Source organism: Cellulosimicrobium sp. NPDC055967, assembly GCF_042269845.1.
Lineage (GTDB): Bacteria > Actinomycetota > Actinomycetes > Actinomycetales > Cellulomonadaceae > Cellulosimicrobium.
The window spans coordinates 57,379-144,672 of the sequence record NZ_JBHJYJ010000011.1; the positions used below are offsets into that span (position 1 = coordinate 57,379).

Below are 87,294 nucleotides of genomic sequence, written 5' to 3' on the forward strand. Positions count from 1 at the left end.
AGCTCGACCGTCGGCGCGGCGGGTGCCGGTGCCTCCTGCTCGCGCGCCTGCTTCCAGCCGATGAACGCGCCCGCACGGTCGGTGATGACGCCGTCGACCCCGATCTCGGTGAGCCGGGCCCAGTCGGCCGCCGAGTTCACGGTGTACGGCATCACGGCGATGCCGGCCTCGTTGAGGTCCGCGACGACGCTCGGGCGCGCGAGCAGCGCGCTCGCCGACGGGTTGTACATGACCGCCCCGAGGTCCTGCGCCACGGCGACGGGGTCGGCGTCGAGCGAGCCGCGCAGCAGCCCGCGCGGGATCTGCGGCGCGTGCTCGCGCGCGGACCGCAGCGCGGCGACGTCGAACGACTGCAGGACCACGCGGTCCTCGAGCCCGGCCTCGACGACCATGTCCACGACCCGCTCGACCTCGGCGGACGTCTCCGGCCCCTTGATCTCCAGCAGGAGGGTCGACGAGCCGGTCTCCAGGAGGTCGAGCACCTGCGCGAACGTCGGCAGGTGCTGACCGGCGAACGCGGGGGAGAACCACGACCCGGCGTCGAGCGCGCTGACCTGCGCCCCGGGCAGCACGGCGACGTCGCCCGAGCCCTCGGTCGTGCGGTCCACGGTCTGGTCGTGGAGCACCACGGGCAGGCCGTCCGCGGTGGTGTGCACGTCGATCTCGACGTACTCGGCGCCGCTGCGCATGCCCGCTGCCACCGCGGCGAGCGTGTTCTCCGGCGCGACCGACGAGTACCCGCGGTGCGCGACCGTGACGGGGAGCTCCCCGTCGCCGCCGACGTAGGACGCGGGCTCGATCTCGGTGACGGTGACGTCGTCGACGCTCACGGTCGCGCCCGCGGTCACGAAGCCGAGCGCGCCGTCGCGGGACCGGTCGATCCGCCCCTCCAGCAGGGTCTTCCCGTCGAGCGCGTAGGTGACCGAGGTGCCTTGCACCTCGACGGAGAGGTGCACGTCGCGACCCGTTGCCGCGTCCGCCGGGGCGGACGCCGTGTACGGGACGTTCCACGCGTCCGCGGCCGTCCGCTGCGCGATCTCGACGCCGTTGTGCGCGGTCGTCGTGCTGCGCAGGACCGCCTGCCACCACGGGACCGCGCCGTCGGGCGCGACGTCGAGGATCGCGCCCGCCCAGCGCGACGCGTTGTCCACGCTCTCGAAGCGCAGCGTCGCGTCGAGGCGGTAGTTCTCCGCCGACCGTCCGAAGACGATGCGCGCGGGCGACGACCCGTCGGGCGCGTCGCCGACGAGCCGGCCGTCCCGCACCTGCCAGTCGCCCAGCACGGGTGTCCAGCCCTTCGGGAGGGTGTCGCCGTCGAACGACTCGGTGAGCAGCACGTCGCCCGGCTCGGCGGCGGCCGGGGCGGCGAACGGGACGGTCGCGGTCGTGGCCGCCGCGGCGACGAGCGTGCTCGCGAGCAGGGTTCCTGCCAGCGCGGCGGCGGTACCGCGCACGGCGCGGCGTCGGGTGGTCGTCATCGGTTCCTCCGAACGTCGGGACGGTTGCCCCGGCGACGCTAGGAATGCCGCGTGACGGTCCGGTGGACTCCGGGCGACGCCGGAGGGACGGGCAGGTGTCGGGTGCCCGTGGGGGCCGCCGCGAGGGTCACGCGGGCGGCGGCGTGCCCGTCAGCAGGCGCGCGACGTCGTGCCCGGCCTCGAGGAGCGCGACGGTCCGGCGCGCGATCGTGTCGAGACGGCCGTCCAGCGCGGCGAGCGGGTCGGCCACGTCGACCGGGCCGGTCGTCCGCCGCAGCGCGTCGATCGCGCGGCGGACGTCCGGGACCCGGTACCCGGCCGCCCGCAGAGCCGCGACGACGCGGGCCTCACGGACCGCGGCGGGCGGGTAGCGGCGGGCCGAGACCGACCCCGCGCGCGACGCGACGCGGTCCGGCGCGAGGAGCCCCTCGCGCTCCCAGAACCGGAGCGTCGACGCGTGCACCCCGAGCGCGGCCGCGAGCTGCGTGATCGTGAGGACGGACGCGTGGGCGTCGCCCGGTCCCGCGGTCGGGTCGCCGCCGGCCGGGGCGTCGTGCTCCGCCCGGATGGCGAGGAGCGCGTGCCGGGCGGCGAGCGCCTCGTCGCGCTCCCTCGCGAGGGTCACGTGCAGCGCGCCGACGAGCGCCGTCGCCTCGTCCCGGGGCAGCGCGCGCACGGTGCGCAGCACCTGCCGCGCCTCGACCGGCCCGACGGCGGCCGCGAGACCGCGGTACGCGCGCAGGGCCAGGACGTGCTCGTCGCCGAAGGTGCGGTAGCCGTTCGCGGACCGGCCCGCGGGCGGCAGGACGCCGAGCGCCTCCAGGTCCCGCACCTGCTGGACGGACCACCCGGTCGCGCGCGCGACGTCGGACGTCCGCAGCGGGGCACCACCCACCCCGCCGGACGGATCGCTCCGCGACTCCTCCGTCACAACCCTCCACATGGACTTCAAGCCCACACTCGAACCATGAGTATGGAGCAGATCCTCGACACGGTCCGGTCCCTCGACGGCGTCCTCGTGCTCTCGCCCGGCCCCGGCAGCGAGTTCCCCGAGCTGGCGTGGGGCGACCACTTCTTCTACCACGCCCCCGACGGCGTGATCCCGCACGGGCAGCCGTACGGCACGGTCGTGACGAAGGACTACCCCGACGACACCACGTCGCGCCTCGACGAGGAGGGCCGGTGGAGGGTCAACGTGCACGTGGGCCGCGACCGGTTCCGCGAGCTCGTGGGCGACGACCCGCGCGACGGCGAGCCGACGGAGACGAGGGCGACCGACGTCGTCGTGCCGCACCCCGTCTACGGCGCGCTCGGCTGGGTGTGCGTCGTCAACCCGGGCGAGCGCACGACCGCGCTCGTCCTCGACCTGCTGCGCGCCGCCCACGACGACGCCCGCGCCCGCGCCGCCCGCCGCACCGCGCGGTAGCGACGAGCGTCGGTCGACCACGAGGTCGCACCGTGCCGACCACGGGGTTGCTGTCGTTCTCGACCGGATATCGACAGCAACCCCGTGCTCGGCGGGAATGGCTCAGACGGGGACGGCGGCGCCCGACGGCGCGGGGCGTGCGGCGACGCGGCCGTGCCCGGCGACGTCGACGCCGACCGCGAGGACGCGCGGGACGCCGTCGGTCACCTCGACGGTGGACACCGACGCGTTGGGCAGCGCCGCGAGGCCGGACGGGTCGAGCGTCGCGAGCCACGCGCCGAGCGTGAGACCGTGCCCGACGACGAGCACGTGCCGGTCGAGCACCGCACCGGGGCGGGACGCGTCGTCGTGCGCGGCGACGACCCGTGCGAAGACGTCGCGCACCCGGGTCATGAAGTCCCTGCCGGGCTCGCCGCCGCCGACGCCGGGGTGCGTGCCGGCGAGCATGCGCGGCACGAGCTCGGCCCACGGCTCGACCGCGTCGAGGTGGGACTCCGGGCGCCGCTCGTACGAGCCGAACGACAGCTCGCGCAGGTCGTGGTCGACGGTCAGCGGGAGGTCGGGGTGGTGGCGCAGGATCTCCATCGCCGTGAGGACCGCGCGGCCCTGCGGCGAGGAGTACGCGGCCGCGAAGTCGTGCCGCGCGAGGTGCTGCGCGGTGACGCGCACGCCTGCGCGCCCCGTGCGGGTCAGGGGGGAGTCGCACGACCCCTGCAGGTGGCGCCGTGCGTTGAGGTAGGTCTGCCCGTGTCGTACGAGCGTGATCGTCAGGGTCATCGTCGCTGTGCCCCTCTCCGGTCGTCCCGGTCTGCTGGTCACGGCCGACGCTAGGTGGTCCCGGTGTCGTGACGACGACGTCCCGGTGACGAACGCGTGGCCGACGCCGGAACGCCGCGGGCCGGACGCGCCGCGGCACGGTGGCGCAGCGGCGCACCGGCACCGCCGCACGGCGGCCTTGAGGACCGGCGGCTGGGCGGACTGGGCGAGCCTCGCGACCCGGCGACCGTCACACGGACGCGGGGACCTCGTCGCGCTCGGGGCGCGCCGCCCGCTCGCGATCCGAGCCGTCGGAGCCGTCCGAGCCGTCCGAGCCGTCCGAGTCGGTCGAGCCGTCGGAGCGGTCGGCCGCGTCCGCGGGCTCCGTCGACGACCCGCCCGCGCCCGGTGCGGCGCCGTGCTCCTCCGAGTGGGCCGCGGGCGTCGCGGCGGGTGCGGGCCACGGCTCCTCGGCGTCCCCGGCGGCGTCCGGCACCGCGCCGGCCGCCCGGTGGACGACGACCGCGAGCGGCGCGACGAGCACCCCGCACACCAGGCCCCACGCCAGGCCCGCCTGCAGGACGGGGAGGACGCGCCCGGCGTCGGGCAGGACGCCGCCGGAGGTGACGGTCGAGACGACGACGGGCACCGCTGCGGCGAGCGCCGCGCCCGCGACGCACGCGAACCAGGCGGAGAGCAGGAGCGCCCAGCGGCCCTCCGCCGGGGGCAGGCGGCGCGCGGCGAGCGCGGTGAGCAGGCCCACGGCCAGCCCGACCCCGAGCGGCAGCACGAGGTGCACCGGGTCGGCGAGGAGCGCGTCCCGGTCGACGGCGAGCCGTGCGGAGGGCAGCAGCACGACGTCCCGGGCGACGCCCCACGGGGACTGCGGGTCGGACGCCCCGGGGAGCAGGGTCCGCCCGACGCCGGCGGCCGCCCAGAGCACGCCCGTCGCCGTGCCTGCCGCGAGGGCGGCGGGCCAGGCGCGCACCGTCGCGGGGGCGCGGGTGTGCCGCGTGCCCGCCGGGTCGTCGCGGCGGTCGGTCAGCGCGCGCGTCACGACGACCGCGAGCCCGACGAGCAGGCCGTTCACGAGGCCCCACCACCCGCCGAGCGCGGTGGCGACGAGCTCCGTGATCGTGTCGGCGCGCCACGGCAGCGTCACCCCGGCGAACCACGCGGCCGTCGCGGCGAGCGCCGACGCGGCGACGACGGTGAACCAGACGCCGAGGAACGTCGCCCAGCGGCCGGTGCCCGACGGCAGGCGCCGCAGCACGAGCTGCGTGCCGGCGGCGACGATCGCCCCCGCGAGCGCCGCCGTGAGCAGCGTGCTCCCGGACACGGGTGCACCGCCCGCGACGGACGCGGTCGGGTGGGGGAGCAGCGCGCGGACGACGGCGCCGGGGACGGGGAGCGACGCCCCGGACAGCCAGTCCCCGAGGCGGCCCGTGACCACCCAGAGGACGGCGGTGAGCGTTCCGGCGACGACGACGGCGGGGACGGTCCTCGATGACGGCATCCTGCGAGGGTAGTGGCACCGTGCCGCCGGCCGCACCGACCGGTTCGTCCCGGCTGTCATCCTGGGCAGCCTGCCGGACATCCCCTTGCGGAGCGCCGCGCGGGGCGGCGTCGAGGACGACGACAGGAGCGAGGGCGGATGTCCCCACCCCCCGAGGCGGAGGCGCGCGAGCGCCTCGACCGCCTCTACCGCGACCATGCGCGGTCCGTGTACCGGTGCGCGGCGACGCGGCTGTCCCCGCAGGACGCGGAGGACGTCGTGTGCGAGGTCTTCGTGGTGGCCTGGCGCCGGATCACGGAGGTGCCGCCGTACGAGCTCGGGTGGCTCCTGCGGGTCACGCGCAACGTCATGGCGAACCACCTGCGCGCGGGCTCGCGCCGGGCCGCGCTCGCCCGCCGCGTCACCGGTGTCCTCCCGGCGAGCGTCCCGGACCATGCGGGCGACGTCGTCGGGCAGGACGCCGCCGAGCGGCTGCTCGCGCAGCTGCCCGTGCGCGACCAGGAGGTCCTCCGGCTCCTCGTGCTCGAGGACCTGTCCGTCCCCGAGCTCGCCGAGGCTCTCGGGTGCCGGCCCAACACCGCGTCCGTGCGGGTGCGGCGCGCCAAGGAGCGCCTCGCGCGCCTCTACGCCGAGCTCGACCGGTCCGCGGCCACGCCGAGCCGGTCACCGAGCCGGACCCCGAGCCGGTCCGTGCCGCGACCGTCACCGGCCGCGCCGTCGTACGCCACCGCGACGGCGGCCACGGCCGGCACCACCGTCGACTCACCCCGAGAAGGGACGACCCCGTGAACGACCCGATCCACCGCCTGCGCACCGAGAGCGCCCGCCCCGACGCGGACGTCCCGTTCGACGCCGTCCTCGCCGCCGTCCACGCCCGCACCGCGGGCGAGCGCCCCGGGGCGCTGAGCCGGAGGCGCCGGACCGTCCGTGTCGCGGCGGTCGGTGCCGTGGGTGCCGGCGCCGTCCTCGCGGGCGCGCTCGCCCTGCCCGGCCTCACCCCGGGGTCCGGGCCCGACGCCGAGCCCGTGGCCGCGCCGTCGCCGACCGCGGAGGTGCGGGACGGCGTCGTCGGGGAGGACCCGGGCACCGACGGCACCGTGGTGGCCGCCGTCGCGTACGTCGAGAGGGCGCGCACCGCCGTCCAGGACGTCGACCTCTCGACCCTCGTGCTGGAGGTCGGGTCGACGTTCGGCGTCCAGCACCCCGGGGAGAGCGAGCTCGACACGTCCGCGGACCGGACCTTCACGGCCGGCGACGGGAGCGCGACCCGCTGGGTCTCCGAGCAGGACTCCGCGGCGTCGGTCGCCGCCCCCATGGTGGGCGTCGAGGAGGTCAAGCACGCCGACCCGGCCGGGCCGGAGGGGCAGATGACGTACTGGTGGGTGAGCCCCGCGGCCGGTGTCTACACGCGGTTCACGCTGCCGGTCGAGAACTGGGACGACATCCAGGAGGGCACCATCCGGGAGCAGCTCACCGCGCAGATGACGGACCTGGCTGCGCAGATGGACGCGATCCAGGCGCTCGCCGACCAGCCGGGCGTCGTCACGAGCGGCCCCGAGGCGCGGACGGTCGGTGGGCGCGCGGCGACGTGCTTCGAGCTCTCCGGTCCCGGGTCGGCGGCTCCCGCGGGCGAGGCGTCGATGTGGGTCGACGGCGCGCCGGGCACCGTCGACTGGACGCGGGCCGCGTGCTTCGACGACGAGACGCACCTGCCGCTGTCCGACGAGCGGACCGAGCACTACCTCCTCGACGGCGCCACGGAGCCGAGCCTGTCGGTCACGACGTCGGACTACACCTGGCACCCGCGGGACGACGCGTCGCTCGCCCTCCTCGAGCCGTCGGTCGCGGGCCTGCGCGAGGTCTCGCAGGACGAGTTCGCGCGCCTGACGAGCTGAGCAGCGACGGCTGAGGAGTCGGCGGCGGCGACGGCCCGAGCGGTCGGGCGCCGCCGCCGATGAGTTCTCGGTGCGGCGGTCGTCAGAAGGCACGGGAGCCCCGGTGCACGGCCGCGGGCGCGACGACACGGAGGACGCCATGAGCGAGCGCACGACCTACACCCTGGACGTGCCCGGAGCCGTCGTCGCCTACGACGTCTGGACGCCGGACGTCGCGGGCGACCGGCGCCCGGTCGTCGTCATGGGGTCGCCCATGGCGGCGTCCGGGTTCGAGCAGCTCGCCGGGCTCCTCGACGACCGGGTGGTCGTCACGTACGACCCGCGCGGCACCGAGCGCAGCACGCTCGCGTCCGACGGGGAGGTCCCGGTCGAGGCGCACGCCGACGACCTGCACGCGGTGGTGACGGCGGCCGGCCTGGGCACGGTGGACGTCTTCGGGTCGAGCGGGGGCGGCGTGGTCGGGCTGTCGTGGGTCGAGCGGTACCCGGGGGACGTGCGGACGTTCGTGTCGCACGAGCCGCCGATCACGCCGCTCCTCGAGGACGCCGCGCTCGCGACCACGGTCCAGGCGGACATCGTCGCGACGTACGGCCGGGACGGCTTCGGTCCCGCGATGGCGAAGTTCGTCGCGCTCGTCAGCCACGTGGGCCCGCTGCCGGCCGACTACCTCGGCCGGCCGGCGCCGGACCCGGCGATGTTCGGCTTCCCCACGGCCGACGACGGGTCGCGGGACGACCTGCTCCTCGGCAGGAACCTCGCGACGATGCCCGCCTGGGCACCGGACGGCGCGGTGCTGCGGGCGTCGGGGACGCGGGTCGTGCCGGCGGTCAGCGCGCAGGGCGAGGGCACGCTCGCCTGGCGGGGCGGCGCGGCGCTCGCGGAGCTGCTGGGCGTCGAGGCGGTGACCTTCCCCGGCGACCACGGCGGTTTCATGGTCAGCGAGTGGTCGCCGCACAACGACCCGGCGGCGTTCGCCGCTGCCCTGCGCGAGGTGCTCGACGCCTGACCCGCGCGCGTCGCGCGCCCCGAACGACCCCCGAGCACGGGGTGGTCGACCGCCTCCCCGAGGCGCGGTCGGCTGCCCCGTGCTCGGTATGTCTCCGGCCGGTGTCACCGAGAAGTGTCGACTGACTCGGGACTTTTGCTTGTTGTCGACACAACTTTCGACCAACTGTTGACATCCACCCCTGACTGCGGTGTCATAAACCTCGTTGCCCCTGGAACCGACCAGGGGACCGGACGTCGGGCAGGGGAGCGCGGCGTCCGGACCGACAGCCGACGGCGCGCACCGACGCGTGCCCCGGCGGGACCACGGCGGTCCCGGACCTCGCCCCACGGTCGGTCTCCCACCGGCTGCGAGACGAGCCCCGCACGACCGAGCACCTCACTCGACCCTCTGCGACGCGGGACACCCCCGCACGACCCAGTCCTGCCCACAGTGCACCCCCCCACAGCACCACCCGGGGAGACTCCGCGCGCCCACGTGGCGCCGGTCAGCGTGACGGCGAGCGCCGGCACGCCGGTCCGGCGCGCCCGCGAGCCGCCCGGACGACCCCGTACGCCCGGAAGGAGTCCCCATGCCCGACCAGACGACCGAGACCGAGACGCCCGCCAGGCCGCTCTCGCGACGGGCGCTTCTCGCGGGGGCAGGCGTCGTCGCCGCGAGCCCCGCGGCCGCTCTGCTGCTGGGCGCCGGCGGCAGCGTCGCCGCGGCACCCCCCGCCGCCGCCGCGACGACGACCGGCGCGGCCACCGGTGCGGTGGCCACCGCCGTGGGCGACGTCCGCAAGATCACCATGTACGCCGAGCGGATCTCCGACACGCTCGTCGGCTACGGCCTCGAGCGCGGCAAGGCCACGGTCCCCGGCCCGATCCTCGAGATGTGGGAGGGCGAGACCCTCGAGATCACGCTCGTCAACACGACGGACAAGCGCCTGTCGATCCACCCGCACGGCGTGAACTACGACGTCAACAGCGACGGCAGCGCCTTCAACAACTCCTTCAACGAGCCGGGCGAGACGCGGACGTACACCTGGTCGACCGTCAAGATGGCGCGCGACCGCGGTATCTGGATGCCGGGCAGCGCGGGCTACTGGCACTACCACGACCACGCGTGGGGCGACCACGGCACGCAGGGGATCGCCGCCGGGCTCTACGGTGCGCTCGTCGTGCGCCGCATCGGGGACGTCCTGCCGCAGAAGCAGTTCACGATGGTCTTCAACGACATGACCATCAACAACAAGGTCGCCCCGGACACGCCGATGTACGAGGCCAAGCTCGGCGAGCGCGTCGAGTTCATCTGCATCGGCCACGGGAACCAGCTCCACACCTTCCACCTGCACGCGCACCGCTGGGCGAACAACCGCACCGGCCTGCTCGCGGACCAGTACGACACGAGCCAGGTCGTGGACAACCGGGACCTCAACCCGGGCGACGCGTTCGGGTTCCAGGTCGTCGCCGGTCTGGGCGTCGGCCCGGGGGCGTGGATGTACCACTGCCACGTCCAGTTCCACTCCGACGGCGGGATGGCCGGCATCTTCCTCGTGCGCAACGCCGACGGCTCCATGCCGCCGGGGGCGCAGGAATCCATCGACCGGTTCCAGGGTCACGGCAGCCACACCATGTCCGCGCCGTCGGGCGGGACCGCCACGACCGACGGCGCGGCGGCCACCACCGGTGGTGCCGCGGCCGGAGGGACCGGGCCGGCCGTCGTCGACCTCACGGGGCACGCCGGCCACTGAGCCGTCGGCTGATCCAGCACCGACGGGTCGCGGGCTCGCCCCGCACCAGCACCACCCGCCAGCACGACCCGCTCCCGGCCCGGCCGGGAGCGCCGCACCGATGACGAAGGAGTTGGAGAGTGCTGTCCAGACGATCGACATCCCCCACGAGGGGACGCTCCCGACCAGGAGCACTATTGGCCATGACCGTGGGCCTCACGAGCGTCGCGCTCGTCGCGAGCGCCGCCGTGATCCCGGCGTCCGCCCAGCCCGTCGCGACGGCGCCGAGCAGCGCCGTCGCCTCGAGCGGCGCGCTCGCCACGGCTCCGGTCGCCACCGCCGCGGCCACGACGGCCGTGCGCGTCCTCGTGTTCCACGGCGCGCCCGACGAGCAGACCGACCCGGTCGTCGCCGCGACCGCGGCGCTGACCGAGCTGGGTGCCGCGAACGGGTTCGACGTCGAGGCGACGTCCGACCCCGCGATGCTCAGCGAGGCGACGCTCGGCGAGTACCGCGGCGTCGTCATGCTCTCCTCGGAGGGCATCGAGCTGAGCGGCGAGCAGGAGGCCGCGCTCCAGGCGTACATCAACAAGGGCGGTGGCTTCCTCGGCGTGCGCGACGCCGCGCGCGCCCAGTCCGCGTCGAAGTGGTTCGAGGGCCTCGTCGGCGCCCGGATCCAGGGCGCGACGATGACGTCGGAGAAGGTCGCCGAGGCGACCGGCACCGGCCGCAGCCCGGCCGCCGAGACGCCGGCCAAGGCCGTCGACGGCGACCCCAACACCAAGTGGCTGACGTTCGCCCGCACGGGCCAGCTCACGCTGCGCATGGAGCAGCCCGTCGCGCTCGTGAAGTACGGCATCACGTCGGCGAACGACTCCGCGGGCCGCGACCCGAAGAACTGGAAGGTCCAGGGCTCGACCGACGGGCAGACGTGGGTCGACCTCGACACGCGCACCGACGAGGACTTCCCGCAGCGCTTCCAGCCGCGCACGTTCGACGTCGGGAACGAGACCGAGTACGGCTGGTACCGCCTGGACGTCACCGCGAACTCGGGCGACGCCGAGGTCCAGCTCGCCGAGTTCTCGATCTTCGGCCCCGACTCCGTCGAGCAGCCCGACCCGGAGATCCCGCTCGAGGAGCGCACGGTCGACCTGGTCGACCGCCAGCACCCCGCGACGGCGGACCTCCCGCTCACGTGGGACCGCGAGGACCGGTGGCTCGACTGGGCCGACGACCCGACCGGTGACGTGCACACGGTCGCGACGCTCGAGCCCGGCCCCGAGGCCGGCCCGACGACGAACCCGTTCCAGCCCCTCTCCTGGTGCCGTGACTACGACGGCGGCCGGTCGTTCTTCACCGGCATGGGCGGCACGCCGGAGAGCTGGCAGGACGCGACGTTCCGCGAGCACCTGCTCGGCGCGCTGCAGTGGACGACGGGCGTCGTGCGCGGCGACTGCCAGGCCACGATCGCGTCGAACTACAAGGCCGAGCGCCTGTCGAAGGTGAACACGGCGGGCACGCTCGACCAGAACGGCGAGCAGCACGGCCTGACGATCGCGCCCGACGGCACGGTCTTCTACATCGGCCGCGGCGCCTGCGCGACCGGCCCGATCGTCCCGTGGAGCGACCCGAACGTGGGCCTCGGCTGCGGCACGATCCACCAGTGGGACCCGGAGACGGGCGAGGCGAAGCTGCTCACGACGCTCGACGTCATGGGCAACCGCGGCAGCGGCGACGAGCTCGTGAAGAACGAGGAGGGCCTGCTCGGCATCGTGCCCGACCCCGACTTCGCGACGAACCACTGGCTGTACGTGTACTGGATGCCGCACGAGAACATCGACCGTGAGCGTCGCGTCGGCTACCGCACGGTCTCGCGGTTCACCTACGACCCGGCGACCCCGACGATCGACCAGAGCACGCGGGTCGACCTGCTCGAGTGGGAGACGCAGATCCACAGCTGCTGCCACGCGGGCGGCGGCATGGCGTTCGACAGCAAGGGCAACCTCTACGTCGGCTCGGGCGACAACAACTCGTCCGGCGGCTCGAGCGGGTACTCCGGCAACAACTGGACGCAGGAGTACGCGGGCCTGAGCTTCCAGGACGCGCGCCGCACGGCGGGCAACACGAACGACCTCAACGGCAAGATCCTGCGGATCCACCCCGAGGACGACGGCACGTACACGATCCCCGAGGACAACCTGTTCCCGGTGGGCGAGTACCCCGCGGACAAGACGCGTCCGGAGATCTACGTCATGGGCGTGCGCAACATCTCGCGCCTGCAGATCGACCCCGACACGGACTGGCTGACCGCGGCCTGGGTCGGCCCGGACGCGACCCTCCCGAACCCGGACCTCGGCCCGGCCAAGTACGAGACCGCGACGATCATCACGTCCGCGGGCAACCAGGGCTGGCCGTACTGCATGGGCAACGGGCAGCCGTACCGTGACCGGAGCAACGAGGACGCGAGCGTCCTCACCGACTGGTACGACTGCGACAACCTGAAGAACACGTCGCCGCGCAACACGGGCCTCGTGGACCTCCCGCCGGTGCGCGACAACATGATCTGGTACTCGCCCTCGGGCGGCGGGCCGGTGTTCCCGGACCGCGGCAACGGCATCCCGTCGTACGTCGACAGCGAGGCCACCTACACCATCCCGTGGCTGCGGGGTGGCGGCCAGGCCGTCATGTCCGGCCCGACCTACCGCCAGTCGCAGGTCGACCCCGACTCGGACGTCGCGTGGCCGTCGTACTGGGAGGGCAAGTGGTTCATCGGCGACCAGTCGAACTCGAACAACCGCGTCGCGGTGACGGTCGACCCGGAGAACCTGGACGCCCCCGTGTTCATGGAGGACCTGCGCCAGATCATCCCGGGCGGTCGTGGTGACGGGCTGCTGCAGAGCTGGATGGACGCGAAGTTCGGTCCGGACGGCGCGCTGTACCTGGTCGACTACGCGGGGGGCTTCTTCAGCCTCGACCCGAACCAGAAGCTCATGCGGATCACGTACCAGGGCGGGGCTCCGACCCCGGCTCCGGCGGCGTCCGCGACGAGCATCCAGGGCGACCCGCTGACGGTGCAGTTCACCGGTGCGCGTTCCGGTGGCGTCTCCTACCTCTGGGAGTTCGGCGACGGCTCGACCTCGCGTCAGGCCAACCCGAAGCACAAGTACCCGCGCGTCAAGAACTACGAGGCCAAGCTCACCGTCACGTACGCGGACGGGACGACGGCCACCGTCACGACCGACGGCTCGCCGTCGTGCACCCTGCCCGACGACCGCGAGACCGTGTTCTTCGGCGAGGTCGACTCCACGGTCGAGAACCGCGACCTGGGCGCCTGCAACATCGCCGACCTGTTCCAGGACGAGAAGGAGTGGCGCTCCCACGCCCGGTTCCTGGCGCACGTCGAGTCGGTGGCGAAGAGCCTGTACGACGACAGCCGCATCAGCGACCGCGAGCGTGCTCGCCTCGTCGACGCGGCGGCCCGGTCGCAGATCGGCGCGTACCCCGGCGGGTACCGCACGATCTTCGACGGCACCGAGGCGTCGCTGTACGACTGGTTCCAGGCTCCGGGCGGCAAGTTCACGCTCGAGCCGGGCGGCTCGCTCAAGTCGAGCGGCGGCCTGGGGATGCTCTGGTACGCGGGCGAGGAGCTCGGGGACTTCTCCGTGAAGCTCCTGTACCGCGACGTCTCGGCGGGTGACCACTACGCCAACACCGGCGTGTTCACCCGGTTCCCGAACCCGAACGACCCGGGTGACGCGCAGTGCGCGAACAACCAGTCACCCGCGTGGGTCGCGATCTACTGCGGCCACGAGATCCAGATCTACGACGGACCCACGGGCGAGCCGCAGAAGACGGGCTCGGTCTACAACTTCGACCCGGTCGGCCTGAACACCGGCGGGGAGAAGCCCAAGGGCGAGTGGAACGAGTACGAGATCCGGGTCGTGGGCCAGCACTACACGATCATCCGCAACGGCGTCGTGATCAACGAGTTCGAGAACGCGCCGGGGATCCAGTCGTCCCGTGCGGGCGACCCGCCCACGGACCTGCGCCAGTTCGACAGCGGGTTCATCGGGCTGCAGAACCACGGGAACTCGGACCTCATCGAGTTCCGTGACGTCCGGGTGGCGGACCTGTAGCACCGCCCGGCGGGGACGGCCCAGCCGGCCGTCCCCGCCGACCCGGGGCCGCCGTCGTCCCGCACGACGGCGGCCCCGGGGCAGGCCGCACGGCCCGCCCGACCCGCGCCCGACCAGCCCGAACCCAGCCTGACAGAACCCCAGACACCCCCGGAGGAGTGCACCCTCATGGAACGACGTACCAGTCCCGGCGGCTCCCGCCGCCGCGGCCCGCGGCGGCTCCTCGCCGCCACGGTCGCCGGACTCACCGCGACGACGGTCCTCACCGTCGCCCCGGCCTCGGCGACCCCCACCGCACCGGCGACGGCGTCGTCCGCCGTCGTGTCCGCCGCCGACGCCACCGTCGCCGCCGAGCAGGTCCTCACCTGGACCGCGGACAACAGCGTGACCGACTACAAGACCTTCCCGGCCACGGCCGAGGCCGGCCCTGCGACTCTCGTCTTCGAGAACAGCATGGCGACCGGCAGCACGTTCGGCATGAGCCACACGCTCACGTTCGACACGGGGACGGCCGGCTACAACCACGACGTCGACGTCAACATCCTCGCGAGCCCGTTCGACGCCAACGGCGGGCGCCACGAGGTCCAGGTGAACCTCACGCCGGGCACGTACCGCTACTTCTGCGCCATCCCCGGGCACGGGGAGATGTGGGGCGAGCTCGTCGTCACCGACGGCGGCGGGGGCGACGACACGACGGCCCCGTCCGTGACCGCCCAGGTCACCGGCGAGCAGGACGGCGACGGCGCCTACGTGGGCGGCGCGACCGTCACCCTCGCCGCGACCGACGACGACTCGGGCGTGGCCGGGGTCGAGTACGACCTCGACGGCGCGGGCTGGCAGGCGTACACCGAGCCGTTCCTCGTCGACGCCGTCGGCGCGCACACCCTGCAGTTCCGCGCGACCGACACGGCGGGCAACACGTCCGAGGCCCAGACCGCGGAGTTCACCGTCGTCGAGGGCGACGTCGAGGAGGACACGACCGCGCCGACCGTCGAGCCCATGGTCATGGGCCAGCAGGACGAGAACGGCGCGTACATCGGCACGGCCGCGTTCATGCTCCACGCCTCGGACGAGGGGTCGGGCGTCGCGTCGGTCGAGTACCAGGTCGACGGCGGCGCGTGGCTGCCCTACACGACGACGGTGCCCTTCACCGACCTCGGTGAGCACACCGTCTCCTTCCGCGCGACCGACGTCGCCGGCAACGTGTCCGAGGTCGGCTCGGTGACCTTCACGGTCGTCGAGGACGGCGAGCAGGACACGACCGCCCCGACCGTGACCGCGGAGGTCACGGGAGAGCAGGACGACAACGGCGCGTTCGTCGGGTCCGCCACGGCGACGCTCACCGCGACGGACGACGCGTCCGGCGTGGAGAGCGTCGAGTACGACCTCGACGGCGCCGGCTGGGCCCCGTACACCGAGCCGCTCGTCGTCGACGAGCCCGGCGAGCACACGCTCGTCTACCGGGCGACCGACGCCGCGGGCAACGTGTCCGAGGAGTCCGTCACGGAGTTCGTCGTCGTCGCCGACGCCGGCGAGGACACGACGGCCCCGGTCGTCGAGACGCAGCTCAGCGGCGCGCAGGACGAGGACGGCGCCTACGTCGGCTCCGCGTCCGTGCAGCTCACCGCGACCGACGACGGCTCCGGCGTCGCGTCCGTCGAGTACGACCTGGACGGTGCGGGCTGGACCGAGTACACCGAGGCAGTCGTCGTCGACGAGCCCGGTCGGCACACGCTCGCCTACCGCGCGACCGACGTGGCGGGCAACGTCACGGAGCCCGCGAGCCTCACGTTCGACGTCGTGGCCGGCCAGGGCGGCGACACCGTCGCCCCCACGGTCGACCACCGCGTGATGGGCGGGGCGAAGAACGAGGCCGGCGAGTACCTCTCGACCGTCTTCCTGCGCCTCCTCGCGACGGACGCCGACTCCGGCGTCGCCTCGGTCGAGTACCAGGTCGACGGCGGGGAGTGGCTCCCGTACGCGAAGCAGATCTCCGTGCGGACTCCGGGCGCGCACACCGTCACGTACCGCGCGACGGACGTCGCGGGCAACGTCTCCGCCCTGAAGACGGCGACGTTCGTCATCGCGGGCGGCGAGGAGCCGGGCGACACCGACGGCCCCGTCGTCACGGCCGCCGTCAGCGGCAGCCGGACCCGTGACGGCGACTTCGTCGCCAGCGCCCGGGTCACGCTCACCGCGGTGGACGAGGAGTCGGGCGTCGACCGCATCGAGTTCCAGGCCGACGGCGGTTCCTGGCAGCGCTACGCGGCCCCGGTCGCGTTCGCGGCCGACGGCCAGCACGTGGTCCGCTACCGCGCCGTCGACGGCGTCGGCAACGTCACGACCGGCGAGGTGACCTTCACGGTCCTGCAGCTCGTCCGCGACCGCTGCGTGGGCTCGGACGTCCGTCCGACCGTCGTCATCGACGGCCACGACAGCACCGTCCAGAACTACGACGACGGCACGGGCTGCACCGTGAACGACTACGTCGCCGAGACCGACGAGTACTCGACCCACCGCGAGTTCGTCGACCACGTGAGCCTCGTGACCGAGGACCTCGTGTGGGACGGCGTGCTCGACGACGCCGAGCGTGAGCTCATCATCGCCGCGGCCGAGCTGTCCGACATCGGTCGCCGCTGACCGACGCCTGACAGTCCGACCGAACCAGTCCGATCGACGACGGCCCGACCCCGCACCCCCCCAGGTGCGGGCTCGGGCCGTCGTCGTACCCGGACCACCCCAGCTGCCGCCCTCCCGTTCCCGCGCCGAACACGACATGAAGGTCGTTATCGGTCGTCTGGCGACTCTCATGTCGTGCTCGACGGCGGGTGAGGTCGTGTTCGGCGCGTGGCTGCCGACGTCGGCGGCCGGGTCAGGCGGGCGGGTCGCCGTAGACCGGGCGCGCGAACGCGAGGACGATGCCCACCCCGCCGCGCTGCGCGAGGCGCGCGCGGTCCTCGGGGTGGTCCAGCAGGTGCCGCAGGACGCGGGCGACCGCCTCGGCGTCCGCGACGTCGACCGTGTCCGGGTCCGGCCCGTTCGCCGGGCGGACCTGGAGCAGGTCCTCGCCCTCGGCGTGCCGGGCCCGCGCGCCGTCGTGCAGCTCGACCCGCAGCGTCGGGCGCCGCTCGCCCGGCTCGACCCGCACGGCCGCGACGTCCTCCCACCGCACGACGACCCGGACCACCTCCGCACCGCCCACCGGCAGCTCGACCTCGTGCGGCCGCAGCACGACCGCCGCCTTCGACGGCCCGCGCACGTAGGCCACCAGCCCGCCGCCGAAGGCGACGGCGACGATGCCGATCAACGCCGCCGCGAACCCCTCGTCGTTCCGCAGGAGCCACACGGCGAACCACACCGCGCCACCGCACAGCGCGATCAGGATCAGCAGCACCGCGAGGTAGTCGACGACCGGCGTCAGGCGCTCGCGCCCGCGCACCCCGCCGCGCACCGCCGTCCACACCATGCTCGGCCGGTACGGCTGCCGGGGTCGGCGGTCGCTGCTCACGGTGGACAGTCTGCCGGACCGACGGTCGGAAGCACGTGGCAGGGTGGCGGCATGACGACGCTCACCCAGGTCCGTGCGGCCGCGCTCGCCCTGCCCGAGACGGCGGAGGGTTCGAACGCCGGGACGGTCGCCTTCGCCGTGCGCGGGCGGCGGTTCGTGGCGGTGACGAGGGCCGCCGTCGTGCAGCTCCGGCTGGTGGATGACGACGTCGCACGGCTGCTCGCCGAGCACCCGACGGCCTCGCGGGTGACGCGCGGCGACCACCTGCTCGGCGCGGGCGTGCCCCTCGCCGACGTCGACGGTCTGCAGGCCAACCACTGGGTGCGGCGCGCGTGGCTCGCCCGTGCGCCCCGGCGCCTGGCCGCGACCCTCCTCGCGGCCGACGGCGCGGAGCCCGGCACGGTCGGCGACCTCCCCGCCGCCATCGGACGGCCCGCCACGCGCGCGCTCGCCGGGGCGGGCATCACCACGTTGTCCGACGTCGCCCGGATCGCCGACGCGGACCTGCTCGCCCTGCACGGGGTCGGGCCCCGGGCCGTGCGGATCCTGCGCGAGGCCGCGAACGGGTGACGAGCGGGCAATGGTGCCGATAGCATCTGATATCGGAGGTGGGGATGGTGGAAGGGTCGTCGGTCGAGGCCGCGTTCGAGGCGTATCTCGGTGGGCTCGCGACGAGGGCGCGCGCCCTGCGGGACGAGGCGAGCGCGACGCTCGAGCGGGGTGCGCGACAGGCGGCTGAGCTCGGATGGAGCCAGCGGCGCATCGCCGCAGGCCTCGGGAGGAGTCAGCCGGAGATCAAGCGACTGCTCGATCGGTCTGCCGAGCCCGGTGCCGCGGCGAAGGTCGAGGCGAGCGCGGGGCCGACGACGGTGCTCGACACCGTGCTGCGCGGGAAGCGCGACGCGGTGGTCTCTGCGGCTGCTCGGCACGGAGCAGGGAACGTCCGTGTGTTCGGGTCGGTCGCGACGGGCACCGACACGCCCGAGTCGGACGTTGACCTCCTCGTCGACGTGGACGACACGGTGGGCCTCATGGGGCTGGCCGCCCTCCAGCTCGAGCTCGAGGAGATCCTGGGTCGCGCGGTGGACGTCGTGCCGGAGCGATCGCTCCGGCCGGAGGTGCGCGCCACCGTCCAGGCGATCCCCCTGTGAGGCGGACCGACGCCGACCCTGCGCGACCGTCGAGAACGATCTCGTCGAGTACGCCGCAGCCCTGAGGAGCGTCGCGGCGAGGAGTGGCTGAGCGCTCGAACCTCGCTGGCTGAGCCTGGAACTCCGGCGCCGGGCTACGTCTCCCGCGGTGGGTGCGAGCACGATGTGCGCGCACCTCTTGCGCATGTGCAGTTACTGCACGTAGGGTCACTGCATGGCCACGGACCCGTCGCGACACCCTCGACCTCGCCTCGACGCCGCACGCGCAGCGCTCGACGAGGCGTCGACCGCCGCGCCGGGCGAGGCCGTCGAGCCGCTGTCGCGGGCACGCGCGCTCCTCGACGTCGCGCTCGACGAGGCGATGGCCGAGGCGCTGCTCGCCGGGTCGTCCATGCGTTCCGTCGCCGAGTCGGCCGGCGTCGCGCCCAACACCGTGCCGCCCCGCATCGCGCGGACCCCGGCGCTCGCGGGCTACTCCGGCCCCGACGGCCGCGTCTCCGCCGAGGGCGTCACGCGCGCCCGCTACGACCGCGAGCGGGGAACCCCGCCGCCCGAGCCGACGACCGCCGTCGAACCGCTGAGGTTCCGCCGCCGCACCTAACCGTCCACAGCACCGTCCGTCCAGCAGCACGACGAAGGGAACCGCCATGCCTGACCAGACCCTCACCCACCTCGCCATGCTGCTCGACCGGTCCGGCTCGATGCAGTCGATCAAGCAGGCCACCGAGCAGGGCTTCGACCTGTTCCTCACCGAGCAGCGCGACGCACCCGGCCGCTGCACGGTCACGCTCGCGCAGTTCGACAACGAGTACGAGGAGGTCTACACGGACCTCGACGTGCGCGAGGTCCCCCCGCTGGACCTGCACCCGCGTGGCATGACCGCGCTGCTCGACTCCATCGGGCGCCTCGTGCAGACCACGGCGCTGCGCATCGCCCAGCTCCCCGAGGAGCAGCGGCCCGGCGCCGTGATCGTCGGGATCATGACCGACGGCCTCGAGAACGACTCCAAGGAGTACACGCACGCCGCGATCAAGGCGCTCGTCACCGAGCGCGAGGAGCAGTTCGGATGGACGTTCCTCTACATGGGCGCCAACCAGGACGCGATCGAGGTCGGCGCGTCGCTCGGCGTGAAGCGCGAGCGGTCGCTCACGTACGACACGGCGAACGTCGACCAGGCGTACGCCGCGACGTCGCGCAGCATGGCCGCGATGCGTGGAGCCGTGTGGGCCGGCGCGGCGCCCGCTGCCGCGCGCGACCAGCACGCCGCGTACACCGAGGCGGACCGTGCGGCGGCAGGTGGCTCCGCGCCGGGGCGCGCGAGCACTCCGACCGGTCGTCGCAGCCCTGTGCCCGCACCGGTGCGGCCCGCCCCGCGCGGGACGAAGGACGACCCGTTCGACGAGCCGCACCTGCTGGAGCACGTGCGGTCGGTGCTCGCGACGGGCGCGCCGACGCTGGCCGACGTGGGGACGTTCGGTGGACGCGCCGTCGTCTGGGCGACCGTGCGCGGCGTGCCGGTCTACCTCAACGCGGACTCGTCGCGCGCGGCGCTGCAGCAGCTCGTGGATGCGGCCGCGGGTGGACCTCTCCCGTGGACCGTCATCGCGAGCCAGAGTGGCCAGCTCAACAAGGTGACGTTCCGGTCCGGAGCGCGCGTGCCCGGGTTCTACTGCTACGCGCGCGAGATCCAGCCCACGGCAGGCCCGCTGGGAGGCGCCGTCGTCGCGCGCTGAAGGTCCGACGCCGTGGGACGGGCCGCGAGGTGCGGCCCGTCCTGCGGTGCAGCTCCGGCTGTGGGCCGCCGAGGCGAGACGACGCGGTCGTCGACTCCCTGCCTTCAGAGAGTCGACTACCGTGCCTCCAGAGACGGCGGGTGAGTACCCGACGCACGACGTGAGCAGGGGGCTGCTTCATGGAGGATCCGCGCGCGGCGGCGAGGGCGGGACGAGTCCGGCGGCACGCACGATGGGTCGTGCCGCTCGTCGCCGCACCCGCCGTGTTCCTCGCTTGCGTCCTCGCCCTCGACGCGCTCAACCGGCACGAGCTCTACCACGGGGCGTGGGCGTTCCTCGTGCTCCTGGTGGTCGCCGTGGCGTTCCTCGGGCCGGTCGCCCTGCTCGCTGTCGCGATCGCAAAGGGCGCCAGGACATTCCGGGAGCACCGGCGCAGCCGCGGTCGGTTCTCTGCGACCGAGCGTGCCGAGATCGGCCGGCGCGACGCCGCCGCGCACGCGTGGGCGAACGCCCAGGGCCTGCACCGGCATCTCCTCGCGCGGGAGGTTCCGCCCACGCTGCGGGTGTGGGACGTCGTCCCGTACGCGGGCGAGGAGTTCTTCTGCGACGTGCCCGCCGGGTACGCGCGCTACTACGGGACGACTGTCAGCTACACGCAGACGTCGGGGTTCTACTACGGGCGGCCGTCGTTCGTCCTCACCGGCCTTGCCGTGACGGCGATCGCCAACGCCGCCGAGCGCAGCGCCGCCCAGGCGCAGGCCCGAGAGCAGTGGCGTGAGCGCTGCGTCTCCCGGCTCGTCGTGAGCAACCACCGGCTGCTGGTCCAGGTGCATGGGCGATGGCTGTCGTTCGACTACTCCGCGATGACGGCGGTGTTCCCCGAACCCGGCGGGTGGGCCCTCGTCTGCCAGTTCTCCTCGACCGAGCCGCTCTTGCTCACCGGCGACCACGCCCCCTTCGCCGCGGTGATGACCCTGTACAGGACGCACGGTGAGCAGGCGCTGAGAGATCACCCCGGTCTGGAGCCGCTCCGGCCGGTGCACGGCCCGGCCAGCCCGGGGAGCGAGGTTGCGTCCGATCAGCGGGTGAGGTAGACATCTGCCCAGGTCACGAGTGACCGGCGAGACGCCCTCCGCGTGCCGGTCCGGCAACCGCGCCCCTCGCGCACGGTGCCCCAGGAGGAAGACCGGCCCTGGCCGAACGGTCAGGGAAGTGCGAGGTCGACGTCCGCCTCGGTGCGTTGCTGCGCGCCCGGGTGCCGTCGGCCCTGACCGAAGGGCTGCTCCGATGAACCCGACCCCGACCATGACCCTGTGGGTCCGTACCGACGACCCGTGCCAGCTGCTCGTGAGCGACGAGGGGCACCTCGTGTGCCCGGTCCACACCGGGCACCCGCGCCCGGTCCCGTCGCGCGGGTGCTCGTTCAACCCGTTCCTGCGTCTCTGCCACGTCTGCCTGAGCGAACGCGTCCAGATGACGAGCCGCTTCCACATCGAGCGGCGCGTGTGCGACGCGTGCCAGAAGATCGACGCCGCGATCGCCACGTCGCTCGGTGCCGAACCCCTGACCGGGATCACGCAGGACCACCAGACGCTGCGGCGCATGGAGGCCTACGTCACGCTCGTGTTCCCGACGCGGTGGCGGCGCGCGCGCGAGAGCGGCCTCGGCGTCGTCGAGCTCGACACGAACGCACCGTTCTGGGACAGGAAGCCCGACCGCCGGGTCGAGCCCCAGCCACCCATGACGGTGCGGCACTTTGCGCGACTCGACCACTGGCGCACCCGCGGTGGCGGCGGGCCGGACTCCGTGTCCCGCCGCGCCGCGTTCCTCGCGTGGGCACGGGCCGTGCACCCCGCGAGCCCCGTGGCCGTCGCAGCGGGTGAAATCCCGTGACGCGGGAGACCGCAGGTCGTCAGACCCGTGACGTCGTCGGCACGGTGCGGTACGAACGGCACATGCCGCTCGCGTTCCCGCCCGACCCGACGTTCCCCGACGACGGCGGCGCCGAGCGCGCCGTGTGGGACGCGCTGCGCGAACAGCTCCCCGACGACGTCGTGCTGTTCCACGGGGTGCACGTGCAGGAGGACGAGCAGGAGTACGAGATCGACGTCCTCGTCGCCTGGCCAGGGGTCGGGCTCGCCGCGATCGAGGTCAAGGGCGGGCACATCGACCGGGTCGACGGCACCTGGTTCCAGGGCAACGGTCCCCGGCGGCACCGCATCGACCCGGTGCGCCAGGTCCAGGGTGCTCGGCACGCGCTGCAGGCCCTGCTGCGCCGTCGCGACCTGTGGGCCGCAGAGGCGCGCACCGCGCACCTCGTGGCGTTCCCGCACCGGTACGTCCCGCGCGACTGGGAGACGGTCGACCTTCCGCGGGACATGCTCGTGGACCGCGGCGACCTGGAGCGGTCGGGCGGCGTCGCCGAGCGGGTGAAGCGCGCCGTCGAGCGGCACGGCCAGGGCCATGCCGGGCTCGCGGTCGACGACGTCCCCGCCCTCGTGGACTCGCTCGCCGGTGGCTTCCCCAGCCAGACGGAGCACCTGTCGCTCGCCCTGGAGCACGAGACGCGCCTGGAGCAGATGACCCGCGACCAGGCCCGCGTGCTCGACGCGCTCTCCGAGGTGCGCCGGATGAGGGTCGTCGGCGGCGCGGGGGCGGGCAAGACGTGGCTCGCGCTCGAGCAGGCGCGCCGGCGTGCGCGGGCGGGTGAGCGCGTCGCCCTGCTCTGCTACTCGCGGGGGCTCGGGCGCTACCTCGAACGCGTCACCCAGACGTGGCCGGCGCGCGACCGTCCCGCCTACGTGGGACTGTTCCACGACCTGCCGCTGAGCTGGGGCGCCGAGCGCGGCGCCGACGACGACCCGGACTACTGGGAGCGGCACCTGCCGACCGAGCTCGGCCGGCTCGCGGGCGAGCGTCCGTCGACGGACCTGTTCGACGCCGTCGTCGTGGACGAGGCGCAGGACTTCGGCGACCTCTGGTGGCCGTCGCTCCTGCGGTGCCTGCGCGACCCGGACGAGGGAGGCCTCTACGTCTTCCTCGACGACGCGCAACGGGTCTTCCCCCGCGCCGCCGACGTACCGCTCCAGCTCGTCCCCGTGACACTGCGCGAGAACCTGCGCTCCACGAAGCAGATCGCCCAGGTGTTCGGCGCGCTCTCACCCGACACCCTCACCCCACGAGGGATGAACGGCCCCCGCGTACGGATCGTCGACGTGCCCGCCGCCGCAGCCGTGGAAGCCGCCGACGACGCCGTCGAAGCGCTGCTCGACGAAGGGTGGAACCCCGGCCAGGTCGCGCTCCTGGCCACGGGCCGGCGCCACCCCGCCCAGGTCAACGAGGTCACCCTCGGCGGGTACGCCGCCTACTGGGACGCGTTCTTCGCGGAGGACGACGTGTTCTTCGGGCACGTCCTCGGGTTCAAGGGCCTCGAACGCCCTGCGGTCGTCCTGTCCGTCAACGGCGTGCGGGACGAGGCGCGAGCCCGCGAGATGCTCTACACCGGCCTGTCACGCGCCCGCTCGCTGCTCGTCGTCGTCGGCGACCGGTCGTGGATCGAGGGCGTCGGGGGAGAGGCCGTGCGACGACGGCTCACGGAAGCGGAGGCCTGGGCACCCGTCGGGTCGGGGGCGGACGCCTGACGGCGCCCGCCCCCGGCCGGGAAACGGTCAGGAGACGGTTGCCGCCTCGGCGTGGGCGGGGAGCAGGTCGCTGCGGCGACCGTTCCACAGGACTACCAGCTCGTCGCGTGCACGGGTCGCCGCGACGTAGAGCAGGGACCTCTCGCGCAGCTCGCCGTCGGCGCGATCGGCCTCCGGCAGGGCCGACAACCCGTAGCCCCAGCCCTGCTCGTCCGACGAGACGCCGAACAGGATGACGCGCTTGAACTCCATGCCCTTGGAGCGGTGCATGGTCATGACGAGCACGCTCCCGGTCCCGGTCGCGGCGTCGTCCTGGATGAACTTCGCCTTGACGCCGCGCTCGCTCAGCGCGTGGACGACCTTGTCGCCGGTGTTCTTGGTGCGGACGAGCACGCCGATCGTCTCGGGGGCGTCCCCGGCGTCGCGCCAGCCGCGGACGAGCTCGGCAGCCTGTTCGTACTCGTCGAGGAGCGAGGACGCCCGGACCTCTCGGGGCGCGGGCCCGGACCGCGCGGATCGGTAGCCGGTGGCGGCCGCGTCTCCCGCCTCCATGTCGATCCAGTCCTCCCCGGCCAGCACGCCGACGGCGTAGCGCAGCACCTGTGCGGTCGTGCGGTAGTTGAGGGTGAGGCGCCGGGACCTGCCGACGATGTTGATCCCGTACCGGGACAGCACGACCTTCTGCCCGTAGATGCGCTGCTGCGAGTCCTCGGCGAGGAAGAGGTCGTCCGGTCCCTGGGCGACGAGTGCCCGCAGGAAGACGAGGCGGGCGGGTGCGAGGTCCTGCGCCTCGTCGACGAGGACGTGGTCCGCGACGCGCGGCACCCCGGCCGCGGCCTGGGCGTCGAGGTGCGTCGCGGCGACCATCGCCTTCTCGTCCCAGTCGGTCGATCCCGCGGCGTCCGCGGACGCGCGGTAGGCCTCGACGACGCGCCACACGGCCATGCGCTGGACCCTGCTCAGCGCGACGCCGCGTCCCGGGCGACGGACGCGCAGGTACTCGTCCCGTGTCGTGATGCGGTGGGGGACGACGATCGTCGTGTACTCGGCCTGGAGGAACGCCTGGCTCCGCAGCTCAGGTGCGAGGTCGGCGCCGACGGACGCGAGTGCCGCCTCCCACCGGGCGGCCGGGGTGAGGTCGAGGACGTAGGGCGAGCGCGGGCCGAGGACGGACGCGACCGTCTCGCCCCAGGCGGCCGACGCGACGTGGACGTCCTCGGCCTTCGCGATCACGCGGCGGGAGAGCGCGTCGACACCGGCGACGTACACCCCGGGGTCCCCGAGGTTCTTCGCGATCGGGAGCGTCGGGTCGAGGAGCCGGAGGGTCTCCTCCAGTGACGACGCCAGGGTCCGGTTGTACGTGGTGAGGACGACGCGGGCCGCCGGGTTCTTCCTCGCGAGGTGTCGTGCGCGGTGGAGGAGGACCACCGTCTTCCCGGTTCCGGCTCCGCCCGAGAGCCGGAACGAGCCGGACCGGTTCTTGAAGGCGTGGTCGCGCTGCTCGGGGTGGAGGAAGACGCGCCAGCGGCCGAAGTTGTCGTCCTCGATCGCTGCACGCAGGGCCGCGTCGTCCTCGATGAACGCGAAGTCCATCTGCGCCGCAGGCTGCTTGAGGGCGTCGAGAAGCTGGTCGTCGCTCTCGGGGTCGGGCTCGACGGCGGGGACTGTCAGGCCGAGCTTGTCCCGCACGGTCGCGAGGCCTGCACCGGTGGCGAGGTCGAGCAGGGCGTCCCCCTGCCAGGTCGCGGGCGCCCGTCCCGCGAGCGCGAGCAGCTCGTCCTCGGTCTCGACCGTCAGGGCGGCGTCCGCGATCGTGGCGTCGATCCCGAGGTCGACGAGGTCGGCGACGGACACGCCCTGCGTCTGGAGGAGCGGGTACGTGGTGAGGTCGACGTCCTCGGGTTGGGGCCGGGCGCGTCCGGTCCGGGGCGCGGCGGGATCCGTCGCTGCGGTCGTGGTGTCGGCCGCGGCGGCCTCGACCAGCTCGGCGATGCCGTTGCGCGGGTTGACGCGGACCACGGCGGTCTTGGCGCGGGCGATCGCCTCGTCGTGCGGATACGTGCCGAGGTAGACGTAGTGCGCCTCCGCGGCCTGACCCTGGACCTTGACGAGCAGGGCACGCCAGAAGTCGTTGACCCGTCCGGTGCGGACTCGAGGGTCGGCCGAACCGTTGATCGGCTCGATGTGCAGGCCCGGGGTGGCGTCGCTCTCCTGGAGCTTCTCGAGGAACGCGTACGCGGCCTTGCGCACGGCGCCGTCGAGCTTGCCGAACGACGGTCCGAGGATGATCTGCGGCATCGGTGCTGTTCTCCGGGGTCGGTGGGTCGGGTGTCGCTGGCAGTGCGGTCGAAGCAGGCTGCCGGTCAGCCGGTCAGGGCGGTGCGGATGACGTCGGCGTCGGGCCCGAGCACCGTCCACCCCTCGGCGTCGAGCTGGGTGAGCGTCGCGGCGTCCAGTGCGTCCGTCTGCACGGTCACCTTACGGTCCGGCCACGACAACGACAGGGGTACGCCGTCGCCGAACTCGTCGCCGATGGTCGGGGCCTCCACGCCGTCGGCCGCGAGCGGCAGGAGCTGCTGGAGCAGCTCCCGTTCGACGGCGGTCGCGATCGTGTGGGCCGTCTGCCAGGCCGGGTGGGCTTCGAGGACGACGGCGAGTGCGGACTCGACCCGGCTGCTCGCCTCCGCATCGGCTGCGGACGGTGGGGCGATGGACTGCCCGGTGAGCGTGGACCGGGTGACGACCCGCAGCGGGAGGTCTTCGCGGAAGTTCAACAGGTTGGCGAGTCGCAGCCACTCACGCCATGCCGGCTGGTGCTCGTGCCCGAGGGCGTCGTCGGCGTCGTCCAGGACGACGGCGATCTCGTACGTGCCGAGGGTGAACTCCCGGACGCCGATCGCGATCGACCCCTGGTGCCACACCCCGCCGAACTTCGTCCCGCTCGGAAGGGCGGAACCGTCGAGCACGTCGAGCGCGATCGTGTCGATACCGACCTCGGTGGAGATCACCCCGCCGATCAAGGAAGGCGCGACGAGGAGCGGCATCCACCGGGCGAGCTGTGCGCGGCCCGTCGGGTCGGGGCGTTCGATCCAGTCGAGCAGGAGGTCGATCGCGGGCCGCGTGACCAGCCCGACCGTGGTGGGGGAGAGCGCGTCCTTCGCCCCGGCCAGCACTGCCGCCACGGCCTGCGGGTGCAGCCAGGGCACGGCGACGGAGGCGGACGGACTCCCGTCGAGGTCTCCCCACGTGAAAGCGAGCACCTGGTACCCGAGGTCGCGCAGGGCCTGGCGCTTGGTGGCGTCGTCGGCGAGGCGGTTGACGGCGGGGGAGGCGTGGAACTGCCAGCCGTCGGTGTAGATCGCGGTCGGCGGCACACCGGCCCGGTCGCTGCGCAGGACGAAGTCGGGCTTGGTCCCGGCGTCGTGGACGAGCACCTGTGGTTCGAGCCGCCAGTGTGCGCCGCCGGGCATGGTGACCGACCAGGTGTTGCCCTGGGGCCCCGGCTTCTCCGTGATGGTCGCGCCCATCTTTTCCAGGCGCTCGCGGAGCACCTTGCGGAAGAGCAGCTCGATGTGGGACTCGGGGTCGGTGACGTCGGGCTCGTCCACCGTGACCGTCCACGGGCTCGTCGCGGGGACCTCGTCGTCGCCGACCTGCGACGTGCCGAGCAGGATCGACCTGAGGTGGCGCGCGGCCGTGGCCCGGGAGACGTGCCCGACCTGGTGCGGCGCGGCGTGCGGCAGGAGGCACCGGTCGCACGCGAGCCTGCCGTCGTGCTGGCACGGGCAGTCCTCGAGGTGTCGCCAGGCGTCGCGCAGCATGGTCCACACGGCGTCGTGGTCGGAGAGTTCGGCGAGGTAGCCGGTGCCGCCGCGCACGACGTCGTGCAGGAGCAGGGCCTCGGCCGGGCTGCCGGCCGCAGGGCTGGGGTCGACGACGTCCGTGACCTCCAGGTGGTTCGGGTCGCCGCCGATCCGGATCCGCAGCGCGAGGAGCAGGGCTGCGCGCAACGACGGGAGCGAGAAGTCGTCCCCCAGGGTCACGGACTCGGGGAGCCGCAGCACCAGGCCCTCGGTGGTGAGCGACCGCGACAGGGCGACGGTGCGGACACTCTCGTCTCGTGCCCGTCGCAGGGGGCACCAGGGGCGGTGCTCCGACGCGCGGTTGGCACCGGTGGAGGTGTCGAGCTTGCCGCACCGTTCGCAGACGCGGAACAGTGCGACGTCGTGGGGCTGCCCTGCGAGCTCGAGGGTCGCGCCCTGCGCGGAGGACCGGCCGAGGTTGAGCCAGCGGATGGTCATCTGGCGCTGGTAGCGCGCGCCGAAGCCGTAGCCCTCGACGAACCACTGCCGGGTGACGGCGGCGGGGTCGACGTCGGCGAGGGTGCGGATGGTGAACCGCTCGCGCTCGCGCTCGTCGCTCCGGTCGTCGATCGTCGCCTCCTCGCGCCGGATCACGGACGAGACCCGCTTGAGCTCGACGACCTCGATCTGCTGGGCCACATCAGCGAGGGCCGGACTGCCGCAGCGCGGGCAGGCCGCGAGCGCGGCCGTGCCGCCCGGTGCCGAGGCGTCCGTGACGTCGTGCGTGAACCCGCAGTGCGGGCAGCAGGCCCAGGTGCGGACGGCGTCGTCGTCCCGCCCGAGGTCGAGCGCGTCGACCGCGATGGCGTACCCGCGCGCGTAGAAGGTGGAGCCGGGCGCGAAGTCGCGCAGCGCCTGGGCGGATCCGCGGCCCAGCTCCATGAGCTCGGTGCGGAACTCCTGGGAGTCGGGGTCCACCCAGGACAGGGAGACTTCGAGCGCGACGGAGTCGTCGAGCAGTGTGTAGTTGGGGAGCAGCCCGTGCTCCTCGAGCACGCCTACCCAGTGCTCGGTCGCGGCCCGCGCCTGCTGGTACTGGGTGAGCTTGAGCGCGGCCTGCGCGGTGCGCAGCGCGCGTTCGTCGTCGCTGGTCGCGGCGGGAGACTCGGCCTTGATGCGCAGCCCGTCCGCGGCGTTGATCGCGGTCTGGATCTCCTTCTCGCGGTGCGCGAGGGTCTCCATCCGTCCCCGCCATGCGAGGGAGGCGGTGTGCGCGCGCCGGGCGAGCTCGGACGGGACGCTCTCGCCGGATGCGGTCACCGTGGGCAGCGCCCACGCGCGCAGCGTCTCCTTCACCGGGTCGGAGACGTCGGTGAAGCCGCCCAGGAAGCGGCCGAGCAGGGCGGGTCCCTCCGCCTCGGACAGCGCGACGAGCTCGCCGAGGAACGAGCCCGGTTCGCTGCTGCCGAGCGCGTCGGACGCGGTGCGCGGGTGCGGTGCGTCGGCACGGCGGGCGAGCTCGTCGGCGACGGAGGCCACGTACTGGCGGCGCAGGATCTCCTCGGCGTCGAGGTAGGTGGCAGGCGGTCGTACGGCACCGTTGATGACGCTGCCGGGGTCGGCGAACCGTGGCAGCTGGTCGCCGCGGGCGGTGACGAATGCGATCGCGAGGGCGTTGCCGGTCGCGCGCCCGGCGCGGCCGACGCGCTGCAGGTACGACGCGACGGTACGGGGCAGGGAGGACAGCATGACGGCGGACAGCTCGCCGATGTCGATCCCCATCTCGAGCGTCGGGGTGGCGACGAGGACGTTCGGGGCGTCGGGCTTGGGATCCTTCGCCTTGAACGCGTTCTCGTACGCGAGGCGGACCTCGTCCTCGAGCATGCTGGTGTGCTCTCGCGCGACGACGCGTGCCGGGTCCGCGTCCTCGTACATGCGGCGGTAGAAGTTGTCCGCGACGGCGTGCCGGCGCAGACGCCCGGTGCAGCGGGCGACCAGGCACGGTGCCCCATCGAGCTGGTCGACGACCGTGGACGTCGCCGGGACGGCCGACCCGCAGTCGCTGCACTCGAGGCACAGGGCACCGTCGCGGAGGGCGTCCGTCGTCGCGACCTGGACGATGACGTCCCGGGGCGCGAGGTGGTACGTCGTGGCGCCGGACGACGAGAGGAGACCGGCGACGACGTCGAGCCGCGCGAGGTGCTTCATCAGCAGGCGCGCGAGCGTCGCCGCCTCCGTCTTGTCGACGTGCAGGCACTTGGCCGTCCAGGCCGCGTACCAGCCGCGTGCGGAGCCGACGGGTTCCAGGTCGTCCCCGGCGGCCTTCGTGCCGGCTCCGGTGGTGACGGAGCCGCCGACGCGCGGGTAGCCCGGTGCGCTGGCTCCCTTGCCGAAGCCGGGCATCCCTTCGTGACGTCGGCGGCCGCCGGTGATCCACCACCGGTTGCCGTCCTCCTGCCGGAACGTGTGGAACCACTCGTGCTCGATCGCCCCCCGGGTACGCATGTGCTCGAGGACACCGCGCACCCAGGCGCGCAGCTCCGCGTCGGTGGGGGAGAAGCCGTCGAGCACCTCCTGACGGTCGACCTCGTCGAGCGTGGCCCGTGCCGCGCCGAGCAGGGGGCGTGGGTCGACGCGCACCTCGGCGACGAGCGTCCCAGTGGCCTCGAGCGTCCGGCCGACGGCGGAGCGCAGACCGTGCTCGAGGAGGACGTCGAGCAGGAGCCGACGCCGCACCCGGTCCCGGACCTTGTCCTGGCCCTTGGCCCGCGGGCCCTTCTTCCAGAACGGCGCGAACGGCTCACGCTCCGCGAGGTCTGGCGGGAGCAGCCGGTACCGCTTCTTCCCGTCGTCGCCGGCGGCCGCGATCATCTTGTCCACGAGGGTGGCGAGGTCGACCGGGTCGTCACCGACGGCGTGGCGCATGACCGCACGCAGGGTCAGTGCGTGCGAACGGGACTGCACGAACCCGGCGCGGTGCGCGGCGTCCTGCACCGAGTCGGTGAAGACGAGGGCCCGCTTCTCCCGCGGGTCGAGCCCGGCTGTGCCGAACAGGCTGGACAGCGACACGGACAGCAGCGTCGCGATCGCGGACCCGAGGAACCGGATGCCGTCCTTCTGCCCGCACGACGGGCAGTCGTCGTCCTTCGAGGGCTTCGCGCCGACGTCGTCCAGCGGGTGCACGAGGACGGGAAGGACCCCGGCGTCCGTGTCGTCCCCCTCCGGCAGGGATGAGACGAGGCGGCGCTGGCCGACGAGGAACCACCGCAGTCCCTCGACCTTCTCGCCGTCCTCGGCCCGCTCGCCCTCGGCGGGGGCGTGGACGAGGGCCCGGAACCGGTCGTCGCCGCGCAGGTGCCGGCCGCGGATGTCGTCGTCGTGCGTGTCCAGGTCCGTGCCGGTCGGGGCGAGGGCGACGCCCCAGCCCGAGCGGCCGCAGTGCCGGCAGTACAGGGCGGGGAACGCGTGCGTCCCGCCGCCCGGGCCGTCCTCGTCCGCGTCCTGCACGACGACGCCGTCGTCCTGCCAGCGGAACTGTGCCACTCCCGCGGTGGTCCTGTTGAGCCGAGTCAGCTCGCGCGTCCACAGGTGGACGTCGACGGACAGAGCGCCGCGACCGGTCCTCGCGCGCAGGTGCGACAAGGCGGAGAGCAGCGCGGTGAGGGTCTGTTCCGCGCGGACCGGCCACGACGGGTCGGACGACGGCGGGAACGCATCCCGGACGAGCACCGACAGGTCCACCGCCTGTGCGGCGAGCCGGACCAGACCACGTTCCCCGGAGACGATCGGGTGCGCCTTCGCGAGCCAGAGGAGGGCGTCGTGCGAGTCGCCCGAGAGATCGGGTCGGTCGGACGTCGGGTCGACGAACTCGGCGTCTCCGGTGTCCGTGCGGAACAGGTTGCGCAGCACCGTGCGCGTGAGGGCGCCGACGTCGGTCGGGTCGACCGCAGCGAGGTCGTCGAGGAGGAGCCGAGCGACGACGTCGTCCACCTCCACCGCCCGCAACCCGCGGGCAGCGGCGCGCTCCACAGCGTCGCCCACCCACTCGTCGAGCGGCAGGCGCGACTCCGTGACGACCGAGTCGGGCCCGAACTCCTCGCCGAACACGGTCCGCGCGAAGTCGAGCATCGCCGACGGGTCACCCTTGTCGCCCAACGTCGCGGACGTCGCGACGGGTGTGACGATCCCCAGCGGGCGCGCGACGTCCGCGTCCGTGAGTCCTGCTGCCGCGCGGTCGCCGGGATCCGTCGGCCAGTACGACTTCAGCGCGAGGCCGAGCCGCCGGATCAGCATCGCGACGTCCGTGCCCTGCGCGCCGTCGTACGTGTGGAACTCGTCGAGCACCAGGTATTGCAGGGACCGGGCGCTCGCGGACCACAGCTTCGCGTCGTCCCGGCGCAGCAGCAGCTGGTCGAGCATCTTGTAGTTCGTCAGGAGGATGTCGGGCGGCGAGTCCCGGATCACCGGGCGATCCGTGATCAGCCCAGCCGTCGTCACCTTCGTCCGCGTGGGGCCCTCCTCGCCCGTGTACAGGGCCGCGGTGATACCGCGCAGCTCCGAGTTCGACGGCGACGTCAACAGCTCGGTCAGGCGCTTGGCCTGGTCGTTGGCGAGCGCGTTCATCGGGTAGAGGATGACCGCCTTGATACCGCCGAGCCCCGCCCTCTTCGCGCGCAGAGCGTGGTCGAGGATCGGGTACAGGAACGACTCTGTCTTGCCCGACCCCGTGCCCGTCGTGACCAAGGTGGGCTGGGGGCGGCGCAGCCCACCGTCCGGTGCGAGCGAGGAGAGCCGCCGGAACGCGTCCGCCTGGTGCCCGTACGGCTGCGGGTACCCGCCGTACCAGTCCAACGACTCACGCCAGCCGGGCTCGGCCGGCCGAAAAGGCAGCCGGAGTCGCACGTACGGACCGCGGAACAGGCCGGTGCTCGGTGAACGGAGAAAGTCCTCCAACGACGCCCGCGTGCTCGCGTCGGCGAGGGCGAACGTCGTGCCCAGGTACTCCAGCAGCGCAGCGCGCAGGGACTCGGCCTGGGACACGGGGAGGAGCTCACTCACGGAGGCATGCTGTCAGATTCTCGGTCATCGCGAGTCGTTCCTTCGCGGAGGCGATCGCATGCCTGCTCGGGCGGAGCGGCGAGAGAGCTGTTGTCTGCACTTCTGCGTTCGGTCCGGGCGCGTGGATTTCACCCGTTCGGGGAGAATGTGCTGCGCGGTCGACCGGTAGCCTCCGGGCATGAGTGAGAGCGACATCCCCGATGAGTTCCTCCGCCAGTGGCAGGAAGCGCAGGAGCAGTACGCGGAGATGGGCGATCCCACCACGGCTCGCGCCCACGAAGCGTTTCGCCTCGACGACGTTGCGTACCTGACCGAGGACGAGGCTGCTGAACACCTTGCGGACGGGTGGGAGTCGCTCCACGAAGTCGTCCCGCGCTTCAACCTCGCGGTCCTGGGAAACACCGGGGCGGGCAAGTCCAGCCTTGTCAACGCGATCTTCGGCGAAGTCCGTGCCGAGGTCGGCGTCGGTGCTCCCGTGACACAGGAGGTCAAGCCTCATGACAACGACGCCGGCACGCTCCGACTCTACGACTTCCCCGGTTTCGAGCTGGGCAAGCATGGCCGCGACCCAGTCTCGATCATCAAGGATGATCTGACCGCGATCCAGAAGGGGCCCGAAGAGGATCGCATCCATCTCGCCTGGTTCTGCTGGGACCAGGGGACACGCCGAGTCGAGGATGCGCACCGCAAGGCGATCGCGGAGCTCGCGTCGCGGAACATCCCGGTCATCGGTGTGGTGACCAAGGTGCGCGAAGACGAGATGGAGGAAATCCTCGAGTTCGGCCGGTGGATCTGGAACAACGTCGACGGCCTGTGGACGCGTCACGACGGGCAGCCGGCCCTCTGCTTCACCCGTTCGAGGACTCCGTCCGAGGGGTTGCTCAAGCTCCTGGACGAGACGCGTGCCGCCGCTGATGCGACGTTTCGAGACGCGATCGACGCCGCGCAGAAGCTGGATGCGGAGAAGAAGCGTCGCGCGGCGCGCGGGCTGATCGCTGCCGCAGCTGCCTCGGCCGCAGGCGCAGCAGCCATCCCGGTGCCCGTCGCCACCGCCGCCGTCCTGGCGCCGATCCAACTCGGCATGATGGGGCAGGTCGCCCGCATGTACGGGCTGAGCCTCAAGGGCGTGCTCGGTGGAGGTACGGCGCTCTTCCAGCTGGCTCTGCAGCTGACGGGTCGTGCCGCGGCCGCGAGCCTGGTCAAGGCCATCCCGGGCGTGGGATCGGTGATCAATGCAGCTGTCGCGAGCGCCTGGACCTACGCGGCCGGTGAGGCGTGGCTCTTCCTGTGCGACCGAATCGCGTCGGGAAAGATCGACCCCGACAAGATCGGGCCTCTGCTCAGCTACCTGAAGCCCATCATCATGGTCGTGCTCGAGTCGAAGCTCAAGGGCATGAGATCAACGGCTTCGGGGGCCTCCGCTGCGAGCTCGAAGTAGCTCGAAGCGCGCCTCACTCGCCAGCCATGCGGTCTGCTTCCACCGCCGCGAGGTCCAAGGACATCGGCAGGCCAAGGCTCTTGCCGGCGACGGGTGGGATGAGGTTGATCAGTTCTGCTCGGGCGTGCGGCCAGAGCGCGCTGACGAGCGATCCGTGGTCGTCCAGCTCGACATCCGGTGAGAGTGCCACCGCGTAGGCAGCGTGCACTCCGAACACGCCACGGTCGGGGGAGTCGTCCTCGACGCGCTGGTCGCGGACGTCTACCCGGTAGTCGACCCGCCAGAGCACGGTCTGCTCGATCGGGTTGATCTCCATCCCGATCGAGATGTCGAGGGTCTCGGGGTCCGGGCCGATCCGACGCCGTTCGGCACCGAGGGCAAGCGTGAAGATGGCTTCGATGCCACCGAAGCCGCGTTCAGACAGTCGCACGTGTCGCGCCTGCGTAGGCCGCCAGGTCAGTGCCGCGCGCATCGCCAAGCGACACGCGCATCTGGCGGGTAGTGCCGGTCCGATGGTCTCGCGAGACTGCGTGCAAGATCTCGGATTCGTGCGGCGCGTTCTCTGTGTAGAAGCGAGAACTGCCCACGCCGGAGTCTCCGGCGACGACGAGGCGAACTTCGTGTCGGCCCGTCGACCAGCACCCCGGATCGGAGACGTCCGTGACCGTGTGCCGGACGACCTTTCCGACGGCGACGGCGTATCGGCGCAATGTCGACAGTCGGGGATCACGGTTCGCGGCCTCGATCCGTGCGACCGCTGCCTGCGAAATTCCCATGAGGTCGGCGACGTCGCGCTGCGTCGACGTCGCCCGCCGATGGCTGACGAGAGCATCGATCATCGCCTGGTCCTCTGCGACCTGTGCGGCAGCCCGCTCCTGGATGGGGTCGGTCGTGTCGATGCCGAGCATTGCTGCGAGATCCACTGCACACCTCCTATTACCTTTGAGTAATACTCCCACCCGGCGGCTGCTGTGCCTAGACCTGTTGCCGTGTGATCTCCCACGCTTCTGCTCGGGATCGCGCCTCGAGTGCGTGCCGCGTCTGCTCGTCGAGACCGATGCGACCCGGTGACTTCGAAGCGACCTTCAGACCGAGGAGCAGGCGGTCGTGCCGCGACGGCTCGATGAAGTAGAACCGCACGTGGCGTCTCCCGTTCGAGGCGCCGGTCCGGGTGGTGAGCCGGAGCTCCAGGACGCAGCCCGTGGTCTCCATCAGGTCCACGTCACCCGAGCGATCACGTCCCGTCCCGCGGACGAACTCGAGCTCGCCGCTCTCGGCACGGTTGAGCAGGTGTGTCACCTCGGCGAAGAGCACTGCCCTGTCGACCGGTGCGCATGCCGTGATGACGTCGCGCAGCTCAGCGATAGGGGTCGGCAAGGAAGGGTCGCCGACGTGCTTCCATGAGCCGCCGACACCTGGTCCGTCGCCGGAGCGACAGGAACGCGCGCCTGGAGGTTGGGCGATCTGCATGGAGCGAACCTAGACCTGCCCACCGACAGGCTCTTGGCGGTCTGACCAGCACAGAAGCACGCACATGAACCACGTCGCACGTGGTGCATCGTCACGGTGTGTCAAGGTGCCCGGCATTCGAGGCTCGTGCCAGGATCGCCAGCGAACAGTCGTCCTTCGTCCGGTTCCGGATGGTGGTGTCGACGACCCGCCGCAGCTGCTTCTTGAAGGTGGGGTTGCGTACCTGAGCGGTGGGAGCCCTGCCCACAACTGAGATGAGCGTGGAGCAGGCTCGTGCGAGCGTCGCCGAGCGCGAGTCGTACAGGCTGGCTCCGGTGCCGTCACTCATCACGATGAAACCAGAGATCCCGTCGGTCTCACCGCGAAACAGGCGCGTGCTCGTGACCGCTCCTCGCGTGGTGACGAAGGTCGTCTGGTTCGCGAACTCGGAGTTGTCGGGTGAGGACATCAAACGCAGCGCGCCGTCCTTCACGTATCCGATCACACCGTCCCCGGTGTGCACGGCGATGAACCTGTCGCCCGAGACGGCCACCGCGAGAAACGTGGCTGCGAGGTCCGCGACCTGGCAGCCAAGGCGGTCCGCGGTTCGTGCGAGTACGCCCAGGAGGTGCTGGCAGACCGCCTCCTTGACGGCACGGCCGTCGTCGTTCGCGAGGAGCTCCTCGAAGTTGTCGACGAGGAAGCGAGTACCTGCATCGGTGATCGCCTGTGCCCCGTACTCCGACCGGGGCGCCGTTCCCGCGCCGTCGGACAGGCAGATCGCCTGAACCCCTCCCCGCGACACGTACTGGGTGCGGTCCTGGCACACGGTCCCGTCCTCGGCGTGACCCCGCCCCCGCACCTGGTGGTGAAACTCTTTGAACAACTACAGCTCCGCCCATCCGGCGAGGCCCGCGAGGTCCAGCTTGACGGTGTCGCCAGGGCTCGACTGAGAGACGCGTGCCACGGATTTGGAGAGCCACTCGAAGAACTCCTTGAAGTGGAGACCCTGGAGGCGGAGTGGCGGACGCGTCGGGCTGAACCGTGCCAGGACGTCCATGTCGGCGCCAGCCCCGATACCGATCGCGAAGACGGTGAGCTTCTTGTTCCCGGCGAGGTCCGTCACGCGCTGCACTGCGCGATCGAGCGCGGCGCGGTCACCGTTCGGTCCACCGTCGGTCATGAGGACGAGCCATGGCTGGTAGTAGAGGACGCCGTTGTCCGAGTAGAGCCGCTTTCGCGCATCGAGCGTGTCCAGGGCGAGGTTGACCCCTTCACCCATGTAGGTGAGACCTGTCGGCGCGATGGTCGTGATCCGCTGAAGACGTTCGACGCTCGCGAACTCCTGGATGACCTTCGCCCCCGAGTTGAACTCGACGATGCACACCTCGGCGGCGTCGTGGGCGTCGTCGTCCTCATCGATCGCGTCGTAGAACTGGTTGACACCGGCCACGAGCTCGCGGATCGGGTCACCGGACATCGAGCCGCTGGTGTCGATGCAGATAGCGACCGGCACGCGGGGCGTCGGGTTCTCGACCAGGTCCTCTGTCTCAATATTGAGCTGCGCCACGTACGTCTCCCTCGGTCGGGTTGCCACCGGGTCGTCGGACTTCCGACCCGATGGGATCAGTGTCTTGGTAGGGCTCGTCACCGAACCCGGATCGCTTGAGCGTCCTGACGACGCGGTTCAGCAGGTGGAGGACGGGGGTCGTGAACCACGGCTTCTCCCCGACATGAGCCACCAGAGGCGGGCTCCACCGGTAGTAGCAGCGGACGAACAGTCGTCCAGGAGCGGTCGTTCGGAGGCGAGTGTCCCTCCAGCGCCTCAGGACCCAGACCTCGGGGCAGTCGTATGAGCCGTAGACAGCTGTCGCCACGAAGCACCCGCCGGAGCCCCCTGCCTTGCCGTCTGTCGACGGCTTCGGGGCCCCGGTGCCCGGACGCGACTGGACCGGTACGCACGCAGGGGCGTCGCGCCGGTGGGCAGTCGGTACGGGCTTGTTGTTCGTCTGATGCCACTCGACGTTGCCGTGGGTGATGAACGTCTTGCCGCAACGTGTGCACAGGCGGGTCGGATCGATGGTTCGTCCCCTCTTCTGCTGCTCCGCTCGGCGAGCGGCGTCCGCGGCCCGACAGCGGGCACAACGGCCGGAAGAGAGCGTCGACCTCTCGGACTCGAGGCCGCAGCCCTTGCAGGCGATCGGTTGACACGCGTTGCACCGACCGCGGACGAGGTACTGCTTGCGGATGCCGCGGCCGCAGGACGCGCAGGTGCCCTGGTTGCAGTCGTAGCACCGCCCGTCCTTGAGCGACGATCGGCGCCGTCCGCAATCGGCGCACGCAGGTTGATGCGCCTTGCACTTGAGGCAGAGGGAGGGGGTCGCGTAGGACTTGGTGGTGTCGCTCCAGATGCCGGCCATCGACGCCCCGCACCCGGAGCACTCGTACAGGGGTGTATCCGGAGACATCGCCTTGAACCGCGTCGGGTAGACGTCGTTCGACAGCGGATCGAAGTTCGCGGGGCTGCCGAGATATCTCCTGTAACCACGGAAGGCCGCGAGCCACTCCTGATCCGTGGGGCGGTCGTCGTAGCGGTCGCCGTCACGGTGGAAGGTGTGCCAGAACAGCCCTTTGAGGCCGACCTGGAGGTGGCTCCACATGAAGCGCCAGTTCCCTGCGGGCTGGTCCTGGTTCGAGTTCTCCTTGTACTGGAAGGCAAAGCTGCCCTCCTTGATGAGCCTGACGATGTCGCCGTCCGATCCGGACCTGGCGTACGGGAATTGCCCCGTGATGAGGATCATGAAGAGCATCGTCGCGACGGCGAAGCGCTCGTCCTCGATGGTGCGCAGGAAGTCCGGGTAGCGCCTCCCGATCACCGATGGCGCGCTGAACATCTCGGTTCCGACGGGGCACGGGTATCCCTCGAGCTGCCACGAGTCGGCATCGATGACCCAGACGTCCTTGTTGGCGTCGACGAGGAGGTTCTTGGGGTTGATGTCGCCGAGGAGGATGTTCTGGGAGTGCAGGTAGTCAACCTTCTCCAGGAAGGAGATCGCGACATCGACCAGATCCGACTTGGTCCAGCCGGGATACTCGTTCCGGAACCGTCTCGGGTTGAACAGGGACTTGGAGAACTCTCGTCCGCTCGCTCTCGGCATGAGGTAGCCGACGAACGAGCCGTCCAGGTCGGTGACGAACGCCTGGGGGAAGCAGATGCCCGGTTCGTCCAGCTGCCGACCGACGAGCAGCCGGATCTTCTCCTCGCGATGGACCGTGATGTGGTCGCCGTCGAAGATCTTCACGACGTGGGTGTCAGACACCGCGTAGACGCTGCCCTCGCCTCCCTCACCGAGCCTGCCGAGTAGCGTGCACTCGTACGTGTTCCCCGGCGACACCACGCAGACACGGTCGCCCTCGCTCGGGATGTGGCGGACGGGCAGCACCTCGTCGGGACCCTGGTACGCGGCGTCGGCAGCGAAGGGTGCGGGTCGGGGCCGCGGTGGGACGTCGCTGCTGGTGCCGTGGGACGTTCTCGGGCGACCGTCCCGCGAGTCCTCTTCCGCAGACAGGTCGAACGCGTCGCCGTACGCGAGGAGCACGGACTTCAGCGATGCCGCCTCGAGGTGGTCCTTGCGGGCTCCCTCTCCAGTCTCCAGGGCGGTGCTGATGCGGCGGAGCTTGCGCTGCCCGCGCCCGTAGAGGACCCGAGGGTCTTCGCACTCCATCAGACCGTCGGGGGTGAGACTCCCCGCGCGCACCGGGTGTGCGCTGCTACGGCCCAGAAGGTTGATCCGGAGGAGCAGCGTGACATCGTTCGTGATCAGGAACATCGCGTACTTCGGCGAGTACGCCTCGAACAGATTGACGAACAGGTCGTCGGCGTAGGGGTTGGATCCGTCGCCGAGATCGTTGCGGACGAGTCCGGCGGCCTCCGCCGAACGGAGGAAGACGAGCGCGTTCTTCGCCTTCCGGGTTGCAGCGGCGCCGGGCTCGTCGAGATCGGCGGTGCTTGCACGGCTCTTCGCCGTGAGCTCGTCGATGACCTTCGTGGGGACGATCACCGGCCGGTCGTGCTGCAGGATCGCTGGTGCGATCCGCTCGAGGAGACTTCGGAGGCCGCCCTCGCGTCGTGGGTCGGTGTCCATGAAGACGTTGGTGTCGACGAAGAGCCGTGACTCTGCCCCCACGAGCTCGACGGGGTCGATCCGCGTGGCCCCGGGACTAGTCATCGAACTCGACACCACTCATGAACTGAGGCGCGGAGGATCCTTGTCGGGACGCGATCCCCTTGGCGAACCGGACGTTGCTCATGAACCGGACGTCAAGGACCGCAGCCTCCGACCACTCGGAATTTCTCACGACGGTCGACTCGAACGTGATGCGGGGTTCGGTCGGCGTGGACTCATCCGGGACGACCGTGATCTCGATGGATTCGACGGGGTCACAATCGGTCGTGGAGCGGCTCGACAAGTCCGGCCCCTGGGCAGCCCCGATGAGCGCGTCGAACTCGTTCGGCACTTGCAGGAGATCCGCGAGGAGCCGCGCGGTGGAAGTCGGGAATGCCGGAGCGTCCCAGGAGCGCCGGGTGGAGGTGCTCACGCCCGACGAACCGCGGACCGATCGGCCGATCGTCTGGCTCGCTCGGCCTACCGAGTAGTACTTGCCGTCGTAGTTCCCGTGCGCCTTCAGCGCTGCGATCTGACGGCCTGTAGCGGGGCGCGACCAGCTGCTCGTGACGGACCGACGTGCCATGTGGCTCCTTCTTCCCGGACGCGCCCAGCCTCGTCCACCGACGACGGGTCGAACCTACACACGACGCCTTCCGATATGAGAGGTGCGAGACGATTTTCACCCGCTATGAAGCCGTCATCTCGACGTGGCGGCGAGAACGGCCGCCTTGACCGCCCGCTCCACGGCATCGGCGTCGAACGGGATCAGGACCCATCCGGACGACTCGATCAGATCCCGGTCGGCGGCGGCGAGGGTGTCGACGGTGGCCGTCAGCCTGAGATTCGGCCACGAGAGCGACACGGGAATGCCCTCGACGAGCTCGTCGCCGACCGCCGGTACGGGCATGCCGTCGATCTCGGACAGGACGCGGAGGAGTGCTGCCTCGTCTTCCGTGCCGGATCGGATCGCCTCGGCCCAGTCATCGGAGAGCTCGGGCAGCTCCGCGCGCTCCTCCTCCACCACATTGATGACAGCCGCGAAGGTCTCGGCCGTCGACTCGTCCATCCAGTACGAGCTCGGGTTGCCTTCGACGAAGCGTGACGGCATGCGGTGCCCGCGCTTCGCCGCCGCACGGTCCGTGAACGCGAGCGCGCCGGCCAGGGATCGGACGCTCTCCTCTCCCACCCGTTCGGCGAGGACGGGCGCGGGGACCGGCTCGGGAGCGGCGGCGACCAGTGCGGCGAAGATGCTCCGTGCCCGGTCGCCGATCTCCGCCCAGTACTCCGACGCGTCGTCGAGGTCGGTCTCGGGGTCCCAGTGGCGGGCGGCCTCGTCGGGTGCCGACGGCGCCTCTGGTCGAAACTGCTGCCGGACGTCCGCGAGCCGACGCCCGTCCTCCAGCGACCAGAACGTCCAGCCGTTGGTGACCCCGCCGCGCACGTAGCGGCCGGCGCGTGACGGGGTGTCGAACGTCTGATCGTCCACGACGATCAGGCCGGCCTCGGTCACGACGGCGGTCTTGGCGCCCCAGGTCCCGGACCGCGGCCGCAGGATGGTGCCGGCTGCGATCATCCCAGCATGGACGAGCTCGGCCACCGTGACGCTCACCTGACCGCTCGTCCGGGCGTCCGTGACCTCACCTGTATGGGCGTCTGGTACCGGCCACACCGCGAGCATCCCGTCGAGGAGGATCTGGGTCCGGACGTCGATGTGCTCCTCGTCCCAGCCGGTCTCGCTCATCGTCAGCAGGCGACTGTTCAGCAGCAGGACGTCGTGCTGCGCGATCTTCGCGCGCTTGCCGCCGCGGCCGAGCCACGCGGCGTTCGACGCGGACGAGTTGAGCTTGCCCGTCAGGAGGGTGAGGTTGCCCAGCCGGTGCACGTGGGAGTTGCGCGCGATCTCGTCCTGAAGGTTGTCGACGGGCCACTTCCTCTCCCAGGACTGCGGGAGCAGGTGCTCGATCGGGTACGCGCCGCGTGGTACCTGCTGCGCGTCGTACTCGCCCCGGAGCTGGTTCTCGGCGGCCTCGAGGAACATTCGCAGCCGGGTCCGCGAGAAGCGTCGGTAGGCTCGCTCCTCCTCGAACACCTGGCGGATCTCGGCGTCGCCCGGCCAGTAGGTGGAGGTGACGCGGAAGGACCGCAGGGTGTCCTCGACGCGCTCGACGAGACCCTCCGCCGGGACGCCTCGCATCGCTCGGAGGACCTCGGCGACGGCGCGGCCCAGGGATGTCGAGGTGAGCCGCAGCAGGGTGCGACGCACGAGCCAGCTCTCGACGAGGCGCACGACGCCGAACACGACGTCGTCGGGCAGGGTGTCGTCCGCCGGGTGCAGCCTGAGCAGGATCGGCGTCAGCGCCGCCGATCCGATCGCGCGCGACCGGTACATGCACATCTCGACCGGGTCGAGGCTCCGGCGGGTGTCCCCGACGGCGCGGGTCCAGCGCTCGTAGAGCTCGGCCTGCGCGCGCATGTCCATGAGGACGTCGAGCATCGGGCGTCCGGCCTCGTGCTCCATGTAGTGCTTGAACCGCGTGAAGGTCGCTCTGGGGCGCACCTCCTCGGTGACCGTCGCCGCGAGCCACTGGTTGATGAACAGGGCTGCGTGCGTCGACGTCGCACGCCCGACCGTGATCTCGGAGTCCCAGAACGCGGAGTCGAAGGGCCACACGTCCCGGTACGCCGATCGTGCGTCCGCACCCTCCTTCGCGAGGCGCTGGAAGACGAGGTTCTTGACCAGGTCGGCGGCCGTCAGGGGAGTACCGCGAGCGTTGAGGGTCTCGAAGATGGCCTGGGAGTCCTCGTTCGCCTGCAGGTCGATGACGACGAACTGGATGCCGTTCGACAGCACGCCGGCCAGGAGCTCCGCCCGCTGCGTGACGTCGTCCGGCCGTACCCCGGCACTGACGTCGCCCTCCCCGTCCAGCCACTCGCCGACGCAGCGGGCGAAGTACGCGTGCGCCGCCGTGATGCGGGACGTCGAGTGCGGCAGGTCGTCGTGGGTGACCGGCGGTTCCGCGTTCATGACGTCGTCGAACGCCGCACGGTCGCGGTTGGTGTGCCGCACCTTGAGGCGCTGCTCCTCGTCGTCCACGAACGCAGGGTTGTTGTGCGTCAGGGCTTCGAGCTGGGTGCTGTACCGGTCGAGCCCGCGCTCCTCGAACGCGGCGCCCGCGGCATCCATGAGGAGCTGAAGCGTGGTCAGCCGCTGCTGACCGTCGATGACGTTCCGCACGATGAGGTTCCCCATTGCGGACTCCTCCGCCTGGACGACGACGGCCCCCAGAAAGTGGCTCGCCCCGATCGAGCCGCTGTGCCGGATCGACGCGATCCGGACCACGTCCTGCCACAGCGGCTCCCACTGGTCCTCCTCCTCCCACACGTAGGGGCGTTGGAAGAGTGGGACCACGATCTGCTGCGGCTGGATGAAGATCTGCTGCGGGGTCCGGACGTTCGTTTCCACTCGAGCGTTCCTCGTCCTTCGTGGTCTCGCGGGGGCGGATGGTGTCACTGGCGTGCGGAACTGCTGACTCGCTCGTGCGAGTCAGCAGGCGTCTACGCTGGCATGGCGGGCTCGGCTCGTGCCGCGAGGCGGCGCTCGAACTCGGCGTAGGCCTGGCGCATATGGGCCTCGCGGTCGAGGGTCTGGAACGGGAGCTCGTAGGTGTAGGCGACGCCGCTGCCCGGGTGGACGGCGGTGAGGTCGTCCTCCGAGAAGCGGCCGTCGTTGCCGCCCTTCTTGCGCCACGTGGTCAGGACGGTGTTCGGGACGAGGCGGCCGTTGTCGTCGTAGTGGTCCCGGTTGCGGTCGTAGCCGTAGAGCACCGGGAACTGGGTGCGGTAGATGGTGCACAGCTCGTCCGCGGTCAGACCCAGCGACAGCGCCACCAGGGCGTCGATCTCCAGCAATGCCTGGCGGCGGTCCTCCGCCCGGCGCAGCGGCGTCTCCGGCGTCCACACCGGGTCGACGTCGCCGAGGTCCACCCAGCCCGTGCGCTCCGGCAGGCCGGTCCACAAGTCGTCGCGGAATGCCTCGTCGTAGCACTCGGCCCAGAGGTCGGCGTAGGCGTCGGTGACGCAGTTGAGGCGAAGGCCACGCAACAGGATCTCGTTCTGGAGGCGTTCGTCGACCATCGGGAGTCGTTCGACGGTCGTGGCGGAGATGGTCGACTTCGGTGCGGAGCGCACCGCGAAGTCATGAATCAGCGACCCTGCGATGGACCCGACGAGTGCGATGGTTCGCGACCCGGCGGCGGGTGCGCCCAGCGACGAGACCCCGTGGATGTGCGCGGTGCCCGGCGGGATGATCGCCGGGATGAACGTGCGCTCGCCGGTGTTTGCGGCCATGTTGCGCCAGGCGAGGCGGTAAAAGGCGCGGGCGGAGACGGTCTCGGTGCGGACGGTGGTGCCGTCGGCGCGGGAAGCCGTCTCCACGTGGCGGATGAACTTCGGATCCACGGCGGGGGAGTCGTCGATGGGCTTGCCGTCCGGGCCGACGACGACGTCGCGGGTCCAGTGCGTGTACGCCGCGTCGTAGGCCTTGCGGTCGCCGCGCGGCTTGTACGACGTCGCCGGGATCGTGGTTGCGCCGAGATCTTCCAGGTCAACGGCGGTCCAGTCCCGTTGATTTGCCATTGTCGGGTTCGGGTTCTTGTTGGCGGGATTGCCGACACCGACGTGCGAACCCTGAAGGATCGCGTCTCGCCAGGCTCCGGGTTTACCCCAATCGGACTCGAAAAGGCCTCTTGTGCGGTCGTTCTTCTCGTGCCATCCCGCTGAGAACTGGAGGCCGAGCGACCCGATTCGCGGCGCGGAAGCAAGAGTACCGAGTACCCCAGCCGTCGCCCGGTTCACCGCGTAGACCATGCGACTCTGGCGCAGGGGAACATCGACACCTTCGAGAATTTCATTCCACGTGCCGAGTACTTCGTCGTCGACGTGGACGATTCGGGCGGCGTGAGGTCGTAGGTCCCACTGGCCATCCAAGTCCTTGATCCCAGGCTCCGCGCCTGTTCCGTCGTGGAGGAGTGACCTTTCTACCGTGTCGGGGTGGTAGAGGGACGCCGATTGGAGGAAGCGGGGGCGGCCGGTATCGCCGTAGATGTTGATGCCGTATAGCTTCTGGTTTTGGATCTCGAAGAGTTGGAGCTCATTGATGAATTGCCAGTGGCGACGCAGGCGTTCGTAAGTTGCGGCACGGAGGAGACCCGCTCGTTCGTCCGTGAAATGGGACTCGAGGTGGATGAGGGCGGTCGTTCCGGCCGTGGACTGATGCCGCCAGGTCTGCTCCATGAAGCAGCGATACAGGTCGGGCTGTAGCCCGGCCAAGTGTGGGTAGTCCTGAACGGAGCTGACGAACTCCTTGGTCACTTCGACGTCACCGACCGCGCCGACGACGAAGTCGACCATGCCCTCGGTGGCGAGGGCAGACTCACGGTGAGCAGCGAGCTCCGACTGTGTCGCCTTGTTCTTGAGTTGCCACCACGGGTCGGCCTCGGCGAGCAGGGCTTCAAGGTCTACCATCGGCCGGACCCACGGCGGGTTACCCACCTGAAGGTCGAACCCACCGCAAGCGGCGAACACCGCGGCAAAGTCGAGCTCCCAGTGGAAGAACCCCTGCTGAGCGGCAACCCGTTGGCACACGACGAGCCACGGGTGCTCGCGCAGCACTCGTTCCGGCGATGCGACACCGGCGAACGAGAGCTCGAGCTCTTCGGCCTCGTTGAGCTCGTCCCAGTCGGCAGTCGACGCAAGGGTCTGGTCGCCGCCGGTCCACTTCCGTCCACGCCCCGAGGCTCCGGTCTCGGCGTGGACGCCGAGTACGGCGCGCAGGCCGGCGATCCACTCGTCCAGGGTCGGCGGTTCGACGCTCTCCTCGGAACCGTCGTCAGACTTGACCCGGGTTAACCCATCAGTCAGCGGCCAGAACCACAGCGCCGACCACGCGTCCATGACGAGTCGGAGCCGCTGGTACGCGCCCTTCGCGTCGGCCAGTGCCTCTTCGATCTGCTTGCGCGTGACGGCGCCGCCGACGGGCAGGTCGTCGGCCCCCCACACGTCGATGGACCGGCGGATCTGGTCCTCGGCGATGCGGAGCCGCTGGTGCGCGAGGTCCCACAGCGTCTCGACCCGGTGCGCGAGGTTGACCAGCTCGTCAGCCTGCTTCTTCGACGGCGTCACGAGCATCGACTTGCGCCAGGCCTTGAGGCGGGCCAGCGCCTCGGGGGCGAGTTCCTTGGCTTCCTTCGCCTCGACGGCCGAGCCCCAGCCAGCGGCGGGGAGCAGGAAGTGGTGGATCCTCCCGCCCACGTCGCCGAGCGAGCTGGACCGCCCGGCGGAGCGGTCGGCGTCTGACGGCGCGAGCGGCACGTCCGTGGGTACCGCGGTGAGCCACGCCCGCTTGGCGAGCTGGTCGCGGCGGTACACCGCACGTCGGGCACCGATGAGGGAGTTGCCGCGCTTGAGGTGCAGGCCGAACCACGGCGCCTGCAGACCCTCGCCCATCGTGTCGAGCCACAGGGAGATCTCGGCGAGCTCGACGGCGGTCCCGTTGAGGTCCACCCCGTACACGTTGTGCAGGGCGATGTACGCCTTGACCTTCTGGAGCTCGGCGGCGTAGCGGTCGGGGTCGATCCGCTCGCCCGTCTCCGCCTGCTTGCGCCGCAGGTACGCGGCGGCGAGCTGGCGCACCGCCTCGATGGCGAACGCGCCGGAGCCGAGGGCCGGCTCGCACACCGTGAGGTCGAGGATCTCGCGCGCCGACATCGTGCGGGGGACCTCGCGGCCCTCCCACTCGACGGAGCCCTCCTTGACCTCGTCCGGCCCGATGAGCTCGACAAGCGCCTGCGACACCGTGAACCGGGTCAGCACCTCCGGCGTGTAGTACGACGCCGACTGCTGCCGCTCCCGGCCCGCGAGCCGGAACACGAACGTGCCCTGCTCGTGCACCACCGGCTTCTGCTCGCCCGTGACCGGGTCCGGCGCGGTGACGAAGTCCTTCGATGCGATCGACTGCGACCGCACGACCGGCACCACCCACGAGCCCTTCTCGGCGTTGCCGTCCTTGGCGACCTCGTGCAGGTCCTCGGTGGCGAAGAAGCCCGTGTAGCTCATGAGCCCCTCGTACACGGCGCCGAGCTGGTTGATGCCGAGCTCGGCGTACGAGATGAACCCGCGGTCCTTGCCCTTCGACTCCTTGCTCAGCAGCAGGTGCCGCAGCACCTGCTGCAGCGCCGCGTTCCCCAGCCCGACGGCGTCGATGTGCGCGGTCTTCGCCGGCAGGAACAGGTCCGCCTTGAGCGGCTGGAACGTCAGGCCGTCCGCCCCGTCGTCCACCCGGCGCACCTCGCCGCCGACCCGCTCGTCCCGCGCCGCTCCTGCCGCGCCGTCGTGCCCGGCGTCGACGAGCCGGAACAGCGTGCCCAGCGACTGGTAGAGGTGCGTGCCGTCCTCCGCACGCGGGCCGGAGATCTCCACGAGCGTCAGCTCGCGCAGCCGGTCCAGGCTGTAGCCCTGCTCGTACGTCGGGTCGCCGACGGGCAGCACGCCCAGCTCCGGGGACGCCTCCGCGAACAGCAGGAACAGGATCCGGTACAGGAAGCGCAGCGACTGCCCGGCGAGCTCCTGCGCCTCGGCCTGCGGCAGCGGGTCCCGACCCTGCGCGGCACGGCGCCGCACCACCTCGTTCGCGATGATCTCGATGGACAGCCGCACGCCCTCGCGCAGGTCCTTCGACACCCCCACGGTGTGCTTCACCGACTCGTCCAGCACGCCCGGCCACCACAGGTTGCCTTCGGGGTCGGGGGCGAGCGACGCCGCCTCGACGCACGTCAGCGCCGTGTCCGTCTCCCCGCCGCGCTTGTCGTCCGCCCGCTCGGCCACGAGCTGCAGGTCGACGGCGAGGTAGCGGCCCTCCGCCCAGCGCGCCTTCTCCGCGACGAGCATCCACCCGCCCGCCAGCACGAGCGCGAACTCGGGCGCGTCGTCCTGCACGAACAGGTACGACAGCAGCCGCGCCACCGAGTGGATCTGCGTCGTGTCGTCGACGGCGTACGGCTCGAGCAGCGTCCGGTCGCGGGGCGACGGCTTGTCCCGGTCACCCTTGGCGAGCAGGGACTCGACGTCCTTGACCGCCACCGCCTCGACGATCACGAGAGGAGCCGCGGCTTCCAAGCCGGTCGCGTGGACCCGGACCACCGGGCCATCCTGCTTCGACTGCAGCGCGACCGACGTGTAGCCGAGCACCCTGCGTAGCTCTGCGTAGAGCTCGGGCAGCACGGCGAACCGGCCGCCCTCCTCGCCCAGCCCCGCCAGCGTCGACAGCAGGCTCGCCCGCGCACCCACGAACCGGGCACGCGTCGTCTGCTCGCCCTCCTTCTCGGCGTCGTCCCACGCCTTGCGGCGCTCCAGCACCCGCGTCCGGAAGGACTGCTTGCCGTCCGACCCGACGTAGTGCTCGCTGATCCAGTCCTCGCCGACGACGATCGCGTCGCTCGCGGCCATCAGTGGTTCTCCTCGGTGTCGGGCTGGTCGACGGGGACGACGACGAGCAGGGGTCGCAGCAGGGTGCGGTGCGGCACCATCTCCCGCGCGAGGCGGGTCTCCTCGTCGACGTCGGACTGGCGGCTCGCGATGCCGGACCTCGCGGCCGCGGCCTCGCGGCCGATGAGCGCCGACGCCTCCATGCGCCAGTGCTGGCTGCGTCGCAGCCACGCCTCGACGCGCTCCTGCGTCTCGGCGCGGATCGACTCGATCTGGTCGCCCACCGACGCCTCCGCGGACGCGACGGCCTGGCGGACGAACGGCTGGAGCGCCTCCGCACCCGGGATCGCTCCCGTGTTGGTGGTGCCCACGCGCAGGTGCGCGACGGCGTCGGCGGACGACGCGTGCTGCGACGCGAGGCCGAATGACGGGCTGTCCGGGTTGGGGAACGCGACCGTCTGGTACGACGTCGCGACGACCTGACCCCGGACGTTGTACAACGCCGCCTGCACCAGCACCGTGAGGTCCTCGACGCCGCCGCGCACGGCGAACACCTGGCGGCGCTGCAACGTCGAGAGCACACGGTCGGACGCCCAGTCCACCACCGGGTGCAGCGGCCCGAGGAAGTGCGCCTCCGGCCAGGTGGAGCGCGACTCCGCGCTCTTCGCGTTCACCAGCTCCTGGGTGCCGCGCGCGGTCGCCGTCGCGAGCCGCAGCGTCTCGGTCACGTTCCGGTCCGTGAGGTACGACTGCGGCAGTACCTCCAGCCGCTGCTGCAGGTCGCGCGGCGGCTTGAGCGAGGCGAGGGACTGCTGGGGGTAGGTCTTCCACGCGACGCCGTTCGGAGGCTCCTGCCCCGGCGTCGTGCAGATCTGGGTGAGCGCGTCCTCCAGGAACGACAGCTCGTCGTCGTAGACGCCCGTGCTGCCGCCGGTCTCCACCGTCGAGGCGTAGGTCTCCGGCTCGGCGGGAGCCGCGGCGCCCATGCCCATCAGACGCGCCAGGAGGCCGGCGGGACCGTCGTCGGCGACGACCTCCTCGACCTCCTTCACGACGCTCTCCAGCGACCTCGCTCGGCGGAGAACGTCCGCGATCGCCTTCTCCTCGGCCTTCACCGAGTACTCGCCCATGAGCGACGCCGTGTCGCCGAGCGCGGTGTGCGCGTGGTGCTCGCGCTTCATCAGACGGGTCAGCACGCGGAGGTCGCCGCCGAACTGTCGGGTCGTCTGCGGGTCCAGCAGGAGGCTGGTGATCTGCGGGGCGTGCTTCTGCCCGTAGCGGTCGATGCGGCCGTTGCGCTGCTCGATGCGGATCAGCGACCACGGGATGTCGTAGTGCACCAGGTGGTGGCAGTGGCTGTGCAGGTTCACGCCCTCGGACGCCACGTCGCCCGTCACCAGCACGCGGATCGGCGACGACGCGAGCTTGAACGACTCGACGATCGCCTGCTGGTCGACGTCGGACAGGCCGCCGTGCAGCACGACGACGTTCTCGTCCGTCAGCCCGAGGTCCTGCACGAGCTTCTTCCGGAGCCAGCCCAGGGTCGCGACACGCTCCGCGAAGACCACCGCGCGCATCTCCGCACCCTTGCGGACGCCGATGCCTCGCAGGTGGTCGAGCAGCGCGTCGTACTTCGCCGACGGCTCGGTGAGCGAGCGCCGGGCGAGGCCGTGCAGGCGCGTGAGCGCGGCACGCTCGGCGTCTCGCGTGCCGGTGCCCGACGCCGCTCCCGGGCCGGGCGAGGCCAGGCCGGGAAGGTGCGCCTCGCCGTCGGGCACGGGGCTTGTGTCCGTGGTGTCCGGGGCGACGAGCGAGTCCTCGTCGTCGGACTCCTGCCGGCCGCCCTCCAGGACGCGCAGCCGCTTGCGGATCGACTCCTCCAGCGCGGCGGGGGAGGACAGGAACGCTTTGGCGAGCGTCCACGGGAAGAGCGTGGCACCACCCTTGCCGGAGTACGGGCTCGCACCACCGGCAGGCCAGAGCCACGTGCGCTCCAGCTCGACCGCGATCTCCTCCTCGACCGGCGACGCCGGGACGAGCACGTTCCGCGGTTCCCTGCGCTCCGCCCAGTCCGCCCCCACGACCGACGCGACCTCGGGCGAGTGCCGGTGCCGACGGACGATCAGCCGCTCCACCTGCTTCTCGTCCAGTTCCACGCCGTCGGGCTTGACGGCGGACGGCTCCAGCATCCGGACCAGCGCCGCGAACGACCTGGGGTCGCCGTTGTGCGGGGTGGCGCTGGCGAGGACGAGCGCGTCCGTCTGGCGGGAGAGCATCGTCGCGAGGCGGAAGTTCTGCGTCGAGGAGTTCGTCACGTTGTGCGACTCGTCGATCACGACCGCGTCCCACCGGTGCTTGCGCAGGTGCGCCACGTACTTGTCGGACTTCAACGTGTCGATCGAGATGATGACCCGCTTGAAGAACGCGAACGGGTTGCGGTTCGCCGGCAGCTTCTGCCGGATGCGCTGGATGCCCGTGCTGTCCAGGCGGACGAACGGCAGGGCGAAACGCGTCCACAGCTCGAACTGCATCTGCTCCAGCACATGCTTCGGCGTCACGACGAGGATCCGCTCGCCGCGCCCCCGCCGCGCGAGCTCCGACAGGATCATGCCGATCTCGAGGGTCTTACCCAGGCCCACCGCGTCCGCCAGCAAGATGCGGGGACGCAGGTTGTCCGGGTCCAGAGCCTTGCGCACCGCCGCGAACTGGTACGGCAGCGGGTCCGCCAGCGCCCGGTGCGCCGTCGTGAGCGCCGGGTCCGCGATCGGGACCGGCGTCTTGCGCAGCATCGCCTCGAGCCACAGGCGCGACGTGCGGTACCTGGGCGAACCGTCGGCCACTACCGTCGTCTCCGCCGGGTCCGCGACCGCGACGTCGTCGAGCGCGGTCGAGAAGACCGCCTCCGTGTCACGCACCAGCTCCGACAACCCCACGACGTGGACGAAGTGCCCGTCCGTCGTCGGCTCGATCTGGGTGACCAGCCACTCCTCGTCCCGGACGACAACCGTCGACCCCGGGGCCGCGGTGAACTCTGTTCGTGACTCCGCCGTCGCTGTCACGTGCCTGCTCCTTGCGTGGTGCCATGTCTGTTCGAGTGAGGGTCTGCGCCCGCACGTTGCTCGGGTCATCTTCTCCCGGAACGCGGCCCGTGCGTTCCGTTGGAAAGTCGACGATCGGGATGCCCTGAGGGTATCCGCGAGGTGTGTCGAGGATGTCCGGGTTGCGGGTGAAGTTCTGTGCTGGCCGTATCACCGGCCGTCGCGGCCCAGTAGCGTCTGCGCCTGCGTGCTCATCGGGGAAAGAGGGGACTCGGCCCATGGCTCAGAGCGACACCGTTCCACCTTCGATCTGGCGGACATGGAAGCCCTACGCGGCCATCGCTGTCGGCATCGTGGGTGTCATCTGGTGGTACAACAGCCAGTCCTCGATCGCCGACCTCAAGGACGGGTCATACGCCTGCCAGGCGGTGTACGTCAACGAGTCCGGCAAGTACGAGCTGCTTGTCGACGCCGCGGGGAACGGCTTCGCCGGCCAGGCGACGGTACGCGCTGGGGAGGTCGTCGAGATGACTGGAGACGCGAGCTTCTCGTCGACAGAACTGGGCTCCGTCACCATCCGGAAGAGTGGAAGCTCGCACTTCCACGCGACCGACGACCCCGCGGTCCACAGCTACAACGCCGTCGCTTGCGACCTCGCACGATGAGGGAACGCCAGCCGAGCCCCAGAACTGCCGTGGGCGGGGTCGTGGGTCTCGCCGTACTTCTCGGCGGTTGCACCGCGCCGTACGCGCCGCAGAGCGACGACCACGGCTCGTACGGGACCGGTGGTGGCGAGGCAGTGGCGGCGTCGTGCAGTTCGCTCCTTGAGCGTGTGATCTCTCGTCTGCGAGCCGGTGACACAGACGGCGCGATCAACGGCGAGCTGGACGCGTTGGGGGCTGAGTGCCCGACGGAGTACGACGTCTTCGTCGACTACGTCACGCTCACCTCGTTTGCCGAGGTCGCGGGCAACGACTCCTGCGCCGAGATCGCAGCGCACGACGTCATGCCCGCCGCCCTCGACTTTGCCGTTCAAGAAGGACTCTGCTCGGCTGGCCCGGTAGACGACCTGACGGTGGCCCCGACCTGGTCCTGCGGCTATTCGCCCACTTACAACGACGACTGGCACGACGACGTGGTCTGCACCAATGGTGCCGACGAGCAGCGTCCCTACCTTCGCGAATGGGACGATTTCATTTCGGAGGACGAGATCATGGAGTCGGCAAGGGAATACGAGGCGCAGTTGAACGCCGGATAGCGCTGCCGGGCCATGTGGTCAACACCTCGATCCGCGTGTGCAGGTCATTGACAGGAACGTCGTCGAAGGGCGCGTCGCGCTCCCGAAGTCAGGGCTGCTGCGGTCCGTTCCGGTCAAGGCGCTCGAGCGCAGCCGACAGGACGTGTCGCCACATGCGCGGGGGTGCGTTCTCCTCCAAGAGCTCCAGAACGTTCTGCGCGTGGAACTGCACCGTCTTCTGCTGAGCAGAGGTGAGGCCGACGAGCGCCGTGCCATGAGGAGTGCTTCCAGCTGCTTCGAAGTTCCCCGAAGGCGCCTGCGCCGGCTCTGGTTCGGGCTCGGGCTCGCTAGCTTTCGGTGAGAATGCAGTCGCAAGAGTTTCAACGGCTTCGGGCGCTGCCGACGGGACAGCCGGGCCCTGCGGTGAGCTGACCTGGTCCGACTCGGGCGCGAGTGCCTGCGGGAGAGTGCCCACGGGGTAGACGACGTCGAGGTACTTCGTCGTGCGGGTGAGCGCGATGTAGAGCATGCGCTCGCCGTGAGGCCCCGCACCGACGATCTCGGCGGGGTCCACGACGACGACAGCATCGAACTCGAGGCCCTTCGCGGCGACCGGGCTGACAAGGTTGATCGACGCACCGAGTGCGCCGTTGTCCGCGTCGTCCCAGTTGATGTCTTCGTCGCGCAGCGCGGCGACGATCTCTTCTCGCCGGGCGTCCGGGCAGACCACACCGAGGAACCTGCCCTTGCCGGAGTGCTCCTGGATCGCCTCGAGCACGGCGCGAGCGACCGATGCCGGCTCTTCCTCGCGGAGCTGGGGAGCGCGTGGTGCGTCGCGGACGACGAGAGGTGCTGTGACACCAGGTGCCGCCGTCGGCAGCAGCTTCGCGGCGAGATCCATGACCTGCCGCGGGACGCGGTACCCGTACTTCAGCTCGACGGACTCGTGCGGGAGCGGCGAGCGGAGAAGTGCGACGACATCGTCCCAGCTGTCGCGCGCCCAGAGGCCGGTCGACTGGGCGATGTCGCCGACGACGGTGAACGCGCCGTTCGCCGAGCGGCGTCGGATGGCCAACCACTGCATCGGGGAGAGGTCCTGAGCCTCGTCGACGACGATGTGCCGGTAGGACTCGTTCTCGCCGCCCATCTCCGCTGCCGCGTGGTCCAGCAGGACGACATCCTCACGTGACCAGGACTGCTCCGACATCCGCTGGGCCGACGCGCGGCGCAGCAGCTGGATCTCGCCGACGGTCAGTGACGTTCCCTGCGCTGCAGACGCCAGCCGCACGAGCGACCCGAAGAGGTCGCGCACGTACGACTGCGGTGACAGCTGAGGCCAGATGCGCTCCACGGCGTTGTCGATCTCGGTGGCGTCGAGAAGATCGCGGACGTCCCCCGTGAGTCGGTCGCCGTCGTCCTTGGCGCGCCGACGAGCCTTGACCGCGATCTCGGAAGCGAGGCGCTCGCGGAAGGCGCCTCGGCCGACGGAGTAGGGCTTGTCGCTCTCGTCGTCGATCAGGGCTGCCAGCTCGTTCGGTTCGAGGCGCACGCGCCACGAGACGCCGCGCACGGTGAACGGCTGGTCCTCCGTCGGGAAGCGCAGCCGGTCGCGCAGGCCCTTCGCCAGGACGTCGACCATGCGGTCGTCGCCCTTGAGTCGTGCTGCTGCCGGATCCTCCTTGACGTTGACCGTGACCGGCTTTCCGAGCAGCCCGGTGACGTCGGTCTGGCGTACGTGCTCGTCGCCCAGCTCGGGGAGCACCTTGCTGATGTACCGGGTAAACGTCGGGTTCGGGCCGATGACCAGGACCTCGTCAGGTGCGACGTCACCCTCGTAGAGGAGCGAGGACACGCGGTGGAGCGCGACCGCGGTCTTCCCCGTGCCGGGCCCGCCCTGGACGACGAGCAGCTGCTCGGCGTCGGCGCTGATGAGTGCCGCCTGCGCCGCCTGGATCGTCTCGACGATCTGGCGCATCTCCGGCTTGCGCTCCTGCTCGAGCGCATCGACCAGCAACGAGTCCTCGCCCATCACGTAGGCGACGGGATCCTGTCCGGGGTCGAGGTCCTCCAGCGCTGCGATGCGCCGGGCGAGCTCGGCAAAGACCGTGTCGCTCGTCTCCGTGATCGTGTTGACCGGCTGGACGTGGTAACGCCTCTGACGGAGGACGTCGCCCGGGTCGTGTGCGGTCGCCGAGGCGAGCCCCTGGACGAAGCGGGCCTTCCACGAGTAGACGAGGACGTCACCGGCGTCGTCCCGCACCCCAGCGCGCCCGACGTAGAACGTCTCGTCCTCCGTGTCGATCCGGAGGTACGCGGCGGCGTCCGAAGGATCTCCCAACGTGTCGTCGGCCTCGGCGTTCGCCTTGAGCCTGCTCGCGGCCTTGTTGTCCCCCGCAGCCGAAGGCGCCGCGCTGCGCGCGGCCCGCTTCGCTTCCCGGACGTCGCGGGCATGGGTGAAGTAGGCCTGCTCGTCAGCGAGCGACGCGGCGACCGGCGGAGTGTTCACACGTCTCCTTCGATGTGGTTGCGCGAACACTAACCCGTACCTCCGACACGGGGGCGAAACCACCTCGCGGTTTCACCCGCGCCGTGAAGCGAGTGACCTTCGTGAGCGGGTTACGGGCGTCCAAAGCGTTCGAAGCGCCATGCAAGGAGCTCTCGGTCGGGTCTGTCGGCACGACGGCGGGGGAGCGTGAGGTGGCGCCCGTGCATCTCCTGAAGGCCGTGCTTGAGCATCGGGCCGTCGATCTCCGCGAGCAGCTCGAGCGCGATGCGTACCTCGCCGTCAGGCGTCACGCCGAGCATGTTCTGGTCGTACGCAGCGTGATGGATCTTGCAGAGGGCGAGCCCGTTGTTCACGGTCGGCAGTCCACGCTCGTCGCTGTCCGGCACGATGTGCGCCGCGTCGAGCAGTGCGCCGTGCTTGAGCTCGCAGATCGCGCACCGGGTCTCGTAGGCGACGAGGACGCGGGTGCGGAACGCCGGCTGGTGCAGTCGCTGCTTGGCGAGCCGGAGCGCGTACTCGCGCTGCGGGGTCGTGAGGTGGGCCGGATCGGGGATGAACCGGAAGGCCTCGTCCAGGGCGATGAGGAACTGGCTGTTCTCCGGCTCGTCGTCCACGACGTACACCGGGGCGACCGGGGTGTAGATGTTCGGGACTTCCTTGCGGAACAGGATGAGCGGCATCCCGCTCGTCATCGCTTCGCGGAGCTTCCGGTTGTCGCCCGACCACGGGTCACCGGCGCGATACGCGTAGTGCAGGAGGCCGTCGTCGGACTCGGTGTCGTCGTACGGGCCGTGCGCCGAGCTCACGATGGACAGCGTCGACGAGAAGCTGTGCGGGTTCCGGATCCCGCGCGAGTAGTCGATCACCGGGAGCTTGCGGCCGTCGATGTGGAAATCCAGCAGCTCGTCGCGGTGGAGGAACCCTCCGTTCGCCTCAGCGCGCTCGTGCACCCACTGGATGATGCGCGTGCGAAGCGCAGTTTCAACGGCGGATTCCATGCCGGAAGCTCATCAGGCACTCTCGCGAAGAGCAAGCGTCCTTGGGGTGAATTGTCGAGTGTCAGCAACTCCGACCTGCTCTGTTGCCTCGGCCATGTGCAGCGTAGATGTCCTGCTAGACGTAGCGTAGAAAGTCTGCTAGAGGTAGCCTAGAGGCCCTGCTAGAGGTAGCGTAGCTGGGTGGATATCTACCGTCGACGTGTCATCGACACCGTCCTGGATGACGTGCAGCCGTCGTTGCGGGCGGTCGTCCTGCAAGGTGCCAAGGGCGTGGGAAAGACCGCGACGGCCAGCAGGCGTGCGCGAACCGTGATCCGCCTTGACCGGGAGGTCGAGCGGACGACGTTCGCCGCTCAGCCCGATATGCTCGCGGAGCTCCCCGGCCCGGTGCTCATCGACGAGTGGCAGCGTTGGCCGGAGTCCTGGGACGTCGTGCGTCGGGCTGTCGACGACGGATCACCTCGGGGACGGCTCCTCCTGGCGGGGAGCTCTGCGCCGCGGGGAGCGACCGTCCACTCGGGGGCGGGCCGCATCGTGCCGTTCCGGATGCGGCCGCTGAGCCTTGCGGAGCGCGGAGTCGCGGAGCCCACGGTGAGCCTCACCGCGCTGCTGCGTGGAGGTGCGACGATCACGGGCGACAGCGGCCTCCGGCTGACCGACTACGCGGAGCAGATCGTGGCGACCGGGTTCCCGGGAATCTACGACGAGCCAGCGCAGACGCGTCCCGCTCTCATCGACGCCTACCTGGAGAACCTCGTCCAGCGGGAGTTCCCCGAGCAGGGCTACCCGGTACGCAAGCCACAGGTCCTCGCCGCGTGGCTGGCTGGGTATGCCGCCGCGACCTCGACCACGACCCAGTACAGCCGCATCCTCGACGCGGCCACTCCGGGCGAGGCGAACAAGCCGGCACGGACCACGACGCTCGCGTACCGCGACGTCCTCAGTGGGCTGTGGGTGCTGGACCCGCTTCCCGCGTGGCTGCCCACGCGCAACGAGTTCGACCGGCTCGCGAGCACCCCGAAGCACCAGCTGGCAGATCCGGGGCTCGCGGCACGACTGCTGCGGGCCTCTGCGGCGTCGCTCGTCCGCGGTCGACGCGACCATCTTCTGGGGCCGTTGTTCGAGCATCTCGTGGCGATGTGCGTGCAGGTCTACGCCCTCGCCAGCGGCGCGGCCGTCTCTCATCTGCGGACCCGCAACGGTGACCACGAGGTGGACGTCGTCGTGGAAGGCCCCGAGGGGAGCGTCGTCGCGATCGAGGTGAAGCTAACGCCCACCCCGTCCGAGGCGGACCTCCGGCACCTGAAGTGGCTCCGGCAGCGGCTCGGTGACGACCTGGCCGACGCTGTTGTCGTCACGACCGGGCCCCGTGCGTACCGCCGCCCAGACGGGATCGCCGTCGTCCCGGCGGCGCTCCTGGGACCCTGACACCCTGCCAAGCCCTCTTCAGCTCGGTGGCCGCCAGCCCAGCACCCCGCGGAGCGCCCACGCTCCCAGTGCCGCGCTCCACGGGCCGGTGAGTTGTGCGCCCAGGTCGCGGACGGTGGTCACTGCCGGGGAGGTGGCGCGTGACATCGCCGCCGTCCGCGCGGACAGCGTCATGATCTTCTCGACGCGCGGGCGGCGCTCGTCCGACCACCGCTGCAGCGACGCGGGGACGTCGGCGCCGCCCGTGCCGCCGCCCGTCCGCACTCCCAGCACCACAGCGTCCTCGAGCGCCTGGCATCCGCCCTGACCGACGTTCGGCAGCATCGCGTGCGCGGCGTCGCCGACAAGCGCGACGCGGCCGGTGACCAGCGAGGCGGGGGGAGCGGGGAGGTGCCGCAGCTCGTGGCACAGCACCGCGGCGGGATCGACCGAGGCCAGCAGCGAGGGGATCGGCGCGTGCCAGTCAGCGAGCCGTTCGCGGAGCTCCGCGAACGACGCCGGGACCCCGGCGGCGTCGGCGACGGACACGTAGGAGTACACGCGCCCGTCGGCGAGCGGCACGATCCCGACGACGATCCCGCGACCCCACGTCTCGCTCCCGACCGCACCGCCCGGCTCGCCGGGCGGGGCCTCGGCGACGAGCCGCCACGCCGTCGACCCGCCCGGTTCCGGCCCCGGCGCGCCTGGCCACCAGTGCCGCCGGGTCGGCGAGTCGATGCCGTCGGCCGCGACGACGAGCGCCGCCTCGATCTCCTCGGTGTCGCCCGGTGACCGGTCGTCGACGCCCAGCCGATCCGGCGACGGCTCCCCGTCCGAACGCCCGTCACCCTGTCGCGGCGCGTCGCCGCTCCGCCCGATGGCACCGTCCCGTCCGACGTCACGGCACTGCCCGACGGCGTCGCGCACCCGCACGCGCGCGGGCCGTCCCGCGTCGCCGGGGTCCACGACGGCGGCGTCGACGCCGAGCCGCAGCGCACCGTCGGGCAGGGCGTCGGCGAGCATGCCGACGAGCTGGGCGCGGTGCAGCACGAGCGTCTGGTCGCCGAACCGGGCGCTCGCGGCGGACGCGTTGGCGCGGACGAGCCAGCGCCCGTCGGGCCGGCGCAGCCCGACCTCGCCCTGGAGCGCGGCGAGGTCGCGCAGCCGGTCGCCGAGGCCGAGCGCGCCGAGCGCGCGGACGGCGTTGGGGGCGACGGCGATCCCGGCCCCGACGGGTTCGAGCGAGCACGCGCGTTCCAGGACGGTGACGTCCCACCCGGCGCGGGCGAGCGCGACGCCGGACGCGAGCCCGCCGATCCCGCCACCGACGACGACGGCCCGCGCGCTCACCACTCGTTCTCACCGCAGAAGATCACGGTCGTGACGCTACCGGCGCAGCGGGTGGTGCCACGTCCCCCGCGCGGGGGAGTGCCATCGGGTGCCGGGCCGCGCCGCGGTCGCGCCGCTGACTGCCCGCACCGTCGCCGCCAGGTCGGCGGGTTGCGCCGCTACCCCGTGGCCTGGGCGACGACGATCGCGAGCTGGGTGCGGTTCGCGACCCCGACCTTGGCGCACGCGCTGGAGAGGTGCGTCTTGACGGTCGCCTCGCCGAGGTAGAGGCGACCGGCGATCTCGCCGTTGGACAAGCCTTCGACGAGGAGGCGCGCGACGTCCAGCTCGCGCTCGGTGAGCGCGGCCAGGCGTTCCCCGGCCACGCGTCGGGTGGCCGCACCGGGGTCGGCACCGACCTGGGTGATCATCGTCTTCGCCGCGCGGGGCGACAGCGCGCCGCCGCCCCCGGCGACCGCGCGGACCGCGGCGACGATCTCCGCGGGTTCGGCGTCCTTTGCGAGGAACCCGTCGGCTCCAGCACGGACCGCGTCGAGGATGATCTGCTCGGTGTCGAACGAGGTCATGGCGATCACGCCGGGCGGGTCGGGGAGCGCCCGGACCGCGCGGGTCGCGACGACCCCGTCGACGCGCGGCATCCGCAGGTCCATGAGGACGACGTCCGGGTGGTGGGCCTGGACCGCGGTGACGACCTGGTCGCCGTCGGCGGCCTCGGCGACGACGTCGAGCCCGCTCGCCTGCAGGATGGTGCGCAGCAGTCGGCGGACCATCGCGTCGTCGTCGACGACCATCACCCGGATCACGACGCGAGACTAGCGGTGAGCGCCCACGCGGGGCAGCGACGGTCAGCGGCCTCGACGGGTGGCAGGCTGCACGGTCGGCGGGTCCCAGGGCAGGCGAGCATGCACGACGAACCGGCCGCCGTCCACGCCGGCGTCGAACGTGCCGCCCACGGCCTCGCACCGCTCGCGCATCCCCACGACCCCGGCACCGCCGCCCGGCACACCGGTGCCGCCGACCGTGGCGCCGGGCTCACCGAGCAGCGGGGTGGTGTACGGGTCGAGGTCGCGCGTCAGCGCGTTGCGCACGGTGATGGTGACGCCGTCGCCCGGCCGCGCCCGGACGTCCACCTCGGCCCTGGCCCCGGGCGCGTGCTTCATGACGTTGGTCAGAGACTCCTGCACCACCCGGTACACGGCCCGCGTGAGCGCGGGCGGCGCGGCGTCGGCGTCGCTGACGAACACGGTCGCCGCGAGGTCGACGCCCGCGGTCCGGGCGTCGTCGAGCAGGGTCGCGAGGTCTCCCAGGGCGGGCGCGGAACCGGTGTACTGCTCCGACCCGGCGCGCAGCGACGTGATGAGGGCGCGCATCTCGTCGAGCGCGCGGTGCGCCGAGGACCGCATGGTGCGGGCGGCGTCGACCACCCCGGGGTCGTTCGTGGTCACCTCGAGCGCGGACGCCTGGAGGGAGACGACGGAGAGGTTGTGCGCGACCGTGTCGTGCATCTCACGCGCGATGAGCTCGCGCTCGTCCTGACGCGACAGCTCGGTGCGCAGCTCGTCCGCCTGCGTGCTGAGCGCCTCCGCACGCCGGTTCTCGGCGACGGCGACCTGCTGCGCGGCGTCGGCACGCCCGAGCGCCCGGCGCAGGAACCCGGCCCCCACGGACAGGCCGAGGCACAGCAGGGTCAGCACGACGTACCCCACCGGGTCGAGATAGGACGTCGCCGTGCTCCCCACCGGTGTCGTGGAGAAGATCACCCCATCACCGTCGCGTGCCGCGTCGCGCCAGAACGAGACCCCGACGGCGAGCGTTGTCGCCGCGGCGCACAGCGCGACGACCTTCCACCGCCGCTCCCGCGCGATCACGAACGGCAGCGCGACGAGTGGGGCCATCGCGCCGACGGGAGTCAGGATTCCCGCGGCGGCGGTGGCCAGGCACACGACGACGGCGTGCCGGTCGCGCCACACGACGGCCGCCGCTAGCCCGGCCGCGAGCACCCACCAGAGCAGCGTGAGCCCGATCCGCCACCCGGCGGGGTCCGGGCCGAGCCCGATGTTGTCGTACGTCGCGCTGACGATCCCGACGCCGAACGTCGCGCTCGCCGCGGCGACGGTGCCCAGGACGGACCACGCCCGGCCGAGCGGCGACGGCCCGGTGGCGGACGCGACGGGGTAGGGCCCGTCGGCGTGGTGGTACGGCGGCGGGTACGGGTGCGAGGAGAGCGGTGGGCCCGACGGCGGCCGTGTGCCGCCCGGGGGCGGGCCCGCCCAGATCACGGGCGGGGTCGGCTGGCCCGCGTACGGGACAGGGTGTCGTGGCGGAGGGCCGCCGGCACCGCGGGGAGCACCGGCGCCGTACGGACCGGCCGGAGGCGGTCCGGGCTGCTGCGGTGGCGGGTGCATGGGCGCGAGCCTACGGGCACCCGCCGACGGCGGGGCTCCATCGTTCGGCCGGGGCCGGCGGTTTGGGATCCACCGGTCGGGGTGCCGGGTCGAGCCGGTCGGGGGATCCCCCGGATCGACCACGACGCGCACTCTCGTCGTCGAGACCAGCACGACGTCGCCGACCGAGCGCCGTCGACCACGACGCAGGAGGCGACGATGTCCGCACCCACCCCGCACCCGCAGCAGCACCCTCCGGTGCCGCCGACCGGCCCGCAGTCCTCGTTCGCCCCACCCCCCGGCGGCCATCCGCAGTCGGGACCGGCCGCGAGGCCCACGATGCCGCCCTACGGCGCGCACCCGCCGCAGGGCTACCCGGTCCACGGCTACCCGGCGCCGGGCGGGCAGCCGGGCGTCCCGCCCGCACCCCGGAAGTCCTGGTTCGCACGGCACAAGATCCTCACCGGGCTGGGCGTCGTCGTGCTGCTCGCGATCGTTGGCGCGAGCCTCGGGGGCGGGGGCGACGACGAGCCGGCCGAGCCCGCCGCCGTCGCGGACGCGGGTGCCGAGGCCACCAGCCCCGAGGGCGCCGACGTCGAGGCGGACACCGCGCCCGCCGAGGAGGAGCCTGCTGAGGAGCTCGCACCCGAGCCGCCCGCGGCGCCCGGCGTCGGGACCGCCGTGCGCGACGGCAAGTTCGAGTTCACCGTGACGTCGGTGGAGACCGGCGTCCCGAGCGTCGGTGACCAGTACCTGAGCCAGGAGGCGCAGGGCCAGTACGTGCTCGTGCACATGACGGTGACGAACATCGGCGACGAGGCGCAGATGTTCACGGGCGGCAACCAGCAGCTCACCGACACCGAGGGTCGCACGCACGAGAGTGACAGCACGGCCGCGATCTACCTTGGCGACACGAACAGCTTCCTCACGGACATCAACCCCGGCAACGCGGTCGAGGGCGTCGTCGTGTTCGACATCCCGGTCGACGCGGTCCCCGCGACGCTTTCCCTCCACGACTCGATGTTCTCGGGCGGCGTCGAGGTCTCGCTGGGCTGATCGCCACTCGCCGCCGTCCGGTGGAAGCGGGTCGGTCCTCACCGGGCGCCGCGGCCACGTCCTCGATCGTTTCGAGGGCGGGTTCGTGGCGCCGGGTCGCGGTGTCGCTGGAGCGAGGGCATGTTTGATTGTGCGAGAAGTTGTTGACTTGTGGGAGTCTGCCCGGGAGACTCGAAGCCCCGAGGTCGACGCCGTCCCGGGTGCTTGCCCCCTCACCGTCGAGAGGACACCCCATGAAGTACTTCTCGTCCCGCGCGCGCTCGCGTGCCACCGCTGTCACGAGTGCGTTGGTCGCGCTCGGGCTGGCGGTCTCGGGCGCGGCAGCCGCCACGGCGGCGCCGGCCCCGGCGGCCGCACCCGCGGTCGCCGCCGAGCCGACGATCTCGCCGGTCGTCGACGCGAACTTCCCCGACCCCGACATCCTGCTCGTCGACGGCGTCTACCACGCCTACGCGACGAACCATCAGGGTCAGAACGTGCAGCACCGCACGTCGACGGACCTCGTCACCTGGAGCGCTCCGACCGACGTCGCGCCCGACCTCGGCGCCTGGGTCAGCGAGTCGTGCACGTTCTCGCCGGGTGGGGCGACCGACCGCTGCGTGTGGGCGCCGGAGGTGTCCGCGGTCGAGGGCGGCTACGCCCTGTACTACACGGCGCGCGACGCGACGTCGCCGCGGCAGTGCCTCGGCGTCGCGCTGTCCGACACGCCGGACGGCCCGTTCGTCCCCGTCGGCGACGACCCGATCGTGTGCCCCAACGGCGAGGCCGGCACGGAGGACCTCGGCGGCGCGATCGATGCCGCGACGTTCGTCGACGGCGACCAGCTCTACCTGCTGTGGAAGGCCGACGGGAACTGCTGCACGGGCAAGACGGCCATCATCTTCGCCCAGCCGCTCTCGCCCGACGGCGCGACGCTCACCGGCCCGCCCGTGGAGCTCATCCGCGTGGACAAGGCCTACGAGGGCCGCGTGGTCGAGGGCCCGACGCTCCTCGAGCGCGACGGCACGTACTACCTCTTCTACTCGGCGAACGACTTCGGCGGGGGTGGCTACCGCACGTCGTACGCGACGGCGTCGAGCCTGGCCGGTCCGTGGACCAAGGCCACGACCGAGCTGCTCACGAGCGACCGCTTCCAGGGCGACGTGCGCGGCCCGGGCGGGCAGGACGTCGTCACCGCGCCGGACGGCTCCGACGCGATCGTCTTCCACGGCTGGAACGCGGCGTTCACCTACCGCGCGATGTACGTCGCGGACCTCGAGTGGACCGCGGACGGCGTCCCGTTCGTCCCGCAGGCGTCCGACCGCTACCAGGCGGAGGACGGCGTCGTCGCGAACGCGCGCGTCGTGGCCGACGGCGGGGCGTCGGGCGGGGCGAAGGTCGGCGGCCTGGACTTCGCGGACTCGTCCGTGACGGTCGAGGTGCACGCCGACGAGGCCGGCCCGGCCCTCCTGGGCATCCGGTTCGCGAACGGCTCGTTCGACGGCCCGACGCGCGTCCCGTCGACGAGCACGCTGTCCGTCAACGGCGCGGTCGCGGAGACCGTCGTCTTCCCGCACACCACGTGGGGCAACTGGCAGACGTCCGAGCACCTCGTGGACCTCGCCGCGGGCACCAACACGATCACGCTGACCCGCGCGACGTTCTACACCGAGCTCGACGCGTTCGACGTCTACCCGGCGACGCGCGACCCGCGCCCGTCAGCCCCGCCCGTCATCCCGTCCGACGCGACGCGGTACGAGTTCGAGGACGGCGTCATCACGCGCGGTTCCGTCGGGAGCGCGTCGGGTGCTTCCGGCGGCCAGAAGGTCGGCGGGCTCGACTTCCTCGACAGCTCCGTCGCGCTCCAGGTCCACGCCGACGAGGCGGGCCCGTACACGCTCGGCGTGCGGTTCGCGAACGGCTCGGAGCGCGGTGGCTACACGCTCGCCTCGACCAGCACGGTCACGGTGAACGGCGCGGACGCCGGCGTCGTCACCTTCCCGCACACCACGTGGGGCAATTGGCAGTCCGTGACGCACGAGGTCGAGCTGCAGCAGGGCTGGAACACCGTCGCCCTGACGAAGCTCACCTGGTACACCGAGCTCGACGCGCTCGACGTCTTCCCGGCCGAGGCCCCGCCCGTCGACCCGCAGGTCACCGTCACCGCGCAGCCCCGCTGCCTCGCCGGGACCCCGTACCTCGCCGTCCGCGCGACCAACGACGGTGACGATACCGTCGCGATCGCCCTGCGGACGGACCACGGCGAGCGGTCCTTCGCCCAGGTCGACCCGGGCAAGAACGCCTACCAGTCGTTCAAGGCTCGCGGCGCGCTCGACGCGGGCGAGGCGCTCGTCGTCGTCACCGACGTCTCCGGCACGACGTCGGAGGTGACGGCCGGGTACGACGCGCTCACCTGCGCGTAGCGCACCCACCGCCACGCCCGCGGCGCCGCTCGGCCGATGAGCGGCGCCGCGGGCGTACTCGTGCGCCCGAGAGCGCCCCGGTTGCTCGCGAGATCGACCCGCACGTCGCGAAGTCGACCTCCCGAGGGTCGATCTCGAACGCTGGGGTCGATCTCGTGAAAGGTGTGCCGCGCTCGGGCAGACGACGTCCCGCGTCGGTGGGGTGATGGGCGCCGGCCTGGGAAGGCGGCCGCGTCAGTCGGGCAGGTTGTCGGTGACGAGGCGTGATCGGGCTTCGTAGACGCGTAGCGGGTCGGCGGTGCTGGTGGTGGTGGCGGTGCCGGTGACGTCGGTCCAGGTGGTGGTGCCGGTGATGCGGAACTGTCCGGACCAGGTCGTGGTGAGCGTGATCTGGACCTGCTCGGCGGGCTGGTCGTAGGTGTGCGCGACGGTGTGGTGCGGGTAGGCCGCACCGGGGTCGGTCGTGGAGACCGGGGTGGTGCCGTCGCCGTAGTCCCACGCGTACGTGCGTGGGGTGGCGCGGATCTGCACGGGGATGCCGAGCAGGGTCGTGTCCAGGACCTGCTCCCCGGGCTGGGTGTAGGTGATGGTGGGGACGTTGACCAGGGTCCACCCGTCCGGGGGCTGCACGATCACCGGGGACGGGGAGATTGTCAACGTCGCGAGCGCGCGGGCGGCCTCTGCGGCGAGGTCGGCGGGGGTGACGCACGACTGGTCAGCGATGGGGTCGCCCGCGGCGGACCACTCACCGGGTGTGCCGTCGGAGCCGATCTCGCGGGTCTGGCGGTAGAGCGCGCCGAGGTAGTGCGAACTCTCGTCGCACTCGAGGTTCTCGGCGATCAGCCGCTCCCACTCGGCACACCGGCCCGACAGGTCCGACGTGGGGTCGTCCAGGCCATCGAAGACCGCGCACGTGGTCTGCTCCGCACGGAAGTACCGCTCCGTCGCCGGGCCTCCGGCGCCGTCATCTGCCTCAACGATCCCTGTGATCGTTCCTTGCCAGATCTCAACGGTCACCTGCTGCCCCTCCGCATGGCTGTCTTGCCCGAATCCTGGCGGCCGGGCACCTGCCGCCGGTGCTTTCGGATCCTCGGTCGCTTCCGAAGCGAGCGGCGTGCCGGGTACAGCAACGAGTGTCAGAAGGAGCGCGGCGGCTGCGCCCGGGAAGTGCGATGCAGCTCGTCGAATCATGTCATTCCCCCGTCGAGGGAATCGGCGCGACCTCGACGATCACCCATGAAACGTCGTTCCGCCCGACCTCAACACGGAACTCCGAGTCGCTTCTCGGGACTTCGTCGACGACAGCCCCGTCCTGCCCGGTGACGACGATGGTGCCCTGCGTAGAACGGACGTCGAGGGGGTAGATGCCAGTCTCCGAGTCGCGACCGTACGTCTGGAGAACCTCGACTGCGGTCTCACCGCCGGAGAACGTCGCCGTGTTCTCGGACAGCCATGCCGCGCTCGCCAGCGCGTCAGCGCAGTATCCACATTCCGCATGTGACATCGCTTGCCACTCGGCCGTGTCGCCCGTCGCCATGACGTACGGGTAGAGCTCGAGGAAGTACTCCGCCGCCGCGGCGGCGCCCTCGGCGTCGTCGCGGTCCATCGCCGCGGGACGTTCCGGCTTCACCGGTCCGGTCTCGGTCGGCGACGGCACGGGCGACTCCGACTCCGACGGCGACGGCACGACCGGCTCGTCGACCGACGGCGAGGGACCGGGGCCGCCACCACCGGTGCACCCGGCGACCACGCACCCCACCGCGACGACGACACCCACGACGAGCGACCGCCGTCGGGCACGGGACAGCACACGAGAACGACGCACGAGACCCCCTGCAGATCGATGCGAACCACCCCGCACGCCACCTCGACGAGGCGTGCGGGCTGCCCAGCAACCTAGCGAAACCGCCCGGCCGACGGAACCGCACGTCCCGCCCTGTGGACGACGCGTCGCAGGTGTCCGCGACGTTGCGGTTCCACAGGTGCAGGTGGCACCCCGGGCACGAGGTGGTGAACGTTGTCCGAAGCCTCGTCCCGCACCTGGACATTTCAGGATTAAACCGGCGCGACGGCTTCCTATGCTCGCCGTGGCCGCCCACCCGCGGGACGGGTGCTGCGTCGGCCGCGACCACGTCCCTCGTCCGAGCGGATCCTTGCTGTGACCACCGTCCTCACCCCGGACTCCCCGGGTTCCTCCGGCACGCCCCGCGCCTCGTCGTCGGCCACGGCGTCCGGCGCCACCGGTTCCATCACGCCCGGTGCGCCCGCGCCCGGCGACCCCGCCGCCCCACCGACCAGCACCGACGCGCCCGTCGGTCGCCCGTCGTCCGACCCGGCCGGTCTCCCGCCGTCCGACCCTGCCGACCGCGAGGCCCAGGCGCTGCACCGCAGCCGCCTGGGCGCGCGCCGCCGTCGGCGGAACCTGCTGTGGGCGCTGCTGCTCGCGGGCCCGAACCTCGTGCTGCTGCTGGTGTTCGTCTACCGGCCGCTGCTGCAGAGCTTCTACCTCTCGACGCTCCAGTGGAACCTCGGGTCGCCGGTCGCGCGGCCGGTCGGGCTGGGCAACTACGTCGAGTGGTTCACCGCCCCGACGACGGGCCGCATCGTCACGACGACGTTCGTTTTCACGCTCGCCACGGTCGGCGGCGCGATGGTCCTCGGCCTGGGCCTGGCGCTGCTCCTCAACCGCCGCCTCAAGGGCCGCGGCGTCGCCCGGACCGTCGCGTTCGCGCCGTACGTGCTGTCGGGCTTCGCGGTCGGGATCCTGTGGTTGTTCATGTTCGACCCGCGCTACGGGCTGGTCCAGGAGCTGCTCGGGTGGGTCGGCGTCGCGTCGCCGCGGTGGTACACGCAGCGCCCGTGGCCGCTCGTGATGATCGTCGTCGTCTACCTGTGGAAGAACCTCGGGTACGTCGCCCTCATCTACCTGGCGGGACTCCAGTCGGTGCCGCAGGACCTCCGGGACGCGGCCGCGCTCGACGGCGCGTCGTCGGCGCGGACGCTGCGCTCGATCGTCCTGCCGCTGCTCACCCCGACGACGTTCTTCCTCGTCGTGACGATGCTCCTCGCGTCGCTCCAGTCCTTCGACATCATCAAGGCGATGACGCAGGGCGGCCCGCTCGGCTCGACGACGACGCTCATGTACTCGATCTACGAGGAGAGCTTCGTCAACGGCCGGGCCGGGTACGCGTCGGCGGTCGCCACGGTCCTCTTCCTCGTGCTGCTCGCGGTGACCGCGGTGCAGATGCGGTTCGTCCAGCGGAAGGTCCACTACGCATGAGCGCCGTCGCGCCCACTCGCCCCGAGACGGCGCCCACCACGCCGGCCGCGCTCGCGCCGCGCGCTCCCCGCACCCCGGGGGCCCGACGCCGCAGCCTCCAGCCGGGCGGCTACCTCGCCCTGGTCCTCGCGACCGTCGTGCTCGGCGCGCCGCTGGTGTGGATGGTGCTCGCGAGCATGAAGACGCCCGCCGAGCTGTACACCGTCCCGCTGCAGTGGCTCCCGGGCAGCGTGAACCTCGACAACTACGCGCAGGCGGCGGACTCGATCCCGCTCGGGCGGCTGCTCGCCAACAGCGTCGGGATCACGGTCGTGGGCGCGGGCCTCAAGGTCGCGCTGGGCCTCACGTGCGCGTACGCGCTGGTGTTCCTCGACTTCCCGTTCAAGAAGGTCGTGTTCGGGCTCGTCATCGCGACGCTCATGATCCCGCCGCAGATCACGATCATCCCCAACTACACGCTCGTCGCGAGCCTCGGGTGGCTCAACACCTACCAGGGCATCCTCGTGCCCGGCCTGGCGAGCGCGTTCGGGACGTTCCTGTTCCGGCAGCACTTCCTCACGCTGCCGCGCTCGATCCTCGAGGCGGCCGAGCTCGACGGCGCGGGGCACTGGCGCAAGCTCTGGCGGTTCGTCGTGCCGATGAGCACGCCGACGCTCGCGGCGGTCGCGCTCGTGTCCGTCGTGACGGAGTGGAACGACTACCTGTGGCCGTTCCTCGTCATCGACCGCCCGGACAAGATGACCCTCCCCGTGGGCCTCACGCTGCTGCAGAACACCGACGGCATGACGAACTGGGGCGTGCTGCTCGCCGCGACCGTGGTCGTGACGCTGCCGATCCTCGTCGTCTTCCTCGTCCTCCAGCGCCGCCTCGTCGCGGGCCTCACGGCGGGCGCGGTCACGGGCTGACCCACCCTGCGCCGTCGTGCCCGACGACGTCCCCACCCCGGGTGGGCCGCGCACCCTCGTGCCCGCCCACCACCACCGACTCCCCGGTCCGCCCGCAGCGGCCCGGGTTCCCCGAAGCGCACCGAGACCCGGTGCACGACCTGAAGGAGCACCTGTGTCCCACCGCACCGCACCCGTCGGCCGGCCCGCGCGCCGCCGTCGGGCCCGCACCGCAGCCACCGCCCTCACGGCGGTCACCGCTCTCGCGCTCACCGCGTGCGCCGGCCCGAGCGTGGCCGGGGCCGACGGCGCCGGCACCGCGGGCGACGACGCGACGGCCGAGGCCGTCGACTGGTCGGCCGTCGAGCCCGCGTCCGAGATCACCTGGTGGAGCAACCACCCCGGCACGTCGCAGGAGATCGAGCAGGAGCTCATCGACCGGTTCGAGGAGGAGTCCGGCATCACGGTCAACCTCGTCACGGCCGGCGCCAACTACGACGAGGTGGCCCAGCGTTTCCAGGCCGCGTCGCAGACCGACGAGCTCCCCGACCTCGTCATCGCGTCCGACGTGTGGTGGTTCCGCTACCACCTCAACGACCAGATCCTGCCGCTCGACGACGTGCTCGAGTTCGTCGAGGCCGACGCGGACGACTTCCAGCCCGCGCTCTACGCGGACTACGCGTACGACGACCAGCACTGGGCCGTCCCGTACGCGCGCTCGACGCCGCTCTTCTACTACAACAAGGACCTGTGGACGGCGGCCGGCCTGCCCGACCGCGGCCCCGAGACGTGGGCCGAGCTCGAGGAGTGGGACGCGTCGCTCAAGCCGCTCGTCCCGGCCGGCGGCTCGACGTTCGGCCTGTCCACCGGCCCGTCGTGGGGCGCGTGGTGGTTCGAGAACATGATCTGGGGCCAGGGCGGCGCGTACTCCGACGGGTTCGACCTCACGCTCGACTCGGAGGAGTCGGTCGCGGGCGGCCAGTTCCTGCATGAGCTGTTCCACGAGAAGGGCGTCGCGACGCTCTCGGCGGACGACGCGATGGTCGACTTCTCGTCGGGTCTCATCGCCTCGACCATCGGCTCGACGGGCTCGCTCAAGGGCGCGCTCGACGCGGCGTCGTTCGAGGTCGGCACGGCCTACCTGCCCGACGGCCCCGACGGCGGCGGCACCCCGACGGGCGGCACCGGCCTCGCGATCCCGTCGTCGAGGTCGCCCGAGCAGCAGCTCGCCGCGGCGATGTTCCTCGCGTTCCTCACGAACACCGAGAACACGGCGTACTTCTCGCAGAACACGGGGTACATGCCGGTGCGCACGTCGGCCGTCGAGTCCGACGCGATGAAGGCCGTCTACGAGGCGACGCCGCAGTTCCGCACCGCCGTCGACCAGCTCGCCGACAAGGCGCGCCCGCAGGACGACGCGCGCGTCTTCATCCCGGGCGCCGACGCGCTCCTCAACGAGGCGATCGAGCAGATCGTCATCGAGGGCGCCGACCCGGCGGCCGCGTTCGAGTCGGTCGCCCCGCGCATCAAGACGGCGTACACCGAGAACGTGGAGCCGTACCTGTGACGGCGACCGCGCTCGCGCCGACCGGCGCAGGGCCCGGGCGGGCCGCGCGCCCGCGCGTGATCGCGCACCGCGGCAACAGCTCGGTCGCGCCGCAGAACACGCTCGCCGCGTTCGAGGCGGCGTGGCGGGCCGGGGCGCACAGCATCGAGATCGACGTGCAGCTCACGGCCGACGGCGAGCCCGTCGTCATCCACGACGACACCGTGGACGCGACGACGTCGGGCAGCGGCACGGTGGCGCGGCTCGACCGCGCGGCGATCCGCGCGCTCGACGCCGGGTCGTGGTTCTCCCCGGCGTTCGGCGGCCAGCGCGTGCCGACGTTCGCCGAGGTCGTCGACCTCCTCGTGCGCCGGCCAGGCACCGACCTGCTCCTCGAGCTCAAGGGGTCGTGGACGCCGGAGCAGGTGCGGCGCGTCACCGGGCCGATCCGGTTCGCGGGCATAGCCGACCGGGTCGTCGCGCAGAGCTTCTGGCCCGAGACCGTCGCGGCGCTGCGCGAGGCGGACCCGAGCCTGCGCCGCGGGCTGCTCGTCGCGTCGATCGACGACGACGTGCTCGCGCGGTGCGCCGAGCTCGACGTCGTCACGTGCAACCCGATGGGCCTGCTCCTCCTCGAGGACCCGGGGCTCGTGGAGCGCCTGCACGACGCCGGCCTCGAGGTCGCGGTGTGGACGCTCAACGAGCCGGAGCACTGGGCGGCCGCGGTCCAGCTCGGCGTGGATGCGATCATCACCGACCGTCCCGACCGCCTCGCGGGCTGGCTCGCGGCCCGGGTCGTCTAGGACCCGGCAGGAGGGGGGTGGGGCGGAGCCGGACGGCCCCGCCTCACCGCCCCGGGGTCGTGGGCCGGTAGCGCATCGCGACGGCCCCCGAGCGGAACTCGCGGCGGTCCACGAGCTCGAGCTGGATCCGCTCACGGAGACCGGCGAGCAGCGTCGGCCCGTGCCCGGCGAGGACCGGCTGCACGACGAACTCGTACTCGTCGATCAGCCCCAGGTCGGCCAGCGCCAGGGGGAGCGTCACGCCCCCCACCCACAGGCCCTCGCCCGGCTCCTGCTTGAGCCGCTCGACCGCAGGCCCCAGGTCGCCCCGCACCAGCTCCGCGTTCCAGTCGACCCCGCTCAGCGTGCTCGACACGACGTGCTTGCGCGCCCCGTCGATGGCCTCGGCGAACGGGACCTCCCACTCGTCCATCCAGTCGGGCCACGTGCCGGTGGCCGGCCGCCGCCAGGCCGACTCCATCATCTGGTAGGTCACCCGGCCGAACAGGAGGGCGTCGGCGCGCTCCATCTCGGCGGTCCAGTGGCGCATCGACTCCTCGTCGGGCGGCAGTCCCGCCTCGTGGTGGCAGCAGCCGTCGAGCGTGACGTTGATCGAGTAGCGCAGCGGTCTCATCTCGGTCCTCTCCCGGGAGCGCACCGAGGCGCCCCGTGTTCACCCGTGGTTGGTGAGACGGCGGCCCGCACCGTTTCTCATCGGCGACCGCACCGGCGTCACCGACCGTCAGCCGGGTCGGCGGCGGTGGGGGACGCGCACGCGGTCGAGGTCCTGCGCGACCGTGAGCTCGCCGTCGAACACCTCGCGCGCCTCGCGCCAGAACTCCGTCGGGTCGGGGTAGCGCTGCGAGAAGTGCGTGAGCACGAGCGAGCGCACGCCCGCCTCGGCCGCGACGGTCGCCGCCTGCCGCGCGGTGAGGTGGCCCCAGCGTTCGGCCTGGTCGCGGTCGCGGTCCAGGAACGTCGACTCGATGACGAGCAGGTCGACGCCGTCCGCGAGCCGGTGCACCGCGTCGCACAGGCGCGTGTCCATGACGAACGCGAACGACTGCCCCGGCCGCGGGGCGCTCACCTCGTCGAGGGTGACGGTCCGGCCGTCGGGCGCGGTGACGACCCCGGTCCGTTGCAGCTCGCCGACCGCCGGGCCGGTCAGGTCGCGGTCCGCGAGCAGCGCGGGGTCGAGCGACCGGCCGTCTGGCTCGTCGAGCCGGTAGCCCATCGCCTCGAGCGTGTGGTCGAGGCGTTCGGCGCGCAGCGTGAACCCCGGCTCGGGCCGACCGGAGACCGGCGGGACGACGCCGTCCGTCGTGAGCGGCTGGAGCTCCAGGTGGCCGCGGCGGAAGTGGGCGCTCGCGTCGAGCAGGTGGTCCACCCACCGCTGGCCCGACGCCGGGTAGGTCACCCCGATCGTGTGCCGCACGCCGTCGCCGCTGATGCGCTGGGAGACGCCCGCGAGGCCGAGGCTGTGGTCGCCGTGCAGGTGCGTGATCGCGATGCGCGTGAGGTCGGTCGCGGACACGCCCGCGAACGACATCTGCCGCTGCGTGCCCTCGCCGGGGTCGAAGAGGATCGCCTCGTCGTCCCAGAACAGGACGTAGCCGTTGTGGTTGCGCGTGCGGGTCGGGACCATGCTGGCCGTCCCGAGGACGACGAGCTCGCGGCGGGACATGGCCCCAGCGTGCCACGGCGCCGCTCCTCGTAGGGTGGCAGGAGAACCCCCACCGAGAGCACGGAGAACCCGGAGAACCATGCGCCTGCTCCTCGTCCGTCACGGACAGACCCCGTCCAACGTCGCCGGCCTGCTCGACACCGCCCTTCCCGGCCCCGGCCTCACCGCCCTCGGCGCGCGCCAGGCGGCGGCGATCCCGGACGCGCTCGCGGACCGCGTCGTCGACGGCGTCGCGGTCTCGACGCTCGTCCGGACGCACCTCACCGCCGCGCCGCTGGCCGAGCGGAACCGGTACGACCTGCTCGAGCTCGACGGGTTCCGCGAGGTCGACGCGGGCGACCTGGAGATGTCGGCCGCGCACGACGACCACGCGACGTACCTCGAGACCGTGTTCGCCTGGGGCCGCGGCGAGCCCGGCCGGCGCATGCCCGGCGGCCCCGACGGCGCGGAGTTCCTCGGCCGCTACGACGACGCCGTCGCGAGCGTCGCGCGCACGGGGTGGCGCACCGCCGTCGTCGTGTCGCACGGGGCGGCGATCCGCGCCTGGGCGTGCGCGCGCGTGGACGGCGTCGACCTCGACCTGCTCGCCTGGACCCCGCTCGCGAACACCGGGCTCGTCGAGGTGGAGGGGGACCCGGCGTCGGGCTGGCGCCTCGTCGGGCTGAGCGACGGCCCGCTGGGCGGCGCCGCGCTGGCCGACCTCGCGGCCGAGGATCCGACGGGGGAGTCCGTCGTCGAGGAGGAGCGTCGCGCCGCGGCGGACGACTGACGGACTACCGCCCGGCCCGGGTGCGGAGCTCGGCAGGCATCCAGGGGTAGGGGTCGGCGAGTGTCTCGCGCCCAGCGCGCACGTCGTCCCGCAGCGCGCGGAGAACCCCGCTCGCGACGTAATAGCGTCCTCTCGTGTTGCCGACGGCATCGAGCAGCCCGGCCGCCACGAGGCGCCGGAGGTCGCGTGTGGCGGTCTGGTCCTCGATCGCCGCATGCTTGGCGTGCGACGGGCGGGTGACGCGGTAGCCGAGCGCAGCATCGAACAGCGCGTCAGCGCTTCGTTCGGGGAGACCGTGCTCGGCAAGGATCGCGTCGAGTGCACGCCACGTCGTCTCCGCCTCGAGGAAGCGGCGCCGGAGGGTCTGCGCCTGCATGTGGTGCGCCCGAAGGGTGAACTTGATCCAGAGGGTCGCGTCGTTCTGAGGCCTCCAGGCGCCCTCGCCCGTGACGGCCAGGACGCGGTAGTAGTCCTCCGTGTTGCTTCCCAACCACTCCTCGATACTCGAGAAGGTGGGCTCGAGCACGCGGTCCTGTCCCAGCACCATGGTCTGAAGTGCCCGCGCCATGCGGCCGTTGCCGTCCCGGAAGGGGTGGATCATCACGAGGTTGAGGTGCGCCATCGCCGCGTCCACCATCGCGTCGGCGCCGTCGTGCCGGATCGTCGCGACGAGGGACTCGACGAGCCCCGGGACCTCTTCCGCGGGCGGTCCCTCATAGACGGTCTGGTCCGCCGTCTCGTCCCGGACGTAGACGGCACCCGGTCGGAAGCGGCCCGGGTCTGCTCCGAGGTCGTGCTCTAGCAGCATGAAGTGCAGCGAGCGCAACGTCTGGGTCGTGAGCACGAACTCCGGGTCGGGAGTCATGCGCAGGATGTAGGTCATCATCCGGCGGTACCCCATGATCTCGGCCCAGGTCTGCTGGTCCGCCGTCAACGGGGGTTCGTCGTCGACAGCGGCGACGGCGTCCTGGTCCGACACGGTGTAGCCCTCGATCGTGTTCGAGCCCTGGATCGCTCGCGCCTGAGTGGTCCGGCGCATGCCGTTCGACCATCGGCGCGGGACACGCAGCACGTCCGCGAGAGACTCTCGCAGCGTGTGGACGTCATCGATCACGGCAAGGTCCTCGAGATCGGTGTCGGGGGTGCGGTAGATCGGCGGGAGCATCGGCTCGTCTCCTGTGTCGCAATGATCAAATCATTGCGACACATGCTAGCGTGGTGACGCAATGATTTGATCATTGCGTCATTCTGTCGTATCGCATGGATCTAGCGGTCGTCACGCTCGTGACATACGCTCGACGGATGGCCGACGCACCGCTGCCCGCGCCGAACGAGCGCGCGCTCGAGTCCGACATCGTCACGGACCTGCGCGAGCAGATGACGTACGGGTCGTACCTGCACCTCGACACGCTGCTCGCCGCGCAGGAGCCGGTCAGCGACCCTGAGCACCACGACGAGATGCTGTTCATCGTCCAGCACCAGACGACGGAGCTCTGGCTCAAGCTCGTGCTGCACGAGCTGCTCTCCGCGCGCGACCTCCTCGCCGCCGACGAGCTCGGCGCCGCGCTCAAGCGCATCGCGCGCGTCAAGCACGTGCAGCGCACGCTCACCGAGCAGTGGTCCGTGCTCGCGACGCTCACCCCCAGCGAGTACGCGCAGTTCCGCGGGTTCCTCGGCCACGCGTCGGGCTTCCAGTCCTGGCAGTACCGCGCGGTCGAGTTCCTGCTCGGCAACAAGAACGCGCGCATGCTCGCGGTGTTCGACGCCGAGCCCGACGCCCGGGCGGAGCTCGCGCGCCTGCTCGCCGAGCCGAGCGTCTACGACGAGTTCCTGCGCCACCTCGCGCGGCACGGCCACGACGTCCCGCCGCGCGTGCTCGACCGCGACGTCACCGTCGCGCACACGCTCGACGACGACCTCGTCGAGGTCTTCCGTCGCATCTACGACGACCCGGAGGCGCACTGGTCGGCGTACGAGACGTGCGAGGAGCTCGTCGACCTCGAGGACAACTTCCAGCTCTGGCGTTTCCGCCACATGAAGACGGTGCTGCGGATCATCGGCACCAAGCGCGGGACGGGCGGGTCGAGCGGCGTCGGGTTCCTGCAGAAGGCGCTCGACCTCACGTTCTTCCCCGAGCTGTTCGCCGTGCGCACGGAGATCGGGCGGGCGTGAGCGGCAGGTCCCTCGGTCGGCCCGGCGACGGCGGCACCTGGCTCCCGCCGCTCGTCGACGCGCACGTGCACCTCGGCCTCGTCGACCCCGTCGCCGTGCGGCGCGGCGGGATCGCCGTCGTGCACGACCTGGGGTGGGTGCCCGACGTCGCGCGCACCTGGCCCGGCACGCCCGGCTTCCCCGAGGTCGCGTACGCGGGCGCGTTCCTCACCGCGCCCGGCGGCTACCCGTCGGACCGGTCGTGGGCGCCGCGCGGTGCGGTCGAGGAGGTCGCGAGCCCCGACGAGGCCGTCGCCGCCGTCGACCGTCAGGCCGCCGCGGGCGCGTCGTCCGTCAAGGTCGCCCTGCACTCCGAGGCCGGCCCGGTGCCCGACGACGTCACGCTCGCCGCGCTCGTCGGCCACGCCCACGCGCGGGGCCGGGACGTCGTCGCGCACGTGGAGGGGCGGGGCATGGCAGCCCGCGCGTTCGAGGCGGGCGTGGACAGGCTCGCGCACGCCCCGTTCAGCGAGCGCCTGCCCGACGACCTCCTCGCTGCGATGGCCCACCCGCGAGCTCGCTCCCAGACGCCGTCTCGCTCACGCCCCGCCGCCGAGCACGACCCTGCCCGCGGTCGAACACGACCTGAAGGTCGGAATAACCCGGATAACGACCCTCATGTCGTGTTCGGCGGAGGTGTGGGGAGTCTTGTGAGCTGGGTGAGCACGCTCGACGTGCACGGGTGGGGGAGCCCGACGGCCGCGCAGGACGTCGCGATCGACAACGTGCGGCGCTTCGTCGCGCTCGGGGGGACGGTCGTCTACGGCACCGACCTGGGCAACGGGCCGCTGCCGACCGGCGTGAACGCGCGCGAGCTGCGGGCGCTCGCGGCGGCGGGCCTCGACGCGCACGCGCTGGTCGCCGCGCTCACGCACGACGCCCCGGCCGAGCGACGCGCTCCCGCTCGGGAGATGCACCCCGAGGTGCAGCGCCCGGGCACAGGTGCAGCGCTCGCCACGTGGGTCCCCGGCGACCCGCCCGAACCCGGTCACACCGACGACGTCGTCGCGTGGCTCGCGCGCGCCGTCGTCGTCGAGCGCGACCCGGGCATGGCCCCGAACCCGGCCCCGAACCCAGCCCGCGAGACCTCCCCACCGGAAGGACGACCATGACCGAGGACCACGCCGCGCGCTCCGCCGCGCTCGACGCCGCCGACCCGCTCGCGTCGTTCCGCGACGCGTTCGTCGACTCCGACGAGGTCACCGCCTACCTCGACGGGAACTCGCTCGGGCGGCCGACGCGCGCGTCCGCCGAGCGGCTGGCTCGTTTCGCGACCGAGCGCTGGGGCGCGCGGCTCATCCGCGGCTGGGACGAGGAGTGGTACGACCTGCCGCTCACGCTCGGCGACCGGATCGGCGCGGTCACGCTCGGCGCGGCGCCCGGGCAGACGTTCGTGGGCGACTCGACGACGGTCATCCTCTACAAGCTCGTCCGGGCCGCGCTCTCGGCACCGCACGTCGCGGGGCGCGACGAGATCGTGCTCGACGCCGGGAACTTCCCGACCGACCGCTACGTGCTGGAGGGCGTCGCGCGCGAGCACGGCGCGACGCTGCGGTGGATCACGCCCGAGCACGACGGCGGGGTGACCCCTGGGCAGGTCGCCGAGGTTCTCTCGGGCCGCACCGCGCTCGTGCTGCTGAGCCACGTCGCGTACCGCTCGGGGTACGTGAGCGACGCCGCCGCGATCACCACGCTCGCGCACGACGCCGGGGCGCTCGTCCTGTGGGACCTGTGCCACTCGGTCGGGGCGCTGCCGGTCGAGCTCGACGCGTGGGGTGTCGACCTCGCGGCGGGCTGCACGTACAAGTACCTGAACGGCGGCCCGGGCGCGCCCGCGTTCGGCTACGTCCGCGCCGACCTCCAGGGCGCCCTGACCCAGCCGATCCAGGGGTGGATGGGCAGCGCCGCGCCGTTCGAGATGGGCCCGGCGTACGCCCCGCACGACGGCGTCCGGCGCTTCCTCTCGGGGACGCCCGCGATCGTCGGGATGCTCGCGATGCAGGACATGCTCGACCTCCTGGACGCGGCGGGGATCGCGGCGGTGCGGGCGAAGTCGGTCGCGCTCACGGAGCACGCGACGGCACTCGTGGACGACCTGCTGCTCCCGCTCGGCGCACGCTACGCGTCGCCGCGCGACCCGGCCCGCCGCGGGAGCCACGTCACGGTCGACCACGACGCGTTCGAGGCGACGCTCCCACTGCTGTGGGAGCGTGGCGTGATCCCCGACTTCCGTCGTCCGGACGGCCTGCGCCTCGGCCTGTCGCCGCTCTCCACGAGCTTCGACGAGGTGCGCGTCGGCGTCGAGGCCGTGCGCGACGCGCTGCTGCAGGTCCTCGACGGACCTGTGGACGGGGCCGCGTGATCCTCGACGACCTCGACTCCCGCCCGGGGAGCGCGACGTCGCTCCTGCGCACCGTCGTCGGGCTGTACCTGCGGGACCTCGGCGGGGCGGTCGCCGTCGCCGACCTGGTCGAGCTGCTGGGGGCGCTCGACGTCCCGCCTGTCGGCGCACGCGGCGCGGTCTCGCGGGCGAAGGCGAAGGGGCTGCTCGTCCCGGAAGCCGTCGGTGGCCGGGCCGGCTACTCGCTCGCGCCCGACGCCGCGCGGATGCTGGAGCGGGGCGACCGGCGGATCTTCGCCTACCGGCAGCAGGGCGACGACGACCCGTGGTGCCTCGTGTCGTTCTCGCTGCCGGAGGAGCGGCGCGCCGTGCGCCACCAGCTCCGGCGGCACCTCGCATGGATCGGCGCCGGCACCGTCGCGGACGGCCTGTGGATCGCGCCGGGTCACCTCGCGGACGAGGTCGAGGAGATCCTCGTCGGGCTGGGCGTGCGCGAGGCCGCGACGGTCTTCGTGGCCGGACCGCCGCGCGTCGCTGGGTCGTTCGCCGACGCCGCCGCGCGGTGGTGGGACCTCGACCGGGTCGCCGCGCTGCACCGCGACTTCCTCACGCGGCACGGCGGCTCGCGGCCCGAGGTCGGCCGGGCCGAGGGCGCCCGGCCCGACGACGCCCGGCCGGATGGCGAGGCGGTCTCGCCCCGTGCCGCGTTCGCCCGGTGGGTGCGTGCGGTCGACGACTGGCGGCCCGTACCGTACGTCGACCCGGGCCTTCCGCTCTCGGCGCTGCCCGCGGGCTGGCCCGGCGCGGCGAGCGTCGCGCTGTTCGACGGCCTCCGCGCGGACCTCGCCGACGCGGCGGCGGACCACGTCCGGGCCGTCGTCGGGCGGTGACCGGGGCGCAGCGGGAGGCACACCCCCGATGCCCGACGTCCGGCGTCCCGTCGCGCCCTGGGCGACGGCCTGATCGCGCGCCTCGGCGTCTCCTGAGGCCGCCCGTCGGGACGACAGACCGGACATCCGGGATAGATGCGGAGGCAACGTCAGGGCGCCTCGGTGGGGTTGCTCACAGTGGTGCGACTTCACCCGGCCCACGCACCTGGACGCCCGTCCAGGTCTGTTTACGGTGGTCGGGACGGGTCGTCCGACCCCGTCGTCCGCGACACCGAGACCCAGGTAGTGATGACCCGCCCGACCTTGACACCTCAACAGCAGTCCCACGAGACCTCCCGCCGGCAACGTCGACGGCCGGCTGCCGCGCTGCTCGCCGTCGGCCTCCTCGCCGGCGCCGGGCTCGTCGTCCCCGCGACGAGCGCCGCCGCCGCCGACGCGGTCAACCCGTTCGACCTGGCCGGCGGGTTCAGCGTCTACGCCCGCGAGGACGCCCGCCTCGACAACCACGAGACCGAAGGGTCGATCGCCGTGGGCGGCGAGCTGACCGTCCGGGCCGACGGCGGTACGTACGCGATCGTCCACCAGGTGGCGGGGACCGCGGACTACACCATCCCGACCGTCGACGGTGACCCGACCCGTCTGCTCGTCGGCTCGTACGCTCCGTCCTCCGGGCTGGCGCAGATCACGAACGCGGGCGTGCCGCAGGGCAGCGGCGCCGAGCTCCAGGGCTACCTCAAGGTCGTGGGCGACGACCCGGCGTTCGACACCTATCAGCGGGGTGACTGGGTGCGGTACCGCACGACGGTCGACGACGCGCCGGCGATCGACGCGACCAACCAGAAGTGGCCCGCCGGTGCCGCGACCGTGGCGACCGAGCGCGACGCCGTCGCGGCGTACGTCGAGAGCGGAGCCACGGAGCCCGCCGACGTGCGCCAGTGCCTCGCGAACCTCGTGCCGAGCGGTGCGGCGCACGTGCTCACCGTCGCCGAGGACGTCGGCGACCGGGTCGTCCTCTCGGCGCTCGAGCCCGGACGCCCGAACGTCGTCGACTACGCCGCGATCGCGGACGCGTACACGGTGCAGTTCGCCGACGGGGTGCTCCCGTCCGCGGACGCCCCGTTGATCGTCTCCGTCCCCGCCGGGACGACCGAGCTCCGCGGCTCCGTGTTCGGCGGAGCCGGCGCGGCGGCCTCCTTCGTGATGTGGGACCTGTCGCAGCTCGACGGCGCGGTCACCCTCGGTGTTGGCGGGACACGCCTCGACGGCTCGGTCTACGCCCCGACGGCGGACCTCACGGTCGAGGCCGCCCCGCTCGACGGCCAGGTCGTCGCGCGGAACCTCACGCTGCTCGGCGGCGAGGCGCACGCGTACCTCTTCGCCGGCGCCGTCCCGTGCTCGACCGATCCGGTCGTGGAGACCGGCGGCCTGACGCTCACCAAGGAGGTCGTGGGTGCCGCGGCCTCGGCCGTGCCGGCGGGCACGACGTTCACCGTCGTGTACGACGCCGACGGGACGACGGGCGAGCTCACCGTGCCCGTCGGCGGCTCCGCGACCCTGGACGACCTTCCGCTGGGCACCGAGGTCGTGCTGTCGGAGCCCAGCTTCCCCGACGTGGACGCGGTCGTGTGGGGGGAGCCGGCGTGGCACGTGGACGGCGCAGCCGTCGTGCCGGGCGACGACGGGACCGTGCGCGTCGAGATCGGCGCGACGGCGGACGTCGCCGTCGTGCTCACCAACATGGCGGACGAGCCCGCACCGCCGACCCCGACGGATCCCACGACCCCGACGGAGCCCACGACGCCGACGACCCCGGTTGCGCCCACCACCCCGGCGCACCCGGCCGACGGCGGCTCCGACGGTCTGGCGACGACCGGTGCGCAGGCCGGGGGCGTCGCTCTCGCGGCGCTCGTGCTGGTCGCGCTGGGCACCACGGTCCTCGTCCTGCGGCGACGTCAGGGCGCCTGACCCGGCGTCCCGCCCGTCCGTCCCGACGCCGCGTCCCCCGATCCCGGGGGGCGCGGCGTCGCGCGTTCCGGGGCGCGTCCGCGACGGCCACCTGCCCGCCCACGGGAGTTCACCGGGACGACGGGTGCCCGCCACCCCGGCTCCGTACGGTGACAGCGCTTCCCACCACGGGTCCGGCGCCGCCACGGTGGTCCGACGGTCGTCGCCGCGCGGACCCCTGACCTGCGAAGGAACCCATGAACCCGCACGCCTCCCGGCTGCCCGGCGCGCTGACGCGCGCGGCGGCGTCGACGCTCGCCGTCTCCCTGGTGGGGACGGTGCTCGTCGCCGCGACCGCCACCTCGACGGCCGCCGCCGACGAGTCCCTGCTCTCGACGTCCGGCACGACCTGGCGCTACCTCGACGACAACACGAACCCGGCGGGGACCTCGACCAGCACCGCCGTGGACCAGCGCGTGTGGACGACGACCGCGTTCGACGACTCCGCGTGGAAGACCGCGACGGGCGCGTTCGGCGCCAAGCGCGGCGCCGCGACGGGCATCGGGGACGCGTTCCCGATCACGACCCTGCTCACGCAGTACATCCCCGGCACGACGACGGACGTCCCCACGTTCTTCTTCCGCACCGACGTGGAGCTCACTGCGGCGGACCTCGACGGCGTCCCGGCGTTCGAGGGCGAGATCGTCTACGACGACGCGGCGATCGTCTACGTGAACGGCGAGGAGGTCGTGCGCCTGGGAGACGACGGCCGCGAGATCACGGAGAACCTGCAGTACCACGGCAACGGGCGCACGGACCCGGTGACGGGCACGTTCGTCGTCCCGGCCGACGCGTTCGAGCCCGGCGAGAACACGATCTCCGTCGCGCTCTACCAGGACGCGCCGACGAGCTCGGACATCTACCTCGACGTCCGTTCGCTCGTCCCGACGCACGGCGAGGTGCGCGACGTCGCCCTCAACGTCGGCGCGGACGAGACGCAGGCGAACGTCGCCTGGTTCTCGACCCTGCCCGGCGCGGGCGAGGTGCAGTGGGTCCGCGTCGACGAGGCGGGCGGCGAGGTCGACTGGCAGGCCGCGGCGACGTCGTCGTCCCGGGACGGTGCGGCCGCGGACGGCTCGACCTACCACCACGCCACGATCACCGGCCTCGAGGAGGACTCGGCGTACGCGTACCGGGTGGGCAGCGCGGCCACCGGCTGGTCCGCGCCGACGACCTTCACCACGGGCACGTTCGGCGACGAGTTCAGCGCGCTGTTCGTCGGCGACGCGCAGATCGGCGCGAGCGGCGACGCCGCGAACGATGCAGCGCGCTGGGGCGAGAGCCTCGACGTCATGACCGCCCGGCACCCCGACACGGCGTTCCTCATCTCCGCGGGCGACCAGGTGAACAGCGCCGGCAGCGCCGCGCAGTACGCCGGGTTCCTGGCGCCGCGCCAGATGCGCGAGCTGCGCTTCGCCGTCCAGGACGGCAACCACGACACCGCGTCCGCGCTGTACGACCAGCACTACGTGATGCCGAACCTCTCGACCGAGCAGCGCCGCGACTACTGGTACTCCTACAACAACGTGCTCGTCGTCGCGATCGACTCGAACGACTCCGACCCGGCGGAGATCGCCGGGCACGAGGCCTTCCTGCGCGACGTGGTCGGGACGCACGGCGACGCGTACGACTGGGTCGTCGTGACGTTCCACCACTCGCTGTACAGCCAGGCGTTCCACTCGCGCGACACCGACGTGGTGCGCATGCGCGAGGCCCTGTCGCCCGTCTTCAGCGACCTCGGCGTCGACCTCGTCCTCGCGGGCCACGACCACATCTACACGCGCTCGTACCTCATGGAGGGTGCGACGCCGGTCGTCCCGGCGGAGGCGCCCGCCGAGGGCGACGTCCTGACCCCGGACGAGGACCAGGTCCTCTACCTCACGGGCAACTCGTCGTCGGGCTCCAAGTTCTACGACTTCGACGGCGCCAAGCCGTGGACGGCCCGCTGGGAGCAGTCCCGCGAGGCGAGCTACTCCGACCTCGACGTCACCCCGACGTCCCTCACGGTCACCACGTACACGACCGGGTCGCAGCGCGTCGTCGACCGGGTGACGCTGCAGCGCGAGGACGCGGCGGGCCCGGCGCTCGACGTCGAGACGAGCGCGCGCTGCCTCGCCGGCACGGCGTACGTCGCGGTCCGCGCGACGAACACCGAGGACGTTCCCGCCGACGTCACGCTCGCGACGCCCTACGGCACGCGGACGTTCGCGGCGGTCGCCCCGGGCAAGGCGGCGTACCAGTCGTTCTCGACGCGGTCCGTCGCGGCCGAGGCGGGCTCCGTCACGGTGACGGGCACCCGACCCGACGGCGGCGCCTCCTCGCAGGACGCCACCTACCCGGCGGTCACCTGCGGCTGAGCCCGCCGCCGAACCCGGGGTCGTTCCCCAGCGCACGCCCGCGCTGGGGAGCGACCCCGGGTTCGGCGTGTCAGGTCGACGGTCCGTCCAGGGGCTCGACGACGATGCCGCCGAAGCGGGCGTCGCGCGCTCGGTGCTCGACGCCGCCGATCCAGACGCGCCCGCTCCGCACCGCGTCGGACGCGGGGGAGCGGTCGAGGTAGTGCGCCTGGTAGCCGCCGCCGAGGTCCACGTTGGTCAGCGAGACCGCACGACCCGCCTCGTCGGTGACGTCGGCCTCGCACCACGCGCACACGTGCCGCGGGTAGCGGGGGTTCCAGCGGACGAGCGTCCCGCACAGCGGGCAGAACTGCGTACGGACCGGCTCGGCGTCGGCGGGCGCGAGCGCGCCCGCGCGGACGAGGCCGCCCTGCGCGGTGCGGCGGGCGAGCGCGGTGAGCTGGCGCCGCGCGATCCCGGGCCAGCCGTGGACGGCGGTCGCCCACTCGGACGGCACGGCGCGCGCGCCGTAGGCGGCGCCGAGCAGGGCGCCGGCGATGGCCGCGACCGTGTCGGTGTCGCCGCCGATCGACACGGCGGCCTGGAGCGCGGCCGCGAGGTGGTCGCGGTGGGCGAACGTCGAGCCCTGCGGCGCGGAGGTGGTCGCGATGGCGTGCCACGCCGCCTGGAGCGCGGTGACGGTGAAGCCGTTCTGCCGCAGGTCGCCCGTGGGCCGCGCGAGCTCGGCGTCGGCGATCCACCCGGACCAGCGCGCCGCCGCGTCCGGGTCGAGGAGGTCGAGGCCTGCGCGGACGTCGAGCCGCTGCTCGGTCACCGCGACGCGCACGGCCTCCGACCACAGCACGCACGACTCGGCGGCGAGCGGGTCGGTGTGCGTGATCTCCGCGACGGCGCGCGCCGCGCGGGCGGTCGCGTCCCGGTCGTCCAGGGCCACCAGCCCGACGACGCCCGTGCGCATGAGCGCGCCGTTCCCGGCCGTGCGCCCGGTCGCCGCGTGCAGCGCCGCGGACGCCTCGCGCAGGCGCGTCGCGGCGGGTCCGCGCCGGGCGGCGGCGTCGCGCAGCACGGCGGCGGTCTGCGTCCCGACGTCGGTCGCGCCCCCGGTGCGCCACGCCTCGAAGGCGGCGGCGACCTCGTCGAGCGGGGTCGCGCCGAACGCGTCCGGGACGGGGGAGAGCGCGTCGTGGGCGGCCGTGACCCGGGCGACGCACACCGACATCTGGGTGTCGTCGCTCCACTCACCGGGCGCGTACGGGCCGAGGCCACCGCCGCGCATGACCGCGACCGATTCCTGCCGCCCCGGGCCGGGCGGCTGCGCGAACTCGTACGGCACCCCGAGCGCGTCGCCCGCCGCCTGGGCGAGCAGCACGCCCGACGCACGGTCGAGGAGGGAGAAGCCGAGCACGTCGAGCGGTTCGCGGGCAGGCGGGGGCGGCGTCGTCGTCACGGCGTGATCGTGCCACGATGAACGCCATGACCACGACGCCCGACGACCTCGCCGCCCTGATCGCCTCCGTCGAGGCGGACGAGCGCGACCTCGTGCTCCGCACCTTCACGCACGACGACGCCTGGCGCCTCGGCTGCCTGCTGGTCGAGCTCGCGGACGAGCGCGACCTGCCGGTGACGATCGACGTCCGCAAGGGCCCCCAGCAGGTGTTCCACGCCGCGCGCGAGGGCACGACGCCGGACAACGACACCTGGGTCCAGCGCAAGGTGCGGGTGGTCGAGCGGTTCGGGGCGTCGTCGTACCTCGTGGGCCTGCGCGCCCGCGCGAAGGGGACGACGTTCACCGACCAGCACCAGCTCCCGCTGCAGGAGTTCGCCGCCCACGGCGGAGCGTTCCCGGTGCGCGTCGAGGGCGTCGGGATCGTCGGCGTCGTGACCGTGTCCGGGCTCGCCCAGGGCGACGACCACGCGCTGGTCACCGAGGCTCTGCGGTCCTTCCTGGGTCGGGGCGCGTAGCGGTCAGTCCCCGACGAGCGGGACGTCCTCGAACGTGGGCCACGTCGGCGTGACGTTCACGTAGAGCGACGTCAGCGAGTCGTCGAGCGGCCGCGGCAGGTACACCTCGTACCGCGCGGTCTGCCCGACCGCGGTCCGCACGAAGATCGGGTCGCTCTCCAGCTCGCGCGCGCCGCTGCCGCGCACGGGCTCGTAGGAGACGAGCGCGTACGGGTCGACGGCGGACGGGTGCAGCTCGCCCCGGCCCGTGAGGTCGTACACGGAGATCCGGTCCGTGGCACCGTCGACCGGGTCGAGCGGCGTGAGCTGGACGCGGAGCCGCATGACCGGGCCGCGCACGACGATCGGCTCGATCGCGACGCGCACGCGCTCCTCGCGGCCCTCGTCGTTCGGCACGACGACGGTCTTCTCCACGACCGCCTCGCCGTCCTCGACGAGGTCGATCCGGGGTGCGTCGGCGGGGACGTGGTCGGCGTCGACGGGCGCGAGCTCGTGCTCCTCGACCTCGATCCCGCCCTCGCCGGGCGTGGTGCCGGAGTAGCGCAGCTCGACCCGTCGGTTCTGGGCGCGGTCGTCGGCGACGTCGTCGCCGCTCTCGTCGACCTTGAGCTGCGACTCCCCGTGGCCCTGCGCGTCGAACGTGACGTCGGGGCGCACCGCCGCCGCCGCCGCGGCGACCGCCTGGGCGCGACGCTGGGAGAGGTCGAGGTTGTCGGCCTCCTCGCCGACCGAGTCGGTGTGGCCCGCGACGCTCGCGGTCACGCCGTCGGGCAGGTCCGCAGCGACCTCCTGGACGCGCTGCACCGCCGCGTCGGACAGCTCGGCCGAGCCGACGTCGAACAGCACGTCCGTCTCGAGCGTGACGACGACCTCGTCCTCCTCGACCTCGACGTACTCGAAGGACGTGACGGCCCCCTCGGTCTCGAAGGTCGTCGCGACGCCGGGGTCGAAGTGCCGGACGGCCTTGTCGAGCGACTCGCGGTTGGGGGGACCGCCGAGGTCGTCGAGGGTGAGCGCGTCGATGCCGGGGACGTCGGGCGTCGGGTCGGCGCCGGGGTCGTCCTCCGCGGTCGCGGGAGCCGCCGCGGCCGCGAGCAGCGTCGTCGTGACGACGACGGCGGTGAGCGACGTGACCGCGGTGCGGCGCGCGCGGCTCACTCCTCGACCTCGTAGGTCACCGGGACGTCCTCGAACGGGGGCCACGACTCGTGGAGTCGCACGTCGACGGCGACCGGGTCGCCCGCGGGGCGCGGGAACCAGGCCTGGTACAGGAGCGGGCGGCCGTTCACGGTCTTCGCCGCCACCACGTCGGTCGCGAGGTCGGTCCCGCCGGAGGAGATGAGGTCGTACTCGGTGAGCGCGTCCACGTCGACGATCGTCGGGTTGTGGTCGTGCCCGAGCATGTCGTACGCCGAGTGCGCCTCGGGCTTCTCCGCGTCCGCGTCGGCGAAGCGCGGCGTCATGAGCACGCGCAGCTCGACCGTCGAGCCCTCGGCGACGAGCGACACCAGCCCGAGCGAGACCTCGTCCTCGGCGGAGCCGGGGACGGGCAGCCGCGCCTCGAGGACCGGCTGGTACTCCTCCGCGCCGACGGCGACCGGCGTCGGCCCGTCCGCCGACGCGTCGCCGGAGCACGCGGCGAGGGTGAGCGCGAGGGCCACCGCGGTGGCGACGCCGGCCAGGAGCGCGCGGGGGCGTGGGAGGGGCGAGGGCACGGGCAGGCCCGGAGGCGTGGTGCTCGGCATGGCCGGAAGGCTAGCGGACCGGAACGTCCTCGGACCGGCCCGTTCGTGGGGAGAGGTCCCCATCGGGGCAGACGGGCGGGGCCGGTGCCGTCGGGCACCGGCC

62 protein-coding genes and 1 riboswitch (1 of these 63 only partly in view) are annotated in these 87,294 nt (G+C 72.3%); of the genes, 32 read left to right on the forward strand and 30 right to left on the reverse strand.

Features of this window, described 5'->3' with window-relative positions; all coding sequences use genetic code 11:
* Together ACFC2L_RS14580 and ACFC2L_RS14585 are read right to left on the reverse strand one after the other, a co-directional pair.
* Positions 1-1,478, reverse strand: partial view of a glycerophosphodiester phosphodiesterase family protein gene (locus tag ACFC2L_RS14580; protein WP_375825003.1) — the 5' portion only. Its footprint begins 412 nt before the window's first position; 1,478 of the gene's 1,890 nt are visible here — the first part of the coding sequence; it begins with the start codon at positions 1,476-1,478; its stop codon lies beyond the left edge, outside the window.
* 127 nt (positions 1,479-1,605) lie between these two features.
* Positions 1,606-2,409: a MerR family transcriptional regulator gene (locus ACFC2L_RS14585; protein ID WP_375825004.1), complete on the reverse strand. Its 804-nt coding sequence runs from the start codon at positions 2,407-2,409 to the stop codon at positions 1,606-1,608.
* Between the two features lie 36 nt (positions 2,410-2,445).
* On the opposite strand from ACFC2L_RS14585, the gene ACFC2L_RS14590 reads away from it, so the two are divergent.
* The gene (locus tag ACFC2L_RS14590; RefSeq protein ID WP_375825005.1) at positions 2,446-2,904 is read left to right on the forward strand and encodes a DUF6194 family protein; all 459 of its coding nucleotides are present in this window, start codon (positions 2,446-2,448) and stop codon (positions 2,902-2,904) included.
* A 102-nt stretch (positions 2,905-3,006) separates the two neighbouring features.
* Here the strand turns inward: ACFC2L_RS14590 and ACFC2L_RS14595 are convergent, their stop codons facing one another.
* Together ACFC2L_RS14595 and ACFC2L_RS14600 are read right to left on the reverse strand one after the other, a co-directional pair.
* Positions 3,007-3,681, reverse strand: a complete 675-nt coding sequence (locus ACFC2L_RS14595) for a histidine phosphatase family protein (protein ID WP_375825006.1) — start codon at positions 3,679-3,681, stop codon at positions 3,007-3,009.
* Positions 3,682-3,910: 229 nt separating this feature from the next.
* Positions 3,911-5,176: a hypothetical protein gene (locus ACFC2L_RS14600; RefSeq protein WP_375825007.1), complete on the reverse strand. Its 1,266-nt coding sequence runs from the start codon at positions 5,174-5,176 to the stop codon at positions 3,911-3,913.
* Positions 5,177-5,314: 138 nt separating this feature from the next.
* Here ACFC2L_RS14600 and ACFC2L_RS14605 point away from each other — a divergent pair, with 138 nt between their 5' ends.
* From ACFC2L_RS14605 to ACFC2L_RS14630, 6 genes are all read left to right on the forward strand, one after another.
* Positions 5,315-5,965 carry an RNA polymerase sigma factor gene (locus ACFC2L_RS14605; protein ID WP_375825008.1) on the forward strand — a complete coding sequence of 217 codons (651 nt, stop codon included), beginning with the start codon at positions 5,315-5,317 and terminating at the stop codon, positions 5,963-5,965.
* Complete coding sequence (locus tag ACFC2L_RS14610; protein ID WP_375825009.1) at positions 5,962-7,071, forward strand: hypothetical protein; 1,110 nt, start codon at positions 5,962-5,964, stop codon at positions 7,069-7,071. The genes ACFC2L_RS14605 and ACFC2L_RS14610 overlap by 4 nt, the downstream gene beginning before the upstream one ends.
* 139 nt (positions 7,072-7,210) lie before the next feature.
* Positions 7,211-8,077 carry an alpha/beta fold hydrolase gene (locus ACFC2L_RS14615; protein ID WP_375825010.1) on the forward strand — a complete coding sequence of 289 codons (867 nt, stop codon included), beginning with the start codon at positions 7,211-7,213 and terminating at the stop codon, positions 8,075-8,077.
* A gap of 571 nt (positions 8,078-8,648) precedes the next feature.
* Positions 8,649-9,812, forward strand: coding sequence for a multicopper oxidase domain-containing protein (locus ACFC2L_RS14620; RefSeq protein ID WP_375825011.1), 1,164 nt, complete (start codon positions 8,649-8,651; stop codon positions 9,810-9,812).
* A 182-nt stretch (positions 9,813-9,994) separates the two neighbouring features.
* Complete coding sequence (locus tag ACFC2L_RS14625; RefSeq protein ID WP_375825012.1) at positions 9,995-13,927, forward strand: ThuA domain-containing protein; 3,933 nt, start codon at positions 9,995-9,997, stop codon at positions 13,925-13,927.
* A gap of 168 nt (positions 13,928-14,095) precedes the next feature.
* Positions 14,096-16,567 (forward strand): OmpL47-type beta-barrel domain-containing protein, encoded by a 2,472-nt coding sequence (locus ACFC2L_RS14630; protein ID WP_375825013.1) that lies wholly within the window; start codon positions 14,096-14,098, stop codon positions 16,565-16,567.
* Between the two features lie 232 nt (positions 16,568-16,799).
* On the opposite strand, the gene ACFC2L_RS14635 is transcribed toward ACFC2L_RS14630, so the two are convergent.
* The gene (locus ACFC2L_RS14635) at positions 16,800-17,435 is read right to left on the reverse strand and encodes a glycosyltransferase (protein ID WP_375825014.1); all 636 of its coding nucleotides are present in this window, start codon (positions 17,433-17,435) and stop codon (positions 16,800-16,802) included.
* Between the two features lie 51 nt (positions 17,436-17,486).
* Between ACFC2L_RS14635 and ACFC2L_RS14640 the strand changes: the two genes are divergently transcribed.
* From ACFC2L_RS14640 to ACFC2L_RS14670, 7 genes are all read left to right on the forward strand, one after another.
* Positions 17,487-18,005 carry a hypothetical protein gene (locus tag ACFC2L_RS14640; RefSeq protein WP_375825015.1) on the forward strand — a complete coding sequence of 173 codons (519 nt, stop codon included), beginning with the start codon at positions 17,487-17,489 and terminating at the stop codon, positions 18,003-18,005.
* A 47-nt stretch (positions 18,006-18,052) separates the two neighbouring features.
* A complete protein-coding gene (locus ACFC2L_RS14645) occupies positions 18,053-18,586 on the forward strand; it encodes a nucleotidyltransferase family protein (protein WP_375825016.1) in 534 nt (177 codons plus the stop codon).
* Positions 18,587-18,800: 214 nt separating this feature from the next.
* Positions 18,801-19,187: a hypothetical protein gene (locus tag ACFC2L_RS14650; protein WP_375825017.1), complete on the forward strand. Its 387-nt coding sequence runs from the start codon at positions 18,801-18,803 to the stop codon at positions 19,185-19,187.
* A gap of 46 nt (positions 19,188-19,233) precedes the next feature.
* Positions 19,234-20,319 (forward strand): hypothetical protein, encoded by a 1,086-nt coding sequence (locus ACFC2L_RS14655; protein WP_375825018.1) that lies wholly within the window; start codon positions 19,234-19,236, stop codon positions 20,317-20,319.
* Positions 20,320-20,558: 239 nt separating this feature from the next.
* Entirely contained in the window at positions 20,559-21,413 is an 855-nt protein-coding gene (locus ACFC2L_RS14660; RefSeq protein ID WP_375825019.1) for a hypothetical protein, read from the forward strand.
* 11 nt (positions 21,414-21,424) lie between these two features.
* Positions 21,425-21,540, forward strand: a riboswitch (SAM riboswitch).
* A 66-nt stretch (positions 21,541-21,606) separates the two neighbouring features.
* Positions 21,607-22,212 carry a hypothetical protein gene (locus ACFC2L_RS14665; RefSeq protein ID WP_375825020.1) on the forward strand — a complete coding sequence of 202 codons (606 nt, stop codon included), beginning with the start codon at positions 21,607-21,609 and terminating at the stop codon, positions 22,210-22,212.
* Positions 22,209-23,960 carry an NERD domain-containing protein gene (locus ACFC2L_RS14670; RefSeq protein WP_375825021.1) on the forward strand — a complete coding sequence of 584 codons (1,752 nt, stop codon included), beginning with the start codon at positions 22,209-22,211 and terminating at the stop codon, positions 23,958-23,960. The genes ACFC2L_RS14665 and ACFC2L_RS14670 overlap by 4 nt, the downstream gene beginning before the upstream one ends.
* 27 nt (positions 23,961-23,987) lie before the next feature.
* On the opposite strand, the gene ACFC2L_RS14675 is transcribed toward ACFC2L_RS14670, so the two are convergent.
* A complete protein-coding gene (locus ACFC2L_RS14675; RefSeq protein WP_375825022.1) occupies positions 23,988-26,258 on the reverse strand; it encodes a 3'-5' exonuclease in 2,271 nt (756 codons plus the stop codon).
* A 65-nt stretch (positions 26,259-26,323) separates the two neighbouring features.
* A complete protein-coding gene (locus tag ACFC2L_RS14680) occupies positions 26,324-32,821 on the reverse strand; it encodes a DEAD/DEAH box helicase (protein WP_375825023.1) in 6,498 nt (2,165 codons plus the stop codon).
* A 178-nt stretch (positions 32,822-32,999) separates the two neighbouring features.
* On the opposite strand from ACFC2L_RS14680, the gene ACFC2L_RS14685 reads away from it, so the two are divergent.
* Entirely contained in the window at positions 33,000-34,259 is a 1,260-nt protein-coding gene (locus tag ACFC2L_RS14685; RefSeq protein ID WP_375825024.1) for a GTPase, read from the forward strand.
* Positions 34,260-34,272: 13 nt separating this feature from the next.
* Here ACFC2L_RS14685 and ACFC2L_RS14690 read toward each other — a convergent pair whose 3' ends face one another.
* The 10 genes from ACFC2L_RS14690 to ACFC2L_RS14735 form a co-directional block, all read right to left on the reverse strand.
* A complete protein-coding gene (locus ACFC2L_RS14690; RefSeq protein ID WP_154797648.1) occupies positions 34,273-34,689 on the reverse strand; it encodes a hypothetical protein in 417 nt (138 codons plus the stop codon).
* Entirely contained in the window at positions 34,676-35,182 is a 507-nt protein-coding gene (locus ACFC2L_RS14695; RefSeq protein ID WP_216609982.1) for a helix-turn-helix domain-containing protein, read from the reverse strand. The genes ACFC2L_RS14690 and ACFC2L_RS14695 overlap by 14 nt, the downstream gene beginning before the upstream one ends.
* A 52-nt stretch (positions 35,183-35,234) precedes the next feature.
* Positions 35,235-35,729, reverse strand: coding sequence for a hypothetical protein (locus tag ACFC2L_RS14700; RefSeq protein ID WP_154797649.1), 495 nt, complete (start codon positions 35,727-35,729; stop codon positions 35,235-35,237).
* 91 nt (positions 35,730-35,820) lie between these two features.
* Positions 35,821-36,570 carry a PP2C family serine/threonine-protein phosphatase gene (locus tag ACFC2L_RS14705; RefSeq protein ID WP_375825060.1) on the reverse strand — a complete coding sequence of 250 codons (750 nt, stop codon included), beginning with the start codon at positions 36,568-36,570 and terminating at the stop codon, positions 35,821-35,823.
* A 24-nt stretch (positions 36,571-36,594) separates the two neighbouring features.
* Positions 36,595-37,278: a VWA domain-containing protein gene (locus ACFC2L_RS14710; protein WP_375825025.1), complete on the reverse strand. Its 684-nt coding sequence runs from the start codon at positions 37,276-37,278 to the stop codon at positions 36,595-36,597.
* The gene (locus tag ACFC2L_RS14715) at positions 37,259-39,937 is read right to left on the reverse strand and encodes a CFI-box-CTERM domain-containing protein (RefSeq protein ID WP_375825026.1); all 2,679 of its coding nucleotides are present in this window, start codon (positions 39,935-39,937) and stop codon (positions 37,259-37,261) included. Before ACFC2L_RS14715 ends, ACFC2L_RS14710 begins: the two co-directional genes overlap by 20 nt.
* Positions 39,930-40,307 (reverse strand): hypothetical protein, encoded by a 378-nt coding sequence (locus ACFC2L_RS14720; RefSeq protein WP_375825027.1) that lies wholly within the window; start codon positions 40,305-40,307, stop codon positions 39,930-39,932. Before ACFC2L_RS14720 ends, ACFC2L_RS14715 begins: the two co-directional genes overlap by 8 nt.
* 267 nt (positions 40,308-40,574) lie before the next feature.
* Entirely contained in the window at positions 40,575-43,340 is a 2,766-nt protein-coding gene (locus ACFC2L_RS14725; protein ID WP_375825028.1) for a DUF262 domain-containing protein, read from the reverse strand.
* A gap of 92 nt (positions 43,341-43,432) precedes the next feature.
* On the reverse strand, positions 43,433-48,379 hold the full coding sequence (locus ACFC2L_RS14730) for a class I SAM-dependent DNA methyltransferase (RefSeq protein WP_375825029.1): 4,947 nt from the start codon (positions 48,377-48,379) through the stop codon (positions 43,433-43,435).
* On the reverse strand, positions 48,379-51,417 hold the full coding sequence (locus ACFC2L_RS14735) for a helicase-related protein (RefSeq protein WP_375825030.1): 3,039 nt from the start codon (positions 51,415-51,417) through the stop codon (positions 48,379-48,381). The genes ACFC2L_RS14730 and ACFC2L_RS14735 overlap by 1 nt, the downstream gene beginning before the upstream one ends.
* Before the next feature lie 257 nt (positions 51,418-51,674).
* On the opposite strand from ACFC2L_RS14735, the gene ACFC2L_RS14740 reads away from it, so the two are divergent.
* Entirely contained in the window at positions 51,675-52,061 is a 387-nt protein-coding gene (locus ACFC2L_RS14740) for a hypothetical protein (protein WP_375825031.1), read from the forward strand.
* Positions 52,062-52,102: 41 nt separating this feature from the next.
* Entirely contained in the window at positions 52,103-52,654 is a 552-nt protein-coding gene (locus tag ACFC2L_RS14745; RefSeq protein WP_375825032.1) for a hypothetical protein, read from the forward strand.
* Between the two features lie 88 nt (positions 52,655-52,742).
* On the opposite strand, the gene ACFC2L_RS14750 is transcribed toward ACFC2L_RS14745, so the two are convergent.
* Positions 52,743-55,139 carry a HelD family protein gene (locus ACFC2L_RS14750; protein ID WP_375825033.1) on the reverse strand — a complete coding sequence of 799 codons (2,397 nt, stop codon included), beginning with the start codon at positions 55,137-55,139 and terminating at the stop codon, positions 52,743-52,745.
* A 110-nt stretch (positions 55,140-55,249) separates the two neighbouring features.
* Complete coding sequence (locus ACFC2L_RS14755) at positions 55,250-56,089, reverse strand: HNH endonuclease (protein ID WP_375825034.1); 840 nt, start codon at positions 56,087-56,089, stop codon at positions 55,250-55,252.
* A 228-nt stretch (positions 56,090-56,317) separates the two neighbouring features.
* Here ACFC2L_RS14755 and ACFC2L_RS14760 point away from each other — a divergent pair, with 228 nt between their 5' ends.
* Positions 56,318-57,565 carry an ATP-binding protein gene (locus tag ACFC2L_RS14760; protein ID WP_375825035.1) on the forward strand — a complete coding sequence of 416 codons (1,248 nt, stop codon included), beginning with the start codon at positions 56,318-56,320 and terminating at the stop codon, positions 57,563-57,565.
* An 18-nt stretch (positions 57,566-57,583) separates the two neighbouring features.
* Here the strand turns inward: ACFC2L_RS14760 and ACFC2L_RS14765 are convergent, their stop codons facing one another.
* The 3 genes from ACFC2L_RS14765 to ACFC2L_RS14775 all read right to left on the reverse strand — a co-directional run bounded on the left by ACFC2L_RS14765 (position 57,584) and on the right by ACFC2L_RS14775 (position 61,299).
* On the reverse strand, positions 57,584-58,894 hold the full coding sequence (locus ACFC2L_RS14765; RefSeq protein ID WP_375825036.1) for an FAD-dependent monooxygenase: 1,311 nt from the start codon (positions 58,892-58,894) through the stop codon (positions 57,584-57,586).
* Between the two features lie 158 nt (positions 58,895-59,052).
* Positions 59,053-59,697 (reverse strand): response regulator, encoded by a 645-nt coding sequence (locus ACFC2L_RS14770; protein WP_375825037.1) that lies wholly within the window; start codon positions 59,695-59,697, stop codon positions 59,053-59,055.
* A 42-nt stretch (positions 59,698-59,739) separates the two neighbouring features.
* A complete protein-coding gene (locus ACFC2L_RS14775; RefSeq protein WP_375825038.1) occupies positions 59,740-61,299 on the reverse strand; it encodes a sensor histidine kinase in 1,560 nt (519 codons plus the stop codon).
* Positions 61,300-61,497: 198 nt separating this feature from the next.
* Between ACFC2L_RS14775 and ACFC2L_RS14780 the strand changes: the two genes are divergently transcribed.
* On the forward strand, positions 61,498-62,334 hold the full coding sequence (locus tag ACFC2L_RS14780) for a DUF4352 domain-containing protein (RefSeq protein WP_375825039.1): 837 nt from the start codon (positions 61,498-61,500) through the stop codon (positions 62,332-62,334).
* Between the two features lie 233 nt (positions 62,335-62,567).
* Positions 62,568-64,736, forward strand: coding sequence for a family 43 glycosylhydrolase (locus ACFC2L_RS14785; RefSeq protein ID WP_375825040.1), 2,169 nt, complete (start codon positions 62,568-62,570; stop codon positions 64,734-64,736).
* Positions 64,737-64,970: 234 nt separating this feature from the next.
* On the opposite strand, the gene ACFC2L_RS14790 is transcribed toward ACFC2L_RS14785, so the two are convergent.
* On the reverse strand, positions 64,971-65,753 hold the full coding sequence (locus ACFC2L_RS14790; RefSeq protein ID WP_375825041.1) for a hypothetical protein: 783 nt from the start codon (positions 65,751-65,753) through the stop codon (positions 64,971-64,973).
* A 175-nt stretch (positions 65,754-65,928) separates the two neighbouring features.
* Positions 65,929-66,393, reverse strand: coding sequence for a DUF6318 family protein (locus ACFC2L_RS14795; protein WP_375825042.1), 465 nt, complete (start codon positions 66,391-66,393; stop codon positions 65,929-65,931).
* Positions 66,394-67,116: 723 nt separating this feature from the next.
* Here ACFC2L_RS14795 and ACFC2L_RS14800 point away from each other — a divergent pair.
* The 4 genes from ACFC2L_RS14800 to ACFC2L_RS14815 all read left to right on the forward strand — a co-directional run bounded on the left by ACFC2L_RS14800 (position 67,117) and on the right by ACFC2L_RS14815 (position 71,249).
* Positions 67,117-68,016, forward strand: coding sequence for a carbohydrate ABC transporter permease (locus ACFC2L_RS14800; protein ID WP_375825062.1), 900 nt, complete (start codon positions 67,117-67,119; stop codon positions 68,014-68,016).
* The gene (locus ACFC2L_RS14805; RefSeq protein ID WP_375825043.1) at positions 68,013-68,921 is read left to right on the forward strand and encodes a carbohydrate ABC transporter permease; all 909 of its coding nucleotides are present in this window, start codon (positions 68,013-68,015) and stop codon (positions 68,919-68,921) included. The genes ACFC2L_RS14800 and ACFC2L_RS14805 overlap by 4 nt, the downstream gene beginning before the upstream one ends.
* A 154-nt stretch (positions 68,922-69,075) precedes the next feature.
* Positions 69,076-70,467, forward strand: coding sequence for an ABC transporter substrate-binding protein (locus tag ACFC2L_RS14810; protein WP_375825044.1), 1,392 nt, complete (start codon positions 69,076-69,078; stop codon positions 70,465-70,467).
* Positions 70,464-71,249 carry a glycerophosphodiester phosphodiesterase gene (locus tag ACFC2L_RS14815; RefSeq protein ID WP_375825045.1) on the forward strand — a complete coding sequence of 262 codons (786 nt, stop codon included), beginning with the start codon at positions 70,464-70,466 and terminating at the stop codon, positions 71,247-71,249. Before ACFC2L_RS14810 ends, ACFC2L_RS14815 begins: the two co-directional genes overlap by 4 nt.
* A 43-nt stretch (positions 71,250-71,292) precedes the next feature.
* On the opposite strand, the gene ACFC2L_RS14820 is transcribed toward ACFC2L_RS14815, so the two are convergent.
* On the reverse strand, positions 71,293-71,862 hold the full coding sequence (locus ACFC2L_RS14820; protein WP_375825046.1) for a dihydrofolate reductase family protein: 570 nt from the start codon (positions 71,860-71,862) through the stop codon (positions 71,293-71,295).
* Between the two features lie 108 nt (positions 71,863-71,970).
* The gene (locus ACFC2L_RS14825) at positions 71,971-72,912 is read right to left on the reverse strand and encodes a ribonuclease Z (protein WP_375825047.1); all 942 of its coding nucleotides are present in this window, start codon (positions 72,910-72,912) and stop codon (positions 71,971-71,973) included.
* A gap of 79 nt (positions 72,913-72,991) precedes the next feature.
* On the opposite strand from ACFC2L_RS14825, the gene ACFC2L_RS14830 reads away from it, so the two are divergent.
* Positions 72,992-73,681, forward strand: coding sequence for a histidine phosphatase family protein (locus ACFC2L_RS14830; RefSeq protein WP_375825048.1), 690 nt, complete (start codon positions 72,992-72,994; stop codon positions 73,679-73,681).
* 4 nt (positions 73,682-73,685) lie between these two features.
* Here the strand turns inward: ACFC2L_RS14830 and ACFC2L_RS14835 are convergent, their stop codons facing one another.
* A complete protein-coding gene (locus tag ACFC2L_RS14835; protein WP_375825049.1) occupies positions 73,686-74,846 on the reverse strand; it encodes a Fic family protein in 1,161 nt (386 codons plus the stop codon).
* Positions 74,847-74,983: 137 nt separating this feature from the next.
* Between ACFC2L_RS14835 and ACFC2L_RS14840 the strand changes: the two genes are divergently transcribed.
* The 6 genes from ACFC2L_RS14840 to ACFC2L_RS14865 all read left to right on the forward strand — a co-directional run bounded on the left by ACFC2L_RS14840 (position 74,984) and on the right by ACFC2L_RS14865 (position 83,484).
* Positions 74,984-75,853, forward strand: a complete 870-nt coding sequence (locus ACFC2L_RS14840) for a tryptophan 2,3-dioxygenase (RefSeq protein ID WP_375825050.1) — start codon at positions 74,984-74,986, stop codon at positions 75,851-75,853.
* Entirely contained in the window at positions 75,850-77,004 is a 1,155-nt protein-coding gene (locus tag ACFC2L_RS14845) for a hypothetical protein (protein WP_375825051.1), read from the forward strand. Before ACFC2L_RS14840 ends, ACFC2L_RS14845 begins: the two co-directional genes overlap by 4 nt.
* On the forward strand, positions 77,001-78,254 hold the full coding sequence (locus ACFC2L_RS14850; protein ID WP_375825052.1) for a kynureninase: 1,254 nt from the start codon (positions 77,001-77,003) through the stop codon (positions 78,252-78,254). Before ACFC2L_RS14845 ends, ACFC2L_RS14850 begins: the two co-directional genes overlap by 4 nt.
* The gene (locus ACFC2L_RS14855; protein WP_375825053.1) at positions 78,251-79,123 is read left to right on the forward strand and encodes a PaaX family transcriptional regulator C-terminal domain-containing protein; all 873 of its coding nucleotides are present in this window, start codon (positions 78,251-78,253) and stop codon (positions 79,121-79,123) included. The genes ACFC2L_RS14850 and ACFC2L_RS14855 overlap by 4 nt, the downstream gene beginning before the upstream one ends.
* A gap of 288 nt (positions 79,124-79,411) precedes the next feature.
* Positions 79,412-81,088, forward strand: coding sequence for a collagen-binding domain-containing protein (locus ACFC2L_RS14860; protein ID WP_375825054.1), 1,677 nt, complete (start codon positions 79,412-79,414; stop codon positions 81,086-81,088).
* A 236-nt stretch (positions 81,089-81,324) separates the two neighbouring features.
* A complete protein-coding gene (locus tag ACFC2L_RS14865; protein ID WP_375825055.1) occupies positions 81,325-83,484 on the forward strand; it encodes a fibronectin type III domain-containing protein in 2,160 nt (719 codons plus the stop codon).
* A gap of 70 nt (positions 83,485-83,554) precedes the next feature.
* Here ACFC2L_RS14865 and ACFC2L_RS14870 read toward each other — a convergent pair whose 3' ends face one another.
* Positions 83,555-84,931, reverse strand: coding sequence for an ADP-ribosylglycohydrolase family protein (locus ACFC2L_RS14870; RefSeq protein WP_375825056.1), 1,377 nt, complete (start codon positions 84,929-84,931; stop codon positions 83,555-83,557).
* Between the two features lie 26 nt (positions 84,932-84,957).
* Here ACFC2L_RS14870 and ACFC2L_RS14875 point away from each other — a divergent pair, with 26 nt between their 5' ends.
* Positions 84,958-85,446 carry a heme-degrading domain-containing protein gene (locus ACFC2L_RS14875; RefSeq protein WP_375825057.1) on the forward strand — a complete coding sequence of 163 codons (489 nt, stop codon included), beginning with the start codon at positions 84,958-84,960 and terminating at the stop codon, positions 85,444-85,446.
* A 3-nt stretch (positions 85,447-85,449) separates the two neighbouring features.
* On the opposite strand, the gene ACFC2L_RS14880 is transcribed toward ACFC2L_RS14875, so the two are convergent.
* Positions 85,450-86,604, reverse strand: coding sequence for an OmpA family protein (locus tag ACFC2L_RS14880; protein ID WP_375825058.1), 1,155 nt, complete (start codon positions 86,602-86,604; stop codon positions 85,450-85,452).
* A complete protein-coding gene (locus ACFC2L_RS14885) occupies positions 86,601-87,191 on the reverse strand; it encodes a hypothetical protein (protein ID WP_336724757.1) in 591 nt (196 codons plus the stop codon). The genes ACFC2L_RS14880 and ACFC2L_RS14885 overlap by 4 nt, the downstream gene beginning before the upstream one ends.
* Positions 87,192-87,294 lie beyond the last annotated feature (103 nt).

Bases quoted from the DNA above. Each gene is read 5' to 3' on its own strand.
- ACFC2L_RS14615 (WP_375825010.1), top strand. From the start codon at position 7,211: ATGAGCGAGCGCACGACCTACACCCTGGACGTGCCCGGAGCCGTCGTC.
- ACFC2L_RS14665 (WP_375825020.1), top strand. From the start codon at position 21,607: ATGAACCCGACCCCGACCATGACCCTGTGGGTCCGTACCGACGACCCG.
- ACFC2L_RS14850 (WP_375825052.1), top strand. From the start codon at position 77,001: ATGACCGAGGACCACGCCGCGCGCTCCGCCGCGCTCGACGCCGCCGAC.
- ACFC2L_RS14775 (WP_375825038.1), bottom strand. From the start codon at position 61,299: ATGCACCCGCCACCGCAGCAGCCCGGACCGCCTCCGGCCGGTCCGTAC.
- ACFC2L_RS14605 (WP_375825008.1), top strand. From the start codon at position 5,315: ATGTCCCCACCCCCCGAGGCGGAGGCGCGCGAGCGCCTCGACCGCCTC.
- ACFC2L_RS14875 (WP_375825057.1), top strand. From the start codon at position 84,958: ATGACCACGACGCCCGACGACCTCGCCGCCCTGATCGCCTCCGTCGAG.
- ACFC2L_RS14640 (WP_375825015.1), top strand. From the start codon at position 17,487: ATGACGACGCTCACCCAGGTCCGTGCGGCCGCGCTCGCCCTGCCCGAG.
- ACFC2L_RS14590 (WP_375825005.1), top strand. From the start codon at position 2,446: ATGAGTATGGAGCAGATCCTCGACACGGTCCGGTCCCTCGACGGCGTC.
- ACFC2L_RS14620 (WP_375825011.1), top strand. From the start codon at position 8,649: ATGCCCGACCAGACGACCGAGACCGAGACGCCCGCCAGGCCGCTCTCG.
- ACFC2L_RS14685 (WP_375825024.1), top strand. From the start codon at position 33,000: ATGAGTGAGAGCGACATCCCCGATGAGTTCCTCCGCCAGTGGCAGGAA.
- ACFC2L_RS14820 (WP_375825046.1), bottom strand. From the start codon at position 71,862: ATGAGACCGCTGCGCTACTCGATCAACGTCACGCTCGACGGCTGCTGC.
- ACFC2L_RS14625 (WP_375825012.1), top strand. From the start codon at position 9,995: ATGACCGTGGGCCTCACGAGCGTCGCGCTCGTCGCGAGCGCCGCCGTG.
- ACFC2L_RS14740 (WP_375825031.1), top strand. From the start codon at position 51,675: ATGGCTCAGAGCGACACCGTTCCACCTTCGATCTGGCGGACATGGAAG.
- ACFC2L_RS14785 (WP_375825040.1), top strand. From the start codon at position 62,568: ATGAAGTACTTCTCGTCCCGCGCGCGCTCGCGTGCCACCGCTGTCACG.
- ACFC2L_RS14655 (WP_375825018.1), top strand. From the start codon at position 19,234: ATGCCTGACCAGACCCTCACCCACCTCGCCATGCTGCTCGACCGGTCC.
- ACFC2L_RS14825 (WP_375825047.1), bottom strand. From the start codon at position 72,912: ATGTCCCGCCGCGAGCTCGTCGTCCTCGGGACGGCCAGCATGGTCCCG.
- ACFC2L_RS14840 (WP_375825050.1), top strand. From the start codon at position 74,984: ATGGCCGACGCACCGCTGCCCGCGCCGAACGAGCGCGCGCTCGAGTCC.
- ACFC2L_RS14830 (WP_375825048.1), top strand. From the start codon at position 72,992: ATGCGCCTGCTCCTCGTCCGTCACGGACAGACCCCGTCCAACGTCGCC.
- ACFC2L_RS14675 (WP_375825022.1), bottom strand. From the start codon at position 26,258: ATGCCGCAGATCATCCTCGGACCGTCGTTCGGCAAGCTCGACGGCGCC.
- ACFC2L_RS14885 (WP_336724757.1), bottom strand. From the start codon at position 87,191: ATGCCGAGCACCACGCCTCCGGGCCTGCCCGTGCCCTCGCCCCTCCCA.
- ACFC2L_RS14630 (WP_375825013.1), top strand. From the start codon at position 14,096: ATGGAACGACGTACCAGTCCCGGCGGCTCCCGCCGCCGCGGCCCGCGG.
- ACFC2L_RS14865 (WP_375825055.1), top strand. From the start codon at position 81,325: ATGAACCCGCACGCCTCCCGGCTGCCCGGCGCGCTGACGCGCGCGGCG.
- ACFC2L_RS14600 (WP_375825007.1), bottom strand. From the start codon at position 5,176: ATGCCGTCATCGAGGACCGTCCCCGCCGTCGTCGTCGCCGGAACGCTC.
- ACFC2L_RS14780 (WP_375825039.1), top strand. From the start codon at position 61,498: ATGTCCGCACCCACCCCGCACCCGCAGCAGCACCCTCCGGTGCCGCCG.
- ACFC2L_RS14700 (WP_154797649.1), bottom strand. From the start codon at position 35,729: ATGCAGATCGCCCAACCTCCAGGCGCGCGTTCCTGTCGCTCCGGCGAC.
- ACFC2L_RS14650 (WP_375825017.1), top strand. From the start codon at position 18,801: ATGGCCACGGACCCGTCGCGACACCCTCGACCTCGCCTCGACGCCGCA.
- ACFC2L_RS14730 (WP_375825029.1), bottom strand. From the start codon at position 48,379: ATGGCCGCGAGCGACGCGATCGTCGTCGGCGAGGACTGGATCAGCGAG.
- ACFC2L_RS14835 (WP_375825049.1), bottom strand. From the start codon at position 74,846: ATGCTCCCGCCGATCTACCGCACCCCCGACACCGATCTCGAGGACCTT.
- ACFC2L_RS14860 (WP_375825054.1), top strand. From the start codon at position 79,412: ATGACCCGCCCGACCTTGACACCTCAACAGCAGTCCCACGAGACCTCC.
- ACFC2L_RS14715 (WP_375825026.1), bottom strand. From the start codon at position 39,937: ATGACTAGTCCCGGGGCCACGCGGATCGACCCCGTCGAGCTCGTGGGG.
- ACFC2L_RS14595 (WP_375825006.1), bottom strand. From the start codon at position 3,681: ATGACCCTGACGATCACGCTCGTACGACACGGGCAGACCTACCTCAAC.
- ACFC2L_RS14805 (WP_375825043.1), top strand. From the start codon at position 68,013: ATGAGCGCCGTCGCGCCCACTCGCCCCGAGACGGCGCCCACCACGCCG.